Genomic DNA, 115343 nt, shown 5'->3' on the forward strand with positions numbered 1-115343 from the left:
CCGCCGCGCCGCCTACGCGCGCTGCGGCATCGCCTGCGACGACGCGACCCTTTCCCGCGAGACCGCCGCCGCTCAGGCCCGCATCGACGGCGGGGAGGAAACCTACAACGAGGCCTGGCACGGCGCCTACGCCCGCAACGCCGCCTGGCGCGCGGCGAGCGCTTGGCAGACCTGCAGCTGGGACGCGCTCGAAGCCGAGCAGCGCGCCAACGAGACCGCACCCCATCGCGTGGTGGGCTTCGTGATGGAAACCCGGCCCGACGCGACTTCCGAACCCGCCCTGCGCGACCTGCGCCACCTGGGCGCCACCAAGGTGCAGATCGGCATCCAGAGTCTGCGGCCCGACATCCTCGCCGCCAATCAGCGGGCCATGGAGCCAGGGTGCGTGCAACGGGCCATGGAGCTCATCAGGCTCTTCGGTTTCAAAGAGCACACCCATTTCATGGCCAACCTTATGGGTGCCACGCCCGAAGGGGACATCGCCGACTACCGCACCTTCGTCACCGACCCCCGCTTTCTGCCCGACGAGGTGAAGATCTACCCCTGCGCCCTGGTCGACGGCACGGGGCTGGCCCGCGCCTGGCGCGAGGGCCGCTGGGCGCCCTATGACGAAGACGACCTCGTGCGCGTGCTCGTAGCCGATACCCTGGCCACCCCGCCCTACACCCGCATCAGCCGCATGATCCGCGACATTTCGGCGCAGGACATCATGGCGGGCAACAAGAAGACCAACCTGCGCCAGATGGTCGACGCCGAAATCGAGCGCCAGGGGAAGGCGGGCGCGGTGCGCGAAATCCGCTTCCGCGAGGTGGGCACCCACGACATGGACGACGTAGACGTGCGCCTCGAGGCTGTTCCCTACGAAACCACGGTCACGCGTGAGGTCTTCCTGCAATGGGTCACGCCCCACGGGCGGATCGCCGGCTTCTTGCGGCTGTCGCTCCCCCACCCGGAAGCCTTCGACCGCTACGACCTGCCCACGTCGCCCGACGAGGCGATGATCCGCGAGGTGCACGTCTACGGGCGGGCGGCCAAGCTGGGCGGAGCGACCCACGGGGCCCAACACCGCGGCCTGGGGCGGGCGCTCGTGGAGAGGGCCTGCGAGATCGCCCGGGAGGCGGGATACGCCCGCATCAACGTGATCAGCGCCGTAGGCACGCGCGAATACTATCGCCATCTGGGTTTTTACGATGCGGGCCTCTACGAGCGCAAAGACCTATAGGAAGTAGCTGGCGTCGGCTGCGCCAAAAAGAGAGCGGGAGCCGCTGGCTCAAATCGTGAGATATGCAGTGGGCAATCGGTTTGTTTTCAGTAAAATCCGCCATTCGCCGGTTTATTAATGCCGTCTGCCCCCACGACTCTCAGATGCTCGACTACATTCCTCGACGTTTGAGCCAGCGTACCGAAAATCCGACTACATTCCGTGCATTCTCAGCCAGCCGCGCGCACAGGCGTCGCCGCACCCGCAGGCCGCGCGCTCACTTCAAATCTTTCTCGTAGGGAAGCCGCTTGGCCAGGTAGCCCTTGCGGGCCAGCTCCGCCTCGATCTCGTCGAGGACCGCTTCGCTTTCGGCCTCGATATGGTGGTAATGATAGCCGTCGGTCACGCGCAACAGGGGCGACGACACACCCGCCTGCAAGTCTTCGAGAAACCGCTCGACGTCGCGGCGGTTGCGCACGTTCAAGGGGGCCGAAAGCCTACCGTAGACCCGGTGGTTCACCACCGTGTCGAGCAGGGCGCCGCCGCAATCGACCACCGTGCGCATCTCGTCTTCAATCTGGTCTTCGGCATGGCGAACCTTCACGAGCCGCACGCAACCCACTGGACCCGCGATCACGTAGCCCGCATGCAGGGCCTCGATGCGGTGCCCCTGGGAACGCAAGAGAGCCACATCCTGGACGATGACCTGCCGGCTCACGCCGAAACGCCGGGCAAGCTCTGCCCCCGAAAGGGGGCCGAGCGCCGCGCGCAGGGCTTCGAGAACGCCTTCGCGACGCGCCTTCCCTGCCTGCGATTGCGCCATAGGCCCTACTCCTCGATCGAAAGGTGCTTCATGCTCAGGTCGAGGATACCAGCAGAATGCGTGAGGGCGCCACTGGAAAGGTAGTCGATGGGCAGGCGGACGTAGGTCCCCACGTTGTCGATGGTCACGTTGCCCGAAACCTCGACGGCCGCGCGCCCAGCGATAAGGTCGACGGCACGGCGCAGGTCGGTCTCGCCCATGTTGTCGAGCATGACGATGTCGGCACCGGCCGCGAGCGCCTGGCCCACCTCGTCGAGCGTTTCGCATTCCACTTCGATGCGACTCGTGAAGGGAGCCCGGGCGCGAGCGGCCCGCACGGCAGGCCCGATGCCGCCCGCTGCGGCGATGTGGTTGTCCTTGAGCATAACCGCATCCGACAGGTTGAACCGATGGTTGCGGGCCCCGCCGGCCCGTGTCGCTGCCTTTTCGAAGACGCGCAGGGTGGGCGTGGTCTTGCGCGTATCGACGAGAACGATGCCCGCTCCCGCAAGCGCACGGACCATCCGGCGCGTGTAGGAGGCGATCCCGCTCATACGCTGCAGGTAGTTGAGCGCCACCCGTTCGCAGGACAGAAGGACCCGCACGTCGCCTTCCACGACCCCGATCACCGCTCCCGCGCGCACCTCGTCGCCGTCGGCGACGGAAAAGCGCACCGCCGTTGCGGGGTCGACCAGGGTAAACACCCGGGCAAACACCGCGGTGCCGGCGATTACGCCGTCTTGCTTGCACACCACGTCGACCCGGGCCCGCTTGGGCACGGGCGCGACCGCGTCGGTGCTCACGTCGCCGGCGTTCATATCTTCGGCCAGGGCCGCACGGATATGGGGGTCGACAAGGGCGGTCATCGTTGCGGGGTCCATGCGTCCTCCTTGGGGTTCTCCTGAGCCGCACGGCGGGCTTCCCGCTGCGCGTAGGTGGGCTCGGGCGCCACGCGGGCGGGTTCGTTTCCCGCCCCGCAGATCGCCCGCGCCGCACGGCGGGCGAATACGAGGCTTTCGAGCAGGCTGTTGCTTGCCAGGCGGTTCTTCCCATGCACGCCATTGCAGCTCGTCTCGCCCACCGCGTAGAGGTGGGGGATGCTCGTACGGGAGTCGCTGTCGACGCGGACGCCGCCCATGAAGTAGTGCTGGGCGGGCACCACGGGAATGGGCTCGCGCGCAATGTCGAAGCCTTCCTGCAGACAACGGGCGCGGATATGGGCGAAATGCCCCAGAATCGTCGCGCGCGGCACGGGGGCGAAGGAGAGCCGCACGTAATCGGTGCCGTCCTTCTTCATCTGGTCGTAGATGGCCCGGGACACGACGTCGCGCGGGGCGAGCTCGTCGGTGAAGCGCCTCCCTTGCGCGTCGAGCAGAACCGCGCCCTCCCCGCGCGCGCTTTCGGAAATGAGGAAGGCGCGACCGGGTGTGCCCGTGTACAGGCTCGTGGGATGGATCTGCACGTAGTCCATGTGCTCGAGTTCGGCGCCGTGGGCCACCGCGATCCGGCACCCGTCACCGGTGAGCTCGGGATAGTTGGTGGAATGCGCATAGAGACCGCCGATGCCGCCGGTCGCAAGCACCACGTCGCGCGCGGCGATGCGCACGCGGCCACCTGCACGAGAAACGACGGCGCCCACACAGCGCCCCTCTTCCACGACGATATCCTCGAGCGGGGCGTTTTCCCAGATGCGCACGTGGGGCAGAGCCCGCACGCCTGCACGCAGGTGGGTCGTAATCTCCTGACCGGTGACGTCGTCGTGATAGCAGATGCGCGGGCGGCTGTGGGCCCCCTCGCGCGTGAAGGCGAGCGAGCCATCGGGGTTGCGGGCAAACCGCACGCCCCGGGCCACGAGGTCTTCGATCACCGGCCTGCTGCCGCGAATCATGATATCCACGCTGCTCGGCCGGTTCTCGAAGTGGCCCGCCCGCATCGTGTCTGCGAAAAAGGCATCGTAGTCGCGGGGCTCGGGCAGCATGCAGATGCCACCCTGGGCGAGCATCGAATCGCAGTGGTCGAGCGGTCCCTTAGAAAGCATGAGCACGCGGGTTGCCGCCGGCAGGTGCAGGGCCGTGTAGAGCCCCGCCGCCCCGCAGCCGGCGATGACGACGTCGAAGGTTTCAAGCGCGTCCATGGCTGCCCCCTAACGCGCCAGGTCGAGCATGCGCGTAAGGGCGGCGCGGGCGCCCGTGCACACGTCGGCGGGCGGCAGCGGCACCTCGCCCGTGCCATCGCGCAGGCAGTCACGCACCTTGCGCAGGGTCACCTTGCGCATGTTGGGACAGACGGGGCGGGTTCGGGGGAAATAGAAGCGCTTGCCCTGGCCGCCTGTGCGCTTTTCGATCTCATGCAAGACCCCGCAGACGGTAACGATAAGGTAGGCGGGCGCATCGCCTTCGACCGCCTGCTTGATGATTCCCGCCGTCGATCCCACGTAATCGGCTTCGCCGAGCACCCACTGGGGGCATTCGGGATGCATGAGCACGCGGGCTTCGGGATGGGCGCGCTTGACCTCTTCGATTTCGGAAAGCTGCACTGCCTCGTGGATGGGACAGAAGCCGGGATTCAGGATGAATTCCTTGTCGGGCAGCTTCTCGGACAAGTAATGGCCCAGATGGCGGTCGGGCGTGAAAAAGATCTGGCGCTGCGGGAGCGCGGCTACGATTCGCTCGGCGTTACTGCTCGTCACGCACACGTCCGAAGCCGCCTTCACCGCAGCGGTGGAATTCACGTAGCAGACGACCGCGATGCCCGGATGCGCAGCGCGGACGCGGTCGATCGTTTCCACGTCGGCCATGGCTGCCATAGGGCAACCGGCGTCGGGCGCCGGCATGAGCACCCGCTTGTCGGGGCTTAAAAGCTTGGCCGACTCCCCCATGAAGCGCACACCGGCGAAGACGATCTCATCGCAGTCGAGGGCGGCCGCTTGCTTGGCGAGCCCGTAGGAATCGCCCACGTAATCGGCGACGTCCTGCACGGCACCGTCGACGTAATAATGAGCGAGCACCACCGCCCGGCGCTCGCGCTTCAGACGGCGCACCTCTTCTGCCAGATCTTTGTCGTCTTCCATAGGCCCGTCCTTCCCGGGAATTCGCTCTCGTGTTGCGTGCGAGTATGCACCTTGTCTTTACATCTGACAAGACAGTTTTGGAAATCGCGATGCCTTTTCCCGTTCGGCGCCCTTAATGGGTTTCCCGTAGGCCTGGTTGCCCGCTTGCCCATTGGCGGTACAATGCACCTGCGCAAACGAGCAATCAGAGGGGAGATGCCGTGATCGGGTGCTACAAGACCACCTTGGAAAACGACCGCTACGTCACGCGGGAAATCGACGCGCCCGAAGCCGGTTGCTGGATCAACGTCGACACCCCCACGGTCGAAGAACGCGACTGGCTCCAGTCGGAGCTGGGCATCCTTCCCGAATTCGTGCGGTCCGCGCTCGACGATGAGGAAAGCTCCCACGTCGACTTCGACGACGACACGGGCCAGGTGCTCATCATCGTCGACTGCCCCTTCGTCGAAGACGCCAGCGAAGCCGAAGACCCCGACATCGTGCAGTACGACACCCACCCCCTGTCGCTGATCTTCCTTCCGGAAACCGACCTGCTCGTCACCGTGAGCCTGCGCGACAACGAAATCATCAACATGTTCGCCGAAGGCCGCATGCGCCGGATGAACACCAACCAGCGCACCCGCATGTTCCTGCTCATGCTCCTGCGCATCTCGCAGCGCTACATCGTCTACCTGCGCAACATCGACCGCCAGTTCAACCGCATCGAAAGCCAGCTGCGCTCGAGCATGGAAAACGAAGAGCTCATCAAGATGCTCGGTTTCGAAAAGTCGCTCGTCTACTTCACCACCTCGCTCAAGGCCGACGAATCGACCCTGGCCAAGGTCAACAGCGGCCGTTTCATCCGCCTCTACGAAGAGGACCGCGACCTGATCGACGACGTCTTCATCGAGCTGCGCCAAGCTATGGAGATGTGCGCGATCTACACCAACATTCTCGACAGCACGACCGACACCTTCTCAAGCGTCATCAACAACAACCTGAACCGCACGATGCGGACCTTGACGATCATCACCGTGGTGCTCGCCATGCCCACGATCATCTTCAGCTTCTACGGCATGAACACCGACGTGCTCCCCTTCAAAGACACCTGGCTGTGGCCCGGGGCCTTCGCCTTGCTCGTGAGCCTGCTCGTCGCCCTCTTCTTCTCGAAGAGCAAGTGGTTCAAATAGGAAGCGCGCCTCTGCGCGCATGACGAGTAAGGCCCGGCAGCAGGTGCGCCTGCGGCCGGGCCTTTTCCTGTGCGGTGAGACGCCCGCACGGCAGGCGCCCTGTGCGGCTTCGCGCTAGAGGGCGCCAACGATCGCGTCGAAGAGGTCGTCGTAGCTTTCGAGAGCAGGGATATCGGGGTTGGCCGCCGCAAGCTCGGGCGTGGTGCGGAAGAGGAAGCCTGCCTTGCTCGCACGGATCATGCCCACGTCGTTGAAGCCGTCGCCCGCGCAGATCGTCTCGCAGCCGATGTTCTGAAACTGACGTACGACCTGCTCTTTCTTGGCGGCGGCGCGCATCCTCCAGCCGGTGATCGCACCCGCCTCGTCGACGACGAGCTCGTTGCAGAAGATGGCCGGCCAGCCCAGCTTGTGCATAAGGGGCACCGCGAGCTGGGTGAAGGTGTCGGATACCACCACGAGCGAGGTCAGCGGGCGCAGGCGATCGAGGAAGGCGCGAGCGCCCTCGAAGGGCTCGAGCCCGGCCACCGTTTCCTGAATCTTCTCGACCGTACAGCCGTGGGCGGCAAGGGCCTCGATGCGCATGCGCATGAGCTTGTCGAAGTCGGGCTCGTCGCGGGTGGTCAGGCGCAGTTCGGGAATGCCGGCGGCATCGGCGAAGGAGGTCCAGATTTCGGGCGCCAGCGTGCCTTCAAGGTCGAAGCAAACGAGATTCATGGGAGTCCTCTCAAGCGGGTCTTCTATCGCGCACTATTGTACGCGAGCGCGCCTGCCCCGCGCCGCCGCCCGCGAAAGCTGCGCAAACGGCTGCGCGAACGGGAACAGGCGGCGCGCTTACGGCCGTCTGACAAAGCAAAGGGCCCGCTCGAAGGCAGGCCCCATGCGGGCAGCTTTCTTTCCTACACAAAGCCGCGGTTCATCTTGAGCAGCTTGGTGTAGATGTCCCAGTCGGAATCCTCGTAGGTGTCGAAGACCACGGTGAGGTCGGTATCGGGATGCTCGTCGAGCCATCGCGTGACCTCCCCTATGGCGATGCGGGCGGCCTCTTTGGCGGGGAAACCGAAAACGCCCGTGCTGATGCCACAGAAGACGATGCTCTTCATATCGTGGGCGAGCGCCGCGTCGAGGCAGCTGCGGTAGCAGGACTTCAACTTGGCGCGATCGTCGGCCGTGGGGCGGGCGCCTTCGGCGATCTGCGGCCCCACCGTATGGATCACGTAGCGGGCCGGCAGGTTGTAACCCGGCGTCACCTTGGCCAGGCCCACCGGCTCCCTGAAGCCCTGGGCCTGCATGATTTCGGCGCACTTGAGGCGCAGCTGCACGCCCGCGAAGGTGTGGATCGCGTTGTCGATGCAGTTGTGACCGGGAACCCAGCACCCCAGCAGTTCGGAATTGGCGGCGTTGACGATGCCGTCGGCTTCCATGTCGACGATGTCGCCCTGCCACACGCGCAGGCGCGGGTTGCCCGGCACGGGAACCGTGCGGTCGACGGGCACGATGCCGTCGGCGGCGATCATCGAGGTGAGGAGCTTGTCCTGTTCAGCCAAAAATTCCGGACTCGCGGGCGCGGGCTCGCGGGTGTTCACGAGCGCGCGAAAGACCGGCCAGAGCTTTTCGGGATCCTTGTCGGACGCCATCGTGGGAGCCGACACGGCCTGGCCGCGTTCGCGGAAAAGCTCCATGATCAGGTGGGTGAGCAGCTGGCCGTATTGTGCGGTGGTGAGCGGTTGAGCCATGGGAGATTCCTTTTACGAACGGGCGGGGGCGTGCGCGCCCGCATCCTGCGGGTGCGCAAGGTGGGCGACCAGATGAGAGACGATCGAGGCGCAGTGGCGGGCGGCTTTGGCCTCAAAGACCGGGTAGAGCTCGCTTTGCGACCCATCGGCCTTGTCGGATATGGCCCGCACCACGACGAAGGGCAGACCGTTGACCGTACAGGCCTGGGCGATCGCCGCCCCTTCCATCTCGCAGCAACGGGCGCCGAAGGTGCGGGCGATGCGATCCTTTTCGGCGGCGTCGCGCACGAACGAATCGCCCGAGGCCACGCGGCCCTCGAAGGCGGCGATGTCGGGGGCGGCGTGCGCCACCGCCGCAAGGGCGGCCGCGCGCAGGGCCGCATCTGCCGGATAGGTCCCAGGCATGCCCGGGACCTGGCCGGGGGCATAGCCGAAGTTGGTCGCGTCGACGTCGTGGTGCACGCAGTCGGTGGACACGACGACGTCGCCGATGTCGATGGTCGCGTCGAGCGAACCGGCCACACCCGTGTTGATCACGTGGGTGACGCCGAAGACGCTTGCGAGCACCTGGGTGCAAAGCGCCGCGTTGACCTTGCCCACGCCCGACTGCACGACCACGCAGGGCACGCCCCCCAGCAGGCCCGACGAAAAGGCCATGCCGGCGCGCTCTTCGGTGCGGGAATCGGTCAGCTGGTCCTTGAGCAGGGCCACCTCGACCTCCATCGCGCCGATGATGCCGATGTTCAGCGTTGCGTTCATGGCGGCGCCTAGCACTGGGGGTAGGTCAGATGGGCCTCGTCGATGCCCGTCAGCGTCTGGTCCAGGTAGCGGCGCGCCCACCACTGGGCCTGGGCCAGGTCAGAATCGTGGTAGTTGCCGCATTCCTGGGGACGGGCTCCGGGAATCTCGCCTACGAAGCCGGCGATGAACTGGAAGAGGCCGCGCACCAATTCCACGACCTGTGCCGCGTCGTAGTCGCCCCAGACGATCAGGTAGAAGCCGGTGCGGCAGCCCATGGGTCCGAAGTAGAGGATGCGGTCCTTCCACTCGTCGAAATTGCGCAGGTAGGTGGCGCCCAGATGCTCGATCGCGTGCACGGCGGCCGTATCCATCACCGGCTCGCGGTTGGGCGCGGTCATGCGCAGGTCGAAGGTGGTGGCAACGGCTCCGGTCGCGGGGTCGGCGTCTTTGCGCGACACGTAGATACCCGGCTCGAGGCGCAGGTGGTCGACGGTGAAGCTGGCGATTTTTTCCATAGCGTGCTCCTTCTTTGGCGGTTTCTTGGCAAGTATAGCCGAACGGGACCGCCCTTAGGCGTCGGCCGCCACGGCCAGCTGGGCTTCGGCCGTGGCAAGGCCGTTGAGCACGTTGCGGCGCGACAGGCAGCCCACGAGCTTGCCGTCGCGGGTCACGGGAACCTTCTTGATACGCTTTTCCGCCAGGGTCTTGAAGGCGTCTTCGGGGTCGTCGGACGCCTCGAAGGAGATGACGTTCTTGGTCGCGATGCGCATCACGTCCAAGTCGAGCAGGTCGTGCAGGCGGTCGAGGAAGCTTTCCGATTCCATGACGGTGAAGAAGTTGGTGCCGTCGGTATAGCGGCCCGACTGGGCCGACAGGTACTTGAGCACGTCGCCGTCGGACACGAAGCCCACGATCGTGCGGTCGGCATCGACGATCGGCACGCCGCTCGTTTCGGTGGTGCGCATGGCGTCGATCGCGTCGCGCACGGTGGCGCCCACGGTCACGTAGGGCGAGCGCTCGTTCATCAGGTCGGCCACAACCCAGGGACGGTCGATACCGGGCACACCCGTGCGGATGCGGTCCTCGCGTTCGGCCTTCTTGATCTGGGCTTCCGTACGCTCTTTGGGCGTGTCGCGCACGAAGAGGATGATGCTGGCCGCCACGATGAGCAAGAGCACGCACATGCCCGTGAACGCGAGGTGGACGCCCGCGAAGGTGACGGCGCGTGCGTCGGAGGCCGCCGGCGCCACCAGGGGGCCCAGGGCGGTGAGGCTCACGATGAAGGCGGTGCCGAAGGAGGCGCCCACCTGGTTGGTCGTCGCGGAAAGGGCGTTGCCGTGCTGCACGACGCTGTTGTCGAGCGAGTTGACGCCCCAGGTGTTGAGCGGCGTGATGAGGAACTGGATGCCGATCGACATCACACTGTAGACCACCGTGACCATGAGGATGGACATGTCCATGTTGAAGGTGGTCACGCCCACGGCGCCGATGGCCAAAAGGATCGCGCCGAACACGACCACGCCGCGCACGCCCTTGCGGTCGAACAGGCGGCCGGCGATAAGGCCGGAGATGGCGCCCAAGACCGCGCCGGGCAGCATGAGCAGACCCGACACCGTGGCCGTGTTGCCCATGACCTGCTGGACGTAGATGGGCAGGACCACTTCCGAGCCGATGAGGGCGGCCTGCATGAGGGCGATGAGGACCACTACCGTGCGGAAGCGGCGGTTCTTGAGCACCTGCACGCGCAGGACGGGCACTTCGAGCTTGGTCTGGCGGTAGGCGAACAGGCCGAGCAGGACGAGGCCCGCGGCGATAAGGCCGATCGGAAGGGCGAGGACTTCAGCCGTCGTGGCCGTGGAAATGCCGTAGAGCAAGCCGAGCATGCCGGCAAGGAGCATGACGACGGACAGGCCGTCGAAGGGCACGCGCTCGAAGCCCGGGAAGTTTTCGAGCGAAAGGCTCGCGAAGATCACGACGAGCGCGGCGATAACGGCGACGATGACGAAGAGCATGCGCCAGCCCACCCCGTCGACGAGGACGCCCGAAAGCGAGGGGCCGATTGCCGGGGCGAAGCTGATGATGAGGCCGACGATGCCCATGGCGCTTCCGCGCGACTCGCGCGGGAAGATGAGCAGGATCAGGGTGAAGACCATCGGCATGATGATGCCCGTGGCCATGGCCATCATCACGCGCGCGAGCAGAAGGACGCCGAAGTTGGGCGCGAGCGCCGCCACGACCGAGGCAAGCGCAAACCAGGCAATGCCGCCGATGAAGAGCTTGCGCGTGCTGAAGCGCCCGATAAAGAAAGCGTTGAGGGGAATGACGACGGCCTCGACCATCGAATAGGCGCTCGTGAGCCACTGCACCGTCGTCGCGTCGACGCCCGTGTCGCGCATGATATGTGGCAGCGCCGGCGACAGGAAGGTGGCGTTAAGCACCACGAGCAGAGTGCCGGACAAGAGCACCGCGATCATCATTTTCTGTTGCTTGGTAAGACCCATGCATCCATCCCCTTTGCGGCGAAGCGTGCGGGCTCCGCCTCTCGTTCGCGCGTCAAGCGGGCACAAGTCAGCTCCGCCCGGGGCCCCGGCCTTCGCACCGGCCCGTCCCCGTTCGCACGTTCGCATATATCCAGCAGAAAAAACGAGCCCTCGAACGAGGACTCGTACAGCGGTTCCTATTGTAAGGGGCAAGCGCGCGCCTTCGCCCAACGGTCATCCGTTCGTCACCATTCCCCCATCGTCTCCGGGAATAGCGTCCCTATTCCGTCCGACAAGGCCACCGTGCATCGAACGATGGCGCCGCTCCCGGTCGCTGCCCGCATGCCGCTCGCAACCGGCACGCCAGACGATGCCCTCCTCCAGATGTTCGCCGCATCGGGCTCGCTGATAGCGAGAGCCAGACGATACCGTCCTCCTTGAGACGTCGGCCGCACTCGATTGGCCCCGGCGCATCGATACCCGTCTCGGAAGACGGCAGAGCGCGCGGGCCCCGCACGAAATACCGCCGGCAGGGAGAAATGACGTAAAAACGCCTATTTCGCGCTTCCTTCAACCAAGGTAGAACTATCATCCTCAGTTTACTGTACAAAATTTAATGGTTTGTTGATTGTTTTACCCTGAAGCGGAAGAAAAGGAAGGCAAACCCCCTTGCCAACCGCGAAATAGGGATATTTACGTCAAAAGTCGCCCGACACCATGATAATGCGAGCATTTCCCGCATTGGTCGCTCCGATAGGCTTCAAGGAGTAGTGCCTGTTTCCGTGAAGGCGCGAAGACGCTCTCGCGGGCTACCTGCTCGCTCAGGCATGCGAGAGCGCGCGGACCACTTGACGCGGAAGACCGCTTGCGGGTACGCGAGCTCGAACGATGCGGGTAGGCGAGACCGCCCGCAGGAGGCCGCGCCCGCATCCCTTCTACGACCACAGGGACTGGAAGAAGCCCAAAATCGCCTCCCACACGCCGGAGCCCTTGCCGCTCGTGCGGCCGCTCTCGCTCGTCGCCTCGGTCGACGCCTCTTCCACGGCTTCGGTGCTGGTCGCGCTCGTATCCGCCCCTGCCTGGAAGGCGCTCTCGAACCCGCTGCGGTCGATCGTGGCCTCCTGCACCTCGTTTTCGGCAGACGTCGCAACGGTCGTGCCGTAGGCGCCCGACACCGTCACCGTCACGCTGCTCGTGCCGTCTGAGAGCACATTGCCCGCCGCATCGACGATGCGCACGGAATTGCCCTGGCCGTCGACTACGCGGCCACCTTGGGCCACATTGAGGTCGGCAACGGCACAGTCCCCCGTTACGACCCACGTCGACGTGCCGTCGACATCGACCGCGATCGACCCACCGCTCGCTTGGGTCGCGCTCGCGTTTTCGGTCACCTGGGTCGCACCCGTCCACGTAGACCCCTGCAGCAGGAAGACCTCGGCCGACGAGATGCTGTCGACCTGGACGTTGCCGGCGAGCGTCTGGCCGATGCCGGTGAGGCTCACCGTGGCCCCGTTGCTACCCGCGCTCCCCCAGTTGTTGGCATTGGTGCCTTCGGCCTGCAGGAGGTTGGCGACGCCGCTATCGAAATCGAGCGCGGTGTTCTGCAAGACGATCGAGGCCTTGGTGTTGGTGAGGTAGAACAGCGACCCCGACTGGATGGCGCTCGACAGGGTGGAATCGACCGCCTGGAAGCGGGCCGTCTGACCGCTCGACGCTTCGGCGTCGCCCGACGTGGATTGGTAGACGATCACGCCGTCGGCCACCGGGTCGCTGCCCGACGTCCCCGTTTGCGTGGACGCCAGCTGAGAGTTGGCGATGGAAATCGTGTTGGCGCCCTCGAGGCCGGCGATTTGGCTACCCGTCGCCGTCCCCATGACGCCGTCGACTTCGATGACGCCCGTGGAATAGATGAGCGGCGAACCCGCACCCGCCGTCTGGAACCTTCCGCCCGCAACCGACACGTTGCCGCCGCCCCGGTCGGTCGCCACCGCGGCGCTGTGGCCGCCCTGGGTGGTGATGTTGGCGTTCGCGGCGACGACGCTACCGCCGTAGGTGGCATCGAGCCCGCGGGAGTTGTCGGCGGTCGTCTCTATGCTCACGTTGCGCGCCCAGGCGCAGGCCCCATCGGTCGCGAAGATCCCGTTCGACCCCTTCGAAGAAGCGGAAAGGGCGGAATCAGACACGGCCGCCGTCGAAGCGTCGCCCACGGCGAGCAGAATCGCGTTGGCCCCGTAGAAGTTGCAGGCGTCGTCGCTCGACCCGTCGCCCGCTTTCTGCAGGGTGGCGCCCTGCAGGGTGAGGCTGCCGCCCTTGCGCACCAGGACCGCGTTCTGGTCGGCGTCGGTGGCCGCAATCGTCTCGTTGGTCGACGACTCGTTTGCGCCGTCGGCGGTCTTCGCGCCGGTATAGGCGCCGGCGTAATCGAACGTGGTGGCGCTCGCCCCGCCGCCCGACCCGCCAGGGGCGGTGCCCAAAGGCGCCTGCCCCTCGCCGGCAGGCGGCTGTCCACCTGCGGGGGCGGCCCCACCCGAAGCATCGGGAGGGGTCGCCGGCTGGTTCTGGGCCGCTCCATTCGACGCCTGCGACTGCCCGTCGTCGGCAAGCGCCGCGGCAGGCACCCCGCCCAGGGCGAGCGCCAAGGCCACCGCCGACGCCGCGACCGTGACCGCCGGCCGGCGCTCGGGCACGCACGCCTTCTTGTTCGTGGTCGCATCTGCCATCTGGGACCCCTCTCTCACGTATCTTGTTCCCTGCGTCAAGCATAGGCCCTCCCGCTGAACCCAGCCTGAAACGATAAGAGCGCCCATCCGGCAAGGGCCGCAGGACCCCCCGCACCGCATGAAAAAGCCGAGCCCCGCAGGACCCGGCTCTCTTGCACTCCCTGCGCAGGCGCAGGCGGGAATCGCCCCAGATCGCCTGGGTTAGAAGCGGGCGAACCGCTCGTGGCGAAGCTTCACCAACTCGTCGCCCGAACGCCCGGCGAGCTCGCCCAGGGACCGCACGATGAAATCGCGCACCGCCGCGCAGGCCTCTTCGGGATTTTCGTGCGCCGGCTTGTCGCCTTCGGGAATGACTTCGTCGACGATGCCCATCTCGTAGACGTCGTGGGCGTTCATCCGCATGACCGCGGCCGCCTCGTCGGCGCGCGACCGGTCCTTCCACAGGATCGACGCGAACCCTTCGGGCGACAGCACCGAATACACCGCGTGCTCTTGCATGCCCACCTTGTTGGACACCGCCAAGGCGAGGGCGCCGCCCGAACCGCCTTCGCCGCAGAGCACCGACACGACCGGCACCCGCAGGCCTGCCATGGCGAGCAGGTTGTCGGCGATCGCGTTGCCCTGCCCGCGCTCTTCGGAATCGGCGCCGCAATAGGCGCCCTGGGTGTCGACGAAGCAGACGATCGGCCGATTGAACTTTTCGGCCTGGCGCATGAGGCGCAGGCTCTTGCGGTAGCCCTCGGGCTGGGGGCAGCCGAAGTTGCGCTTGATGCGCTCCTGCAGGTCGGCCCCCTTTTCCTCGCCGATCACCGTGACCGGCTGGTTGCCCAGCCAGGCCACGCCACCCACGATCGCGCCGTCGTCGGCGAACATGCGGTCGCCGTGCAGCTCGATAAAGCCGTCGAAAATGCGGTCGATGTAGTACTTCGACGTGGGACGGTGGGTGTTGCGGGCCATCTGCACGCTCGTCCAGGCGCCGTTGACCTCTTCGGCCGCGTCTTCCTTGGCCATCTGGGCGGCTGCGATCTTCAGGCGGGCGCGGGCCTGGTCGTCGCCTTCCACCTGAGCCGAAAGCGAGGCCCCGTCTTCGGAATCGAGCTCGTTACGCAGCATGACGCGCTGGGCGCGCTTTTCGGCCGACCCATTGCTCGTCACCGCGTCGACGATCTTGCGGGCGATCGCGCCGATTGGGCCGCCGTCCCCCTCGCCGTCCTCGGCGTCGTCGGCCACGGGCAGGGGCGCGTAGACCACGTGGTCGTAGCCGCGCTTGCCTGCCTCGAGGGCGCGGTTCACGCCGGCATAGGACAGGATAGCCTCCGACTCGCCTGCCGCGAGCGTGGTGGGTCGGCTCGCCTCGTGCAGGGCGAGCAGGTGGGCGAGCGTCTGCCGCAGGTCCTCGCGCGCCACGATCGCGTCGATCAAACCGTGCTGGAGCGCGAATTCGGCGGTTTGGAAGCCGGCGGGCAGCTCCTGGCGGATCGTGTCGCGAATCACGCGCTGGCCGGCGAAGCCCAAGAGCGCGTGCGGCTCGATGAGCACCACGTCGCCCTGGGTCGCGAAGGAGGCTGTGACGCCACCGGTCGTGGGGTCGCAGATCACCGACGCGTAGAAGAGGCCCGCCGCCCCGTGACGGTCGACCGCACACGACACCTTGGCCATCTGCATGAGCGAGACCAGCCCCTCCTGCATGCGCGCCCCGCCCGACGCGGTGAAGAGCACCACGGGCAGGCCCGCTTCGGTCGCGCGGTCGAACATGCGGGCGATGCGCTCGCCCACGATGGCCCCCATCGACCCCATGAAGAAGGTCGATTCCATGACGCCGAAGGCGGTGCGGATGCCCGCGATCTCTCCCACGCCCGTGCGCACGGCTTCGTCCAGCCCGGTCTTGCGGCGCTGCATGTCGATCTTGTCCAGGTAGCCGGGGAAGGCGAGCGGGTCGGTTTCGGGCAGGCCCGCGTCCCATTCCTCGAAGGTGCCGGCGTCGAGCGTGAAGGCGATGCGGGCGTTGGAATCCATGCGGAAGTATCCCCCGCACGAGGGGCAGGTATGGTAGCGCTCGGCCACCGACCGCTCGTCGAAGACGAGGCCGCAGTGCTTGCAGGTCACCCACCGATCCTCTGCGGGCGCGGGCACGTCGGTTGCGCAGCGCATCCAGCCGAGGGCGGGCGATTCGGGGTCGACCGTGCAGAAGACCTCGATCTGGCGCTTCTGGGCGCGGGCAAGGAAGCTATCGACGCCGGCGAGCTCGCGGGAGACGCCGTCGAGCAGGATCACCGATGCGCCCACTTCAGCTGCGGCTGAAAGCACGGCGTGGGAGTTGGCAAAGAGGGCGTCGGAATAGGTCTCCCCCAGGCAGACGCGCCCATAGGCGCAGCGCAGGTGGGCGGCGTGGTCGTGGTCTTTGGTATAGGGCGCATAGGCGCGCATGCCCGCATCGGATACCGCCAACAGCAAGGCGCGGGCCGTGCGCCCCTGGGTCATCACGAGGGCGTGCGTCACCCCGTCGTCGTCGAAGTCGGTGCCTTCGGAAAGGGCGCCCACATGGGCTTCGTCGTGCGAGACGCCCGTGTATTCCGAAAGGTCGGCGGCAGCCACCCCGTTGGGGGCCTGGCGCGCGCCCGACGCTTCGTTGGCGATGCCCTCCAACCGGTAGGCCACTTCGGGCTCGGGTGCCGGCTCGCTCGCGGCCGGCTTCCCGTTCCCGTAGGTGTAGTAGGTCTTGTCAGTCATCTTCGCGCCCTTCCCTTACGCCTGCTGGGCGGCGGTCGCGAGCACGTACTTCTGGGTCGCCGTGGCGGCCACGTCCCCGTCGACCGTGGCCACGACGTCGGCGACGACCATGCGCGATCCGCTCTTCACAATCTGGGCCTCCAGCCGCACGGTTTCTCCCGGGCGCACCTGGCGGCGGAACTTGGCCTTGTCGATTCCGGTGAGGAAGCCGATGCGACCTTCGTCGCCCTTGTCAACGAGCACGCAGAAGGAGGCCGCCTGGGCGAGCGCTTCCATCAAGATGACGCCCGGCAACACCGGATGGCCCGGGAAATGCCCCTGGAAGAGGGGCAGGTTGGGATCGACGTCGAGCTCGGCGGCGATACGTGCGCCCGGCTCGCATTCCACGACGCGCGTGACCCATACGAAGGGATCGCGGTGCGGAAGCACCTGCTCGATAACGCTCGTATCGCACGGATAGGTAATCTCGCTCATTTCTTCTCCTTCTGCGCCGGGCGCACCCGGCTCCTTCGAGTCGCGCGGGCCCCGTCTCCCGCGCGCGGTGCCTGCATCGGCTGGCCCTAGCGCGTCTCGTCGTAGGGCGCGATCGCCAGTGCAGCGTTGTGGCCGCCGAAGCCCAGGTTGCAGGTGAGGGCGACCTTCTGGGGGTAGTCGGTCTTGGCTTCGGTGAGCACGTTGACCGGGCACTCGGGATCGGGCGTGGAAAAGCCCGTCGTGGGCGGCACGAAGCTGCCGGCGACCGACTGGGCGCACACCACGGCTTCCACTGCCCCGGTGGCGCCGAGCATGTGGCCGGTCACGCCCTTGATCGACACCACGGGCACCTCGCGGCCCCCCTCTTCGCCGCACAGGGCCAGAAGCGCCTTGGCCTCGGTGACGTCGTTGGCGTGGGTGCCCGTGCCGTGCGCGTTGAAATGCCCCAGGTCGGCCGGGGTGAACCCGCCTTCGGCCAGGGCGTCGGCCATCGCGCGGCGGACGCCTTCGGCGCTCGGGTCGGGGGCCGTCATGTGGTAGGCGTCGCCGGTCGACCCATAGCCCACGATTTCGGCCAAAGGCTCAGCCCCGCGCTTCAAGGCGTGCTCGAGCGATTCGACGATAAGCGCGCCTGCGCCCTCTCCGGCCACGAAGCCGGCGCGGTCGACGTCGAAGGGACGCGACGCCTTCAAGGGGTCCTCTTCCTTGGAAAGGGCGCCCAGGTTGGCGAAGCCGGCGATGCAGATGGGGTTGACGGCCTCTTCGGTGCCTCCCGCCAGCGCCGCGTCGAGGTAGCCGTGGCGGATGTCGCGCACAGCGGTCCCAATCGCGTGGGCGCCTGTGGCGCAGGCGGTCACCACGTCGAGGCACTCGCCCTTCATCCCGTAGCGGATGGCCAAATTGCCCGCGGCGATGTTGCCGATCATCGTGGGGATGAACAGGGGGTTCACGCGCTTGGGCCCCTTGTCGTGCAGGCGGAAGAAGTTGTCCTGCAGAGAATCGATGCCGCCGATGCCCGTTCCGAAGATCACGCCGAAACGGGTGGCGTCTTCCGCTTCCATATCGATGCCCGCCTGGGCCATGGCCTCGTCGGCGGCCACGAAGGCGTACTGCACGAAGCGGCCGAACCGGTGGGCCTCCTTCTTCGTGAGGCCGTGGGCGGTGGCGTCGAAGCCCTTGATCTCGCCGGCGTTGTGCACATCCTGGTCAGAGGTGTCGAAGCGCTCGATCGGCCCGATCGCGCAGGTCTTGGACAACAGCGCGTCCATGATCGCCGCAACCCCCGCACCCGCCGGCGTGAGGGCGCCCATGCCGGTGATGACCACGCGATTGGTGCCGTCGGGACGTTTCACCTCGACGCCGTGTACCTTCGTTCCGCTCATAGTTCGATACCTCCGTCTACGCAGATAACCTGGCCGGTGATGTAGGATGCGCGCTCGCTGGCCAAAAAGCCCACGGCCGCCGCGACGTCTTCGGGCGCGCCGAAACGGCCCATGCCGATACGCTCCAAGCTCGCTTCGCGCTGGGCGTCGGAAAGCGCCGCCGTCATGTCGGTGGCGATGAAGCCGGGCGCCACCGCGTTGGCCGTGACCCCGCGGCTTGCAAGCTCTTTGGCGAGCGACTTGGTAAGGCCCACGATGCCCGCCTTCGAAGCGGCGTAATTGGTCTGGCCGGCATTGCCATAGAGGCCCACGACGCTCGTCATCGACACGATGCGGCCGTAGCGCTGCTTCATCATGGGGCGGGCGGCGGCCTTGCAGCAGTTGAAGGCGCCCTTCAGGTTCACGCCGATCACGTCGTCGAAGTCGGCTTCCTTCATCTGCATGATCAGCTTGTCGCGCGTGATGCCCGCGTTGTTCACGAGCACGTCGATGCGGCCGAAACGGGCCACGCAGGCGTCGACGAGCGCCTTGGCCTCTTCGAAACGGGCCACGTTGGCCGCCACGGCCACGGCATCGACGCCGAAGTCGGCCTTGATCCTGTGGCGTATACACATCTAGAGGTGTATAAGAGACAGCCGCAGTGCTTGCAGGTCACCCACCGATCCTCTGCGGGCGCAGATCGGAAGAGCGTCGTGTAGGGAAAGAGTGTAGATCTCGGTGGTCGCCGTATCATTAAAAAAAAAAAAATTTACTTTACTTACTCGTTCTATCATCACTATTAACTGTCTACTACTTACTCTTCTTATTACTTTCATTCTATACTCTACTTCTTTACAAATGATTCTTTACTTTATTCGATTTTTATTTCTATTCTATCTCATCCTCATCACTTTCTTACTATTCATACCTCTTTTCGTACATTTACTTATGTTTACTGCTCTTTTTTTTCTTCTCATACTCATTATCATTACATTATGCCGATGCCGCGGCTCGAGCCGGTCACGACCGCCGCACGCACGATAGGTTCGGTGTCTTGCATGGGCTAGTCCCCTTCCTTCTGCAGATAGTCGGCGAAGCTCTTGGCGTCCTGCACGCAGGTGCGCGAAAGCCCCTTGTCGATGCGGCGCACGAGGCCCGAGAGCACCCCGCCGAAGCCGGTCTCCACGAACGCGCGCGATCCCTGCCCCACCAGGTAGCGCACGCTCTGCTCGAACTTGACGCCGTGGGTGAGATGGGCGGCAAGCGCCTCGCGCGCATCGGCGGCGCGCAGGGGCCGCGCCGTGTCGTTGGAGATGAGCGGCACCGCGGGCTCGCTGAATTCCACGCCCTGCAGGTAGTCGGCGAACCGTTCGGCCGCCGGCTCCATGAGCGGGCTGTGGAAGGCGCCCTGGGTGGCCAGGCGGGCGCAGCGTTTGCCGGCGGCGCGCCAGGCCTCCTCGGCGCGCTCGACCGCCCCGCGCGCCCCCGACACGACGATTTGGCCGGGGCAGTTGAAGTTGGCCATGACGAGCACCTCGCCCTGGGCCGCCGCGTCGACGACGGGCGCGAGAGAGGCCTCGTCCGCCTTGAGGAAGGCGCTCATGCAGCCGTCGGAGGCTTCGGCGGCCGCACCCATGTAGGCGGCGCGATGGGCGACGATGTCGAACATCTGCTCGTCGGAGACCATGCCTGCAAGGGCGAGGGCCGTGATCTGGCCCAGCGAGAACCCGAGCACCGCGCCAGGGCGCGCGCCGCGCGCTTCCAGAGCGCGGGCGATGCCGAGCGACAGGGTCACGATCGCCGCCTGGGCGTTGCGGGTCTCGTTCAGAGCGGCTGCGTCCTGCCCGCTCACGAGCGCGCGCATATCGCAGGAGAAAGCTGCGTCGGCCGCGTCGAAGGCGGCGGCCACTTCGGGCACATCGAGCAGGTCGCAGCCCATGCCGGGCTTCTGCGAGCCCTGGCCCGAGCACATGAACACAGGCAGCGCCGGCACCACGACGGCCCCTTCCGTTGGCAACATATCGGTCATGATCGCTCCTATTCCACCGTCATCCGCGTGCGCTGGGCGTTGGCCTGCGCGAGCCCGGCAAGCGAGAGCCCGCCGAGCGCTTCGGCTTCGGCCATCATCTCGCGCACCACACAGGCGGCCGTCTTGCGCTCGTTGACCAAGCCCGCCACCTGGCCGGCCATCATGTCGCCGTTGTCGACGTCGCCAGCCACCGCGCGGCGCAGGGCGCCGAGCCACATCTGCTCGATTTCCTCCCCATTGGCGGCGAGGTCGCCTTCGAGCTGCTTAGCCTTGCGCGAGAACTTGTTCTTCAGGCTGCGCACCGGATGGCCCGAATCACGGCCCGTCACGATCGTGTCAGACACCTTGGCCTTCAGGATGCGCTCCTTGTAGGCGTCGGCCACCGTGCATTCCTCGACGGTGAGGAAGCGGGTGCCGCACTGCACGCCTTCGGCGCCCAGGGCGAAGGCCGCGAGCATGCCGCGCCCGTCGGCGATGCCGCCGGCGGATATGACGGGGATCGACACGGCGTCGCACACGGCCGGCACCAGGGCCATCGTCGTGAGCTCGCCCACATGCCCGCCCGATTCGGTGCCCTCCGCCACCACGGCGTCGGCCCCCAGGCGCTCCATGCGCTTCGCGAGCACCGGGCTTGCGACGACGGGCACGACCTTGATGCCGGCCTCTTTCCACATCTCCATGTAGGGAGCGGGGCTGCCTGCCCCCGTGGTGACCACATCGACTCGGAGCTCGGCGAGCACGGCGGCGATCTCGGCGGCGTTGGGGTCCATGAGCATAACGTTGGCGCCGATCGGCCTGTCGGTGATCTGGCGCGCCTTCGCGACCTGGTCGCGCACCCACTCTTCGGTCGCCCCGCCGCAGGCGATGATCCCTAAGCCGCCCGCGGCGCTCACGGCGCCCGCCAGGCTGGCATCGGCGATGCGGGCCATCGAGCCCTGGATGATGGGCGCCTCGATGCCGAGCAGTTTCGTTACGCGCGTTTCCATGAGTCGTTCCTTCCTTCGGATGCGGATTTTGGTGCGAGGGCGGCCGGCGAGGCGGCGGCGGACGCATCGGGCGTCGACCGCGCGTCGAAGAAGGCCTTGACCTTAGACAGCGCGATAGCGAGCACCCGCTGCTCGTCGCCGGAAAGCGGCGCGAGCGCCTCCTTGAGCATGCGCTCGTGGAAGAGCCGGTGGGCGCGCCAGACTTTGCGCCCCTTCGTGGTGAGGGAGACGAGCTTGGTGCGGCGATCGGCCTCGCTGCGCTCGCGCTGCACGAAGCCGAGCCGCTCGAGCTTGTTGATAGCGCTCGTGAGCGTGGCCGTGGTGATGCCCAAACGGGCCGCCACCACGTTCATAGGGTTCTTCTCGTAGAGGCCCACCGCGACGCAGGTGTGCACGTCGGTGATCGTGAGGCCATGGGTGTAGCGGTTGTCGAGCGCGCCCTCTTCGATGCGCAACACGCTTTGGAAGGTGCCCGAAAAGAGGTCGTCGATAGAGAGCCCCTCGGCCACCATATAGGGGTAATCGCTCTCCATCGTCGATGACGGACGTGCGTCCGAGCTCTGTGACATGCGGCTCCTTCCCTGCACGCTTCCGCACACGCGAAAGGCACGGCCCCTGACGGCCAGCCTTGTGGGCTTCTTGCAACGAAGCCGTCGCGGATGTTCAAACAGGACGTTATTTTGTTAGATTATCTAAGCATTTGCAACACCCGTTTGCACCCCCACCGAGCGTACACATATGGGCGGGAGCGAACGGCGAACCACAGGAGGTTACGTGGGCGCAACCATCATCGGAACGGGCAAGGCGACGCCCGCCTTCACCGTCACGAACCATCGACTGTCCCGCATCGTCGACACATCCGACGAATGGATTGTGCCGCGCACGGGCATTCACACGCGACCCGTTTCCACCGGCGAAACGGCCACCGACTTGGCAGCCGCCGCCGGCCGTCGGGCCCTTGGCTGGGAAGGGGGCGCCGGGCTTGCGCCCGCCCGCCCCATCGAGGCCGCATGCATCGACCTCGTCATCTGCATGACCCTCACCGGCGATACCCTCATCCCCAGCCAGGCAGCGCTCGTCAAGGCCCGCCTTGGCCTGCCCAACGCCGTGGCCTTCGACCTCAACGCCGCCTGCGCCGGCTGCGTCTACGGGCTGGTCACCGCCCAGAGCATGATGGCCGCCGCCCACGCACCCGGGTGGGCGGGCAACCCCGTGCGCCGCGCCCTTGTGATCGGCGTCGAGCGCATGTCGCGCATCGTCGACTGGACCGACCGCGCCACCTGCGTCCTCTTCGGGGACGGCGCCGGCGCCGTCCTGCTCGAATGGGACGACGCGCGCACGGGCATCGTGAGTTCCTACGTAAAGAACACCGACGACACGGGGCTCTCGCTCGCATGCGGGAAGAACTTCGACCTTGCCACCTTCCCCTTTGGGGCCGAAGCGGCCGCCGCCGGCGAAGGCGCCGACGCCACGGCGGGGCCGGGCGCCGACCTCTCCCGCGATACGATCGTCCACGACGAGCATGCGCGTGCCGTGTTGGGTTCCACCTTCGTCTCGATGTCTGGGCAAAAGGTCTTCAAGTTCGCTACGAGCACGATCGTCGAAGCGATCGGCGCGGTGCTCGACCGCGCGGGCTGGGAGCTTTCCGACCTCGACGCGATCATCCCCCACCAAGCCAACGAGCGCATCATCCGCTATGCCGCCAAGAAGCTCAGGGTACCCGAAGACCTCTTCCAGCTGTCGATCGACACGGCGGGCAACACGAGCGCCGCAAGCGCCCTCATGGCCCTGGACGATGCCTGGCGGCAGAGCAAGCTCCATCCAGGTGACAAGGCGGTCATGGTCGGTTTCGGCGGCGGCCTCACGACCGGAGCGCTCACTTTCGAGGCCTAACCTGCCCGCGGTCGCCGCTGACGCCCCACGCATGCGACGCCCACCATGCCTACCGCCGATTCAAGAGTCATCTTGTCGACCTGTCGGCCCTTCCTCCCCTGCACGCGCTCCGCTTGTCCCTATGATGCTGGAAGGTCTTTGAACAGCCACGAAGGAAAGGCGGACCTATGCAGAAGTATCAATGCAACGTATGCGGTTACATCTACGACCCCGAGGCGGGCGACCCCGACGGCGGCATCGCGCCGGGCACCGCGTTCGAAGACATCCCCGACGACTGGGTATGCCCCGTCTGCGGTGTCTCGAAAGACGACTTCAGCCCCGTTGACTAACACACGCTACGCGCAAGGGAGCCCCGATCGCCGGGGCTCCCTTCATTATTGGCGACAGCGCCACACGCATTTTCACCGCCGCAGAAGAGACGAGTCACACGAGGACGGTGAATCGTCAACCGCTCCCACCATGCACGCGGATGCGACTGCCCAATGAACCCCGCCCGTGCAGCCCGCCGTCGTGACGCGCTTGGCGTGGTCGTTCCGGGCAGATGCCGCGAATGCCCCACGCGCGAACAGATCGCCGGCGCTACGGGCTCTGTCAGCGACAGCAACGCGTGCACCACGCACCCCTGCCTACAGCAAAGCCCCCGAACGGACGCATCCGTTCGGGGGCTCCTACCGCTCTAGATAAGTGCGAAGGCTACGCCTCGCGCTGCTGGGCGACCGCATCAAGCGGAGCCATGACGACGTCTTCGACCTCCATAACGAAGGGGACGCCTTCCGGTAGATCGTCCTGGAACACGACGCGTTCGTAGGCGCCGCATTCGTCGCAGGTTTGCAAGCGATGCGCACGATCGCCTTCTACGTTGGTGTAGTGCAGGTGACCCTGGTTGCGGGTTCCGCACCGGCCGCACCGCACGCGGTCGAAGTGCCACTGGGCGCCGCACTGCGCGCAGTACTGCCGGCGGCCGGACCCCGACGTATCGCCGGTGTTGCCCACCCACGAAGCGGAAGCGGGCGAACCACATACCGGGCAGTCGATGGAGGCCGGCGCGTGTTCGCCCCCTTCCGCAACAGACTGAGCGTACACGGCGCATACGGATTCGGAAGCGGGCTCGAGATGAGCACGCAGGGCGAACATCACCGTCATCGCGCACAGGTTGGCCGGCATATCAGCCGGCACATCGAAGGCGCCCAAGTTGGCGAGCACGTCGTTGACGAAGGCCGTGGGGTCGCTGCCCGCCTGCGCCAGATCGGCGCGCTGGGCAAAACGGACCCAGTCAAAGGCCCCCAGGGCGCTCGCCACATCGGCGTCGAGCCCCGCATGGGCGGCCATATACGACGCCACCGCAGCGCAGGTCGCGCCGAATTCATCCGCGTCGATGGCCACGGGGGCCTTGGAAAAAACAGGGGTGCCGGCGGCAAAAAGCTCGCCAGTCTCCCCCGCCGAAGGGGCGGCGTAGCCGTTTGCGGCGGCTACGCCCTGGGCGCGCTCGTCCAGCACGCCGTAGAGCCCTTCGAAGAACTCGAGCCGAGCGGCATCCGATGGGGCCGCGTCGCGCAGGTAGGCGGCAACGGCCGCATGAATTCGCTCGAGATCCACGTTACTTCTCCTCTTTCACGACTTCGACATTGCCCTCTTCGATTTCCTTGCGAGCCCAGAAGCCCCAGTGATAGAGAGCGTTGGATTCGGACACCTTGCCGTCCTTCCACATGAGGCGGGCGGTGCCGCGATAGGGCTGGAAGATGCCCGCGCCCAGGTAGATGTGGGCAAGGCCGAACACGATGAACAGGATGAAGCAGACATCGTGCACCAGGCGCATGACCAGTTCGGCCGTGGCGCCGGCGTGGAAGACGCTTGTGCCCAGCCAGAGCACCAGGCCCGAAATCGCGATGAGGATCGCGGCGAGCACCATGGCGCCGTCGGCGATGCGCTGACCCGACTTCACTTCGTCCTGATCGGGCATGTGGACCTTTTTGGGGCCCAGCATGTAGGGCACGAACTTCTTCATGAACTCCTTGTCTTCAGGGGTCCATTTCACGAAGTACTTGGCCAGGAAGGCCTTGAAGCCCTTGGGGGCCGTGATCGCGGACAGGATGGGCACGATGATGAAGATCGCGCCCACGATGCGATGGCTCATGCGCATGCCCTGGGCCACGTCGGGGAAGGCCGCTGCAAGCGCCGGGACGAACACGAACAGACCGGAAATGGCCAACCAAATGCAGGCGATGGCCACCGTGCCATGGGTGAGGCGCGTCTGCAGCGAATGACGCTGAATCTCGCGCTCGGGATAGTTCGTACGTGCCATTAGCGCTCACCCTTTTCCTTGTCGATGTGCTTCACGACTTCGCCGGTATCGACGTCGACTTCGTCGTGCGCCTTCTCGTCGTAGTAGAGGCGGTCGCGCTTGTAGCCCACGCCGGTGAGGAAGGAAAGACCCAGGCCGGCGACGACGCCCACGGCGCCCACCGCAGCGAGCGGCTTCATAACGCCCAGGGCCTCGGTCAGACCGCTCGGGTTAGCGTTTTCGGGCACGTTGGTGTACATCGAGCGGTCGTACTTGAGCACCATGATGGTGTGGCAGCCACCGCATTCGGTTTCGCCGTAGACGCTCGCGTCCTTGAAACCCTTCTTCTTGAGGACCTCGACGCGCTCGTGCGCCTTGGCGAGCATCTCGCTGCGCGGACCGAAATCGAGCGCGTTAGGCTGGCAGGTCGACACGCAGGCCGGCTTGCGGCCGTTGCGCACGCGGTCGATGCAACCGGTGCACTTGTTGATCTTGATGCCGGCACCCTGAACGCCCACGCCGTTGTGGCGCGGCACATCGAAGGGGCAGCCGCTGCGGCAGTACTGGCAGCCGATGCACTTGTCCTTGTCGTAGATGACCAGGCCCGTGCCGTCGGGGTCGTGATAGAGCGCGCCGCTCGGGCACACGTTCACGCAACCGGCGTTGGTGCAGTGCATGCAGGAACGGCGACCGAAGGCCCAGTCGACGCCGTAACCGTTTTCGCGCTCGCGTTCGGAAAACGTGATGATCAGGCGCGTGTTGGGCTCAAGGTCGGCCGGGTTCTGATAGGAGCCCGTGCAGATGCCCGCGTTGAAGTCGGTCGGAGAGGGAAGCTCGTTCCACACTTTGCACGCCGCCTGGCAGCCGCGGCAAGCGGTGCACTTGGAAGCGTCGTAGTAGATTGCCATTTCTTCAGACATGCAGATCTCCCCTCCTTACGCTTTCTCGAGGCCCACGAGGAAGGCCTTCGATTCCTGAATGAAACTGGTCGGGTCGCCGACGTTGGGCACCAGGTCGTTGACGATGTCGCCGGTGGTGAACATGTTCGAATAGCCCCAGTCGTGCACAATGCCGATATGGTACTGCGTCTTGCCGTTGACCTGCAGCGGCGGGATGCGCTTGGTCACGATGGCGGCCACCTTGACCGACCCGCGCTTGTTGAAGATGCGCACCGTGTCGCCGTTGTTGATGCCCTTTTCGGCAGCGAGTTCCGCGGGGATTTCCGCGAACTGCTCGGGCATCATCTCGTTGAGCACGGGAATCGTGTGCGTTTCGGCACCCGAAGACCAGTGCTCGGTGAGCGAGTAGGTCGTTGCGACGTAGGGGTAGTCGTCGACCGAACCCTTGGTGTCGCGAATCGACGGGTCGTTGGCGAAGAGGATCGCCGGGTTGTGGGCCGAGCCGTTGAGCTGGTTGTCGACGGGAGACTCGTAGGGCTCGTAGTGCTCGGGAATCGGCATGTCGTTCACGCCCGTGCTGAACAGGCAGGCGTTCTGCTCCCAGCGCATCATGAAGGCCTTGTTGTTGGGCGCCACCGGCGTGGTAGTGCCGTCGGAAGCCGCCTTGCTCGCCACGAAGTCGGGCACGTCGACGGTGTCCCACTTGGTACCGTTCCAAGAAACGGGCGCCTTGTCGGACTGCCAAGGCTTGCCCTGCATGTCGCAGGACGCGCGGTTGTAGAGGATGCGGCGATTGGCCGGCCAGCTGAAGGACCACTTGGGGAAGATGTGCAGGTCGCCGTAGTCGGTGTTGTCGCGACGGCCGGTGTTCTGCTGCGCCGGGTCCAGGGGGGCCTTGGCGTTGCCGTAGTAGCCCGTGTAGATCCAGCAGGCGCTCGCCGTGGAGCCGTCGGCCTTCAGCTTGCTGAAGGCGTCGAGCAGCTTGGGCGTGTTGTTCTTGAAGTCTTCCGTCGCGCCGTTCGTGCTGTAGCCGTTGAGCTCCCAGGCAATCTTGCGATGGTCGGGTTTGCCGTCCGCGCCCTCGTAATCCCACTTGGCGTTGAGAATCGGGTCGGGGAAGGCGCCGCCTTCCTTCTTGTAGAGCTCGACGAGCTTCTTATGGATGAGCATGAGCACTTCGGAGTCGGCCTTGGAATTGCCGCGCGTTTCAGTGCACTTGTAGCGCCACTGCATGACGCGGCCGGAGTTCAGCACCGTGCCGAACTTCTCGAACATGCTCGCGATGGGCAGGAAGTAGCACTCGGTCTTGATTTCCGATTCGCGGCCCTTGTTTTCGGGTGCCTTCCAGAACTCGGCCGTTTCGGTGTAGTACATGTCGTCGAACACGAGCCAGTCGAGGTTTTCGGCCACGCGGCGGTAGTAGCTGGCGTTGGCCTGGGACTGCATGGGGTTCTGCCCGAAGAACATGTAGCCCTTGACGATGCCCTGCTCCATGAGGTGCCAAGTGTTCTGCAGCGAACGCTTGCCGGCGTTGTCGACCTTGGGCAGCCAGTTGTAGCCGTAGTCGTTTTCAGCCGTCGCCGCGTCGCCGAAGAAGGACTTCAGATAGGAGACGAGGAACTTGGGCGTGTTGGACCAGTAGCCGTCAACCGCGGTTTCGTTCTCGCAGTACGCGGCGATCGAGGTGTCTTTGCCCTCGACGGGCCACTTCAAGTAGCCGGTCATATCGCCCGGAGAAACGCACATGTCGGTGCAGCCCTGCACGTTGGGCTCGCCGCGCAGCGCGGCAAGCTGGCCGCCGGGGACGCCGATGTTGCCCAGCAGGAGCTGGACGATCGACATGGAACGGGTGTTGCCCACGCCGGTGGAGTGCTGGGTCTGGCCCAGGGCGTAGAGGATCGTGCCCGCCTTGTCGGTCGCGCCGGTGGAGGTGTAGATGTCGTAGACCTGCTCGAGCGCTTCCTTGTTCATGCCGCACACGCTGCAGACCGTGTCGAGGTCGTAGCGCTCGTAGTGCTTCTTCATGATTTGGTAGACGCAGTTGGGATCCTGAAGCGTCGGGTCCTTCTTGGGGTTCTTCACCGTGAGCGGCTTGAAGGCCGGCACGCCAGCCTCGGTCATCCAAGCGTAGGCGCCGGTGGCGGAGTTGTCCCACGTCGTTTCCGACTCGGTCTGGTAGGACCAGGTCGTCTTGTCGTAGGAGCCCTTCTGCGCATCGTAGCCGCTGAAGAAGCCCGTCTCGGGATTGAAGGAGAATTCGGGGTTGATCAGGTACGACAGGTTGGTGTAGTTCAAGCAGTACTCGTGCTGCCAACGGTCATGCTCGAAGATGTAGTTGATCATGCCGCCGTAGAAGGCGATGTCCGTGCCGGGGCGAATGGGGCAGTAGATGTCTGCCACCGCGGCGGTACGGGTGAAACGCGGGTCGACGACGATGAACGTGGCGCCCTTGTCGCGCGCACGATCGACCCAGCGCATGGATGCGGGATGGTTTTCGGCGTTGTTGCAGCCGCAGGTGAGAAGCACGTCAGCGTTGGCGAGATCGCCCCACTGACCCGTCATCGCGCCTCTACCGAATGTGGGTCCAAGACCGGACACCGTGGAGGAGTGTCAAACGCGGGCTTGGTTGTCGAGGGAAACGGCGCCCAGCTCGCGGAAGAGCTTGACGATGAAGTACTCTTCTTCGATCGTCATGGACGAACCGCCCAGGCAGGCGATGGCCTCGGTACGGTTGATCGTTTCGCCCTTGTCGTTGGTTTCCTTGAACGTCGCATCGCGCGTGTCCTTCATGTGGCGCGCGATTTCCTCGATAGCGTCGTCCCAGGAGATGTCTTCCCATTCGGCCGAGCCGGGGCGACGCACCTTGGGGGTCGTCACGCGCGCGGGGTTCTCCTCGAGCGCGCCGGTTTCAGGGTTGACGATGTATTCCGCATGGAATTCGGCAGCTCCCTTGGGGCACAGGCCGCCTTCGCTCACGAAATGGTCGGGGTCACCCTCGACATGGACGAGTTCGCCGTCGCGCACCGACCCGATGAGGCCGCAACCGCATGCGCAGTAGCAGCAGATCGTGGTCACTTCTTCGGTGTTCTCGAGCTTCCAAGTTTTCTGGGTGTCGATTGCGAACGCTTTCGACTGCCCAGAGAGCTCGTAAGCCATCGAGCCCGCGAAGGCGAGAGCGCTGGCCTTGAAAAAGCCACGTCTCGTGATCTCCATGTAGATCACTCCTTCTGGTCCTTCTTCTCTGCACATGGCACCATCTGTGCCATACGGTTGATTAGTATATGGGAGAAAATTCACTACTGTGAATACTCAGACGACTAGAAATAGGGAGTTGCCTATAGTTTTGCCAACAATTTCCTATTTATGTCTAAATTCTATATCGCCAAGCGTGCCGATTCTTCCCGCGAACGGAACGGTATCCACACTTCGTTGGATAAAGCACGGGCTACGCCGTTGGAGGTATGCGCGACTCAGACCGCCCGAGCGACCCCTCGTCCTTCCCACTGGCACGGATGTATCGATGTGCAGCAAAAATTGGAAGTCGCTGGCACAGATACACCGATATGCAGCACCGCTTTCAGGCGGGAGCCTCTCCAAGCCGCCAATTGTTTGAAAAACATGCTGCACTTCGGTCATTCCGTGCCATTTCGTCAAAACGCCCTGCTGCACTTCGGTCATTCCGTGCCAGCAGTACGAAAATAATGCTGCACTTCGCGCTATCTGTGCCACCTCGCACGCCGCATACCGCTCGTGCCAAGCCCCGCGCGACTTTCAGCGCGTGCCCCGCGCCGTTCCCCAATTTGGCCATTCTGACCTGCCCTTTTGATTGCAAGCCCGCTGCGAGCGTGCGAAAATGGCAGAAACCCGAAACGTCGCCTCTACCGGGCGGCGATTCGCACCCGTCGATGGGAGAAGCGCTATGGAAGCCCGCGTCCAAAAGACACTCGACCGCATTTCCGTCCCCGTGCACAGCTGCGTCCGCATCGAATCGCGCCACCCCGGGGTCATCGCCTACGTCGACCCCTTCCGCATCGACGGGGCTCCGCACGATGCCGACCTCGTCCTGATCACGCACGACCACTACGACCACTTCTCCCCCGAAGACATCGCCAAGGTCCGCAAACCCGGCACCGCCTTCGTCCTGCCCCAGGCCATGGACCGGCGCGACCTGCCGATCGACCGCGCGCAGACCGAGGTGCACTTCCTCGCCCCCTACAGCGAGTGCACGGTCTTCGGGATTCCCGTGCACACCGTTCCCGCCTACAACGTGGGCAAGGAATTCCACCCCAAGGCCAACCGGTGGATCGGCTACGTGCTCACGGTCGACGGCGTGCGCGTCTACGTGTCGGGCGACACCGACGACAACCAGGACGTTCGCACGGTTCGCTGCGACATCGCCTGCATCGCCGCGGGCGGCACCTTCACCTGCACCCCGCGCGAGGCGGCCGAGCTCGCCTGCGCGCTCGCGCCCGCCGTGGCCATCCCCACCCATTACGGGTCGATCGTGGGCAAGCCCGCAGACGGCCGCGCCTTCGAAGCCTTCGTGAACGGCCGCGTGCCCGTCTGCCTGAAGATTCCCGACGAGCCGGCCGCCCACCGTCACTAAGGAGCAGCATGAAGAAATCGACCCCCCTCATCGTCGGCGCCGGCATCCTCGCCGGCTTCGCCGCCACTTCGCACCTCGCCTTCCATCGGTCGGCTCCCGCCACCCTGCTCGACGGCTACCAGCGCGGCAAGCGCCTGAAATCGCGCTTCGCCGAGCAAACCGGCTACGACCAATTCCTCCGCCTGCGCGCCGAGGAAAACGAGCGCCCCTACGAGCTGCCCCGCTGCTTCCGCCCCCAGAACGCGCTGACGCACGAAATCTCCCAGGGCATGGACGTCATCAGCCTGCGCCCCGCCGAGGCGCGAAAGCTGCGGATCGTCTACCTGCACGGCGGCGCCTACATCAACCGCATCGACTCCTACGTGTGGCCCTTCCTCGACCGCATCGCAGCCAAATCCCGCGCGACGATTTCGGTGCCCCTCTACCCGCTCGCCCCCGTGCACGGCTGCGCGGAAGCCTTCGAAAAGCTCGCCGCCTACTACCGCGACCTGCGCGCGCGCAACCCGCGCGAGACCATCGTCTTCATGGGCGATTCGGCCGGCGGCGCCCTCTGCCTTACGCTCGCCATGACGCTTGCCCAGGCGGGCGACGAAGGGCCGGCGGGCATCGTCGCCTTCTCGCCCTGGGTCGACGCAACCCTTGCCAACCCCGAGATCCTGGAATACGAAGCCTCCGACCCCGTGCTTTCGGCCTACGGGCTCTCCCGCGCCGCGCACAGCTGGGCAGGCGCGCTCGATCGCGCCGACTGGCGCATCTCGCCGACCAACGGGCCGCTCGAGGTGCTGCCGCCCACGCTCGTGTTCGCGGGCGTCAACGAAATCTTCTATCCCGACCTCGACATCTTCCGCGAGAAGCTCGCACGCGCCGGCGTTGCCTACACCTTCGTCGCGCGTGAGGGCCTGGGCCACTGCTGGCCCACCTACCCCATCCCCGAGGCGCTCGCGTCGGACAAGCAGATCTGCGCCTTCCTCGACGAGGTGGCCGCCGACTAGCGCGGAAACCATGCACCTGAAGATTTCGAAACGCGGGGACCGCCGCTACCTTTCGGTGGTGCAGAACTACCGCGAGGGGGGCAAGACGAAAACGCGCACGGTCGAATCGATCGGCTACGCCGACGCCTTCGCCGACCGCTACCCCGACCCGATCGCCCACTTCCGCGCCTACGTCGACGAGCTCAACGAAGCCCAGCGCGCTTCGAAGCAGCCGGTGACCCTGTCCTTCGCGCGCGACGAGCAGATCAAAGCGCACGGCGAGCCCACGGCCCGCGAGGGTGCCGGCATCGTGCTCGCCTACTTCGACGCGCTCGGGGTGGGCTCCTTCTTCCGCGCGCGCGAACGCGCGACCGAAGGAGCACCCCAGGCGGGCCGCGTGTTCGAAATGCTCGCCGTCGAGCGCGCCCAGCACGTGACGTCGAAGCTCGAAACCTGGCAGGCGCGGGCCTCCTTCCCGCGCACCTGCGATTTCAGCTTCAAAGAAGTCTACGAAGCCCTGCCAGCGATAGCCCAGGCATCGGCGGGGCTCGTCACCCACATGAACCGCGCCCTGGAAGGCATCCGCGGACCGCGCGATGCGAGCGTGGTCTACCTGGTCTTGCAGTCCTTTTCCTTCGCGACCGCCAACGACGTCGATTCGACCCGCCACCTGCACGGCAGCGGGAGCGGCCGTCCCCTGGTGGGGCTGGGCATGGCGCTCGACCGCGACGGCATCCCCATCACCTACTGGATCATGCCCGCAACCCCCACGCCCGCCGACGTGCGCCGCACGGTCGACCGGCTCAAGCGCGATCTGGGCGCCCACCGCGTGATCGTCGTGGCCGGCCGCACGCCCCACGCCGCCGACATCGCCCACGACCTGACGCGCACCGGCGACGGCTTCGTGATCAACCGTCCCCTGCGCCCCGACGACGAAGACCGCCGCGCCTGGATCGCCGACCCCGCAGGCTATCGGGAGAGCCGGTCGGGCAACTACCGCATCAAATCGCGTATCACCGCCGTGCAGGGAGGTTCCACGTGCGATTCGGTGAAAGACGTCGTGCTCTGGGGCCGCGATTACACGGCGCGCGCCCGCCGCGCCCGTTCCGAACGGGCGCGGTATTCTTCGGAATGGGCGGCCCTCGCCCAAGAAACGCAGGCGGCCGCCGCCCCAGGCCCCCACCCCGCCGCGCAGGCAACGCCGCCCGCCGACCTGGACGGCTACGTCTGCGTCGCCTCGAGCGAGGTCGACCTTTCGGAAGCGGCCATCTTCCACATCTATCGCGAGATTTGGCGCCTGGCGGAGCCCTTTCAGATCATGGAGGCCGACGTGTCGCCGTCGCCGTTCCCCGTGCCGCACGCCGACCACGTACGAGCCCATTTCCTCATCTGCTACACGTCGTTTTTCGCCCTGCGCCTGTTGCGCGCCGACATGGGCTGGAGCTACAACGCCGCCCAGGTAGCCCAGGCCCTGCTCGAAATGCGCGGAGCCCACCTGCGCGACAACTGGTACCTGTTCAGCTACCGCAGCCCGGTAAGCGATGCGATCGAAGAGGCGACGGGCGTGCCGATCGCGCGCAAGCTGCGCACCACCGGCGACATGCGCGCGCTCATCAGCACGGCGCGCGTCCACATCGAGCGCGCCGGCAGCCGCAAGGCCAACGCCTAGCGCGACCCCCAGGTGCGCATCCAGGCCCGCAGGTAGTCGATCGCCCCGCGGACGACCTTCCCGTTGGCCATGTTGGCAGCCGCTTCGAGCTCTGCCCGTGGCAGGCCGAAGGCGAGCAGGGCGCGCAGGGGCGTTTGGGTTTCGTCGATCGCGAACCGCTCGCCGTGCGCAAGCGTGCCCGCAACCCGATCGAGCAGGGAATCGCGCATATGCTTGCCCATCTGGGTGCGGCCCAAAGCCGCGATGGGAGATTCGAGCGTGACGGGCGCATCGGGTCGGGGCTCGGGCAAGGGGCCGCCGAACAGGGCGTGGAAGGCTTCGTCGGTGAAGCCCGCCCCCACCCGGTAGTAGGGCGAGAGGGCGCGCTTGCGCGCCGGCGCCACCGTAGAGCGCAAGCGCACGCGCGAGGCCAGCCGGTCGGGACATTCGGTGCGCACGAGCGTGAAGGTCTGGGCCAAGCGCACCGCCCGGCTCGACGTGCCCACCAAGATCTCGTAGGGGCCTTCTTCGATGACCCACCCGTGCGAGGAAGCGTCCCAGAAGGAGAAGGCCGCATCGTCAAGCTCGATGCGCACCGTTTCGGTTTCGCCCGCTGCCACCGCGACTTTCGCGAAGCCGGCCAACACCTGATAGGGCTTGAAATGCGACGGCGATTGGGCGTGCACGTAGACCTGCACCGTTTCGACGCCGTCGCGGTCGGAGGTGTTGCGCACCGCGCATTCCACGACGTAATGGGCTTCGGTGGCGATCAGGCGCATCGAAGGGAAGGCGAAGTGGGCATAGCCCACCCCATGGCCGAAGGGGAAGGCGACCGGCGCGTTGGCGGTATCGTAGTAGCGGTAGCCCGCAAAGAAGCTCTCGCGATGAACAACCCGCAAATCGGGCGTAACCGCGGGCGTAAAGGCCTCCGCCTCGTCGCAGGCGGCCGGCCAGGTGAAGGCGAGCCGGCCCGTGGGCTCGGCGTAGCCGGTGAGCAGGTCGGCGAGCGCCTGCCCCGACCCGCAACCGGCATAGCCCATATAGAGCACCGCCGCACAGCGCCCGCGCCAGGGCAGGTTCGCCGGCCCTTGGCCCACGAGCACGGCCACCGTGCGGTCGTTTGCCGCGCACACGCGTGCGACCAGGTCGTTAACCGAATCGGAAAGGACACCGCCTGCAGCGGGCAAGTCGACGAAGACCACGGGCACGTCGAGCGCGCGAGCCGCCCGCTCGGCTTCGGCGATCTGGTCTTCGGTAGCCTCGCCGGTCGTCTCGTCGTAGCCTTCCGCGAAGGCGAGCGAGATGCCCGCCGCCTGTAGAGCGTCCCAAGCGTTGTCGGCCAGGTAGGGATTGACCGCAGGGCCGTCCGCCGCCTGCATGAGGGGCTCTTTGGCCCGGTTGCCGATGAGGGCCACCGTCGCACAGGGGGCCAAGGGCAGCACGCCCCTATTGGCAAGCAAGACCGCGCTTTGCGCCGCGGCCGCGCGCGCAAGTTCGAAATGGGCGTCCATGTCGCAGGTGCAGGGCAAGGCCGATACCGCTTCGTGACGGGCGGCGATTTCAAGCACGCGGCTGGCCGCGGCGTCGAGGCCCGACGCGTCGAGCGCGCCCGTCGACACGGCGCGGGACACCGCTTCTGCATGGTCGGCTTGGGGACCGGGCACCACGAGGTCGCAGCCGGCGGCAAGGGCGGCCACGCTGTCGGCGGGACCGTCGTCGACGGCCACCACCGCCCCTGCAAACCCCCACCTCTCGCGCAGGAGGTCCTGCAGAAGATGGGCGTCTTCGGCGCACTTGACGCCGTTGAGGTAGCCGGGCGCAACCGCCACGGCCCACGGCCGCCCCTCGCGCACAGCCACTTCGAAGGCGCGCAGATGGTACTCGCGCAGGGCGCGCTCGTCGACCACGTCGTTACGCAGGTAGGGCGCCACCCCACCGGGCACGCAGCCCAAGGCGTTGCAGAGGGCGCCGGCGCCCACGCCCTGCACGCCCCAGATCCACGCGGCGGCCATTTTGCCGGCCAGCAAGGGGTCTTCGGCCACCGATTCGGACGCCGCCGGACGCCAGGGGCCCAGCTGGGGGCCGCCTACCACGGCCGTGTCGTAGGCGCGCGCTTCCTCGCCCACGGCGCGGCCCACCGCTTCTTCCAAGTCGACGTCGAAGGAGCAGGCGAGCGTGGCAGGCGAAGGAAAGCAGGTAGTCACGGCGCCGGGGTCGATCTCGCCGTTGAGCGCATCGAAGGCCAGGCCGTGCGAGCCGTGGTCGAAGCGGGCGGGCGCGACCCCGATGCGGTCGATGCCGGCCGTCGCGTAGCCCGCATGAGCGGCGAGCAGGCTCGCCTTCTCTTCAAGGGTAAGCTGCGCGAGCGCTGCGACGATATCTTGCTGTGCCTGCATCCTGCGGATCCTCTGGGTTCGACGGCGCGGCAGAGCCCCTCGCGCCCACCGCGCACCGTTTGGTTCAAGTCACACAATGGTACCGCATTCGGGCCCATCGGCCGTGCAGGCGCCGCGGGTTACACAAGCCGCCCGCCCCGATGAGTCAAAGAAATCTGGTCCCGTTGACTCATTCAAGCCGCCTGAGCCATGCCGGCCGTCGCGGCGCCTTCCTCAAGCGCAAAGCCCGGCTTCCACCCACGCAGGCGTAAGGCGTTGCTCACCACGAAGATGGAGCTGAAACCCATGGCGGCCGCCGAGATCATGGGGTTGATCGTGAGCCCCCAGGCCGAGAAGGCGCCCGCAGCCAGGGGAATGCAGATCACGTTGTAGAAGAGGGCCCAGAAGAGGTTCTGCTTGATGTTGCGCATCGTAGCCCGCGACAGGTCGAGGGCCACGGCCACGTCCTGCAGATCGCTGCGCATGAGCACGATGTCGGCCGCTTCCATCGCGATGTCGGTGCCGGCGCCGATCGCGACGCCCGTGTCGGCGCGGGCGAGCGCAGGCGCGTCGTTGACGCCGTCGCCCACCATGGCCGTCTTGCCCTGGGCGCGCAGGGCGCGCACCCGCTCCTCCTTGCCTTCGGGCAGAACCCCGGCGAAGACCTCGTCGACGCCCACCTGCTCCTGGACCACGCGGGCCGTGCGCTCGTTGTCGCCGGTGAGCATGACCGTGCGGATGCCCATCCCGTGCAGCTCTTCGATCGCCCGCTTGCTCGTGGGCTTAACCGTGTCGGCGCAGGCGATGATGCCCGCCGGCGCACCGCCTACCGCAAACAGAAGCGGGGTCTTGCCCTGGGCCGCCAGGCGGTCGGCCTCCTCCTCGAAGGCTTCGGTGGGCACCCCTTCCGCGCGCATGAAGTCAAGGTTGCCCGCCAGGCAGGGCATGCCCGCCACCGTACCGGCCACGCCGCGCCCGGGAACGGTGCGGAAATCGTCGACGTCGATCGACGTGGTGCCGTCCTCACGCACGCGGTCCATGACCGCCTGGGCCAGCGGATGCTCCGAGCGGCTCTCGAGCGCGTTGGCCACGTAGAGCACGTCGTCTTCCACGGCTTCACCCAAAGCGATCACGTCGGTCACGCGCGGGGTGCCCTGGGTGATGGTCCCCGTCTTGTCGAGTACGACGGTCTTGGTTTCGCCGGCCGTTTCGAGCGATTCGGCGCTCTTGATGAGCACGCCGAGCTTGGCACCGCGGCCGGCACCCACCATGACCGCCGTGGGCGTGGCCAAACCCAAAGCGCAGGGGCAGGAGATCACGAGGACCGACACGGCGTGGTTGACCGCCTCGCCGAAGGAGCCCACGAAGAGCCAGATCACGAATACCGCAAGAGCGATCGCAATCACCGCGGGCACGAAGATGCCGGCGATCTGGTCGGCCTTGCGTTCGATGGGCGCCTTGGTGCTCGTGGCATCGTCGACGAGCTTGACGATGCGGGCCAGGGCCGTGTCGGCACCCACGGCCGTGACCTTCATCGTGCACCAGCCCGACGTGTTCATCGTCGCGCCCGTCACCGCATCGCCCTTGGTCTTTTCGACCGGCATGCTCTCGCCGGTGATGACCGATTCGTCGACCGACACACTGCCTTCCACCACCTCGCCGTCGGCGGGAATGGCCTGCCCTGCCTTCACCACGAGGAGGTCGCCCACGGCCAGCTGGTCGACGGGAACCTCTTCCTCCACGCCGTCGACCAGGCGCACAGCGGTCTTGGGCGCCAGATCCATGAGGCTGTTGATTGCGTCGGTGGTTTTGCCCTTGGCGCGCGCTTCGAAGAACTTGCCCATCGTAATCAGAGTGAGGATCATCGCCGCACCCTCGAAAGACAGGTCCATGAAAGCGGCATGGGCGGCGTCGAGGTCGAACTGACCCATCCAATAGGCCATGCGGTAGAGGGCCGCGATGCCGTAGGCGGTCGAAGCCGCCGACCCCAGGGCGATGAGGGCGTCCATGTTGGGAGCGCCGTGGAAGAGGGTCTTGAATCCCGTGCGGAAGTAGTGCCAATTGACGAAAATCACGGGCACCAAGAGCAGAAGCTCGGTGAGGGCCGTGATGAGCATGTGGTCGTGGCCCAGGAAGATGGCAGGCAGGGGCCAACCCATCATGTGGCCCATCGACAGGTAGAACAGGGGGACGGTGAAGGCGAGCGAGACGATGAGCTGGCGCTTCTTCTCCTCGATCGCCGCCTGGGCCCGCTCGGCGGCCGTGGGTCCCGCAGCGGCGGCCGTCTGCGCGGCGCCCACCGCACGGGGAATGGCCCCGTAGCCGGCCTTTTCAACCGCAGCCGAAACGGCTCGCAGGGTGTCCGGGTTGCCGTCGTAGTCGACGACCATGCTGTTCTTCAGGAGGTTGACCACGGCCTTATCGACCCCGGCGACCCCTTCGGTCGCCTTGGTCACGCGCGCCGAGCAGGCCGCGCAGGTCATGCCCGTCACGTCGAATGCTTGTTCCATCTTGTGCCCTTTCGCAGCGACGACGCCCTGCAAAGCCGCAGGCTAGCGCGTGATGCGCTTGATAAGCCCCATGGCCTCGTCGATGACCTCGTCGTTGCCGTTGCGGATCTCTTCGGCCACGCAGGTTTTCAGATGGTTTTCCAAGACGATGCGTTCGATGCTTTGGATGGCGCTCGACGCCGCGGAAAGCTGCACGAGGACGTCGCCGCAGTAGCGGTTGTCGTCGATCATGGCCTTCACGCCGTTGAGCTGGCCGATCGCGCGGTTGAGCCTGCGCTGCAGGTCGCGCTGGAGGTCTTCCCCGCGCGGCGTGTGCTTGTAGCGGGCGCAGTGCGGGCAGGTTCCGGCTTCCTCCGGGTTGGGCGCATCTATCGTCTCGTCCATCCGAGCCCCTCTCATGACGGTTCGATCCGTGCGTGTTCTGTTCTCAGGAGGAGATTATATACCCCATGGGGGTATTAGCAAGGGGGAGAACAGATGGAAGATAAGCGCCGGCATCTGCCAGGGGCGCCTAACCCGCCCGGACGACCGTGCCGGGCGCGAGGAGCTCGACGAGCACGAAGGTGACGAAGGTCGCCACAAGCGCAAGGCCCCAGCAACGCGCAAGGCCCCGGACCCACGACACCTTCCCCACCAGGGGAAACGAAGAACGGCGGTCGCCTTTGTAGACGAAGGGCAGCCAGAAGAAGGCCTGGGCGACGCCCATGAAGCCCGCATACTGCACGGCGCGCGCGGCAAGAGACATCGAGAGGTCGGAAGCGGTGGTGGGCGCAAGGACGTTGCCCGCAGAAGCGACCAGGCTCAAGGAGAACCAGGCGAGCAGGATCGCGTTCCACGCGATTCCCGCCCAACGGGCACCTCGCGCAGCCCGCGGTGCGCGCGACGGGCGCGTGCGCGGATACGAAGTGGGCGGCAGGTCGGCGGGAGCAGGTCGCGCCGCGCCATCGGGTGCGCCCATCGCGCGACGGACCCCTTCAAGGGCGCGACGGAAATCGGCGACCGTCGCATACCGGTCGTTCGGATCGAAGGAACAGGCGCGCGCCACCAGGGGACGCACCGCCTCCGGCACGTCGGCCCCGGCAAAGCCGTCGGCCCGCTCCTGGGAATCGGGCACCCTGCCCGCCAGACAGAAGGCGAGCACCATCCCAATCGCGTACACGTCGCTTTCCACGCTCGTCTGGCCGTAGCCGTACTGTTCGGGTGGGGCGAAGCCGGGCGTGCCGAACCGGACCGTGTCGCGTTCGGCACCGGCGCGCCAGACGCGGGCGATGCCCAAATCGATGAGGGTGACGCGATCGCCCTGCACGATCACGTTCGACGGCTTGATGTCGCGATGGATGAGGGGGCCGGTGGGAAGAGCATGCAGCTCTTCGGCAGCCCGGCAGATTTCGATTGTCACGTCGAGCGTCCGCGGGGGCGCAAGCGGCCCGGCTTCCACGATCTTTTGCAGGGTGGTGCCTTCCACGTAATCGAGGAGGACGAAGCGCGTCGCACCCACCCGGGCCACGGCACGCACGCGCGGCAGGCGGTCGCAGGCGTAGCCTTCCTTCTGCGCCTTGGCGAGCGCGCGATAGGCAGCGCCCGTCCCTTCGTCCCCTTCGAAGGTCTTGCGGATACCGCGCGCGCCCGAGCCCTCCCCCGCCCCCGGCAGGCGCACGAGCTCGGTGGTTTCGGGCGGGCCCTGCTTGAGCACGCGCTCGACTTCGCAGGACCCGATAAGGTCGAGCGCATCCAACTCGCGGCCCAAATCTCCTGCGTCGACGTGTCCCCAGGCCCTATTCCCCATGTGGTCCCAGCGTCTTTTCGCCGAACGCGTAGAGAGCGTCGTTGGCCTGGGCAAGCGTGGCGCCCCGATCGAGACAGTAGAGCACGATCGCATCGCGGCGCACCTTGGGATAGAGCTCGTTGGTTCCCGCAATCTTCAACAGGCGGTTGGTCTCGCGCACCGAAAGCCCCATCGCGAAAGCCAGCGGGAGCAGGGTATCGCGCGAGGCCCCGCGGGCGCCGGTAAAGATCTGGTAGCCGAAAGTCGCGCCGATTCCCGCAGCCTTCACCACGTCCTTGCGCGCGAGTCCCCGGGCGGCCAGCAGCTCGCCCAAATACCCCGCGAGGGTCTTGCCCTCAAGGTTGTGCCGGTCGATGTAGCTTTCAAGCGAAGGAGCCGCTCGCAGTTCGTCGAGCAGCTCCTCCGTCAACGGTTCTTCCATGTGTGACCTCCGCGCTGCGGGCGCTCGCAGAGGCCCAGCGGGCCGGCTAGGAAACCGCCCACGCGATGTTCGAATCGGATTGCACGATGCTCGAGTAATAGTACACCTTGGTGATGTCGCCTTCGAAGGCGATAGTCCCGGTCACCGTGCCACCGGCAGAAAGGGTGCCCGAATTGAGGGCGTTTTCCTGCGAAGCGTAGTAGGTCTCATCGCGCTGGGCGCCGTTGGCGTCGCTGGCCTTCCAGTCGAAGGCATTGAACGAGGCGTTGCTCGACCCGTTGTTCTTGTAGGTCACCGTGACCTGCGTCACCTTCGAGCCGTCGTAGTTGGAAAGGCCCGCTTCAACCTTGTCAACCGACACGGAAAGACCGTTGTCGAGGTCGACCGACTGGCCCGGCGCCATGTTGCTGTAGTCGGCAGACGACGCCGAAGATGAGGCGGCGTCGGTGGAAGCGGCCGGGGCGGCCAAGCTCGACGAGGCGTCGGTGGGCTGGGCCCCGTTCGTAACGCTGTCGATCGCCGCGCTGTACATGCTCTGGGTGACAAGCACGATGACCAGGGAGAGAATCGCCACGATGAGGCCGGCGACGGCCGTCCCGCGGCCGCGGCGCTTGCCCTTACCCGTCTGCACGATGCCGACGATGGCGAACACGGCGCCCACGAGCCCCAGCACGAACGCGCCGTTGTTGACGATCGGGACGAACGAGACGAGCAGCGCGATAATCGCCAGCACGAGGCCGACGATGGCGATCACTGACTGAGATTGCCCCTTTTCCTTGTGATCCATGAATACCCCTTTGATGATGTGGGGGCGCATCGCTCGGCCGCCGCGCGGTCCCCATTCCTTCGATACGTGCGACCGGCCCGCCGCGGGCGTCCCCGCAGGGCGTGCCGGCTCGCTATCGATGGTATGGGTTCGTCGCGGCCGTCGCATTAGCTGCAAGCTAATGAATGGCGAACCTAGAGCGTGAGGTATGCGATACCGAACGGCCGTTACCACAAATGGAAGATGCCGTCGGCGGTGCGGCTCGTTTGCACGGGGACGCCGAAAAGGTCGCGCATCCGGTCCTGGGTGACGAGCTCTTCGGTGGGGCCGTCGGCAACCAAGCGGCCGTCCTTCACCAGAAGCGCGCGCGTGAAGGCCGGCTGGATGTCTTCCACCTGATGGGTGACGAGCAGGATGCTGCGGCCCGTCGCGGCCATCTGCGCAAGCGCCTGGCGCACGTGCCACATGCCTTCGGGGTCGAGCCCGGCGCAGGGCTCGTCGAAGACGACGATTTGCGGGCTGTTCACCAGGGCGCGCGCGAAGAGCACGCGGCGCGCCTGGCCGGTGGACAGGGTGTGGATCTCGCGCTGGGCCAGCTGGACGCACCCCAGCTCCTCCATGCGGTCGAGGGCAACCTGGCGCTGGCGTTCGGTGACCGTGAAGCGGGCCGGCACGCCCAGGCTGCCGAAGAAGCCGCCCAACACGATGTCGATCGCCGGCAGATGAACGGCGATCTGGTCTTGCATGCTCGTGGACACCACGCCGATTACGCAGCGCATCTCGGCGGTGACCGGGCGGGGGTTGCCGCAGAAGAGCACGGGCGGCTCGTCGCGGTAGAGGGGCACCATCTCGCGCGTGAGCAGTTTCACGAGCGTCGACTTGCCCGCCCCGTTTGGCCCCAGAATCGCAATCGCCTCGCCGTGGTCGATCGTCAAATCGTCGACGGTGAGAATGTCGCGGCCGTCGCGGCGCACCACCGCATCCTTCAGCCGCAACAGGGGCACGGAAGGGTCGGCGAGCGCAGCCGCGAAGGCCGGGCTGATTTCGTTGCTCACGGGAGTTCCTCTCGTAATCGGTTACCGATTACGCATCGTCCACCACGAGGTAGTGCACCGTCAAGGGGCCGTGCACGCCTTCCACGCGCACGAGCTCGATGTCGGCGGTGTTCGAAGGTCCCGTGATGAACACGAGCTGGCTGGGCATGGCGTCGAAACGCGCGCGCACGACCTGCATGACGGCCATCATGCTCGGCTCGAGGCGGGAAGCCGGCACAAGGGCCACATGGACGGCGGGCAGCAGGCTTGTCGAACGGCCGTGTCCGGCGCGCACGACCTGCAGGATCGTACCCGTTTCGGCGATGGCGGCGTCGGCCACCGTGACGCCCACCTGGGCAGAGGCGGCCGCGTCGATGCAGGCCGCGCGCCCGGCGCCGGCGTCCCAGCGCCATGCGCCCTGGGGAGCCGCGGCGTCGAGGGCGGTGGCTACCCCCCATTCGTCGAGCAGGGGCTCGTCGTCGAAGACCGCGCTGCCGCCCGCCGTGGCGGCGATGTCGGCCACCGCCTGGGCAGCGCCGGCGCGATCGGTATGCGACACGTTCACATGCGCGGCGCTCGCTTCGGCGCAGAAGCGCTCCATCCGCTCTTCGGCAGAAAGCGCATCGGAAAGATGGGCGGGGATGAGCTCGCAGGTGTCGATCGGCACCACCGTATCGGGCACCGCGGCATGGCCGAGCGCACGGGAAATCGGCGCGAGGAAGTCTTCCAGGGAAACGTCGTGCTGGCTCATCGGGCGTCCTCTCCCTTCTCGGGCGCATTGCCCTGTTCCTTTTCATGCTTCTTGAACCAATCGCGGAAGCGCTCGTCGGCCAGACGGTTGAAGTCGCGGTTGCGCGTCCAGGCGCCAAGCACCGGGATCCAGGCCGTCGACGGGCCCAAGCTCTGCCCGTTGTGGGCGAAGGGCTTCATGCCGCGCGCGGCCACCTTGGTGGCGACGTCGTAGAGGGGGCGGGAGCTCAGCACGTGGCCGGCAGTCTCGAAGGCGCGGCGCTCGATGGGGCCCGCGTATCCTTGGGCGACCATGTTCACGCGATGCTGGCGGATGAGGTCGTGCAGGGGAATGTCCATAGGGCAGTTGCTCGTGCAGGCCGAACAGAGGCTGCAGGCGTAGGGCAGTTTGTCGACCTTATCGTAGCCTTCCAGGCAGCACGTCATCACGATGCCCATAGGGCCCGGGTAGATCGACCCGTAGCCATGGCCGGTGATGTGGCGGTAGACCGGGCAGATGTTCAAGCAGGCGCCGCAACGGATGCAGCGCTCGATCGCGGCGAACTCGGTGCCCAGGATGTCGCTGCGCCCGTTGTCGATCATGATGATGTGGACGTCACGGGCGCCGTCGCCCTCGTCGTCTGCCGCCGGGCCGCAGTCGACGGTGAAGTAGGCCGTGAGCTTGCTGCCCACAGCGGAACGCACCAACAGCGACGTCATCAGGTCGAGCGATTCCAGATCGGGCACGATGCGGTCGATGCCCACCAGGACGATCTGGGTTGCGGGCAGGGTGTCGACCATGCGGCCGTTGCCCTCGTTGGTCACCAGCGTCGTCGACCCGGTCGAGGCCACGGCGAAGTTGCAGCCGCGCACGCCCACTTCGGCGGCGAGGAACTTCTCGCGCAGGTGCACGCGCAAGAAGCGGGTGATGTCTTCGGGCACCGAAGAGCCGGCGTAGCCCAGCTCGTCGTGGAACATGCGGGCGATGGCCTCGCGGTCGAGATGCAGAGCCGGCACAACGATGTGGGAGGGATGGTCTTTGGCCGTCTGCAGGATGGCTTCGGCGCAGTCGGTCTCGACGACCTCCATGCCGGCTTCCTCGAGGACCTCGTTCATCCCGATTTCCTCGCTCATCATGCTCTTCGACTTCACGCAGGTCGAGGCATGGGCTTCTTCGAACACGTCGAGAATCTCGCAGAGGGCGTCTTCGGCCGTGGGCGCGAAGTGCACGTGGGCGCCCGCCGCTTGGGCGTTGCGGGCGAATTCGGCCACGTAGTAATCGAGGTTCTTGTTCACGCGGTTGCGGATCGCCCGCGCCGCGTGGCGCATGTCTTCCCAGTTGGGAAGCTCGTCGACCACGGCGTTGCGCTTGTCGTAGAAGACGTCTTGGGCACGTTCGACCGCCTCGTGGGCGAACTCGTCGTCGAGACAGGCATCGACCCGCTCGGCGAGCGTGGTGCCTTCGTTGTAGAGAATGGCCATGGTGCGCCTCCTATCGATTGTCGAGCACTTCGGCCAGATGCATGCAGCGCACCGCTCGGTCGGTTTCGCCCTCGTCGCGCATGCGGGTCAGCTCGCCCTGCACGTTCAGAAGGCAGGGAGCGTCTTCGAACACGGCGATGTCGGCGCCTGTGGCCAGGATGGTCTGGGCCTTTTCGCGCACCATCTCACAGGAGATTTCGGGCTCCTTCACGCTGAAGGTGCCGCCGAAGCCGCAGCAGCGTTCCGCGAAGTTCATCTCGACGTAGTCGATGCCCGCAACTGACTTCAGCAGGTTGATCGGGGCCTCTTCGATGCCGAGCAAACGGGTGAGGTGGCAGCTCTTGTGGTAGGTTGCGCTCGCCTCGAGCTTGCTGCCGAGCACCGCCGAGGCATCGGTGACGCCCAGGACCCGGTAGATGAAGTCGGAAAACTCGTAGATGTTGCCGGCCAGACGCTGCTGCTTCTCGAGCAGGGCGGGCTTGTCCTGCAGGTAGGGCGTGTAGTCGTGCTGGATGGCGAACATGCACGACCCGGTGAGCGATACGACGCAGTCGTAGTCGGCATAGGCGTTGACCATCTGCTCGATGATGGGCATGGTTTCGGGGGCGTATCCCGAGTTGAGCAGGGGCTGGCCGCAGCAGATCTGCTTTTCGGGGACGGTGATCTCGCACCCCAGCCGCTCGAGCACGTGCACGGCTGCGATGCCGATGCCCGGATAGAACATATCCACCAGGCATCCAGGGAAAAATGCGATGTGCATGCTGAATCATCTCCTTCGTCAAACGCGATACCTTACCAGGCGACGAAAAAATACGGACACAGATACCGAACATGTGTGAAAACGCGCCGTGAACGGCAAAGGAGCGGCAGCGAACGGCCCGCCCCTTCACATATCCTTCACCGAGGATGATGGGCGGTTGCGCGACGAGCCCGCCGAAGCCGACGGCCCGCCGCGGCTGGGCACCCGCCACGATGGGACGGCCACCCGCCGCAAAAGGCAGCGTGCAGGCGCCCCTTACGCCCCGTGCACCGCTTCCGCCATGGCGCGGACGTAGTCGCCCACGGGGCCCGCCGCCTGCGCGCCTTGGGCGCCTACGATCCGCACGATGGCCGAGCCGACGATCGCGCCGTCGGCCAGGCGGGCCATCCGCGCCGCCTGCTCGGGCGTCGAGATGCCGAAGCCCACGGCGACGGGCACGTCGGTCGTCCGGCGGATGGCGGCCACGATGCCCTCGAGGTCGGTCGTGATCTGGCTGCGCACGCCGGTGACGCCCAGGCTCGACACCAGGTAGATGAAGCCGCTCGCCTCTTTAGCGATTAGGGCGATGCGGTCCTCGCTCGTGGGAGCGACCATCGCGATGAGGTCGATGCCGTGGGCGGCGAAGGCGGGCGCGAACTCGTCGCGTTCCTCGAAGGGCACGTCGGGCAGGATGATCCCGTCGATCCCCGCTTCCTCGGCCCGTTGGGCGAAGCGCTCGATCCCGTAGGAGAAGATCACGTTGGCGTAGGTCATGAAGACCAGCGGGATGTCGAGGTCCTGCCGCAAGCGGACCACCATCTCGAAGATCGCGTCGGTCGTGGCGCCGGCCGCCAGCGCCCGGGTCGAGGCCTCCTGGATGACCGGCCCCTCGGCCGTGGGGTCGGAAAACGGGATGCCGAGCTCGATGAGGTCGGCGCCGGCGTCCGCCATCGACCGCACGACGGCTTCGGTGGTTTCTATTGTCGGGTCCCCGCAGGTTACGAACGGGATGAATGCGTTCCCCTGTGCGAACGCGCGTGCAATCTTGCTCATTACAGATCGATGTCCTCTCCGCGGTAGCGGGCGATCGAGGCGCAGTCCTTGTCGCCTCGGCCCGAAATGGTGATCACGATAACCTGGTCCTTGCCCATCGTGGGCGCGAGCTTCATGGCATAGGCCACGGCATGGGCGCTTTCGATGGCGGGGATGATGCCCTCCATGCGGCTCATGTACTCGAAGGCGCACACCGCCTCTTCGTCGGTGACGGGCACGTACTGGGCGCGGCCGATGTCGTGCAGGTAGGCATGCTCGGGGCCGATGCCCGGGTAGTCGAGCCCGGCCGATATGCTGTAGACGGGGGCGATCTGACCGTACTCGTTCTGGCAGAAATAGCTCTTCATGCCGTGGAAGATCCCCACGCGGCCCGTGTTGATCGTCGCGGCCGTCTCGAGCGTGCCCACCCCGCGACCGGCGGCCTCGCAGCCGATGAGCTGGACATCGGGATCGTCGATGAAGTGGTAGAAGGTGCCCGCCGCGTTCGAGCCGCCGCCCACGCAGGCGATCACGGCGTCGGGCAGGCGGCCTTCCGCTTCGAGGATCTGCGCTTTGATCTCCTTGGAGATCACGCTTTGGAAGTCGCGCACGATCGTCGGGAAGGGATGCGGGCCCATCGTCGAGCCGATGCAGTAGTGGGTGTCGGCCATGCGGGTCGTCCATTCGCGCATGGCTTCCGACACGGCGTCCTTCAGCGTGCCCGTGCCCGTGTCGACGCTGCGGACCTCGGCGCCCAGCAGGCGCATCTTGTAGACGTTGAGCGCCTGGCGCTCGATGTCGACCTTGCCCATGAAGACGACGCATTCCATGCCCATGAGCGCAGCGGCGGTGGCGGTGGCCACCCCGTGCTGGCCGGCGCCCGTTTCGGCGATCAGGCGGGTCTTGCCCATCTTTTTGGCGAGCAGGGCCTGACCGAGCACGTTGTTGATCTTGTGGGCGCCCGTATGGTTCAAATCCTCGCGCTTCAGGTAGATCTTGGCACCGCCCAGGTCATCGGTCATCTTCCGGGCGAAGTAGAGCAGGCTCGGACGGTTGGCGTAGTTGTTCAGCAGGTCGGCGAGCTCGGCTTGGAAGGCGGGGTCGTCCTTGTAGCGGGCGTAGGCCTCTTCGAGCTCGATGACAGCATTCATCAGGGTTTCGGGCATGTACTGCCCGCCGTGAATGCCGAAACGTCCTTCGGGATTGGTCATGGGGTAACTCCTTCGGTTGTGGGGAGAGAAGAAACGAGATCGGAAGAGCACACGTCTGAACTCCAGTCACGCCAATATCTCGTATGCCGTCTTCTGCTTGAAAAAAAAAAAAAAAACACAACCTCCCAATGGTCCCACCATCCATCATCCCACTATTGAATCAAAACATCCCACCCATCTATGTCCACCTCTAACACACATCAGCCACATTAACACCCTTATAAACCTACGTTTCTATAACAAAGTATGCACGTACGTTATCTGACTCGACCCCTACACTCCCCATCTACACTCTCTCACAATCTTCTAACCTCTACGTCTGACCTACCCATACACACCGGTCGGTTAGAGAGTGCTAGGTGTGTATAGGAGGCAGGGCGCGGCGCGCCGCCACGCGGGCTCGGGCCGCATCGGCCAGTTCGTCGAGAACGGTTGCCATGTTCGTCCTTTCCCGCGAAACCGCTAGCGGTTCGATTCCGCGACGAAGGCCTCCAGGGTCCGTTCGGCCGCGCCGCTTTCGATCTGATGCGCGGCGAGCGCGACACCCTCGCCCATGGTTTCGGCCGCGCCAGCCGCATAGAGGGCCAGGCCCGCATTCAGCAGGACCACGTCGCGCTTGGCGCCTTCGAGCCTGCCGGCGAGAATATCGCGCGTGATCTGGGCGTTTTCGGCCGGCGTGCCGCCCACGATATCGTCTTTGGTTCCGCGGGCGAGCCCGAAGTCCTCCGGCGCAATCGTCTGGGTGCGGTAGAACCCGTCGCGAATCTCGCACACGGTCGTGGGGGCCGAAATCGATGCTTCGTCAAGGCCGTCCTGGCCGAAAACCACCGCGCCGCGGCGCACACCCAAGCTGGAGAGCACCTTGGCGAGCGGCTCGACCAGGTAGCCGTCGTAGACGCCCAAAAGGAAAAGCGAGGGCTTGGCCGGGTTGGTGAGCGGCCCCAGGATGTTGAAGACCGTGCGGATCCCGAGCTCTTTGCGGATGGGGCCCACGTACTTCATGGCCGGATGGTACTTCTGGGCGAACAGGAAGCACAGGTTGCAGGCTTCGAGTTCCCGGCGGGCCGCCTCCGGGTCCTGGTCGAGGTTGACGCCCAGGGCTTCGAGGCAGTCGGCCGTGCCCGACAGGCTCGAGGCGGCGCGGTTGCCGTGCTTGGCCACCTTCACGCCCGCGCTCGCCACGATGACCGCCGCCGTGGTGGAGATGTTGAAGCTGTGCGCGTGGTCCCCGCCGGTGCCCACGATGTCCATCACTTCCATGCCCGGATGCGCTACCGGGGTGGCGAGCTCGCGCATGGCCGCCGCGCTGCCCGATATCTCGTCGAGCGTTTCAGCCTTGGTACTCTTGGTGGAAAGCGCCGCCAGGTAGGCCGCGTTCTGGGTGGGCGTCGTGGCGCCCGTCATTATCTCGCGCATCACCGCGTAGGCCTCGTCGTAGTCAAGGTCTTGCTTGTCGACGATCTTCTTGATTGCCTCTTCGATCATGGGGTTCGTTCCTTTCCTATCGTTACGTATCGTTTTGCGTTAGTGCATGCCCGTGAGCCAAGGGGCTCCGATGAGCCCCTGCGTTCACCGCGCCCGGGCGAGGCCGATGAAGTTCGTAAGCATCCGCCCACCTTCGGGCGTCATGATGCTCTCGGGGTGGAACTGCACCCCGAAGGTGGGATGCTCCACATGGGACACCGCCATCACCTCCCCGTCGTCGGCGCGGGCCGTGACGGCCAGGCAGGCGGGAAGCGTCGACTCGTCCACGGCGAGCGAATGGTAGCGGGCCACGGGCGTTTGGCTCGGGCAGCCGGCGAAGAGCGCGTTGCGCGCGTCGAGCGTCACGACCGACTGCTTGCCGTGCATGAGCCCCTTCGCGTAGCCCACCGTGGCGCCGAAGGCCGCGCAGATTGCCTGATGGCCCAGGCACACGCCCAGTAGGGGCACCGTGCCCGAAAGCTCGCGGACCGCCTCGATGCAGACGCCGGCGTCTTCCGGGCGGTGGGAGCCCGGCGAAAGCACGATGCCCGCCGGATCCAGAGCCGCGATCGCGTCGACGGAAAGCTCGTCGTTGCGCACCACCCGGACATCGGGCTCGATGCTGCCGATGAGCTGGTAGAGGTTGTAGGAAAAGCTGTCGTAGTTGTCGATGAGCAGGATCATCAGCGCAACGCCTCCGCTTCGTCGAGGGCGGCCACCATAGCCGCGGCTTTGTTGATGCATTCGCGGTACTCGCGTTCGGGCACGGAATCGGCCACGATGCCCGCCCCGCTGCGCACGAACACGCGCCCGTTCTTCTTGTAGGCGAGCCGAATGCCGATGCAGACGTCCAAATCGCCCGTGAAGGACAGATAGCCCACCGCGCCGCCGTAGATGCCGCGCTTGTTGCCTTCCAGGTCGTTGATCAGCTGGCAAGCCGCGAGCTTGGGCGCGCCCGAAAGAGTGCCCGCCGGCAGGACCGCGTCGATGCAGTCGAGGGCGTCCAGGTCGTCGCGGATCTCGCCACGCACGGTCGACCCGATGTGCATGACGTGGGAGTAGCGCAGCACCTCATGAAGGCCTTCCACCTCCACGGTGCCGAACTTCGACAGGCGGCCCAGATCGTTGCGGCCCAAATCGACGAGCATGTTGTGCTCGGCGAGCTCCTTGGGGTCGGCCAGAAGGTCGGCTTCCACGGCGGCGTCTTCGGCGGGCGTGGCGCCGCGCGGGCGGGTGCCCGCCAACGGGAAGGTGTGCAAGACCCCGTTTTCCAGCTTGACGAGGGTTTCGGGGCTCGCCCCGGCGACTTCCACGTCGGTGCCGGTGAAGTAGAACAGGTAAGGGCTCGGGTTGATCGTGCGCAGGGTGCGGTAGGCGTTGAGCAGCGTGCCCTCGTACCCGGCTTCCAAGCGGTTGGAGAGCACCACCTGGAAGATGTCGCCTTCGCGGATGTGAGCCTGGGCCGTGCGCACCATGTCGCTGTAGGTCGCCTCGTCGAAGAGCTCGCGGGCCGGCGTGGTGAGGTGGCCGGGCTCGTCGGGGGCCATCTCGCCGTCGGCGAGCAAGCGCTCCATCTCGTCGAGGTCGCGCAGGGCCTTGCGGTAGCCGGCTTCGCCTTCGCCCAGGTCGGCGTCGACTATCAGCAGGATCTTCTGCTTGCAGTTGTCGAAGACGATGACCTTGTCGAAAAGCATGAGGTCGACGTCCTTGAAACCTTCGGTATCCTGCGCGTCGAGGCGCAGGGTGGGCTCGGCATACTTCAGGTAGTCGTAGCTGAAGTAGCCCACCAGCCCGCCGGTGAAAGGCGGCAGGCCGTCGACGCGCGGCAGACGGTAGGCATCGAGCAGCTGGCGGAGATAGTCGCTGGGGCGGGCGGCGTCGATCTTCAGGGCGCCGGCTTCCACATGGCCGTTCACGCAGGTGATGCCCAGTGTGGGCTGGTAGCCCAGGAAGGAGTAGCGGCCCCATTCGCGGCTCTCCCCCGCCACGCTTTCCAGAAGGAAGCAGTGGTCCGACACGTTGCGCAGCATGCGCAGCACGTTGACCGGCGTGTAGGCGTCGCTCATGATCTCGCGCGCCAGGGGCACGCGCGTGCAGCCTGCGTCCGCGGCGATTTGCACGGCCTCGTCGTAGGTGAAGTTCACCATGGCCCTCGTCCTTTCCGACCCGAACGGGTCTTCGAAGGTTCGTCGGGGCATAAAAAAACGCCCTCGACGGAACCTCTTGCAGTTCCCTCAAGGGCGAATCTTCGATCCGCGGTGCCACCTTGATTCACGGCTCGCGCCGTGCGCTTAGCGGAATGCCATCACATTCCCGGCTTCTTACGCGAGCCCTACGTCGCGGAATACTTGCACTGCGTGCGTTCCCCGCGCCCTCTACGGTCCATTTGACAAGTCGTGTTGTGCCCGATTTCCACCATCGCGGGCTCTCTGTGACAGCGTGCGTGCCGTTACTTCCGTATCAACGGTTTGTCGCTCTTCGGTTGTGAATGCATGCACTATAGCGCCGATGCTTTACCCGGCGCAAGCGGGAATTTGGAATTTTTTTTCGCCCCCGTTGTCATACGGGATGCAGCCGCGTGGCCAGAGGCAGAGCGCCCGGCAGCTCATCGCCGGCCTGCGGTGTGGCGGAAGCCGCATGCGCAGCGGAAGAACCGTGAGCGTCGGCGGCGTCGGTTCCCGAACCTGTTTGCCCCAAGCCCTTCGCCGTTATTACCCCCGACCAGCGATGCCAGCCGCGGGTCCTAGCAAGCCTGAGCGTCGATCCGCTCCACCGCGGGCGCAATGTCGGCCGCGCGCTCCACGAGCTCGGTCGCGCCGGCAAGCTCGTCGCGCGTCCCGTAGCCGTAGAGGCAGCCGACGCTCGGCAGAGCATGGGCCCGGGCCAGGTTCAGGTCCTTGTAGCGGTCCCCCACCACCGCGTAAGCGCCTGGGAACGCCTGGGCGATGTCCTTGAAAATCTCTTCTTTCGACTTTCCGGGATTCTCTTCGGCGTTGTAGTAGGCGCTGAAATACGCATCGAGCCCGAAGGCCTTGCGGCTCGCTTCCTGGTAGCTAACCCGGCAATTCGAAAGGAAGACGAGCGCGTACCCGTCGGCCTTCAAACGCGCGAGCATGTCGGGCACGCCCGGATAGAGGCGCGCCGTGCCGTCTGCGATGAGCTCGTCCATGGCCGTGCCCACGCGGGCGGCCGCGCGCTCCCAGGCGCCGTCGGGCAGATCGGGAAAGTGCTTCGTCCAGGCTTCTTCGGCCGTAAGCCCGATGAAATCGGCCAGGTCGTCGCCTGAAAACTCGCGCGGGGGAACGAGCCCCTCGTCGACGAGGACCCTATAGCCCTCGTTGAAGGCGCGCCCGTAGATGTACATGCTGTCGTGCAGCGTGCCGTCGAAGTCGAACACCACCGTGCGGATCTTTCCGTTGCGCATGGACCCTCCCAAAGGCTAATCTCCCGGACGTTTCGAGATATCGCTCGAATCGATGTCGAGCGCCACGTTGAAGGTGAACGCGGGGTACGCGCGCTCGATTTCGTCGCGCACCTCGTGAAAGACCGCGCGACGGTCGGGCGCATCGAAGCTTACCACGACGTCGAAGCTCGCCTCGTGCGTGTCGAAGTCCACATGGAAGCCGTGCACCTGCAGGACGTGCTCGTGCGCCAGGGCTCGGCGCACGATGTCCTCGCGCATGGCAACCGCGGCCGGGTCGGTGTTGCGCGCGTAAATGCCCACCGTTCCCATGAGCACGCCCGTTTTCTCATGCACGGCATGTTGGATGCGACGCGTGAGGTCGTCGATTCCTTCGGCGGTCATCGTGTCGGGGACCTCGATGTGAATCGATCCCACCGTCATGCTGGGGCCGTAGCTGTGCAGCAGCAGATCGAAGGCGCCGAGCACGCCGTCTTGCGCCTTCACGACGTCGACGATCTCGTGCGCGCGGTCGCGGTCGACGCGATTGCCCAAAATGTCGTCGACCGATTCGCGCAGCATATCGATGCCCGCCTTGAGGATGACGATCGAAATGATCACGCCCACATAGGCCTCCAAGCTCACCCCGGTGGCCAGGTACACGATTGCCGCCGCCAGCACCGATGCCGAAAGGACGGCGTCGAAGAGGGCATCTTTGCCCGAAGCCACGAGCGAGCCCGAATCGACCCGCTTGCCCCGAGCGCTCACATAGCGGCCCAGCACCAGCTTGACCACCACGGCCGCCGCAATCACGATCAGGGTGACCGCCGAATAGTCGGCGGTTTCGGGCCAGATAATCTTCTTCACCGATTCGCTGAAGGATTCGAAACCGGCGTAGAGCACGATTGCGGCGATGACCGTCGCCGAAAGGTACTCTATACGCCCGTAGCCCAGAGGATGCTTCTCATCGGGGGCGCGGCCCGCCAGCTTGGCGCCGACGATCGTGATGACCGACGACAAGGCGTCGGAGAGGTTGTTGACCGCATCGAGGATGACCGCGATCGAGTTCGACGCGAAGCCCACGAGGGCTTTGAAGGCCGCGAGCAGCACGTTGGCCACGATGCCCACGACGCTCGTGCGGACGATCACCGCCTCCCGCGCCCGGGCGGCGTCCATCGCCGACTGACCTGCCGCGGCGTCGCTCACCTCGGTCCGGGCTGCCGCTCCCGCCGCGGCGCCTCCTGTCCTCTTGTCGTTCGCGGCGTCTCTGTTCGCCTGCAGTTCCATTGGTCCCGCCTTTTTCGATTGCGTACAATTGTTTTTCCTATTCTATCCTTAGGGATACCGCGCGCAAAGCGTTATGGAGAAAGCGAGCAGCTCCCGCTGGGCGTACGCATGGAATCACGAGCGACACGGCAGAAACAAGCGAATCGAGCGCAAGGTTGCTGCGCGGCGGGGACGCGCGGGCATGAAGAGGGCGTGACTTCGGCAACTACTGGCACGGATATGCCGATGTGCAGTATCCAACACGCAAAAAGAGACGTCCGAGAAAACCGCGACCTGGGGCTTTGTCAGTGAAAGAGACCTCATCACGCCTCGCCGTCCAAAAGTCATGCTGCACTTCGGTACTTCTCTGCCAGCTCGCCCGAAAAATTACTGCACTTCGGCCTATCTGTGCCAGCACGCAGGGCGCGGGGCGGAATGGAGCGCAAAACGGGCGTAGCTCGGGCACGCAGGGCGCGGGGCGGAATGGAGCGCGGAAAACGGGCGTGGAGCGGGCGCGCCAGGCGCAGGCGAATGCGGCAGCGCGTGCGGAGAGCGGGCGCACGCCAAATGCGCGCCCGACCGCTCGTGACGCGCTCCACGCCCCGTCGCGCCCTCCCCTAGGCGCGGTGAAGCGACTTGGCAGTGGCGATCAACACGTCGCTGCGCCAGAAGGTCGCCAAAGCGCACGCCGGCGCATAGGCCGCTTCGAAGAAACCGGCATCGACCAGGCCGAGCGTGCAGCGCGCGATCAGGGCGCGCGTCTTCTTGGCGTCGGCGGGCACGCCGGCTGCGACAAGGGTGCGCAGAGCCTGGCCGAAAGACGGCGCCGCATCGGCCCCCAACGTCTCGAGCACGCGGGCGAGCTCGTCGGCGGGCGCCGGATTGCCTGTTGCAGCCGGGAACACCACGTAGCAAGCCAGAGCCTCGTCGATGCGGCCAAGGCTGCGGAAGGCGAACGCCAGATGCGCGTAGAACTGCGCAGCGGACTCGGGGCCGAACGCCGTGGGCAATCCCTCAGAAAGCGTGCGCAGCGCCTCCTCGACGCGCCCCGCATCGAGCTGCACCTGGGCAAGCAGAAGGTAGCCCGTAGGGCTCGACGGCGCAAGGGCCACGCACTTGCGCGCCATCGCGAGGGCCCGCTCGTTGTCGTGCATGCCGTGATAGAGCCGGGTCAAATCGGTGCAGGCCTGGAAGATCGCATCGGGAAGACGGCGGTAGCGCGCGGTCGTATCGGGCTCGTAGGCATCGATCAGGCATCGTGCCACCTGACTCGCGCAGTAGAGGGGCGCCCGCACATCATCAGGGTGGCTGTCTTCCCATTGGGACACCTGTTCTTCGAGCGAGGCGCAGGCGAGCAAGGGCGAATCCTGAGCCGTTGCCATGATACGCTGCTCGCATTCGAGCGCATCGGCATCGTCGGGCGTCATCACGTCGAGGTCGCCCACGACATCGGCATGCAGCAAGCGGGCCAGTGCGGGCGGCAGCGGGCGCGCATCGCCGGCAAGGGGCGTATGGGCGCGCATCAGCAGAGGCGCGGGAGCGGACCCGCCCGCCAACATCCCCTCCCCATCGAAGGCGGGAATCTCGCGCGCGAATGAAAGACGCGCCGCAAGCGTGGCCGGCTTGGCCCAGGCATCGTCGACCGGGACCATCCCCTGATGAACGATTTCGGACAGGCGTTCCTCCCAGGCACCGCGCTCTACCGTCACGCGGCCCAGGAAGGCCCCGTCGACCGCATGCGCGCGCAAATCGACGGTCACGCGGTCGACCGCCGTGAGTGAAAAGGCCGCCGCGCACATGAGGATCGCCAAGCGCAGGCCGTAGGTTTCCGCCGCCGCGCGACGCGCGCCGCCCATGTCCATCCATCCGTCGGACACGGCATTCCACCGCCACGAGGGCATCGCGCACTCGGGCGGCAGGGCCACCGAAAAAGCAGCCGCCCGGTCGTTGGCCGAGCAATCCATCCGATAAATCAGCCGAAACGGCAGATGGGCGTACTCGCAGGCAAATGCCAGGCGGGTGCGCATGTCCCACTCGCCGCCCGTGCGCGCATGCGCTCCGTCGAGATGAAGCAGGGGGTTGTCGGGGACCTTGTTCGCAGCCGCCAGCCCCGCCAGGAAGCCCAGATACGAGCTGCAGGCCCATTCGTCGGCAAGCGCCACCTGGGATTCATCGAAATGGGCGAGCAAGCCCCAGCCGCCGTCGAGCCGGCGCAGATGTAAATCGATCATGATGAGGCGGTTCACGATCGATTCGCAGGTAAGCAGGCAGTCGCGGTCCTCGCCGCTCATGAAGGTGTCGTCGAAGCCCAGCCACAGCTGGCCGGTGCTCGACAACCACCGCACGTCGACGTTGAAGGATTCGACCACTTCGCGCAGGTGGTCGGCCCCCATCGCGTCGAACAGGCGCGAGGCGTAGCGCACGTACCCCGACACGCACGAATCGTCTTCGGTGAGTTCGGCGACCTGCACGTCGAAGAGGAGCTTGTCGATCGCATCGGGCAGGGGCTCGTCGCGCAACTTGGCGAGCACGTCGCTCATGCAGCCGGCAACGTAGCCCGCCGCATGGGTGCTCGTGCGCGGCAGGTAGGAAAAGACCAGGAAGGCGACCGCCAAAAACGTCCGGCTGTCCCAACGGCCGTAATAGTAGTCGCCCATATCGGCAACCATGTAGGCGAACTCGTATTCCGAAGCCGAATGCCGCTTGGGATGCACAAGGCAGGCCCCCACGAGCAGCAGGTCGTCGTCGGTCTGCTTGGCAAGGACGCGCCCGCCCAACAGATCGGAATCGATGAGCACTTCCACGTCGGGAGCGGTGCCGGGCAGCGCCGCGAGGGGTTCCGCGCACCGCCACACCGCCCCGTCGATGCTCATGCAGCCCAGAATGCGCGCCCCCGACACGCCGAGGGACACCACGTAGCCCAGGCTGCCTTCGGGCAGGGGCACGCCGTCAAAGACCACCCCGAAACGGGCGCCGGCCTCCTGGCCGGGCACGGGAAAAGGCAGCGTGCGGCTGTTTGCTTCGGTGAGCGTGTCGATGCGATAGGTCACGAGAGCAGATCCTCCAAGGTGAGCACGCAGATGTCGGTGGCGGCGGCCAGCTCTTCGATGCTGCCCGCCGTTTCGTCGCAGTCGTAGGCGCCCACGGTGCGCAAGCCCGTGTCGCGCATGACCTTCACCGCGTACAGGGCGTCGTCGACGCCCCAGGTGTCCTCCAGGCGCGAGCCCATGCGATCGACCGCGTACCGGTAGATGCGCGGGTCCTGCTTGGAAAGCTTCATCGTGTCGGTGGACACGGCTTCGCGGAAGAGGCCGTCGAATCCGTTGTGGGAAAGGCCCGCATCGATATAGCGCGCCGGACTCGACGAGACCACGGTGCAGGGGACGCCCACGCGAGCGAGCTCCTGCACGAAGGCGAGCGCGCCCGGACGCGCCTGCACCTTGGTGCCGTAGAAGGACAGAAGCATGTCGTCGATCAGGGCCAGCACCTCGTCGGCGGTGGGGGCCACCCCGTGCGCGGCGAAAATGGCGGCCGCTTGGGTGATGGGCAGGGCGCGCACGTCTTCCACATCCTGCGCGGTCAGAGGCTCGCGGCACATATCCGCCAGCCGGGCCTCGGTTTCGTTCCATGCCGGCATGCTATCGAGCAGGGTTCCGTCGCAGTCGAAGATGAATCCCGTCGCTGTCGCAAATTCCGAACGCATCGGTTTCCTTTCGCTGTGGCTGCGGGCGCTAGCGCGCGCCGCCCTTGTCGTCGTTCTTCTTGTTGTCTTCGTCGCCCAAGGGCCCTAACAGCGCATCGAGATCGAAGTCATCGGCCTCGTCCATGCCCGCAAGCAGACCCATGTCGCCCATGCGCTTCATCATCTCGTCGAGCGAGGCGCCCCGGCCGTCTTCGTCGCCGCCCATATCCATGCCCAAGGCGCGTTCGGCCTCGTCGAGCGCGAACAGGTCGTTGGCCACGCCGAAGTCCTCGCCGTTGCGCAGTCCGTTCATGACGTCCTGGTAGTCGGCGTTGGCCTTGCGCGTGTCTTCCTGGTCAATCGCCGTTTCCACGTCGTTGGAAATCTTGTCGGCCAAAAGGTCGAGGTAGCGGCGCTTGAGCTCTTCGATGCTCGCGGGGAAGGCCGCGTCGCCCATAGAGGCGAGGGCCTGCCCGGCGAAGGCGACGTTGGCCGGCTTGGGGTCGAAGGCCATGGGGTCGAAATGGGCGTAGGGGTCGAGCCCCATTTCTGCGAGGATAGGCCCGCGCTGGGCGGCCGGCGTTTCATCGACGCGATCGAGGAAAGATTCGAATCCTTCCAAATCGCCGGCCTGTTCGGGAGGGTTGGCGCAGTGGCCGGCCGTGCACACCGGCAACAGCGGATAGGGAAAGCTGTCGTCGTTGGGAACCACGGCCTCGGTGCGCACCGCCACCTCCCAGGTGCCGTCGTAGGTGTAGGCCGCCTTTGCGTCTACGCGACCCATCACCGCACCCGCATCGACCGTGCGCGCGTCGACGTGGTCGCTCTCGCCGGCATGCGAAGCGAAGAGGCCCGGATCGTCGTAGGAGGTCCCTTCGACCTCGAGGCTCGCCTGGGCGCTACCGCTCCAGCCGAAGGCCACAGCGATAAAAGCGTTCACATCCCACACGCTCGATAACGCTGGCACGTACAGGGTGCGCCACACCACGGGCAGCGACCCGTCCAATTCCACGTGCAACCGCAGTGCCTGCGCTTCATATGCGGTCGAATCCATGTCTATCCCCTCTTCACGCCCCGAACAGCAACCGCGCCGTGCGGTCAATCGCAACCCGCGCCTCGGGGCCGCGCAAGCGGGCGAGCTGTTCGTAGGTATCGGTAAGCTCTTGTGCATAGCTATCATACTCGAGCCGCTCGCCCGCCGTAGATGGCAGGTCGGTTTCAACAAGGAGACGCTCGAGCGGCATCTGGCTTGCGTAGGCGCGCCCGCGGCGGGTGGCGAGCATGCGGGCGCCTACGGAAAAGTAGCAGCCGGCGCGGCGCGCGCGCACAAGCTCTTGGGACGTGCCGGAAAACCAATGGAAGATGCAGGCGCACGAGTCCAGGGCTCCCGTGCGCTCGAGCACGTCGAGCACGGGGGTCGCCGACCTCACCGCATGGATCGACACCACGTGGAACCCACGGGCAACCGCTTCCATCGCCGCGGAAAACGCAGCCAGCTGGGCGTCGGCGGAATCCACGTGAGCGCGGCCGAAATCGAGCCCCACCTCACCGATAAAGCGGGCGCCTGCCGCCTGGGCACGGAAGGCGTCGATCTGGCTGGCACCTGCGGAACCCGCCTCGACGAACCAGGGATGCAGTCCCAGGCCCACGCGAACGTTGGAGCACGCAGAGAAGGCGTCGCGGTCGACGGCGTAGGCCGTCGGCTCGACCGTGCAGGAAAAGACGCCCTGGCCCGCTTCGAGCGCGCGTCGCGCGACGGCGACGCCGTTGGGAGCAAATCCCCAATGACCGTGGGCATCGAACATGGCTAGCGCTTCGCGGGGTCGTCGGATTGGCGCACGTCGCCCGGCCGCACGCGCGTGTCGCCTTCGGTCGCGGGCACGATGCGCGTGCGCGAGGGAGCGCCCGCCGCCTGGGCCCGAGCCGCGCGCGCCCGGGCCGCCTCGGCGCGCGAGACGCGCGCCGCCGGCTTGGCGGCACCGAGGCCTCGGCCGCCTGGCGGGCGGCAAGGATGGCCTGCAGCTCGGCGTAGGCCGGGTCGTCTTCGGGGTGCGTGCGGTAGAGCAGACGCACCGACACGTACTCCATCAGCAGCATGGCGAAGAGGATCGTCATCACGATCAGGTAGCCGAGCACCGCACCGCGCAGGCCGCTCATGCGGATGAGCATGTAGGGGATGAGGATCGAGAGCACGAACACGACCAGGTAGATCCGCGTGACCGACTTCTGGCGCCGCATGATCGTGATTACCTGGTAGAGGAAGTCGATGCCCGCAATGATGCCGCCCGCCACGACCATGAGCAGGGCGAAGTTGCGGAAGGGTTCGAAATCGACGCCGTAGAGGAAGCTCATGACGGGCACGCCGATCCAGTTCATGAGAAAGGCCACGGCCGCGGTGATGAGGGCGATTCCCACCAAGAAGACCACGATGAACAGATCGAAGCGCTTGCGGCGGTCGGGGTCGACCCAGGCGTGCGCAAGGCGCACGAGCTGGGGCTTGTAGGCGAAGCCCGACATGAGCAGAATCGCTTCGGCCGGGAAGTACATCGCGTTGAAGTAGAGCTGGTTGTCATAGGGCAGCGCGCCGTCCATGAGGAACTTGGGCATGTTGTCGATGCAGGCGTAGAGGAAGAGGGCCACGAACAGGGGCGCGCACTGGCGGAAGAGGTCGGCCACGCCGGCGAGGGAAAGGCGGCCCGACCGCGGCGTTTCGAGCAGGGCAAGGGGAAGGGTGACCAGCACGAAGGACGCCACGGCGGCGACGGCCATCACGGTCGAGGCGATTCCCAAGCTGCGCGAAACGAATAGGGCCACCGTGAACAGGACGAGCACCGAAAGCGACCGGATCATTTGCGAAACGCCCGCCAGATAGAGCTTGTCCATCTGCTGCAGGCGGCCTTCGTAGACGTCGGCCAGACCGTCGATCATCTTGTAGACGAAGACGCACATGGCCATGAGGAACATATCGTCGGCATACCCGCGCGCCCGGCAGACCGCCCAGCCCACCACCAGCATGACCGCGCAGGTGATCCACCGGCTCACCTGGTAGTCGAGGAAGGAATGCTTTTCGTGGATGTCGGAGACCTGGAAGGTGCGCATGCCGAAGTTGGCCAGGATCATGAGCAGCATGCCCGCCACGAAGGCCAGCGAGAACATGCCGGCCTGCTCGACGCCCACCAGCTGGGTGATGATGATCGTGAGAAGGGGGAAGACCATGCCGAACGACGTGACGCCGGCCGTGTTCCACATGTAGTCGAGCGAGGTGCGCCCGGCCTGGTACTCGGCCGCCTGGCCGCTGAAGGTGCGGTCCTTGGCGGCGCCGAGCAGGCGGCCGCCCCAGTCGTAGACGAGCTGCTTGAGCCTGCCGGGCTTTTTCACCGCTTCGGGACCGCGCTCTTCTTCGATGACGGCGGACCGCTTGAAGAAGCCGTGCTGGACGTGCCCTTCGGATGCGGCGCCCCTGCGGGCAAGCACGCCCGAAAGGCCGCGCCGGGATGCGCTCCCCCGCGTGGTGCCGCCCGCCTTGCGTGTTCCCTTCATGTTTCCAGCCATAGGTCCCAAGGGGCATGCGCCCCATCTCACCAGCCCTTATGCGTCGCGTGTTCCTGAAGCCTTTATTGTACGCGCTGCCTCGCGCGCTTCCCGGCGATTGCACACGACGTACAAGCGGCTCTCACACGACGCGCGCACATACCCGATGGCTCGGCGGCGCAATGGGCGGCCGAGCCGGCCGCCGCGGACACGGGCGCACGGCGCTTACGCCGAAAGCGCCGCCCCGATCGCACCCGCGAAACGCGCTTCGCGTGCGCACCGGCGCCCCCAGGGCAGCCGCCAGGCGCTCGACCACGTAGGCGTTGTCGCAGAGGCCGCCCGTGAGGAAGTAGACGTCGGCGGGCAGCTTGCCGGCAAGCGCAGCCACGCGCGCCGCGATCGACTCGACGACGCCGCTCGCGATGTTTTCGGCCGGCTCGCCTTGCCCCACGAGCGAGATGACCTCGCTTTCGGCGAAGACCGTGCACATGTTGGAAATGGGCGCCGGCTCCCCCGTGCGGGCAAGGGCCGCCAAATCGTCCTGGGTCAGGCCCATCCGGTTGGCCATGACCTCGAGGAACTTGCCCGTGCCCGCCGCGCACTTGTCGTTCATGAGGAACTTGACCACGCGGCCGCCCACGAGCCTGATGACCTTCGTGTCCTGGCCGCCCACGTCGACCACCACGCCGTCGGGGCCGAACAGGAAGGCCGCGCCGCGGCCGTGGCAGGTGATTTCGGTCACCGTGCGATCGGCGTAGGGCACCGCCACGCGGCCGTAGCCGGTGGCGACCACGGCATGCTCTGCTGGAGCGAAGCCCCGCCGGACGAGCTCGTCTTTCACATGAGCGGCCGTTTCGGCGCTGTTGAAGCCCGTGGGCAACAGGAGCGTGTCCGCGAGTTCGTCGCCCTCGAGCACCGCCACCTTGGTTGCCGTCGACCCTATGTCGATTCCGATGCGTGCAGTCATCTCTCCCCCTATGCGTACAGGTCTACGGTGAAGACGCCCTCATGGGGCAGGTGCTCGGCCGCAAGGGCTGCGCGCAGGTCGGCCTCCGCCTCGGCGGGCACTGCCCAGGCCATGCCGCAGCCCGCCGAAATCTCGGAGGGCACGGGGATGATGCGGCCGGGAATCCCCTTGTCGCGGGCGACCATCTCGCATTCGGCCGCGTCGTCAAGCGAGGAAAAGGTCACCACGACGTGCGGCTTCTTCACGCGCGCCTTCCTCATAGCAGGTCCCCCGCGATCGCGCGCATCGCTTCTATGCCCGCGTCGATTTCCGCTTCGGTGGTGAACGACGAAAAGCTGAAGCGCACGGCACCCTGTTCTTCGGTACCCAGCGCCCGGTGCATGAGCGGCGCGCAATGGGCGCCCGCCCGCACGCAGATGTCCCAGTCGCGCGCCAGGGCGTCGGCCACGAGGGCCGCATCGACATCGCCCACGTTAAGCGCCACGATGCCGCAACGGTCCTGGGTGGCGTGCCCACCTAAAACGGTGACGCCTTCGATGTCGCGCACGCCCGCCTCGAAGCGGGCGGCCAGGGCACCCACCTTTTCGTGCAGGGCTTCCACGCCTATGCCTTCGATATAGGAAAGCCCCGCCGAAAGGCCGGCGAGCCCATGGGCGTTGGGCGTGCCCGCCTCCAGGTGCTCGGGGTAGAGTTCCGGCTGGCGGCGGTCGTAGCTGTGCACGCCCGTGCCGCCCTCGCGGTAGGCGGGCAGTTCGACGCCGGGCGCGATCACGGCGCCGCCCGTCCCCTGGGGGCCGTAGAGGCTCTTGTGGCCGGTGAAGCACACCACGTCGAGGCCTTCCGCCTGCATGTCGATGGGCACCAAGCCGGCCGTCTGCGCGGCGTCGACCACGAGCAGGGCCCCGTGGGCGTGCGCGATGCGCGCGAGCGCCGCCACGTCGTAGACGTCGCCGGTGAGGTTGCTCGCGTGCGTGACGACCGCCACCTTGGTAGCGGGCGTGAAGGCAGCCTCGAAAGCAGCCAAATCGAGGCGCGCATCGGGCGCGATCGGCACGACGGTCACCGCGACCCCCTCCCGGTCCTGCTTGCGGAAGAGGGGGCGCAGCACCGAGTTGTGCGAGGCGGCCGTCGTCACCGCCGCATCGCCCGGACCCAGAAGCCCGTCGATCACCGCATTCAGGGCGTCGGTCACGTTGAGCCCGAAAACCACGCGCTTGGCGTCGGGCGCGTTGAAGAGGCGGGCGATCTGCTTGCGCGTGCGGTGGATCGTCATCCCCGCATCGAGCGAGGCCTCATGGGCGCCCCGCCCCGCGCCCCCGAACGAGTCGATGGCAGTCGCCACGGCGCGCGCCACCTGGGGCGGCTTGTGCATCGTAGTAGCCGCGTTGTCGAAATAGATGGCCATGTCTCCCCTACGGACGAACGACGACGCCGGCTTCCAGCTGCTTCTGGGCGATCACGTACATGTTGGTGACCTCGCCCACAGCCAGCTTGTCGGTCCAATCATGGAAGGCCAGGCAGGTGCCGCAGCTCAAGATCTCGACGCCGGCTTCGGCGAGCTTCTTCAAATCGTCGAGCACCGGGGACCCTTCGGTCGTGAGCTTCACGCCGTCGTTGAAGAAGAGCAGGGTGTCGGGCAGGACGTCCTGTTGGGTGAGCGAGAAGACGAAGGCGTTCATGAGCTTGGCGCCGAGCTCGTCGTTGCCCTCGCCCATAACGGCCTTGCCGAAGGCGACCACGCGGGTGCCGGCAGATTCGACGGGCGCCGCGGCAGCGGATTCCTCGGTCTTTTTCAGTACCACGCGGAAGGTGCCGTCGCCCGCGTCCTCAGACGTGACCGCGCACTTCAGGTCGCGGCCCAGGTTCTCAAGGTTATGCACGGCGGTCTCGTTGTCCACGAGCACGGCGACCGTGCCCTCCTCGATCGTGCCGAGGGCCTTCTTCGCACGGACTACCGGGATCGGGCACTCCTGCCCCTTGGCGTCGATGGTCAATTCCATGGAACTACTTCCTTTCTCTTGAAGCAGGGCCGCCCGCGATGAGCGGCCCTGTCCGCAGTGTACTAGCAATAGCGGTCGCGCCGGGCGTCAAGCTGGCGCGGCAGGGGGATAACGCCCTCCACCGCGATGCCCGCGGCGTGGGCCACCTCGAGCACGGCCCCCACTTCGTCGCGCGCCACGAGCAGCGACACGCCGCAACAGGCCCGCGTCGCGCGGGGCGTGGGCGTGATGCGGGCGACAAGCCCCGCCGCCCGGGCCGCTTCGTGCAAATCGAAGGCCGCTTCGTGGTCGGCCATGAGCACGTAGCAGTCGATCGGCTCGCCCGGGTGGGCTCGGGCGACCTCTGCGATGCGCTCGTCGAGCCCCACTAGCCCAACATCTCCACGAAGGCCTCGACGCGCGTGCGCAGCTGGCCGGCGTCGTTGTCGCTGTAGTCGGTCTCGATGTCGAGCACGGGGATACCCGCCTCTTCCAAGGCCGCTTCAAGCGCCGGCGCTTCGGTCTTGAAGGTGGTGCAGAACTTGAGGTTGGTGTTGATCACGCCGTCGACCTTATAGTCGCGCGCCAGCTCGAGCACTTCGTCGATGCGGGCGCGGTTGGGCGTGAAGCAGGCGCAGTTGATCTTCATGTAGCGCTCGGCCAGGGCCCGGTACTGGCCCTCGAGCGTGGCCTGCGTGTCGTCGACCAGGTTGCGGAAGAACTTGGTGCCCGTGCAGTTCTCCTCGCAAACGATCGCAGCGCCGCTCGTCTCTATGATGTGGTGGAGCTTCCAGTTGGGAATGGCGAGCGGCGTGCCCGTGAGCAAGATGCGCTTGGTGCCCGCGGGGAAGACGCTCACGCCGTCGCGCAGGCGCTCTTCGAGCTCTTCCGCGAGCTTGTTGGCCATCTGGGTGCAGCGTTCGGGGTCATCGAAGAAGGCAATCTGCATCATGAGCAGGGCGTCGGTGCCCGAAATGGGGATGACGTCGGGATTCTTGCGCGTCTCGTAGACGCGGGCCAGGGCGCGTCGGCGGGCATTGATCACGTCGATGGCGTGGGCGAGCTTTTCGGCCGTGAGGGTCTCGCCCGTAACTTCCTGCACGTTCTGGGCGAAATCGGCAATCTCGCTCGCCCAGAAGTCGATGTCCTTGGGACGCTTCATTTGGGGCGTTTCCATGATGTGCATGGGAACGTCTGTCGCCATGATCTCGTACATCTTCTTCTTGCCGTCGCAGGTGGTCTCCCCCACGATTTCGTCAACGAGGCGGAAGAAGGGGCAGGTGCGGCCCATGCGAGCGCCCAGCGACGCCTTCACCAAGGGGCAGACGTCGTTTTGCAGGTACTTCTCGCCTTCGGGAACCCAGAATTCCGAACCGCCGCACAGGCCCGTGACGATGCCGTTGCAAGCGATGACCACCTCATCGGGCACGTAGGTGCAGAAGGTGCCGAAGACCTTGCGGCCCTTCTTCTTCTCTTCCACGAGCTCGGCGGGGCGGATGCCGTGCACGTCGGCGGCCACCATGTCCCAGAAGGCCATGCCTTCGGGGCGGTTCTTCTGCGTGAGGAAGACATCGCCGAATGCGGCGGGAAGCGCTTCGCACAGCTGGTCGTGCGCTTCGAGGTCCATACCCAGGTCTTTCCACATCGGATGACGATCGACCATAACGTTCTCCTTCTCGCGCGTGCCCGAGCGAACCGACGCAGGACAGACCCGAAGCGGCCCGCGCGCACGCGTGCTCTCGTTTGCTCACAAGGATGCAGAATGGTGATGCGCGGCGAAGCAGAACGCCGCTTGACGGCGCGGGCAGGGATATGCAGAAGGGCGCGGGGGCAGAATCGCGCGCCGGAACCTGCTGGCGCTTTGGACCACTATAGCATGCGCCTCGCCCTCTGCCGCACGTCCAAGGGGTTTCCGCCCGCATCGCCGGCGCGACGGCCGAAAACGTGCGTTTCGCGAAGGACGCGCGCAGGCTCGCCCGCTTCCGCTACCATGCAAATACTTAGATTATCGAAAGGTTTTCATGAACGTCGTTTCCCTCTTCGGTCGGCTTGTGGGCGAGCAAGCCGCAACCAGCCCAGAAGGCGCCCGCAAGATCCTGCTGGCCGGATACGCCGCCCAGCAGGCAAAGCTCAGCGTCGCCCCCGACCATCGCCTACCCAAAAGCCGCCAGCGCATCGCCGTCGACACGATGAAACTCGTGCGACGCGCCCTCGACCACCCCGAAACCGCCGCGGCCACAAGCCTGTTCGCCCCTACCGAGTTCCTGCACACGGCGGGCGTGACCCCCTATTCGGTCGAGGTCATTTCAGCGTTTCTGGCCGGCACCCAGTGCGAGCAGTACTGGCTGCGCGACGCCGAGCAGGCGGGCTTCCCCGAAACCTTGTGCAGCTACCACCGCACCTTTCTTGGCGCGCTCGAATCGGGCATCCTCCCCTCGCCCAAGGCAATCGTCTACACCAACATCGCCTGCGACGGCAACATGGTCACCTTTCCCCATGCCGAAGAGTCCTTCCACGTGCCCGCCTTCTTCATCGACGTGCCCTGGGAGCACAGCGAGGATGCGGTAGCCTTCGTCGCCGACCGCCTGCGCCATCTGCCTGAATTCGTGGGCGACGTCTACGGGACCGCCCCCACCGACGACGATTTGTCCGAATGCCTGGCCCGCGAAGCACGCTGTAAGGCCGACTACCTCCACTATCTCGACCGGCAACCCACGCACCGCTTGCCCAACGACATGACGAGCGAGATGTACGCGATGATCGCCCTGCGCGTCATGCTCGGCTCGAAGCTTTCGGAAGATTTCGCCGCCCAGCTGGCCCGCGACGTCGACCAAGCGCCCGCCTCGGACGGCCTGCGCCTGGTATGGATGCACGTCATCCCCAACATGCTGCCGCCCGTGGTGTCGGCCCTAAGCTTCACCGACCGCGCCTACATCGCCGCGACCGACATCATCGTCGACGGACTCGCCACCCCGATCGACCCCGCCAAGCCCTACGAGACGCTCGCGCGCCGCATGGTCTACAGCGCCTACAACGGCTCGACCGACCTGCGCATCGAGCGCGCCCTCGACCTGTGCCGCCGTACCCACGCCGACGGCGTCGTCTACTTCGCCCATTGGGGCTGCAAGATGACCCTGGGCGCCGCCCACCTGGCCAAAACCGCGATCGAGGACGCCGGCTACCCTTGCCTGGTGCTCGACGGCGACGGCTGCGACCGCGTGAACACGAGCGAGGGCCAGGTCGCCACCCGGCTTAACGCCTTCCTCGAACTGCTCGAAGCCCGCCGCGCGCAAGAGGAGGCCTAAATGACCGTCATCTACACCTGCAAGTACGCCCCCGTCGAGCTGTTCGCGGGATTCGGCGAGACCTGCGCCCCCTTCGACGACGCGCCCGAAGACTTCGCCGCCGCCGACGAGTTCGTCCACCCCAACCTGTGCGGCTTCGGCAAAGACGTCGTGCAGAAGGCCCTTTCGGGTTCGATCGACCAGCTCGTGTTGGTGAACTGCTGCGACACCAACCGCCGCGTCTACGACATCGTGAAGGCGTCGGGGAAGTGCCGCTTCGTCTACCTGCTCGACCTGCCCCACTGCACCGACGCCTGCGCCATCGACCGCTTCGCCTTCGACCTGCGCAAACTTGCGCGCGCCTATGAGGATTTCTCGGGGAAGGCCTTCGACGCCGCCGCCTTCCGCCAAGCCTTCGTCCCCCAGCCGCCCGTCGACTACGACTACGTGGGGCTCGTGGGCGTGCGCGCCAACCATTACACCGAACAGGTGGTGCAGGCCGCTCTGTCGCTGCCCGTGCGCAACCTCACCTGCACAGGCCTGCGCAGCGTGGCGCCGATCGACGAGGAAGGCGGCGAAGACGCCCTCTTCACCGCTTACGCCGCGGCCCTGCTTGGCCAGATTCCCTGCGCTCGCATGGAACGCACGGGCGGGCGCCGGCAGATCCTCGCCGACCCCCATCTGTCCGGCGTCGTCTACCACACGCTGCGCTTCTGCGACTACTACGCCCAGGAAGGCGCGCGCTGGCATCAAGCCGCGCAGGTTCCCCTCCTGCAGATCGAGAGCGACTACACCAAATCGGGCAGCGAGCAGCTGCGCACGCGCGTCGAAGCCTTCGCCGAAGAGCTCGAGGGCACGCAACAGAAAGGGCCCGCCATGACCATCACCGAAGACACCCTTGTTGCCGGCATCGATTCCGGCTCCACGTCCACCGACGTCGTCATCATGAACGGAAACCGCAAGATCGTAGCGAGCGCGATCATCCCCACGCGCGGCAGCGCGAGCGCGAGCGCCGAGCGCAGTCTGCAGGAGGCCCTCGACCAAGCCGGCATCCCGCGAAAATCGATCGCGGCCGTCGTGGCCACCGGCTACGGGCGCGACGCCATCGGCAGCACCGACAGCTCGGTGACCGAAATCACCTGCCACGCCAAGGGCGCCCACTACCTCAACCCCCAGGTGCGCACGATCGTCGACATCGGCGGCCAGGACAGCAAGGCCATCGCCATCGACGAGCACGGCAACGTGACCTCGTTCGCGATGAACGACAAGTGCGCGGCGGGCACGGGCCGCTTCCTGGAAATGATGGCCCGCACCCTGGGCGTCGAGCTGTCCGACATGAGCGTGCTGGCCGCCAAGAGTTCGCACGCGACTTCGATTTCGAGCACCTGCTCGGTCTTTGCCGAAAGCGAGGTCGTCTCGCTTGTGGCCAACGACACGCCCCTGCCCGACATCGTCGCCGGGCTCAACCGGTCGGTCGCCCGCCGTACCGCCGCGCTCGCCAAGCGCGTGGGCGTACACGACGTCTGTATGATGACGGGCGGCGTAGCCAAAAACGAAGGCGTCGTGCGCGCGATCGAGGAAGCCCTGGGGCACGCGCTCGTCGTAGACGACCGCGCCCAGCTGGCCGGCGCCATCGGGGCGGCCCTCTTCGCCCTGGCCTAACGGCCGGCCAGCCCCACCCCTCCGGGCAACGGGGCTTCCGACGTCACCCGTTTTTCAGGAGCGCCCGCGCAGGCATACGCCCGCCGGGCGCTCGTTTCGCAGAGCCGATGCGCGACGGGCGCTCGTTTCGCAGGGCTCTTGCAATCCTCTGCTCAATCCGCACGGTGATTGCAGCTTTTCTGCTCAACCTGCACGGTCGTTGCACCTGACTGCTCATTTCGCACACGCCTTGCAGCCGATTGAGCGTTCGGCCCTTGGAAACGGACCGCTCTGCTCGTTTCGCACGGAAATGTCACGTCGGGAGCCGGAATCCCGCTCGTTCTGCACGCTTGTTGCACGGTTCTGCTCAAGATGCACGGCTGCAACACGCATCGGCTGCATTCCCCTTGCAAAACGAGTTTTCAAAGCCCTGATTCTCGTTCGAGCTGCACGGCCCCTGCATTTTGCACAGGCAGCCCGAAATCCTCGACGGAAACGCAAGCGGCGGCTAAACGGACCTGTTGGAAATCGCCCGCGCCGCCCATCGCGCGCGTGCGCCCCTATCCCTTCCCTCTCGCGGCGGCAACCCCCACATGTAGGTGCGCACCCCTTCTGCGCGAGCAGGCGTGCACGATGCCCCTACCGCGTTTTCGACCGCCCCGCATGCGGTTATCCACACCCTCCATCCCCGGAGCGCGGGTCGCAAATCGCCCGCTCCAAGAGGTGCCGTACCGTTTTCGGTACAGCCCCATCCACCCTTTCCACCGTCGTATTGATATGGTTCTTGTTACATTTTCTACCACTATATGTTGTGGTCGCATGACTTATGGATTCTATATGTGTGGCGTTTCCCCACTTTCGGGAAAAGGTGGGGGCTTCGAATGTCAAGCCTTGCGCCCCAACTTTTTTCAAGGCATAACAGTAAGCGAAGAAACGCGGCGCGCGAGTTTCCCCTCGCTGCAAGCCGCACGAACCACCCTTATTTCCCCGCCTTAGGACGCACGCCGCCCCAAGGTACACGACGCTAAGGAGAGCCGATGAAAGTCATCAAGCGCAACGGGTCCGAAGTCGTCTTCGACGTCACGAAGATCGTCAACGCCATCGCTGCCGCCAACGAAGAAGTCGTGCCCGAAAACCGCTTGTCCCAGGCCAACATCCTCTCTGCGGCCAACAAGGTCACCAGCCGCTGCGAGGGCCTGGGCCACGCACCCGCGGTCGAAGAGATCCAGGACATGGTGGAAGACGAGATCATGGCCCTGGGCTGCTACGAAGTCGCCCGCAAGTACATCATCTACCGCTACGTGCAGAACCAGCTGCGCGCCTCCAACACCACCGACGACAAGATCCTCTCCCTCATCGAATGCAACAACGAAGAGGTCAAGCAGGAAAACTCCAACAAGAACCCCACCGTCGTGTCGGTGCAGCGCGACTACATGGCCGGCGAAGTGTCCAAGGACCTGGCCGAGCGCATGCTCCTGCCCGAAGACGTGGTCGAAGCCCACGAAGAGGGCATCATCCACTTCCATGACGCCGACTACTACGCCCAGCGCATGCACAACTGCGACCTCGTCAACCTGGAAGACATGCTGCAGAACGGCACGGTGATTTCGGGCACCCTCATCGAAAAGCCCCACAGCTTCTCGACCGCCTGCAACATCGCCACGCAGATCATCGCCCAGGTGGCCAGCTGCCAGTACGGCGGCCAGTCCATCAGCCTCGCCCACCTGGCCCCCTTCGTCGACGTGAGCCGTCAGAAGATTCGCCGCCAGGTCATCGCCGAGATGAACTCCTTCGGCCTCGAGCCTTCGAAGGAAAAGATGGACAGGATCGTCGAAGAGCGCGTACGCGACGAGATCCGCCGCGGCGTCCAGACCATCCAATACCAGGTGGTCACCCTCATGACGACCAACGGCCAGGCCCCCTTCATCACCGTGTTCATGTACCTCAACGAGGCCAAAAACGAACAGGAGAAGCGCGACCTCGCCATCTGCATCGAAGAGATGCTGCGCCAGCGCTACCAGGGCGTGAAGAACGAAAAGGGCGTGTGGATCACTCCGGCCTTCCCCAAGCTGATCTACGTGCTCGAAAGCGACAACATCCACGAAGGCGACCCCTACTTCTACCTCACCAAGCTGGCGGCCAAGTGCACGGCCAAGCGCATGGTGCCCGACTACATCTCCGAAAAGAAGATGCGCGAGTACAAGCTCTCCAAAGGCGAAGTCGAAGGCGAAGGCGACGTCTACACCTGCATGGGCTGCCGGTCCTTCCTCACCCCCGACCGCTCGGGCAACGGCTACGACAACGTGGCCCGCGCCAAGAACTGGGAGCCCAACAAGCCCAAGTACTACGGTCGCTTCAACCAGGGCGTCGTCACGATCAATCTGGTCGACGTGGCCCTGTCGAGCGAAGGCGACGTCGATCGCTTCTGGGAAATCTTCGATGAACGCCTCGAGCTCTGCCATAAGGCCCTCATGTGCCGCCACAACCGTCTGAAGGGCACCCTGTCCGATGCGGCCCCGATCCTGTGGCAGTACGGCGCCTTGGCGCGCCTGGAAAAGGGCGAGACGATCGACAAGCTGCTCTACGGCGGCTACTCCACGATCAGCCTGGGCTACGCCGGCCTCTACGAGTGCGTGAAGTTCATGACGGGCGAATCGCACACCGACCCCGACGCCACCCCCTTCGCGCTTTCGGTCATGCAGCACATGAACGACAAATGCGCCGAATGGAAGGCCGAGCACGACATCGACTTCAGCCTCTACGGCACCCCGCTCGAATCGACCACCTACAAGTTCGCCAAGGCCCTGCAGCGCCGCTTCGGCATCGCCCCCGGCATCACCGACCACGGCTACATCACCAACAGCTATCACGTGAACGTGCGCGAGGACATCGACGCCTTCACCAAGCTCAAGTTCGAAAGCCAGTTCCAGCGCCTGTCCCCCGGCGGGGCCATCTCCTACGTGGAAGTGCCCAACATGCAGGACAACCTGGAAGCGGTTATCGCCGTCATGCAGTACATCTACGACAACATCATGTACGCCGAGCTCAACACCAAGAGCGACTACTGCCAGAAGTGCGGTTACGACGGCGAAATCAAGATTGTCGAAGACGACGGCAAGCTCGTGTGGGAATGCCCCAGCTGCGGCAACCGCGACCAGAGCACGCTCAACGTCGCCCGTCGCACCTGCGGCTACATCGGCACCCAGTTCTGGAACCAGGGCCGTACCGAAGAGATCAAAGACCGCGTGCTGCACCTCTAAGCAGCCCCCGGTAGCCCCAAGGCCCGCATCCGCCGCAGCGCGTGCTGCAACGATGCGGGCCTTCTGCTGCAAGGAGACACCTCATGTACTACGGAAACGTCAAATACTCCGATATCGCTAACGGCGAAGGCGTGCGCACCTCCCTGTTCGTGTCGGGCTGCACCCACCACTGCAAAGAATGCTTCCAACCCGAGACGTGGAACTTCTCCTATGGGCAGGAATTCACCCAAGACGTGGCCGATGCCATCGTCGAAAGCCTGAAGGCGCCCTGGGTCGAAGGTCTCACCGTGCTCGGCGGCGAACCGATGGAACCGGTCAATCAACAGGGCTTGCTGCCCCTGCTGCGTCGCGTGCGCGCCGAAGTGCCGGGCAAGAACGTCTGGTGCTACACGGGCGACCATTTCGAAGCCCTCTGCGACCCGAAGAGCCCTCGCCACACCGACGCCACCGACGAGCTGCTCTCGCTTATCGACGTGCTTGTCGACGGCCCCTTCGAACGCGAGCTCTACGACATCACCCTGCGCTTTAGCGGGTCGTCGAACCAGCGGCTTATCGACGTGCCCGCCACCCTTTCTACAGGCGAAGTCGTCTTGTGGAAGGGCGACGAAGAGCTCGCGCGCCACAGCATGTAGCCTGCGAAATGCGGGCGCGGCAGCAACGAGCACCGCTGCCGCGCCCGCCTGGGCCACCTGCACACGAACCCACCGCCCCGCGCGCACTGACCAGAACGCGCGGGATACAACAGGCAATCGCTCTCGTCTCGTGATATAACTATTTACATAGATTTATCACGACGCCAAGAAAGCGATCCATGCGCGAGCCGCTCTTCACACCCGACCCCTTCTACGATATTCCCGTAGCGTACGCGGTCTTCCGCGCGATCATGGACGAAGGGCGCACGCGCTGCGTCGACACGCGCTATGTCTACGTGAACGAGGCCTACTGCGCCATGGTGGACATGACCCACGACCAACTCGTGGGTCGATCCTTCCTGGAATCGTACGCCGAAGCAGACCCGCGCTGGCTCAACTATTGCTTTCGCGCCGTCACGAGCCGCGAAACCGTGCACGACGTCATCCTCGCGCCCGAAATCGACCACTGGCTCGATTTCACGGTGAGCCCCCCTGTCTCAGCCCGACCTGGTGGCCTACATCTTCACCAACGTCGACCACCAGCAGGAACTCAAAATCTCGATCAACCGCATCCGCGTCACCAACGACATCATCCTGCAGATTTCGCGTCTCCTGAGCAACGACGAGGACTACGAAACCTGTATGAACCACGCCCTCGCCCAACTGAGCACCTACATCGAGCCCGACCGGCTCTACGTCCTCGAAACTGACGGCATCACCGTGTCCAACACCTTCGAATGGTGCGCCGAGGGCATAGAACCGGAGCTCGACACCCTGCAGAACCTCAGCTATGACGACTATATCGGCAGCTGGGAGGAATTCCTGAAGTACGACAGCAGCGTGCTCATCCCCGATATCGAGATGCTGAAAGCACACGACCCCATCGACTACGCCAACCTCAAGCGTCAGGGCATCAAGCGACTGCTCTGCGCTCCTTTCTACAGCAAAGGCAAGCTCGTCGGGTACCTGGGCGCCGACAACTATGAGATATCCGACCTGATCAACACGAAGGCCATCCTGGAAGCGGTGTCGTATTTCATCGGTTCGAAAATCGCCAACCACAAGCTGGTGAGCCAACTCGCATACCTCAGCAAGCATGACAGCCTCACCGAGGTGGGCAACCGTGCCGCCTTGGCCGAGCGCATCGATGCGCTCTCCCGCAGCTCGGGAAGCGTGGGCGTGGTCTTTGCCGACGTGAACGGGTTGAAAGAGACGAACGACGCGCATGGCCATCGGGCCGGCGATAAAACGCTTCAGCAGGCAGCGCGCGTGCTTTCCGGCATTTGGGGCGCGGCAAACGTGTACCGAGACGGCGGCGACGAGTTCGTCGCCCTCCTCCCGCTCATCTCGCGCAGCGATTTCGAACGCAGCTGTAAAAAGCTCACCAAGATAATAGGCGAAGAAAAACGGCACCGCCTCGCTATCGGCGCCGTGTGGATCGACGACGCGTCCCGCCTCGACCAAGCCATCACCCAAGCAGATCAGCTCATGTACCGGGACAAAGCCGAATACTACAACCGCGCCAACATCGGCCGCACCGTGCGCTAGCGTGCGTGCGAGGGGCGATGCTCGTCCCTCGCACGCACATCCTTGTCATACAGCTCCATTGACCGGTGGCAAGCAGGGGTTATCTGCTCATTTTACAGACCAGATTCCCACCGCCTCCCGCGCATCACGTCCGCATCTTCAGGAAAGCCGTAAGCGCCCCGTACAGGATACCCGCGACCGGCCAGATGACCCAGGTAATCGCCCAGCCCATGGAAAGGAAGCTCACGAGCAGATACGCTGCCGTCATGACCGCCCAGTAGATGGTGCCGATACGGTTGTTCACCGCTTTCGCCGCACGGTCGTAATCGCCTTCCTCGAGAAGGACCTTATATCCGCTCTCGATGCAGCAGGCACGCACTATCAGATAGACGCCAACCGCGACGAAGCAAAGGAGAGCACACACCCCCACGCATTCGTAGAAGTCCCTAAGCGATGCATCGGACGCATCGCCTGCGAGCGTTGCGTTCGTTATGCGCGAGAAAGGCGCCCGCCTCTTCCATGGAAACAGGCGTAAGCGATGCTCCGTCAAGCATCGCCCGATCCGGTGCGTCACCGCCGACGGCCGCCCCTTCGGCATCGTCCATGCCATCCTTCAGCAGGTAGTCGGTGGACACGCCGAAGAGTTCGGACAGAGCCACGATCTTCTTCATGTCGGGCGTCGACTGAGCGCTCTCCCATTTCGAAATGGACTGACGGCTCACCCCGAGCTTGCCGGCGAGCTGTTCTTGGGATCATCCGTTTTTCTTCCTAAGGTCGATGATCTTTTCCGCCAGAATCATGGGATGCTCCTTCCCCCTAAGGACATCCTCAGCATGACCGATACGCCCGGTTGCGTCTACCAAGCGCGCTTTACATTCCGCCAACCGCCGGTTGCCAACGGACACATCAAAGTCAATCGCGCCGTCGTTAGAGCAGACGCCGTCTGCAATGCGGGGCACATCGGGGCCGCCCCCTTGCCGCGCCCCATCGTGGCGCAATCCCTCCCCGCATACAAAAAAGGACCGCGCGGGCAACCCCGTGCGGTCCTTTGCGCATGCGCAAAACGCGATGATGCAACCGAAGCGATTTACTTCAGGGTTACCGCAGCACCGGCTTCCTCGAGCTTGGCCTTGATTTCCTCGGCCTCTTCCTTCTTCACGCCTTCCTTGAGCGTGTTCGGAGCAGCCTCGACGGCAGCCTTGGCTTCCTTCAGGCCCAGGCCGGTGATCTCGCGAACGACCTTGATGACGGCGATCTTGTTGTCGCCGAAGCCCTCGAGCACGACGTCGAAGTCGGTCTTCTCAGCGGCAGCTTCGCCACCGGCAGCCGGAGCGGCAGCCACGGCAACGGGAGCAGCGGCGGACACGCCGAAGGTCTCCTCGATGTCCTTGACGAGTTCGGAAGCCTCGAGCAGAGACATCTCCTTCAGAGCCTCAATGATTTCTTCTTTGGTCACAGCCATGTTAGTTTCCTTTCAAGGGAGCCGCGCTTCTTCGCACGACTCGAAATGTCAAATGTGCGCGACGCACTGCGCCGCAATGCTGCGCTAGGCAGCGGGCTTCTGCTCGGCAACCTGGCTGATTGCCTGCGCCAGACCCTGCGGCACGCCGTTGATCGTAACGGCCAGACCGCGCGCAACACCTGCGATAGCAGATGCGATGGAAGCGTAGAGTTCTTCGCGGGAAGGCAGAGAAGCGATAGCCTCGACCTGCGCTGCGTCGTACTCGACACCGTCCATGATGCCGCCGCGGATCTCGAGGTTCTCGTTATCCTTGGCGAAGGTCTTCAGGGCCTTCGCAGCGGCAGCAGGATCGCCATCGGCGAACACGAAGGCGTTCGGGCCGTCGAGGATGTCTTCCATCGTCGGCTGGCCGGCTTCGCCGAGAGCCAGCTTCACCAGGGTGTTCTTGTACACCACCATGTGAGCGCCGGCCTCGCGCACGTCGCGACGGAGCTGCTGGACTTCCTTCACGGTCAGGCCGCGGTAGTCGACAACCCACACCGCGGAGACACCGTCGAGCTCCCCTTTGATCTTTTCCAGGGTTTCCTTGTTCTGAGCGTTGGGCATGTAGTACACCTCCTTCTTTTCCAAAACGGGTTCCGCCCCAAGGGAGGATCGCGTCTTGAAAAAGAAACGACCTCCTGCCGGACAGCAGGAGGTCGTTCAAAGCTCAAAGCGTTATCTGAACCACCTCGGCAGGCCGCTTGCGCGATTAAACCCGAACGGGTGCCGGCTGTCTTTGGCAGCGGAACTATTCCACTAACAGGCTGCATTTCTGCAGCCCTGATAGTATGCCAAAGGACACGGCCGCTTGCAAGGCGCATGCAACCTGCGCACCGATTCGTCACAGCTTCATCACGGCGCCGGAAAAGAAGCTCCCTAGGCGGCTCCACCCGCATTCGTCGCAGCGGACGCATCGCCCGAAGACGCGGCCGACGACGAGGCCTGGACATCGGACGCCTGAGAGCCGCCGCCCGTCGACGTCGCACCCGCGCCCCCCGCGGTCGCGGTACCGCCCGCCTGCGACGCGGCCGACTCGATCGATTGCGCCGTGCAGGTTGGGTCGCCGTCGATATAGGTGAAGGCGATACGGTCGCCCACCCCGTAGCGCGCCACCTCGATCAAGCCCGGCAGGGGGAAGTCGTAGATCCTGCTGTCGCCGTCGAGCGTGAGGTACACGTGCGTGTTGCCGTCGACAACCGCCTGCAGGACCGTACGGATCTGCCCGTCAGCCGTACCCTGAGCCGACGAATCGACCGCGCTCACCGCCCCGTTGGTCGCCAGCAGGGCCTTGTAGGATTTTTGGCAATCGGCCACCGTGTCGCCGATAGCGACGTTCTGGTAGCGCTGGATGTCGATCATGGCGAATTTCTTGGCAAGGCCCGCATCATCCTTAAGCGCCATGAAATAGGTGGGCTGGCCGTTGATGTTGAGCAGAAGCGGGAAGCTCGCGTGGTAGCCCAAGTTCTGCACCTGGCCCTCGGCGCTCTTCATAGCCGATTCCTCGGTGGCCCCGGCTACGCTGTAGTAGTGGGTTTCGGCCGTGCGCTGGTTCACCAGCACGAAGCCCACGATCGCGTTGTCGGCCGTGGCGCTCGTCACGCCTGAATACAGCCAGACATCGTCGTCCTTGGCGATGTAGTTGTAGCCGGCGTTGCCGTCGGTGCCGGGCGTCGTCTGCACCACGCCGCTCTGACCGAGCCAGCTGTTGAGCCAGCCGCCCTTCAGGCTGCCGTACCAGTTGTACTGCTGCACCACCAAGTCGCTCGGATAGGCCCTATCGACCCACTGGGGCACGTCGCCGATCGCGTAGTCCTGCGTCTCGCCGGTGCTCGCGTTTACCAGCACGACCCTCGAAATGGTCTCGCCGCCGAAAAGGCCGATCGTACGGTCCTGCACGGGGCAGATCCACCAGGGCGTGCCGTCTTCATCGATTTCGAAGCTCTTCTCCTCGAACATGTAGAAGGGGTACTTCAACTGCACGTAGCGGTCGATGTTACGCTCGAGCGGCTCGGAATCGACGTAGTAGATCGGCTGGTCGAGGCGGACGACCTGGGTATCCTGACTGGCCATGTCGACGAGCACGTAGGCGGGCACGCCCGAATCCTTGTTGTAGAACCACTTGAAGAGGTCGGCGTACTCGAGTGGGCTCACGCGCACCGGCCGGCCCTGGTAGTTGATCTGCGAATAGATGTTGGAGATCTCGAACTGGCTCACGTATTCGGGGATTTCACCAAGCGTGCGGTTGCCCAGCAGCACCGACGATTCCTTGTCGATGACGGGAATCGAGTTGTAATCGACTTCCTGGATATCGGTCGCGAAATCGCTGTCCTGCACGTTGAGCAGTGACGAGTATTTTTCCGCGTTGCCCGGCCAGATGGAATACGAGGCCACGGCGCCCACGACGCCCACGATCGCGACGGCCACAGGAACCCAGGACAGGTACTTGAAGCGGACGGCCTTCTTCTCGCTGCGCTCGCGCTTGCCGTCGCCGGTGGCGTAGGAGCGGCTGATCGTGCGGAAGGTGATGAAGGCGGGGAGAATCACGAAGATCGCAAGAAAGACCCACAGGTCAGCCGAATGGATGTTGATGGGCGGATGGAACCACCAGTAGGCAATTGCGATGATCGCCACGAGCACCGCAATGAGGACGACGAGCGTCTTGCGCGGCAGAGGGGGCACTTCGAAATCGAAGGAGCCGTCGTCGTGGGAGCCGCCCTCGGACCCGTGGCCCCCGAAGCCCCCGAATCCCCCGAATCCCGCAAAGGGGTTGCCGCCCCCAAAGGGGTTGCCGCCACCGGCACCCTTTCCCGCATCGAAGGGGACGCGCTGCCCGTGGGAGCGCTTCTTGCTCCCTTCCGAGCTCGTATGATCCGCAGAACCCGCATCCGCTGACGAGGGGTCGAACCCCACCATCTTGAAGTAATCTTCCATCTGTTTCTTGTCCACAGCGTATCCCCCTTCAGGCTGCGCTCTTCGTGGTCGATTTTCGGCACAGTATACAGGAAACGGGCACCGCCCCTTCGGCAGCGCCCGTTCGTTACGTTCCCATTGACCTCGCCCGAGACGGCGTTGTTCTCCGCCCTAGCCCGCAAGGTTACGCAGCACGTACTGCAGGATGCCCCCGTTGGCGTAGTAGGCGCCTTCGGTGGGCGTGTCGATGCGCACCAGGCAGGTGAAGCCCACGGTCGATCCGTCGCCGCGCACCGCATGCGCGCGGACGTGCGCCGGCTGCGGTAGGCCGCCAGAAAAGTCGATCGGCTCGATCGAGTAGGTCTCGGTGCCATCGAGTCCCAAGGTCGCCGCGCTGTCGCCCTCTTCGAATTGCAGGGGCAGGATGCCCATGCCGATGAGGTTGCTGCGATGGATGCGCTCGAAGCTTTCGGCGAAGACGGCCCGCACGCCCAGCAACATGGGGCCTTTGGCCGCCCAGTCGCGTGAAGAACCGCTCCCGTACATCTTGCCCGCAAGCACCACGAGCGGCACGCCGGCGGCACGGTAGTCTTCGGACGCGTCGAAGATGAGCTTGATGTTCCCGTCGAGCAAGTCGCGCGTCCAGCCGCCCTTCTTGCCATCCGCCAGGGCATTCGAAAGCTTGACGTTGGCGAACGTGCCGCGCGCCATGACCTCGTGGTTGCCGCGACGGCTGCCGTAAGTGTTGAACTCGGCATCGGCCACGCCGCCCTCGCGCAGGTAGCGCGCCGCCGCCGAATCGGGAGCGATCGCGCCGGCCGGCGAAATGTGGTCGGTCGTGATGAAGTCGCCGAGCGCAACCAAAGCGCGCGCACCCTCGATCGGCGCCGGGGCTGCCACTTCCTTGGTCATCCCGTCGAAGTAGGTGGCACGGCGCACGTAGGTAGACGAGGCATCCCAATCGAAGACATCGCTTGCCGGGCGATCGAGGGCATCCCACGCCGCATCGCCCTCGAAGAGGCCCTTTCCGCCCTCTTCGAAGAGGGCGCGGTCGACCACCTGTGCCTGCAGGGCAGCCACGTCGGCGTTGGTCGGCCAAATGTCGCGCAGGTAGACCGGCTGTCCCTGGGCGTCGGCCCCCAGCGGCTCGGTTTCGAAATCGAAGTCCATCGTTCCGGCAAGGGCGTAGGCGATTACGCCGGCGGGAGCGCTCAGATAGTTCTGGGCGACGTCGGGCGAGATGCGGCCTTCGAAGTTACGGTTGCCCGAAAGGACGCTGGCGAGCTCGATCTCGTCGGCGACCTCGTGCAGCTGGGGCAGCACCGGACCCGAGTTGCCGATGCAGCTCATGCATCCGAACCCGCAGGTATAGAAACCGAGTTTCTGCAGGCCATCGATGAGGCCCGCACGCTCGAGCAAGAGCTCGGTCGCCTTGCTGCCCGGTGCCAGAATGGTCTTCACCCAAGGCTTGGGAGCAAGCCCGCGTTCGGCCGCGTTGCGGGCGAGCAGGCCGCAGGCGAGCATCATGGCCGGGTCGGTCGCTGTCGTGCAGCTCGTCACCGCGGCAATCGCGATCGCGCCCGACGCAAGCTCGTAGGACGCCCCGTCGATGGTAACCGTGGCGCGTTCACCACCGACGCCGCGATCGGCGCAAATCCCCTCGAAAGCCCGCTTGGCTCCCGCGCAGGAAATGCGGTCGTGGGGGCGGCTCGGGCCGGCGATGCTGCGCTCCACCGTGCCCAAATCGAGATGAAGCACCTTGGCGTAGGTGCGCGGCGACCCGTCGTTCCACAGGCCCTGGGCCTTCGCGTAGGCTTCCACCAGCGCGATGCGCTCCTCGCTGCGGCCCGTGAGGCGCAGATAGTCGATCGTCTGCTCGTCAACGGGAAACAAGGTGCAGGTGCTGCCGTATTCGGGCGTCATGTTGGAAATACAGGCGCGCTGGGTAGCCGTGAGGTTGCCCACGCCTTCCCCGAAGCATTCGACGAAGCAGCCGACAACTCCCTCTTCGCGCAGCATCTGGGCGAAGCGCAGCGACACATCCATAGCCGCAACGCCTTCGGGCAGCTTGCCGGTGAGCTCGACGCCGATCACGCGCGGCACGAGCTGGGTGATCGGCTGGCCCAGAGCCGCCGCTTCGGCTTCGATGCCGCCCACACCCCAGCCGAGCACGCCGATGCCGTTGGCGGTAGGGGTATGACTGTCGGTGCCCACCAGGGTGTCGAAATAGGCCGTGGTACCCTCGTCGGTTTCGGCCGTCATGACCACCTGGGCGAAGCGCTCGATGTTGAGCTGGTGGCAAATGCCCTGTCCGGGCGGCACGATGCTCACGTTCTGGAAGGAATGCTGGGCCCACTTCAGGAAATCATAGCGCTCGCGATTGCGGTGGAATTCGGTCGCCATGTTGTCGGCGAGGGCCGCCGCGCACCCGTATTCATCGGCAATGACCGAATGGTCGATCACAAGGTTGCAGGGCACCTGGGGATTGATCGTGCGCGGGTCGCCGCCAAGCGCCTTGCAGGCTTCGCGCATAACGGCGAAATCAACGAAGACGGGCACGCCGGTGAAATCCTGGAAGAGCACGCGCGCTGGAGAAAAGGCCACTTCCCCGCCGGCCTCGCCGGCAAGCCCCGCTTCGAGAAGGCGATCGGCCAGCGTGCGCGCCTGCGCCGGGTCGGGCACGTTGCGCAGGATGTTTTCGAGCAGGACCGTAAGGGAATACGGCAGTTTTTCAGCCCCGGGCAAGGCGCGCACCGGATAGTAGCGATAGGTCGATCCGCCCACTTCGAGCGTTGCTAGATTCTTAGTACCAGCCATTCGGCTGCCCCTCTCGACGGTACACAGGGGCCGCGGAAACCGACCGCTCGAGCCGGCGCCGCGGCCACGCTGCGCACATGATGTACCTACTGATTAGTTGGAAAGGTTTTCGATAATCTGACTGGCACGCGCCTTTAAGGCGCCCTTGCCGTTCTTGGCATCGAAGGCCATGCGCTCTTTGAGCTCCTGCTTCACCTGATCGGAAAGCTTGCCCTCAGAAAAACCGATGACCGCATTGAGCATCTCTTGGAAGCCCAAGTCGCCGTGATAGCACTGGATGCCCTCGTCGATGAGAGGCCAGGTCTTTTCGGACCGGTTTTCCGTCGTGGCACCCAGCCGGCAAAGGAAGCGCATAGCCGAAAGGCGCACCATACTGTTCGACTCGTCGAACAGGGAGGCTTCAGCCCCCGGAATGGCCTTGTCGCATGCCCGTGAATCGACGGCCACGATTTCGGTAAGGGCGTCGAGGCATTCCCAGCGCGTTTGCGCCTCAGGGCGATTGAGGGCGTCGACCAAATCGTCGGCATAGGGCACGAGCACTTCGGGCTTCTGCTTGGCAACGCCGCCGATCACGTGCGCTGCCGTCTGACGGGCGCGGCGGGACGAACCCTGCAGTTCGCCGATGATCTTCTGCCGCAGGCCGTCTTTGATAATCACCGATTTGACGAGCTTTTCCATCGTCTCGTTATCTGTCACGAGCACCAATCCTTCACTCAAACTCTCTGCGAAGCGCATCCAATGGTCCAATGAAAGTATACTTCATCCAACTAAAGCAAGCCCCTGAACAGCCCCAAGAGCGCGAATTGCGCACATGAGCGGAAAGCCCGCCCGCCCCCAAAGGGTCGCGGGCGGGCTTCTTTGTTAGGCGAGACGACGGGCGATCGCTGCAATGAAGTCCTCGGTGTTGAGCTGACGCGGATGTTCAAACGTCGTGATCCGGGCAAGGTCTCCAGTCATCTCACCCGCTTCGATCGTATCGATCGTCGCCTTTTCGAGCCGGTCGGCAAAGGACACCAGGTCGGGCAGGTCGTCGAGCTGGCCGCGCTTGCGGAAGGCTCCTGACCAGGCGAAGATCGTCGCCACCGGGTTGGTGGAGGTCTCCTCGCCCTTCAGATATTTGTAGTAGTGGCGCTGCACGGTGCCGTGAGCGGCCTCGTATTCCCAGTACCCATGGGGAGAAACGAGGACCGAAGTCATCATGGCGAGCGACCCGAACGCCGTGGACACCATGTCGCTCATCACGTCGCCGTCGTAGTTCTTGCAGGCCCAAATGAAACCGCCCTCGCTGCGCACCACGCGGGCCACGGCATCATCAATAAGCGTATAAAAGTACTCGATACCCGCCTCTTCGAAACGCGTCCGATACTCGGCTTCATAGAGGTCGGCAAAAATGTCTTTGAACCGATGGTCATAGGTTTTGGAAATGGTGTCCTTGGTGGCAAACCAAAGGTCCTGTTTGGTTTCGAGCGCATAGTTAAAGCAAGCTCGCGCAAAGCCCTCGATCGAGGCATCGATGTTGTGCATACCCTCGACGATACCCGCACCGTCGAACTCATGCACGGTAACGCGCTGTTCGTCGCCCCCGTCGGCAGGCGTGTACACGAGCTCAACCTTGCCGGGACCCGGAACCTTCATCTCGACATCGCGATAAAGATCGCCATAGGCATGACGTGCGATGGTAATCGGGGCCTTCCAGGTAGGGATATAGGGCTCAATTCCCTTGACGATAATGGGGGCGCGAAAGACCGTGCCATCGAGAAGAGCGCGAATGGTGCCGTTGGGGCTCTTCCAAATCTCGTCGAGATGGTATTCCTCTTTGCGAGCGGCATTGGGCGTGATAGTGGCGCACTTCACCGCAACCCCGTACTTCTTGGTGGCCATCGATGCGTCGATCGTCACCTGGTCGCGGGTTTCATTGCGATGTTCCAGCCCCAGATCGAAGTAGGCGGTCTTCAAGTCGACAAAAGGCTCGATAAGCTCATCTTTAATCAGTTTCCAGAGCACGCGCGTCATTTCGTCGCCGTCCATCTCGACCAACGGCGTCTTCATTGCGATTTTTCCCATAGTCTCTCCTGTTCGCAGGCTCACGTCCGCACTGATTGATCTCAGTTCTTCAGTAGTGTACCCCAGCTCGAAGGCGAGACGAGGTCAACGGTGTTTCGGGAAATTTAAAACCAAGTGGAAAGATGCACGAGATACGCGGATTGGGAAAACCCCTCCATATACGGAAAGGGGGCCGCCCCCTCGGGCGGCCCCCGCGCAAAGAAAAAGCGCCCTCCGCGAGCGCGACGCCCTATCCTCCCACGGGCTTCCCCCGCAGTACTTTCGGCGATGCGGGGCTTAACTGCCGGGTTCGGAATGGGTCCGGGTGATCCCCCGCTCCATGGTCGCGCTCGCGGGGGGCGCTCCCCCGCGAGGTCCTGGTTAGGATCTCTCTAGGTTTTCCAAGGCGGCTTCGGGCCGACCCTGGGGGTTGCATGGCGCTCACGGAAACCTCACGGACCGTCAGATACGGGTGCGAATTGAGATGAAGAGCTCGACCGATTAGTACCGCTCGCCTGAGCGCCTCGCGGCGCTTGCAGCTGCGGCCTATCAACCTCGTGGTCTACGAGGGGTCTTACCGGAAAGAGAACTCATCTTGGAGACGGCTTCGCGCTTAGATGCCTTCAGCGCTTATCCGTTCCGGACGTAGCTACGCGGCAGTGCCGTTGGCCGACAACCGCTGCACCAGAGGTCCGTCCACCCCGGTCCTCTCGTACTAGGGGCAGATCTCCTCAGTTCTCTTGCGCCCGCGGAGGATAGGGACCGAACTGTCTCACGACGTTCTGAACCCAGCTCGCGTACCGCTTTGAATGGCGAACAGCCATACCCTTGGGACCGACTTCAGCCCCAGGATGCGATGAGCCGACATCGAGGTGCCAAACCTTGCCGTCGATGTGGACTCTTGGGCAAGATCAGCCTGTTATCCCCGGAGTACCTTTTATCCGTTGAGCGACGGCCGTTCCACGTCGGGCCGCCGGATCACTAGAACCTGGTTTCCCACCTGCTCGGCTCGTCGGCCTCGCAGTCAAGCCCGCTTGTACTCTTGTGCTCTGCGGACGGTTGCCGACCGTCCTGAGCGGACCTTGCGCACGCCTCCGTTACTCTTTGGGAGGCGACCGCCCCAGTCAAACTACCCGCCTGGCACGGTCCGCGCGCCGGATCGCGGCCGCGCGTTAGATCGCCGGAACGGTGAGGGTGGTATTCCAAGGGCGGCTCCGCCCGGGCTGGCGCCCGGGGTTCATAGCCTCCCACCTATCCTCTACGCACCGAGCCAACGATCAATGCCAAGCTGTAGTAAAGGTTCACGGGGTCTTTCCGTCCTTCCGCGGGAAGTTCGCATCTTCACGAACAATGCAATTTCACCGGGTCCATGGTTGAGACAGCGCCCAAGTCGTTACGCCATTCGTGCAGGTCGGAACTTACCCGACAAGGAATTTCGCTACCTTAGGACCGTTATAGTTACGGCCGCCGTTTACCGGGGCTTGGCTTCGGCGCCTCGCTTTCGCTAACGCTTCCGCGTAACCTTCCGGCACCGGGCAGGCGTCAGACCCTATACGTCGCCTTGCGGCTTTGCAGAGTCCTGTGTTTTTGATAAACAGTCGCTTGGGCCGTTTCGCTGCGGCCCGCCCGGGCTCCGGAGGCTAGCTCCCTCACCTGGGCGGGCACCCCTTCTCCCGAAGTTACGGGGTCGGTATGCCGAGTTCCTTAACCATGGTTCTCCCGATCGCCTCGGTATGCTCTACCCGCCTACCTGTGTCGGTTTTGGTACGGGCGCCGCGGGCCTCCCTAGAGGTTTTTCCAGGGGGCATGGGCTCGCCGGCTTCGGATCAGATCCTTCGTCTCGCGTCTCGGGCTCATCGGTCGGCTGGTTTCCATGCCGACCGCCCTACGCGCTTTCACGGGGACGTCCAGAACCCCGCCCGGCTACCCTTCCCCGTCACCCCGTCGGTGGTGACGGCCCGCGGCGGTACAGGAATGTCCGCCTGTTGTGCATCGCCTACGCGTGTCCGCCTCGGCTTAGCTCCCGACTGACCCTGGGGCGATTAGCGTTGCCCAGGAACCCTTAGGCTTACGGCGGAGGGGTTTCCCGCCCCTCTCTCGTTACTCATGCCAGCATTCTCACTTCCCGGATGTCCACGCGGGGTCGCCCCTCGCGCTTCGCCCCTCCGGGAAAGCTCCCCTACCACAGGATCTCTCGATCCGTCCGCCGCTTCGGCGCCGTGCTTAGCCCCGTGAATTGTCGGCGCATGTCCACTCGACCAGTGAGCTGTTACGCACTCTTTAAATGCATGGCTGCTTCTAAGCCAACATCCTGGTTGTCTAGGCAAACGCACATCCTTTGCCACTCGGCACGGACTTGGGGGCCTTAGCGGGCGGTCTGGGCTGTTTCCCTCTCGAGCACACAGCTTAGCCCACATGCTCTGACTCGCGGCCAATGGGATGCCGGCATTCGGAGTTTGGTTTTCCTCGGCAGGCGGTGAGGCCCCCTCGGAAGTCCAGTGCTCTACCTCCGGCATCGTACGGCCGCGGCTAGCCCTAAAGCTATTTCGGGGAGAACGAGATATCTCCGGGTTTGATTGGCCTTTCACCCCTATCCACGGGTCGTCCCCTCCGTTTTCAACCGAAGTGGGTTCGGGCCTCCACGGGGTCTTACCCCCGCTTCACCCTGCCCATGGATAGCTCACCCGGCTTCGCGTCTACGGCGCGCTACTCACCGCCATCTTAAAGGCTCGCTTTCACTGCGGCTCGCTTCGAAGCTTAACCTCGCAGCGCACCGTAACTCGCTGGCTCATTCTACAAAAGGCACGCCGTCACAGAGGAATCCTCTGCTCCGACTGCTTGCGGGCGCACGGTTTCAGGTACTGTTTCACTCCCCTCTCGGGGTGCTTTTCACCTTTCCCTCACGGTACTGGTCCTCTATCGGTCATAGGAGAGTATTCAGCCTTGGAGGGCGGTCCCCCCTGCTTCCAACCGGGTTTCACGTGCCCGGCTGTACTCGGGATGCGCGTCCGCCGGGGGACTGGGGTCCGCGTACGGGGCTCTCGCCCGCTCCGGCCGGCCTTTCCATGCCGTTCCGCTTCCCAGTCCCTTTGTAACCGGCGCCGGCCCCTGCAGGGACCGGATGCGCGCTCCCACGACCCCCATGCAGCAACGCCTGCAGGCTGTGCGCATGCATGGGTTTAGGCTAAACGCGCTTTCGCTCGCCGCTACTCGCGCGATCTCGGTTGATTTCCTTTCCTCGGGGTACTTAGATGTTTCAGTTCCCCCGGTTCGCCCCTTCCCGCCTATGCGTTCGGCGGGAGGTGCCAGAGCTCCGCTCTGGCGGGTTGCCCCGTTCGGAGACCTGCGGGTCGAGGGATGTTTGCTCCTCACCGCAGATTATCGCAGCTTGCCGCGTCCTTCGAAGCCTTCCTATGCCAAGGCATCCACCGTGCGCCCTACGTATCTTCATTTCCCTTCGCGTCCCCTCCCGCGCTTCTGCGCGGGAGGCGTCAGTTCGAAATAAAAGTATTTCGGGTATCCATATCTTAGTTATTGCGATCGTGTAATGCGAACCACCTGCGGGATTCCCGGAAGATCGAATTAGTTTGAAAAACGAATCTGAGGGATTCTCGCTGATGATTCTTTCAGTTTCTATGAAACGCTATGCAACTCTCAAGGTGCCCGGAGGGGGAGGTTTCCCCGACCGTCCGAGGGAGGGCCCTCGGGACCGGATGCCGCGAGACGAGAGATAGGGGCTTCAAGCTTTCGTACACTTTTTCCCCTGTGAGGCGAACCCATTCGCCTTCCGGGGCGCGGGAGCTCTCGCTCGACCGCGCTTCGGGCTGGCGCCCGATTTCTCCCTAGAAAGGAGGTGATCCAGCCGCACCTTCCGGTACGGCTACCTTGTTACGACTTCACCCCCCTTACCCTCCACACCTTCGGCGCCTCCGCCCCTTGCGGGTTCGGCCGGCGACTTCGGGTGCAGACGACTCGGGTGGTGTGACGGGCGGTGTGTACAAGGCCCGGGAACGTATTCACCGCGGCGTGCTGATCCGCGATTACTAGCAACTCCGACTTCACGGGGGCGGGTTGCAGCCCCCGATCCGAACTGGGACCGGCTTTGGGGGATCCGCTCCGGATCGCTCCTTCGCATCCCGCTGTGCCGGCCATTGTAGCACGTGTGCAGCCCAGGGCATAAGGGGCATGATGACTTGACGTCGTCCCCACCTTCCTCCGGCTTGACGCCGGCAGTCCCCCATGAGTCCCCAACTCAATGCTGGCAACATGGGGCAGGGGTTGCGCTCGTTGCGGGACTTAACCCAACATCTCACGACACGAGCTGACGACAGCCATGCACCACCTGTCCGGGCTCCTCTCGGCCACGGCGTCTCCGCCGCTTCACCCGGATGTCGAGCCCTGGTAAGGTTCTTCGCGTTGCTTCGAATTAAGCCACATGCTCCGCTGCTTGTGCGGGCCCCCGTCAATTCCTTTGAGTTTTAGCCTTGCGGCCGTACTCCCCAGGCGGGGCACTTAATGCGTTAGCTGCGGCACGGGGGAAGGGCTCCCCCACACCTAGTGCCCATCGTTTACGGCTAGGACTACCAGGGTATCTAATCCTGTTCGCTCCCCTAGCTTTCGCACCTCAGCGTCAGTGTCGGCCCAGAAGACTGCCTTCGCCATCGGTGTTCTTCCCGATATCTGCGCATTTCACCGCTACACCGGGAATTCCGTCTTCCTCTACCGAACTCGAGCCCGCCGGTTCGGGGTCGGGCCGGAGGTTGAGCCCCCGGGTTTGAGACCCCGCTTGGCGAGCCGCCTACGCGCGCTTTACGCCCAATGAATCCGGATAACGCTCGCTCCCTACGTATTACCGCGGCTGCTGGCACGTAGTTAGCCGGAGCTTCTTCTGCAGGTACCGTCATGGTTCTTCCCTGCTGAAAGCGGTTTACGACCCGAAGGCCTCCGTCCCGCACGCGGCGTTGCTGCGTCAGGGTTGCCCCCATTGCGCAAAATTCCCCACTGCTGCCTCCCGTAGGAGTCTGGGCCGTATCTCAGTCCCAATGTGGCCGATCGGTCTCTCAACCCGGCTACCCATCGCGGGCTAGGTGGGCCGTTGCCCCGCCTACTACCTAATGGGACGCGACCCCATCCCCTGCCGCTGAATCGTTTTCCCCGCGGGGCCATGCGGTCCCGCGGGAGTACCCGGTGTTAATCCCGCTTTCGCGGGGCTATCCCGGAGCAGGGGGCAGGTTGGTCACGTGTTACTCACCCGTTCGCCACTCTATGACCGCCCGAAGGCGGGTTAATCGTTCGACTTGCATGTGTTAGGCACGCCGCCAGCGTTCATCCTGAGCCAGGATCAAACTCTCCGTTTAAAGCGCGGCCCCCGAGGGGGCCGACAGTCTCTCTTCCAACGGATCTGTGAGATCTCTGTTTCGTTTTCCGTCTTCCCGCGGCCTCGTTGGAGGCTGCCGCGGAACGACGGGGTTCGTCTAGCTTGAATTCTCTCGTTCGCAGTATCCGGTTCTCAAGGTCCTCCCGCGCCCCCGCTGGGGGGGCGGGCGCCGCTTCAAGCGGCAAGAAGATATAATACGCGGCCGCCCCCCTCGGGGCAAGCGCGGGGGCCCTTCTCCACGGTTCGCACACAACNCGGGGGCGCGGGAGGACCTTGAGAACCGGATACTGCGAACGAGAGAATTCAAGCTAGACGAACCCCGTCGTTCCGCGGCAGCCTCCAACGAGGCCGCGGGAAGACGGAAAACGAAACAGAGATCTCACAGATCCGTTGGAAGAGAGACTGTCGGCCCCCTCGGGGGCCGCGCTTTAAACGGAGAGTTTGATCCTGGCTCAGGATGAACGCTGGCGGCGTGCCTAACACATGCAAGTCGAACGATTAACCCGCCTTCGGGCGGTCATAGAGTGGCGAACGGGTGAGTAACACGTGACCAACCTGCCCCCTGCTCCGGGATAGCCCCGCGAAAGCGGGATTAACACCGGGTACTCCCGCGGGACCGCATGGCCCCGCGGGGAAAACGATTCAGCGGCAGGGGATGGGGTCGCGTCCCATTAGGTAGTAGGCGGGGCAACGGCCCACCTAGCCCGCGATGGGTAGCCGGGTTGAGAGACCGATCGGCCACATTGGGACTGAGATACGGCCCAGACTCCTACGGGAGGCAGCAGTGGGGAATTTTGCGCAATGGGGGCAACCCTGACGCAGCAACGCCGCGTGCGGGACGGAGGCCTTCGGGTCGTAAACCGCTTTCAGCAGGGAAGAACCATGACGGTACCTGCAGAAGAAGCTCCGGCTAACTACGTGCCAGCAGCCGCGGTAATACGTAGGGAGCGAGCGTTATCCGGATTCATTGGGCGTAAAGCGCGCGTAGGCGGCTCGCCAAGCGGGGTCTCAAACCCGGGGGCTCAACCTCCGGCCCGACCCCGAACCGGCGGGCTCGAGTTCGGTAGAGGAAGACGGAATTCCCGGTGTAGCGGTGAAATGCGCAGATATCGGGAAGAACACCGATGGCGAAGGCAGTCTTCTGGGCCGACACTGACGCTGAGGTGCGAAAGCTAGGGGAGCGAACAGGATTAGATACCCTGGTAGTCCTAGCCGTAAACGATGGGCACTAGGTGTGGGGGAGCCCTTCCCCCGTGCCGCAGCTAACGCATTAAGTGCCCCGCCTGGGGAGTACGGCCGCAAGGCTAAAACTCAAAGGAATTGACGGGGGCCCGCACAAGCAGCGGAGCATGTGGCTTAATTCGAAGCAACGCGAAGAACCTTACCAGGGCTCGACATCCGGGTGAAGCGGCGGAGACGCCGTGGCCGAGAGGAGCCCGGACAGGTGGTGCATGGCTGTCGTCAGCTCGTGTCGTGAGATGTTGGGTTAAGTCCCGCAACGAGCGCAACCCCTGCCCCATGTTGCCAGCATTGAGTTGGGGACTCATGGGGGACTGCCGGCGTCAAGCCGGAGGAAGGTGGGGACGACGTCAAGTCATCATGCCCCTTATGCCCTGGGCTGCACACGTGCTACAATGGCCGGCACAGCGGGATGCGAAGGAGCGATCCGGAGCGGATCCCCCAAAGCCGGTCCCAGTTCGGATCGGGGGCTGCAACCCGCCCCCGTGAAGTCGGAGTTGCTAGTAATCGCGGATCAGCACGCCGCGGTGAATACGTTCCCGGGCCTTGTACACACCGCCCGTCACACCACCCGAGTCGTCTGCACCCGAAGTCGCCGGCCGAACCCGCAAGGGGCGGAGGCGCCGAAGGTGTGGAGGGTAAGGGGGGTGAAGTCGTAACAAGGTAGCCGTACCGGAAGGTGCGGCTGGATCACCTCCTTTCTAGGGAGAAATCGGGCGCCAGCCCGAAGCGCGGTCGAGCGAGAGCTCCCGCGCCCCGGAAGGCGAATGGGTTCGCCTCACAGGGGAAAAAGTGTACGAAAGCTTGAAGCCCCTATCTCTCGTCTCGCGGCATCCGGTCCCGAGGGCCCTCCCTCGGACGGTCGGGGAAACCTCCCCCTCCGGGCACCTTGAGAGTTGCATAGCGTTTCATAGAAACTGAAAGAATCATCAGCGAGAATCCCTCAGATTCGTTTTTCAAACTAATTCGATCTTCCGGGAATCCCGCAGGTGGTTCGCATTACACGATCGCAATAACTAAGATATGGATACCCGAAATACTTTTATTTCGAACTGACGCCTCCCGCGCAGAAGCGCGGGAGGGGACGCGAAGGGAAATGAAGATACGTAGGGCGCACGGTGGATGCCTTGGCATAGGAAGGCTTCGAAGGACGCGGCAAGCTGCGATAATCTGCGGTGAGGAGCAAACATCCCTCGACCCGCAGGTCTCCGAACGGGGCAACCCGCCAGAGCGGAGCTCTGGCACCTCCCGCCGAACGCATAGGCGGGAAGGGGCGAACCGGGGGAACTGAAACATCTAAGTACCCCGAGGAAAGGAAATCAACCGAGATCGCGCGAGTAGCGGCGAGCGAAAGCGCGTTTAGCCTAAACCCATGCATGCGCACAGCCTGCAGGCGTTGCTGCATGGGGGTCGTGGGAGCGCGCATCCGGTCCCTGCAGGGGCCGGCGCCGGTTACAAAGGGACTGGGAAGCGGAACGGCATGGAAAGGCCGGCCGGAGCGGGCGAGAGCCCCGTACGCGGACCCCAGTCCCCCGGCGGACGCGCATCCCGAGTACAGCCGGGCACGTGAAACCCGGTTGGAAGCAGGGGGGACCGCCCTCCAAGGCTGAATACTCTCCTATGACCGATAGAGGACCAGTACCGTGAGGGAAAGGTGAAAAGCACCCCGAGAGGGGAGTGAAACAGTACCTGAAACCGTGCGCCCGCAAGCAGTCGGAGCAGAGGATTCCTCTGTGACGGCGTGCCTTTTGTAGAATGAGCCAGCGAGTTACGGTGCGCTGCGAGGTTAAGCTTCGAAGCGAGCCGCAGTGAAAGCGAGCCTTTAAGATGGCGGTGAGTAGCGCGCCGTAGACGCGAAGCCGGGTGAGCTATCCATGGGCAGGGTGAAGCGGGGGTAAGACCCCGTGGAGGCCCGAACCCACTTCGGTTGAAAACGGAGGGGACGACCCGTGGATAGGGGTGAAAGGCCAATCAAACCCGGAGATATCTCGTTCTCCCCGAAATAGCTTTAGGGCTAGCCGCGGCCGTACGATGCCGGAGGTAGAGCACTGGACTTCCGAGGGGGCCTCACCGCCTGCCGAGGAAAACCAAACTCCGAATGCCGGCATCCCATTGGCCGCGAGTCAGAGCATGTGGGCTAAGCTGTGTGCTCGAGAGGGAAACAGCCCAGACCGCCCGCTAAGGCCCCCAAGTCCGTGCCGAGTGGCAAAGGATGTGCGTTTGCCTAGACAACCAGGATGTTGGCTTAGAAGCAGCCATGCATTTAAAGAGTGCGTAACAGCTCACTGGTCGAGTGGACATGCGCCGACAATTCACGGGGCTAAGCACGGCGCCGAAGCGGCGGACGGATCGAGAGATCCTGTGGTAGGGGAGCTTTCCCGGAGGGGCGAAGCGCGAGGGGCGACCCCGCGTGGACATCCGGGAAGTGAGAATGCTGGCATGAGTAACGAGAGAGGGGCGGGAAACCCCTCCGCCGTAAGCCTAAGGGTTCCTGGGCAACGCTAATCGCCCCAGGGTCAGTCGGGAGCTAAGCCGAGGCGGACACGCGTAGGCGATGCACAACAGGCGGACATTCCTGTACCGCCGCGGGCCGTCACCACCGACGGGGTGACGGGGAAGGGTAGCCGGGCGGGGTTCTGGACGTCCCCGTGAAAGCGCGTAGGGCGGTCGGCATGGAAACCAGCCGACCGATGAGCCCGAGACGCGAGACGAAGGATCTGATCCGAAGCCGGCGAGCCCATGCCCCCTGGAAAAACCTCTAGGGAGGCCCGCGGCGCCCGTACCAAAACCGACACAGGTAGGCGGGTAGAGCATACCGAGGCGATCGGGAGAACCATGGTTAAGGAACTCGGCATACCGACCCCGTAACTTCGGGAGAAGGGGTGCCCGCCCAGGTGAGGGAGCTAGCCTCCGGAGCCCGGGCGGGCCGCAGCGAAACGGCCCAAGCGACTGTTTATCAAAAACACAGGACTCTGCAAAGCCGCAAGGCGACGTATAGGGTCTGACGCCTGCCCGGTGCCGGAAGGTTACGCGGAAGCGTTAGCGAAAGCGAGGCGCCGAAGCCAAGCCCCGGTAAACGGCGGCCGTAACTATAACGGTCCTAAGGTAGCGAAATTCCTTGTCGGGTAAGTTCCGACCTGCACGAATGGCGTAACGACTTGGGCGCTGTCTCAACCATGGACCCGGTGAAATTGCATTGTTCGTGAAGATGCGAACTTCCCGCGGAAGGACGGAAAGACCCCGTGAACCTTTACTACAGCTTGGCATTGATCGTTGGCTCGGTGCGTAGAGGATAGGTGGGAGGCTATGAACCCCGGGCGCCAGCCCGGGCGGAGCCGCCCTTGGAATACCACCCTCACCGTTCCGGCGATCTAACGCGCGGCCGCGATCCGGCGCGCGGACCGTGCCAGGCGGGTAGTTTGACTGGGGCGGTCGCCTCCCAAAGAGTAACGGAGGCGTGCGCAAGGTCCGCTCAGGACGGTCGGCAACCGTCCGCAGAGCACAAGAGTACAAGCGGGCTTGACTGCGAGGCCGACGAGCCGAGCAGGTGGGAAACCAGGTTCTAGTGATCCGGCGGCCCGACGTGGAACGGCCGTCGCTCAACGGATAAAAGGTACTCCGGGGATAACAGGCTGATCTTGCCCAAGAGTCCACATCGACGGCAAGGTTTGGCACCTCGATGTCGGCTCATCGCATCCTGGGGCTGAAGTCGGTCCCAAGGGTATGGCTGTTCGCCATTCAAAGCGGTACGCGAGCTGGGTTCAGAACGTCGTGAGACAGTTCGGTCCCTATCCTCCGCGGGCGCAAGAGAACTGAGGAGATCTGCCCCTAGTACGAGAGGACCGGGGTGGACGGACCTCTGGTGCAGCGGTTGTCGGCCAACGGCACTGCCGCGTAGCTACGTCCGGAACGGATAAGCGCTGAAGGCATCTAAGCGCGAAGCCGTCTCCAAGATGAGTTCTCTTTCCGGTAAGACCCCTCGTAGACCACGAGGTTGATAGGCCGCAGCTGCAAGCGCCGCGAGGCGCTCAGGCGAGCGGTACTAATCGGTCGAGCTCTTCATCTCAATTCGCACCCGTATCTGACGGTCTGTCAAGTTTCCGTGAGCGCCATGCAACCCCCAGGGTCGGCCCGAAGCCGCCTTGACAAACCTAGAGAGATCCTAACCAGGACCTCGCGGGGGAGCGCCCCCCGCGAGCGCGACCATGGAGCGGGGGATCACCCGGACCCATTCCGAACCCGGCAGTTAAGCCCCGCATCGCCGAAAGTACTGCGGGGGAAGCCCGTGGGAGGATAGGGCGTCGCGCTCGCGGAGGGCGCTTTTTCTTTGCGCGGGGGCCGCCCGAGGGGGCGGTCCCCTTTTTCTGTGTTTGTTCTTGTCGCACAGTCTGTGTTCGAACGTGTACTTTCTGGTGTAAAATTATCTCAGTTTTAGCGCAATTGATGCGCTTTGAGGGGCAATAGGGCCTTTAGATGTAGTATTACTTAATGTAGTACTATGCATGTGTGTTTCCACGTAAGGAGAGGTTGATCCAATGGAGACTGCGAAGAAACTGCTGAAGAAGAAGAACGGCTTCACGCTCGTCGAGCTCATCGTTGTGCTCGTCATTTTGGCTATCCTGGCCGCCATCCTTGTGCCGACCCTGCTCGGCTACATCAACAAGGCGCAGGATGAGAAGAACTACTCCACGGCCCAGACGGTGCGCGTGGCGGCTCAAGCTGTCTATGATGACGAAGTGGGCCACAAGACCAATGCCGATACGACCATTGATGACAAAGACCAGACGGCAAGCGGTCAGAAGGTAACCGACCTTGCCGGCGTCGATACGAAAAAGGTGACCTCTTACAACTTCACCGTCGATGCCAACGGTCAGATCACGGGTGGTACGGTGGTCATCGACGGCGCAACCTACACGCTTGGGAACGACGGTACTTGGACTGCTTCTAAGTAGTTCAACTGCTCGTTGAACCTTGAAAGGCCCCCGGTGACGGGGGCCTTTCTTCTTTCGACCGCTTCTTCTTCCATTGCCTATGCAGAGCTTCAAACGCATTCCCGTTCGTTCCCTGCCCTCGGGTCTCTTCTATCGCCATATTGCGGTGGTCTGCAGTCTGGGGCTTGTCCTCATTGTGCTCTGTGGGGGCTATGCCTTCTGGCTAGCCACCGCATCGGGCATGCGGGATGCCCAGCAGGAGGGCGTGCATGTGCAGATGGCCCTTTCTCGCATCGGCCAGGAATATGCGGGCTTAGGCAAGCCCATGGTGGCTGACGCCGGGACGGGAACCCTTTCCGACGAGGCGGCGCAGGAGACGCTTGCGGCAGCTTCCGAAAAGGGCATTATCCACCTCTACGCCTTCGATGCGGCCACCATGCAGGCGACCAAGTTCGATTACGATGACGGCGGCTATTTCGTGTCCTACGATGCCGAATGTGCCCATCCGTGGACGGTGACTTCGCACGCCTTCGGGTTTGTGCAGACGTATTGACTTTTGTGCTCGGCCTTGCGCGCTCTGTGCGTAAAGCCGGTCGCTTGCTTGAAAGGAGACACATGGTGCTTGCCGCTCGCATCGCGCTCTACGCTTTTGCGGCCGTGATAGGCGCGTGCGTCTTTTCCTTCGGCAACGTGCTCGTCTACCGCGTGCCGCGCGGGATAGACTTCGTGCTGGGGCGCAGTGCCTGCCCTTCGTGCGGCCATGAGCTGGCGGCGCGCGACTTGGTGCCCGTCTTCAGCTGGCTGGCCCTGCGGGGGAAATGCCGCTACTGCGGATCGCCCATTCCGGCTCGCTACACGGCAGTCGAGCTGGCGGGCGCGGCGTGCGGGGTCGTGTCGGTTGTCGTGTGGGGCTTTGCTCCTTCGGCACTTGTGGGCTTCGCCTTCCTCTTCATGCTTGCGGTGATCGCGCTGATCGACGCGGATACGAAGACTATCCCCAACGGCCTGGTAATCGCTGTGGCGGTTATCGGCCTTGCGGGCCTTGTCTGGCCGGTGGCAGATGCGACGCTCGTCGATCGTGCGATCGGCGTCGTTGCCGTAAGTGTGCCTCTTTTTATTTTGGCTGTGGTGACCGGCGGATTCGGCGGCGGGGACGTTAAGCTTATGGCTGCAGTGGGACTCGTCCTTGGTTGGCGGCTTACCGTGCTCGCCTTCTTTGTGGGCGTGGTGGCAGGCGGCGTCTTTGCCGTATGGCTGCTCGTGCGCAAACGGGTGAAGGGCAGCGATACCATCGCCTTCGGGCCCTTCCTGTGCGGGGGCGCCGCGGTCGCCGTTTTGTGCGGGGAGCCATTGATTGCCGGGTATCTGAGCCTGTTCGGGCTCATGTAGAGAATGCCGAAGGAGGCGCTATGGCGCTCTTCTCATATCGAGCGCAAGATGCGCAGGGCAAGCTGGTGAAAGGTGAAGCGGAAGCCAACGACGACGTCGACCTCCAGGCTAACCTCAAACGTGAGGGCCTGGCCCTGCTTTTCGCCGAAGAAAAGACCGCGCGCGATCGCGTGGCCCGGGAAATCAAGGATCGGGTGCTCGCCCAGTTCTGCTTCAAGCTTTCCGAGCTGCTGGGCGCCGGTGTGCCCCTTATTCGCGCGCTCGGCATCATCGCCGAAGAGGAGACGACCTCATCCGACGAAGCCGCCATCTACAAGGGCCTCATCGATTCGGTCAAGAAGGGCAACCAGCTTTCCGAAGCCATGACCGAAACCAAGGGGGCTTTTCCGCCGCTGTTGGTGAACATGGTGCGGTCGTCGGAAGAATCGGGCAACATGGCCGAAGTCTTCGCCAACATGGCCGCGCAGTACGACAAGCAGGCCAAGTTCGCGTCGCGCATCAAGGCGGCCACCCTCTATCCGAAAATCCTCGCGGTCCTTATCGTGGTCGTGGTGGCCATCATCGTGGGGTTCGTACTCCCGCAGTTCAAGAGCCTCTTCGACCAGATGCCCAGCCTGCCGACGGCGACCGTCATCCTGCTCGCCATCACCGATTTCGTGGCGAACTACTGGCTTCAGATCATCGTGGCCGCCATCGCCTGCGTGCTGGTGTGGAATTTCGCCGTGCGCGTGCCAGAGGTGCGCCGGGCAGTCGACAAGGCCAAGGTCAAGATGCCCCTTTTCGGCAAGAACGAGCGGATGGTCTGCACGGCCCGCTTCGCGCGCAGCTTCGCGTCGCTCTACAACGCGGGCATCGGGGCGGTCACGGCCCTGCAGATCGGGGGCGCCACCGTGGGAAACGCCTATATCGAGTCGCAGTTTCCCGCGGTGATCGATAGCGTGTTGTCGGGGCATCCGCTTTCGGAGGCCTTTGCCGGTGTCGACGGCCTCTCGAGCAAGTTCGTCGCAAGCGTGCGCATCGGCGAGGAATCGGGTTCGCTCGAGAAGATGCTTTCATCGACGGCCGATACCATGGACTTCGAAGCGGAAGAGGCGATGAAGCGGATGGTCGGCTATCTGGAACCCGCGATGATCGTGCTGATGGCCTTTATCGTGGGGTTTATCATCATCGCGGTGATTGTGCCGATTTACTCGTCGTACCAGAGCATCGGCGCCGGTACGACGGGCTATTAGGAGGAGCCGATGAGTAAAACGGTTGCATATTTGACCGACGAGGCGCTGGTCGTCGCAGTGGGGAGTGCCGGGCGTCCCGCGCAGATCGACACGGTGTGCGAACTCGACGGGCTCGCCGGAAGCGTGCGCGACGGGGTGGTGGTCGACCCGGCCACCTTTGCGTCGACCGTGCGCGAATTTTGGGGTCAGCACGGCTTGCCTTCAGGCGGCGTGGCGCTCGTCATGCACAGCCGCCGGTTCACCGTGCGCTCGTTGAACGCGCCGATCTTCAAAAAGAGCCGCGACCTTGAGGCCTACATCATGCGCGAACTGGCAGGCATGGGGCGCATCACCGACCCCCTCTTCTCCTATCGCGTGGCGCAGACCAACGAAGAGAACCACACCTGTCGCGTGACGGTGGTGGCCATCGATCGGACGATAGTCGAGCGCATGCAGCGGGCCTTCGCCGAGGCGGGGGTGTCCCTGGCGTCCGTGAACGGCACGTACGATACGGCCATCCGCGCCTGCGAAGCCCTGGCCGCGCACAAGCCGGGTCTCAACCTCTACCTGCAGGTGGAGCGCTCGCGCGCCTTGACCCTGCTCTACGAAGACGGCGGCTATCGCTACTCGACCTCCCAGCAGCTCTTCAACGTTTCGGGGACGCCGGAATTCGGCGCCGAACTGGCCCATTCGGTGAGCGGTACGCGCCAGTTCATTGCCTCTTCGGAGATTGGGTCCGGCACTTTGGACCACGTGTACGTGCTGGGGCTTGCTGCGGCCGATGTGCACGCCACGACGGAGGGCATTGCGGAAATCGACCCGCAGTTGCCCGTCGATGTAGTTCCGCTCGACGCGCTCGTCTCCCCGTCCTGCCCCGTGGCGCCCGACTTCTATGAACGTTGCCTGCCGGTGGTGTCGGCCTTGCTCTGCGAAGGCGGCGACGACCAGCTGATAGGCAATCTTGCCGCAGGCAAGAAGGCTACGGGGCGCGCGATGGGGCCGCTGGCCAAATCGTTCATAGCTCCAGCGGCGGCACTCGTCGTCTGCCTTGCGATAGCCGGCGTGCTCGCCTTCCAAAATGCGGGGCTCCAAGCCGATATTGACGCTTCCAAGGCGGCGCTCGCCGATCCCAGCGCCCAGCAGCAGCTTGCGGCTTACAAGGACGCGGCGGCGGCAAGCGATACGGCCGCGCAAGAGCTCGCTTCGGCGAGCAGGCTTTCGTCGGCGCTTGCCACCTTCCCCGTACCCGGCGCCGCCATCGAGGCGACGATCGCCGATTGCGCGCAGGGCCTCGTGACCTACGAGGCCGATACCTACGACGCCTCGACCGGCCAGTACGTGATTACGGCCAAGGCCGACAACCCCGACAACATCAGCTCGTTTGTGAACAGCCTGACGAAGGAGGCCGCCTTCGACGTGAGCTATACGGGCTACGCCTACCAGACCACCTCGACGTCGGGCGGATCGGGACAGGAAAGCAAATGGGTGCTCGACATCACCCTCACCTTGCATGGGGCGACCGGTAGCCAGGAGGCGAAGTAGATGGCAATCGATACGACCGTGACCGCGCGCGACCGCAAGCTCATTGCGATTGCGGGCACCTTTGTCGTCATCGTGCTGGCGGCATGGGGCCTTATCCTGCCCGCTTGGGAGGCGCGGGGCAGCTTGTCCGACCAGGCGGCTTCCCTGTCTGCCCAGGTGGCGCAGGCGAGTGACCCCGCCCTTGCCGATGGGCTCAAGGCGCAGGCGGACGACTACCATGCCCAGACGGCTTCCCAGTTGGCGGGCTTCTACCCGGTGATGACGACGGCCCAGGTGGGCGACCTCATAACGGGCATCATGACCGGCTACCCTGCGACGATCATGGATGTGAAGATCGTGCCCGGCACGGGCACGGCGGCAGCCTCGACCTTTTCGGCCACCGCCCCCAATGCGTCGCAGGATGCGTCGTCGACCTCGACGGGCAGTGCCCAGAAGGTCGATCTTGCCACGTTGGCGACGCCCGAGGCGGGCGACTTGACGGGCATCTACGAAACCGACGTGCAGGTGTCGCTCGCCGGCGATCGGACGGTGCTGCAGGGATTCGTGAACGACATGGCATCTACCGCCTATCCGGGCATCCGCGTCAAGGGCTTTGAATGGACCGAGCGCACCCGCACGAACGCGGCCGACGCGAGCGGTGACTGGCAGGTCACCTGCGTGCTGGCCCTCTATTCTTTCGATCGATAAGGACGGCGACCTATGGCTGCACGCGAACGCCTGCGGAATCTGCGCATCGGCGACATTCTGAAGGGCCTTGGCTACATCGACGACGATGCGCTTGAAACCGCTCTGGCCTACCAGCGGTCCCATCGCGGGGTGCGCTTGGGCGAGACCCTCATCCATCTGGGGTTCATTACCGAAGACCAGATGCTCCAGGCCCTTTCACAGCGCCTCGACGTGCCGATCGTCGATGTGTCCCAGCTCAACGTCGACATGAACGCCGTGCGCCTCGTGCCCGAAGAAACGGCTCGCCAAACGGGTATCTTGCCGGTGGCGCTCGAAGGCGGCGAGCTCGTGGTGGTCACCAACGACCCGATCAACTACTTCTCCCTCGAAGAAATCCGCCAGGTGTCGGGCTACCCGGTGAGCGTGCGCATAGCCAAGAAGGCCCCGCTCGAGCGCGCGCTCGCTTATTACTACCGCGAAGCGAGCGCCTACATGGAGGCCGAGGATGCGAGCGCCGCATTCGACGACATCGACCAGCTGGCCGAAGTCGACCTCGATACGTCGACGGATGCCGACGCCCCTATCGTCCACCTGCTCAACACGCTCATCCACCACGCCTACGTGGCGGGTGCTTCCGACGTCCATATCGAGCCCTTCGAAGGCTTCACCGCGATTCGCGTCCGCGTCGACGGGGTGATCAACGACTACCTCACCATCAAGCGGTCGGTGCATGCTCCCCTCATCGCGCGCATCAAGATCGTGAGCAACTTGGATATCGCCGAGCGCTACCTGCCCCAGGACGGGCATTTCCGCACGATGGTGGCCGGCAACGATGTGAACGTGCGCGTATCGGTCATCCCTACCGTACACGGCGAGAAGGCGGTGCTGCGCCTGCTTTCCAACAACACGCCGATCGACTTCCGCACCACCTACGGCATGGGGCCCGAAGACTACGAGCGGTTCTGCCATATCCTCGATACGCCCAACGGCATCATCTTCCTTACGGGGCCCACGGGCTCGGGCAAGACGACCACCCTCTATATGGTGCTGCAGGCGCTCGCCAACGAGAAGGTGAACATCTCGACGATCGAGGATCCGGTCGAGCGCAACCTGGCTCGCGTGAACCAGATGCAGGTCAACGAAACGGCGGGGCTCACCTTTGGAGCGGGTTTGCGCGCCCTTATGCGCCAAGACCCCGATATCATCATGGTGGGCGAGACGCGCGACGCGGAAACGGCGTCGATTGCGGTGCGCGCGGCAATCACCGGGCATTTGGTCCTGTCGACCCTGCACACCAACGACGCGGCGAGTTCGGTCGATCGCCTGGTCGACATGGGCGTGGCTCCCTATATGGTGGCGACGTCGTTGGCCGGCATCGTGGCCCAGCGCCTCATGCGCAAGGTGTGCCCTCACTGTGCGACCCAACGTCCCGCGACCGACCACGAACTCGAGCTCTTGGGGGCGGCGCCCGGAACGAAGGTCATGCTGCGCGAGGGGGCGGGCTGCCATAACTGCGGTCAGACCGGGTATAAAAACCGTTTGTCGATCCACGAGGTGCTCGTGGCCGATGCCGAGATCAAGCGCATGGTGGCCGATCATGCATCGAGTGCCGACATCCGCGCGTACGCACGCGATAAACAGGGGATGAAGACCCTGCAGGAGGAAGCGGCGGCTGCGGTGCTGGCGGGGCAGACCACCATGGAGGAGTTTCTGAAGATCGCCTATCAAGCGTAGAAGGTGCGACTATGAACCTTATCGACATCATCATGCGGGCGCGTGAAATGGGCGCTTCCGACGTGCATTTCGGAGCGGGGTCGCCCGTGTTCTTCCGCAAGGACGGATCGCTGGTGGTCGCTCCCTACGAAATCGACGATGACCAGAAGGAGCGGATGGTCTTGGGCCTGCTCGACGGCGGCCAGCGAGCTTGGTTCGATGAGGGCAACGACGTCGACATGGCCCTCGCCACGCCCGACGGCAACCGTCAGCGCGTTAACGTCTTTCGCACGAGCGGGGGCGTGTGCGCGGCGATTCGCCTGCTCGACAACACGATACCCTCGATTGCCGAGCTGGGGCTGCCACAGGTGGTGACGCAGCTGGCCGAGCTGCCGCGCGGGCTCGTGTTGGTCACGGGGCCTACGGGGTCGGGCAAGTCGACGACGCTCGCCTCAATGGTCGACTACGTGAACGACAACTTCGCCAAGCACGTGATCACGGTAGAGGACCCGATCGAGTACGTCTACGAGCAGAAGCGGGCCCTTATCCAGCAGCGTGAGGTGGGCCGCGACGTGAAGGGCTTCGCCGGGAGCCTGCGCAGCGCTCTGCGCGAGGATCCCGACATCATTCTGGTGGGCGAGATGCGCGACCACGAAACGATCGCCGCAGCCCTCACGGCGGCCGAAACGGGCCACCTGGTTCTGTCGACCCTGCATACCACGGGAGCCGCCCTCACCGTCGACCGCGTGGTCGACGCCTGCCCGGCCGAAGCCCAGGACCAGGTGCGCGTGCAGCTGGCCAACGTGCTCGCCGGCGTGATCACTCAGTGCCTTGTGCCCATGATCGGCGGTGGGCGCTGCGCGGCGACCGAAGTGCTCGTGGGGACCGATGCCGTGCGCAACATCGTGCGCGACGACAAATCCTTCCAGCTTTCCAACGTGATGCAGTCGGGGGCGGCGGTCGGCATGCACACGCTCAACGCCGATTTGGTCGACAAGGTGCACCGCGGCCTCATTTCCGAAGAGCGGGCCAAGGAATTCAGCAACGACAGGCGCGAGCTCGTCGAGAGGCTGGGCCTGCGATGAGGGGGCGCATCGGAGAGGACCCTGCGGCTCGCGTGCGTGCCGTCTGCGCAAGCCGGCACGGCGAAACCCTGGTGGAATCCCTCGTCGCGTTTTTGGTGATTGCCCTCATCCTGGTGGGTTTCTTCGCCTTGTTCACCACGGGCAGCAACCTGAACCGGGCGGCAACGCGTTCGGACGCGGCAGTCAACGAGCCGATGGAGAAGACTTCTTCGGTGACCGTGACGATCGATGGAACCGCCTACGACGACGTGGACCTCTACAGCAACGGCACGCTCTACGCCTATCGCGATGGTTCTGCGGGCGACTAGCGCTCGCCTTGCAGCGGCTGCGTGCCGCCGGGGCTTGCGGGCGTCGCTGCGCATATCGGCCGTCTTCTGCGCTCTCTGAAAGCGCCTCCTTTCTCTATCGATGAGAAGGGAGGCGCTTTGGTGTGAGGGCTTGGCCTGCGCGCTTAGGAGGTGGTCCAGACGCCGTCGAGATTGCCCGCGCCGTCGTCTTCGTAGCCGGTGAGCTGGTAGGTGGTGGTGCCCAGCTGGGCCCATACGCCGCCGTAGCGCGCGGATTCCCCACGGGGGCCGAATTCGACCTGATAGCCGGTGAGCGTATCGATGATTCTGAGCGCATCGGGATCGCTCGCGTTGGTGCCTGCGGCGCGCAGCTGACTCTTCATCCAGCTAAGCGAGCCGACGGCGGTGCTTTGGGGCGGGAAGTCGCTGCTACGGAGCACGCTGCGGCCCCTCCAGTCCATTTCTCGCGCGGCATCCTGATGGGCGTTCGCAATAGTGAGCATCTGGTCGAGAATCTGCTCCTGCAGTTCGCTCGCGCGTTCGTCGTCCTACCAGGAGCTGATGTAGTCGGCCGGGCTCACATTGGCGCCTTTAGAGGTGGTGGTGGCCACGGGGAAGGGTCCGCGGGACGAGCTGGTCGTGGTGGCGTGGAAGGCGGAACCCAACTGCGCGGCGAGCGTGCCGTTTGTGGCCGAACGATAGGTGAACGTCGAAAGGCGGCCGGTCGTTCGAGCCCAGGTGCTTCCCAAGTCGGTGTTCTTGGTCCCCGCGGTGGCGCAGTTGGATAGGTTTTCGGGCGGTGTGGAGGTGCCCCACCAGTCGGTGTCCATCTCGCAGAAGTCGGCGAGCTGAGCGTCTGTGGCGTCGGAGTCCACTTTCACGGCGGCGTAGGAGTTCGAAATCTTGTTGGGAGCGTAGGCGAGGATTCCGCCGCGGCTTTGATTCTTGGTTTGGTCGATAGTGAACCCGTAGGCGTTGCTGCCCGATACGATGCCGATGGCGGCGCAGTTGGCGATCGTCGTCGCTTGATCGCTTTGGTCGGATCCGAAGAAGAACCCGATACCGCTCGCCGTTAGCGAAGCGATGTTGGCTTCTGCGAAGCTGTTGCTGATCGACGCCCGTTCGCCCACGGCGACCATGCCGGAGGCCGGTGAGTAGGTGCGCTGGTCCAAGGTGACTTTCGAAGCCCCCGTGGTGACGTTGTCGGAAGAGAGGGCGCAGTTCGCCATCTCTGTGTTGCTCAGCCATCCGACGAAGCCCGCGGCATGCAGGGTATCGCCAGATCCCACCTTTAGGTTGGCGCTGTGGGAGCCCGAGGCGAGGGCGAGGGTGTCGAAAGCAAGCCCTATGCCCTTGTTTGCGCCCGTCACGTCGCCGGCGAACCCACCGGCGCGCGAGCTGTTGCCCGTGGCGTCGATGGAGAGGGCGGCGTCGCCGGACGTGCCGTCGACGGTTTGGGTCAAGGAGGCTACGGAGGAACTCGTCGCTTGACCGATAGTGCCGCCCGCATAGCTGTTGCCCCAGCCCGCGTCGCCCTGAGCGCTCACGGTGAAGGAGCCTCTGCCGAAGACGGGGTTGGACGAGGAGAGTGAAGAGCTGTCGGCCTGCCCCGCCAGGCCGCCCGCGTAGGCGTTGGCGATGGCGTTGGCGGTGACCGAGGCGGTCTGAGCCTTGAACGTGGCGTTGCTGCCATCGAGCGTGCTTGCGTTGGACAGGCTCCCGATAAGGCCGCCCGTCAAGGCTTTTCCGTCGCCGTCGGCGCTTTGCGCGCTCACTGCGAAGGAGTCGCTGCTGACGGTGGGGCTCAGCGAGGAGACAGAAGAGCTGTCTGCCGTGCCGATAGCTCCGCCCGCGTAGGCGTTTTGGGCGGTGGCGGCGGTGGAGGCGGTGTGCGCTTTGAGGGTTGCGTCAGCCCCTTTGAGCGCACTCTTGTTGGCCAGGCTGCCCACCAAACCGCCGGCCCACGCGTTTCCGCCGCCGTCGGCGCCCTGCGCATGTACGGCAATGGAGTTGCCGTCGAGGGTGGGATTCAGATCGGTGATGGTGGAACTCTCGGCTTGGCCGACTATGCCGCCCGCGTAGACGGTCTGATCGCTCGCGGTGACGGACATTTGAGTAGAGAAGGCAGGGGCGGCGCCCTTGATTGCGCTGCCGTTCAGATAGCCGATTAAGCCGCCCGCCCAGGAGGTGCCCCAGCTGGGGCCCTTGGCAGTCACGGTGAGGGAGGAACCGTCTCCCGCGGCAACGGGGCCGTTCGTCTGGAAGGCGTTGGCGACGGTGGAGGACGCGGTCACCCTGCCTGCGAATCCTCCTGCGTAGGTGGTTCGGGCGTTGGTTGCCGTCACGTTCACGGTGGCATCGGTGCTCGTCAGGGCGGACGTTCGTGCGTCGCCCGTGTTCGAGGGCGTGGAATCGTCTATGGAGGAGGCTTCGAGGGAGCCGCAGAAACCGCCCGCTGTAGCTGAATTTCCGCCGTTGGCGGTGACGGAAAGGGCGGCGGACGATTCGCTGCCGGGCATCCCCGTAACGCTCACGCCGTTGCCCGCACGGTCGAAAGTTGCGTTTTGGGCGCTGCCGACCAGCGCTCCGGCGTTTGTGTCGGGCCCCTGGGCGGAAAGCGTGAGCGATGAGGCGAGCGAGCTATTGCTTGCCGCTAGCACAATGTGGTTGTTGACGAAAGTGACAGCGTCTGCCGTGCCTACCAAACCGCCAACAGCGAGGGCGCTGTTGCTCCAAGAACGGCTTTCCTCTAAGGCGATCGATCGGGTGGCATATGCGGTGTTCCAGCTTGCGGTTTGCCGATTGCTCAGGTCGACCGCGCAGTCGTCGATAGTGGCGTTACGCGCTGTTCCGACGAGGAGGCCCGAGACGGTCGAGGCGGTAAGGGTCTCGAGGTCGACCGGGCCCTGGGCCGAAAGGGTGGCGTGAGAGATGGTGCCGCCCTCCACAGACCCGAAGACGCCCGCTCCTGTTGCCGGAGCCCAGTCCGGTATCTGGGCCGCGCCAAGGCCGGCTTGGAAGTTGGCGCCGCTCGCCAGGTAGACGCGCGGCTGGAAGGTGGCGTTGGACGCGCCCGCCTCGAGCGCGACAAGCCTTTCGGTGGCCGGCGTGCTGCAGCCGTAGCTCGTTCCGTCTGCGTTGGAAAGGTCGCTTTGCGTGCGGTCGCCCGCGTCGGCGAACGCGCCTTCGTAGGTGCCCTTGAAGGGGGCGTTGACCGACCCGTTGGCGTTTACGAGCCCGATGGGCTGCCAATCGCTTGCAATCACGATGTCGTGGGTCTGGAAGAAGGTCTGGTCGGCGCCGAGGTAGGCGGCGGCATCGGCAGTGCTCGTGGGTTTGGAGATGTGCTGCAGCTGGTCGGCCGTGCGCACCTGGTGGGTGGTGCCGAAGCTCGCGGAACCGCCGTCTGCATTAAGGGCGATCTCGGCGGCGAAGTCTTGCTTGACGTTGAACGAGGCCGTCTTGCCGCTTGCGTCGGTCCACGCGTTGTCGGGGGTCCAGGTGTCGCTGTTGCCGCTGTAGACATAGAGCTTCATGGAGCCGGGCAGGCCCTCTTCCCCGTCGAGCGGCACGACGTCGATCGGGTTGCCAAGGTCGAGGTCGGCCTCGTTGAGCTTGGCTTCCAGGCCGGTATCGCTTGTAAGGATGCCGTAGCAGGCGGTGGAAATGTCGTTGTTGTCCCAAAGGAAGGACGAGACGGTGCCGTTCACGGCGCCCGTTTCATCAACCGCGTAGCCGTAGAGGCCGGTGACGTTGTGGGCGGCGTCGAGCTCGAAGTAGCCCACGTAGGTGCGCATGGCCTGTTCGTCGGCTTTAATGGGCAGCTGGGTGACGCCGCCGTAGAAAGCGACCTGGTGGGCGCCGAGCCAGTCGGCGTCGTCTTGGTGGGCGTAGACGTCGTCGTAGCTAAGGCTGGCGTCTTCGGAGTAGAAGACCCCGTAGACGTAGCCGGTGCGGGGGTTGAGGATGACGAAGTAACGGCCTGGGCCGGCGAAGGGGCCCGCAAACGTGCTGTGGGCGATGAGGGTGTCGGGATGGGGCACAAGTTCGGAAAGGGCTGCCTGCGCGCTGCCGTCGGCCTGGGCGCTGTCGAGCACCACGAGGTCGGCGTCCCAGCGTTCGGAGCCGCCTTCGCCTGCGGGGTCTTTGGCGGGCGCGACGGCCGCTCCTGCACGGGCGATGCAGGACGCCAAAGTTGCGCGGCCGAGGTCTTTGTTGTCGGTCGAGGCTTTGCTGGCGGTGAGGTAGCCGCCCTCGTAATCGTCCAGAGCGCCTTGGGATCTTAGCGACACGATGTTGTGCTGTGCGGTGGTGTAGATGGTTTGGGCGTTGGCCGCGCGCTCGAGGGCCTTCTGGCTTTGGTACCAGGGGATGGCGGTCGGGATGGTGAGGCCCGCAAGCAGGGCGCCGATCGCGAGGACGACGATGAGCTCGACCAGGGTGAAGCCCCTGCGGTTGGTACGGAAGCATCCCATGTTCTTACGCCCCCTCGCCAGGCACGGCCAACAGGGACACCGTCGCCTCGCGCACGTCGTTGCCTTGCCCGTCGCGCACGCTGATGGTGAGCGTGGGGTCGGCGTCGGTGCCGCCAAGCGAGCAGGTGGTGACCGTTCCTTGGACGGTGTAGGTGGGGGCCGGTACGAGCGAGGTGGTCAGGCTGGCGTCGACCGTGGCGGGGTCGACGGATTCGGCCTGCGCCGTGCCGGCGTTGCCGACCCGCGCGATCCAAAGGCCTCCCTGACCGGCGCCGCCATCGGCGTCTTTCGCGAAGAGCTTGTAGGAGCCGGCCGGATGGCTGTTGTCGGTGGCCTTCGTGACGAAGAAGAGGGAGGTAGCCCCGTTCGTCTCCGTGACGAGGTGCACGGTCGAGGGTTCGACGCCGACCAGAACCGATTGGGCGGCGTCGCCCACGGTGGCGACGATCGTATCGCTGGCGGATGCAAGCTGCTGCTGGTGGAGGACGCGCGAGGTGGACATGAGGATCCCGCCCACGAGCACGAGGACGATGGCCAGAATCGCCATCGTCACGATGCCCTCCACGAGCGTGAAGCCGGCGGTGCGCTGCGTGCTGGTGCGCGTCATGAGCCATCGCCTGCCCGCAGGGGGGTGGTGGCTGAAAGGGTGCCGGAGGCGGCGGACGCCTGATAGCCCACGGTCACATCGAATTTCATGACGGAGTCGCTTGCCTTGCCGTCTTCGCCGGCCACGTAGACAAAGATCCGGTAGGTGGTCGGGCCGTTCTGCTTCGATGCGACGGTGACGTCGCGCAGCGCGTTGGCAGGCAGGCCGTCGCCCCGCACGCTCAGGGTGACGCTTCCGCCGTCTTTTTTGAGCAGGTGTTCGATCCACGGGACGTCGGCCGATGCGAAGCCTTGGGAAAGGTCGTCGGCGGATACGGCGGCGACCGTGGCGCCGTTCATCTTGCCCTGCACGAAGGCGGCGGAGCTTGCGACCGTCTTCTCGTTCTGCGCTGCGGGGCGGTCGGTCGTCGCACGCGAGAAGTTGGCGTAGCCGGTCGTGACGAGGATGCCGCCGATCACGAGCAAGACGACGACGAGGATGACGGCGAAGACGATGCTCACGCCGCGTTCGTCGGTCAGTATGTCGTGCGCCGTATTTCCCATAGGCATCATTCTAACCGTCGCCGCCGACGTCGTTCGGGTAGCGGGCGAATTCGCCCGCTTTGTCGTGAAATATGCATCTGCCCGGGCCCTGCGGGGGCGCCCTTTCGGACGGCGGATGCGGGAGCGGTCGCAGCCCTCCTGCGTAGGGCCTTGCGCATGCAAAAAGCGCCCGGGGAACCGAGCGCTTTTCGTGGCAATTAGCTTGTAGGCGTGCGTCCTAGAATTCCAGGAAGACAGAAGCCTTGGCGCCGCAGATGGGGCAGGGGTCTTCGGTCTTGCCCTTGTGGATGTAGCCGCAGACGGGGCAGACGTAGTAGTGTTCGTCGGTCGGCTTGTCGAGGGTGTTGTAGGCGTCGATGTAACGCTGGGCATGGAAGCCTTCGGCCAGCTTGGCGCGGGTGAAGATGCGCACGGCCTCGTCGTTGCCTTCGGCTTCGGCGGCCTTGATGAACTGCGGATACATGTCGCTCGTCTCCCAGATCTCGCCCTTGGCGGCGTCGATCAGGTTGAGGTCGGTGGACAGCGGTTCGGGTGCTTCGGCCGTGGGGTTCTGGAAATCGGGCTCGAAGGCCTTGCGAATCAGGCCGGCTTCGAGGTTGATGTGAATCTGCTCGGCCTTGGAGGTGGCGGCGAACAGGCGGGCGACCGCGGGGAAGCCCTGCTCTTCAGCGGCTTTCGCGTAGGCGGCGTACTTGGTGGTGGCGCCGGTTTCGCCGTTGACGGCGGACTTCAGGTTCTCCAGGGTGGTGCCGGCCTTCGCGGTGGGGTTGGGGACGACGTTGAAATTGCTCTTTGCCATGTTTCCTCCTTGCGTTGCGCGTTCGCGTCGAACGCGTCCTGCTCATTGGCAGTCTGCTATCTCGGCTCCGCGGGGTTGGTGGTTTTGTCTCTCCTCGGCGCCTATTCGCATTAAAGCACGACGGCGGCGAAGCGCCAGCTCTATCTGAGAGATTCATATAACAGTAACAATTCCCAATAACTAAATCAGGCGGCCTTCTTCGGCGCGCACGGAGCCAAAGAAGGCCGCCTCCCCGCTGCGCTGGCGAGCGCTGCCTCGTCTCCCAGTGGGTAACGAACGGGTGGAAAGTTCGGCGCGCCTGCCCCGGCGGGGCGATAATAGGCGCAAACACATTCCAAGCGAAAGGAGCACGGATGGAACGCACGAACGCGTGGAAGGCCTACGGTGCCGCCGACGAAGAGGCGGTCGAGTCCCTTGCCGCCGACTACATCGATTTCATCAGCACCTGCAAGACCGAGCGCGAAGCTGCGGCCCGCGCTATAGAACTCGCCCGCGCCGCCGGCTACGTGAGCCTCGAAGAGGCCCGCGCCCAGGGCAAGCCCCTCGCACCGGGCGACAAGGTCTACGCGAGCAACTTCGGCAAATCGGTCATGCTCGTTCAGCTGGGCCGCGCCCCGCTCGAAGAGGGATTCAACATTCTGGGCGCCCACATCGACTCGCCCCGCATGGACGTCAAGCAGAACCCCCTCTACGAATCGAAGGACTTCGCCCTGCTCGACACCCACTATTACGGCGGCATCAAGAAGTACCAGTGGGTGACCCTGCCGCTCGCGATTCACGGCGTCGTCGTGAAAAAGGACGGGACCACGGTTGCGATCAACGTGGGCGAAGACCCCGCCGACCCGGTCTTCTGCGTTACCGACCTCCTCATTCACCTGGGCGCTCAGCAGCTTGAAAAGAAGGGCGCCAAGGTCGTGGAAGGCGAGGACCTCGACGTGCTCGTGGGCAGCCGCCCGCTCGTCGTGTCGAAGGATGACGCCAAGAACGCCGCAGAGGGCTCGATCGAGGAGTTGGCCGCCAAAGAGCCGGTGAAGGCCGCCCTGCTCAAGCTCTTCCAGGACAAATACGGGTTCGAGGAGGAAGACTTCCTGTCGGCCGAACTCGAAGTGGTGCCCGCCGGCCGCGCCCGCGAGCTGGGCTTCGACCGCAGCATGATCTTGGGCTACGGCCAGGACGACCGCTCGTGCGCCTATCCCAGCCTGGTCGCCCAGCTCGAAGCGGGCGACCTCGACCGCACGGCCGTCTGCCTGCTCGTCGACAAGGAGGAGATCGGCAGCGTGGGCGCCACGGGCATGACGAGCCGCTTCTTCGAGAACACGGTCGCCGAAGTGATGGATTTGGCCGGGGAACCGGGCGAGCTCGCTCTGCGCCGCGCGCTGGCCTCGTCGAACATGCTGTCGAGCGACGTGAGCGCCGGCATCGACCCGCTCTACCTTTCCGCCTTCGAGGAGAAGAACGCCGCCTTCCTCGGCCGCGGCGTGGTCTTCAACAAGTTCACCGGGTCGCGCGGCAAGAGCGGCAGCAACGACGCCAACGCCGAATACATGGCCAAGGTGCGCGCGGTCATGGACAAGGGCGGCGTGTACTTCCAGACCGCCGAGCTCGGCAAGGTCGATATCGGCGGCGGCGGAACCATCGCCTACATCCTGGCCAAATACGGCATGAACGTCATCGACTGCGGCGTGCCGGTGCTTTCGATGCACGCCCCGTGGGAGGTTACGAGCAAGGCCGACATCTACGAAGCCAAAAAGTGCTACACCGCCTTCTTGGCCTACGCGTAAACAGAGCCGTGCTACGGGCGCCTTTCGGGGCGCCCGTTTTCGTGCGAGTGCCCCGCTCGGCGCGCCTTTTGTGCATGTTGTCGAGGGTGCACGCGGTGGGCTTTCGCGCTTATAATGAATGACCAAAGCCATACGTCGTAACGAATCGCTTTGAAAGGGATGCATCAATGGCCTTTATTTTCGACGAACCTTCGCGCACCTTCAACGAGTACCTGCTCGTCCCGGGGTACACCGGTCACGAGAACACGCCTGAAAACGTGAGCTTGAAAACGCCGCTCGTGAAGTTCAAGAAGGGCGAAGAACCCGCGATCAGCCTGAACATCCCCATGGTGTCGGCCATCATGCAGGCTGTGTCCGACGACGGCATGGCCGTGGCCCTCGCCACCGAAGGCGGCATGAGCTTCATCTACGGCAGCCAGTCGATCGAAGACGAAGCCGCCATGGTCGCCCGCGTCAAGGCCTACAAGGCCGGCTTCGTGGTGAGCGATTCGAACCTCTCGCCCGAAATGACCCTGGGCGACGTGCTCAAGCTGAAGGAGGAAACGGGCCATTCCACCATGCCCGTGACCGAAGGCGCCGATCCCCACGGCAAGCTGCTCGGCGTGGTGACCGAACGCGACTACCGTCTGTCCCGCATGGGCACCGAAGAAAAGGTCGCCACCTTCATGACCCCGCGCGAGAAGCTCATCGTGGCCCCGGGCGACACCACCCTCAAGCAGGCCAACGACATCATCTGGGACAACAAACTGAACTCCCTGCCGGTGGTCGACGAAGACGACAAGCTCATGTACATGGTCTTCCGCAAGGACTACGACTCGCACAAGAGCAACCCCAACGAAATGCTCGACGAGCACAAGCGCTACATGGTGGGCGCCGGCATCAACTCGCGCGACTACGCCGAACGCGTGCCCGCCCTGGTCGAGGCAGGCGTCGACTGCCTGTGCATCGACTCGTCCGAAGGCTATTCGGCCTGGCAGGCCGACACGATCGCCTGGATTCGCGAGCACTACGGCGACACCGTCAAGGTGGGCGCCGGCAACGTGGTCGACGCCGACGGCTTCCGTTTCCTGGCCGAAGCGGGCGCCGACTTCGTGAAGATCGGCATCGGCGGCGGCTCCATCTGCATCACCCGCGAACAGAAGGGCATCGGCCGCGGCCAGGCCACGGCGACGATCGAAGTGGCCAAGGCGCGCGACGAGTACTTCGAGGAGACGGGCGTCTACGTGCCCATCTGCTCCGACGGCGGCATCGTCTACGACCACCACATTACGCTGGCCCTCGCCATGGGCGCCGACTTCGTTATGCTGGGCCGCTACTTCGCCCGCTTCGATGAATCGCCGTCGAATTTGGTCACGGTCAACGGCAACTACATGAAGGAATACTGGGGCGAGGGTTCGGCCCGCGCCCGCAACTGGCAGCGCTACGACATGGGCGGCGAAAAGAAGAAGATGTCCTTCGTCGAAGGCGTCGACTCCTACGTTCCCTATGCGGGCAGCCTGAAGGACAACGTGACGGTCACGCTTTCGAAGGTGAAGTCGACCATGTGCAACTGCGGGTGCCTGACGATCCCCGACCTGCAGCAGAACGCCAAGCTCACGCTCGTGTCGGCGACGTCGATCGTCGAGGGCGGCGCGCACGACGTCCTGCAGAAAGACCAGACGCCGGGCTTCGTGGGCTCCACGATCGGCTAAGCAGCGCATACGCCCTAGCGGTAAGCGGGCCCTCTTCGGAGGGCCCGCTTTTTTGCGCTTCGGGGCGCTATGGATTGCGCCAGGGCGACGGCCAGGGTGGCGGTGCACGCGCCGGGCTCCGTCGACTCGGTGAGGTTCAACGCTCGTTGCGCCATCTTGCGGCGATGATGGCACAGATTGCGCGATGTGCAGTAAAAATGCGCGTCGTCTGGCACAGATATGCCGATGTGCAGTAAGGACTCTCTCAAGGTGGGCACGGATTCATCGAAGTGCAGCATCGTCTATGCTGCACTTCGGCTCTTTTGCGCCACGGGGCAAAAGAGCCATGCTGCATTTCGATGCATCTGTGCCAGCGGGGTTTGAAATCCGCTGCACTTCGGCACATCCGTGCCGCATGCGCAATCGAAGCAGGTGCTCGTGCGAAGGCGGCCTTCCCGCGTGGGCGGCTTTGCCGCCTTCGTCACAGGCGATCGACGGCACGGGCGAGGCGGGCAAGCGCCTCGTTGACGGTGGCGCGCTGGGTGGCGATGTTCATGCGCTCGAAGTTGCCGCCCTGCGCGCCGCCGAATTTGGTGCCGGCATTCATCCACAGGCGGGCTTCGTTGACCATGAAGTCGTCGAGGGGCCGGTCTCCCAGGCGGTGGACAAGCCCCGCGCAGTCGAGCCACATGAGGTAGGTGCCTTGGGGCTCCACCAGGCTGACGCCGGGCACGCGCTCAAGGCCCGACCGTACGGCTGTCGCTTATACACATCTAGATGTGTAGAAGAGACACCACGTAGCCCGTCCCGGCGCCGCGCACGCGCCAGCCGCTCACCTGGGGCGCGTCGACGTCGATGAGGGCGTCGCTCGAAAGGATACAGCGCATATCGGCGATGTCGCGGCCGGTTTCCGCATCGATCCCGCGCACCACATAGGCGTATGCCGGGTCCTTGGCGTAGACGAAGGTGATCACGTTGCCCTCCGCATTCCGCGAAAGGTCGAGCGTCGAGCCCGTCGACGACACGTAGCGATAGCCCGCTCGCACCGGGTCGCTGGCGGCAAGCGGGGTGGCCGTGACCGTTTCGCCCACGAGGCCCTGGTGCGTCTCGCGCGCGAGCACCCGGCCGTCGCCGGTCACGTGCACCACCGTGTAGGACACGGGCTCCGCCGTCGACTTCCATGCCGCGTAGAGGGTCATGTTACTCTCGAGCGCCTGGTCGAACGAGAAGCGTGCGGGCACGGGCGACCCTTCGCCGAAGTAGTACCAGCCGCCGAAGGCGTAGCCCTCCCGCGTGGGCGCGGCGGGCGCGGAGGCCTTGGCTCCCCAGGCGACCGTCTGCGCGGCGGTGGGCGTGCCGCCTTCCGCGTCGAAGGTCACCGTGACGTCGGGGCGCTTCCACAGGGCGTAGAGCGAGGCGTTCTGCGAGGGCATCGTGAGCGTGTCCTTCACCGTGGCGGTCGCGGTGGGTCGGACCGCCCAGCCGGCGAAGACGAGCCCGTCGTGGGGCGTAAGGACCGAAGCATCGACCCCCTCCCCCGTTGCGAACTGCTCGCCGAAGCGGCGCGTGACGCTGCCCACCTTTTCGCCGTTGGAATAGTAGGTGACGGTGTAGGAGCGGCGGGCGAAGCGGAATTCGACGACGTTCTGGTTGACGCGGTCGAAGTTCTTTCCCCCTCCGGGCACTGTATAGTGGCCGGTCGCATCGAGCGAGGATTCGTCGAAGGTCTGCCACGGCCCCCAATCGATCGCGCTCTCGTCTTTCCCGTCCCAATGGCTCTTCGAGCAACGCCACTGAACGGGTTTCCAGGGGGTAGTCTCGCCCTCCCCCACGAACCGGTGATAATCCCCCTTTGTTGAATCCTCCGCAAAGGCAGGGTCGTCGGAGTAATCGCCCGGGGTCAATCCTTCATTGACGTTGCGGGAATACGTCATGACCAGCCCATCGGCGAACAGGGCGATGACCGTCGATTCAAGAGACCCGGACCCCGTGAAGGCCACATCGATAGGCGTGACCATCACCCTACCGGCAGCAAGCCAATACCCGCTTTCGTTGTTCAGATACCCCTCAAAGCCCGAAGCCTTCCCGCCGTGCGCCTTGTAGAAGGAAAGCGCCGCGTCCGTATCGGGAAGATAGAAATCCTGGTACATCAGAAGCGTCTTCTTCTCGATGAGGTCTGCGTCATGCACGTGCACCCCGTCAATCGACGCATAGTAGCTCACCGTCACCGGCTTGAGGTCGTA

Annotated in this window: 85 protein-coding genes, 6 rRNA genes, 1 pseudogene and 1 other annotated feature (1 of these 93 cut by a window edge); of the genes and pseudogenes, 26 read left to right on the plus strand and 66 right to left on the minus strand. The window is 64.8% G+C overall.

The genetic code is table 11. The features are described 5' to 3' along the window. On the plus strand, positions 1-1222 hold a 1222-nt coding region (locus BN3270_RS03285; protein ID WP_058985764.1), incomplete at its 5' end, for an elongator complex protein 3. A gap of 256 nt (positions 1223-1478) precedes the next feature. On the opposite strand, the gene BN3270_RS03290 is transcribed toward BN3270_RS03285, so the two are convergent. Genes BN3270_RS03290 through nadA form a run of 4 tightly spaced genes read right to left on the minus strand, consistent with a single transcriptional unit; the run spans position 1479 to position 5073 of the window. Next, the gene (locus BN3270_RS03290; RefSeq protein ID WP_058985765.1) at positions 1479-2024 is read right to left on the minus strand and encodes a transcription repressor NadR; all 546 of its coding nucleotides are present in this window, start codon (positions 2022-2024) and stop codon (positions 1479-1481) included. Between the two features lie 5 nt (positions 2025-2029). Further along, positions 2030-2884: a carboxylating nicotinate-nucleotide diphosphorylase gene (gene nadC, locus BN3270_RS03295; protein WP_058985766.1), complete on the minus strand. Its 855-nt coding sequence runs from the start codon at positions 2882-2884 to the stop codon at positions 2030-2032. Continuing rightward, the gene (locus BN3270_RS03300) at positions 2866-4137 is read right to left on the minus strand and encodes an L-aspartate oxidase (RefSeq protein WP_082673315.1); all 1272 of its coding nucleotides are present in this window, start codon (positions 4135-4137) and stop codon (positions 2866-2868) included. Before BN3270_RS03300 ends, nadC begins: the two co-directional genes overlap by 19 nt. 9 nt (positions 4138-4146) lie before the next feature. Further along, positions 4147-5073, minus strand: coding sequence for a quinolinate synthase NadA (nadA, locus tag BN3270_RS03305; protein WP_058985767.1), 927 nt, complete (start codon positions 5071-5073; stop codon positions 4147-4149). Positions 5074-5273: 200 nt separating this feature from the next. On the opposite strand from nadA, the gene BN3270_RS03310 reads away from it, so the two are divergent. Further along, complete coding sequence (locus BN3270_RS03310; protein ID WP_058985768.1) at positions 5274-6242, plus strand: magnesium transporter CorA family protein; 969 nt, start codon at positions 5274-5276, stop codon at positions 6240-6242. Between the two features lie 114 nt (positions 6243-6356). Here the strand turns inward: BN3270_RS03310 and thrH are convergent, their stop codons facing one another. From thrH to BN3270_RS03375, 13 genes are all read right to left on the minus strand, one after another. Beyond that, entirely contained in the window at positions 6357-6956 is a 600-nt protein-coding gene (gene thrH / locus BN3270_RS03315) for a bifunctional phosphoserine phosphatase/homoserine phosphotransferase ThrH (RefSeq protein ID WP_058985769.1), read from the minus strand. Between the two features lie 182 nt (positions 6957-7138). Beyond that, positions 7139-7975, minus strand: coding sequence for a protein-ADP-ribose hydrolase (locus tag BN3270_RS03320; protein ID WP_058985770.1), 837 nt, complete (start codon positions 7973-7975; stop codon positions 7139-7141). A 12-nt stretch (positions 7976-7987) separates the two neighbouring features. Beyond that, positions 7988-8734, minus strand: a complete 747-nt coding sequence (locus BN3270_RS03325) for a 5'-methylthioadenosine/adenosylhomocysteine nucleosidase (protein ID WP_058985771.1) — start codon at positions 8732-8734, stop codon at positions 7988-7990. Between the two features lie 8 nt (positions 8735-8742). Beyond that, positions 8743-9231 (minus strand): S-ribosylhomocysteine lyase, encoded by a 489-nt coding sequence (locus BN3270_RS03330; protein WP_058985772.1) that lies wholly within the window; start codon positions 9229-9231, stop codon positions 8743-8745. 54 nt (positions 9232-9285) lie between these two features. Next, positions 9286-11217, minus strand: coding sequence for an MDR family MFS transporter (locus BN3270_RS03335; RefSeq protein WP_058985773.1), 1932 nt, complete (start codon positions 11215-11217; stop codon positions 9286-9288). Between the two features lie 914 nt (positions 11218-12131). After that, the gene (locus tag BN3270_RS03340) at positions 12132-13916 is read right to left on the minus strand and encodes a hypothetical protein (protein WP_058985774.1); all 1785 of its coding nucleotides are present in this window, start codon (positions 13914-13916) and stop codon (positions 12132-12134) included. Between the two features lie 201 nt (positions 13917-14117). Continuing rightward, positions 14118-16646: an acetyl-CoA carboxylase carboxyltransferase subunit alpha gene (locus BN3270_RS09240; RefSeq protein ID WP_082673316.1), complete on the minus strand. Its 2529-nt coding sequence runs from the start codon at positions 16644-16646 to the stop codon at positions 14118-14120. 15 nt (positions 16647-16661) lie between these two features. Beyond that, the gene (gene fabZ, locus BN3270_RS03350) at positions 16662-17120 is read right to left on the minus strand and encodes a 3-hydroxyacyl-ACP dehydratase FabZ (protein WP_058985775.1); all 459 of its coding nucleotides are present in this window, start codon (positions 17118-17120) and stop codon (positions 16662-16664) included. An 86-nt stretch (positions 17121-17206) separates the two neighbouring features. Beyond that, on the minus strand, positions 17207-18502 hold the full coding sequence (locus tag BN3270_RS03355) for a beta-ketoacyl-[acyl-carrier-protein] synthase family protein (protein WP_058985776.1): 1296 nt from the start codon (positions 18500-18502) through the stop codon (positions 17207-17209). Further along, on the minus strand, positions 18499-19116 hold the full coding sequence (fabG, locus tag BN3270_RS03360; protein WP_082673317.1) for a 3-oxoacyl-ACP reductase FabG: 618 nt from the start codon (positions 19114-19116) through the stop codon (positions 18499-18501). The genes BN3270_RS03355 and fabG overlap by 4 nt, the downstream gene beginning before the upstream one ends. 428 nt (positions 19117-19544) lie before the next feature. Further along, positions 19545-20510 (minus strand): ACP S-malonyltransferase, encoded by a 966-nt coding sequence (locus tag BN3270_RS03365; protein ID WP_058985777.1) that lies wholly within the window; start codon positions 20508-20510, stop codon positions 19545-19547. An 8-nt stretch (positions 20511-20518) separates the two neighbouring features. Continuing rightward, on the minus strand, positions 20519-21496 hold the full coding sequence (locus BN3270_RS03370; RefSeq protein ID WP_058985778.1) for a nitronate monooxygenase: 978 nt from the start codon (positions 21494-21496) through the stop codon (positions 20519-20521). Continuing rightward, on the minus strand, positions 21481-22065 hold the full coding sequence (locus BN3270_RS03375; RefSeq protein ID WP_082673319.1) for a MarR family winged helix-turn-helix transcriptional regulator: 585 nt from the start codon (positions 22063-22065) through the stop codon (positions 21481-21483). Before BN3270_RS03375 ends, BN3270_RS03370 begins: the two co-directional genes overlap by 16 nt. A 205-nt stretch (positions 22066-22270) precedes the next feature. On the opposite strand from BN3270_RS03375, the gene BN3270_RS03380 reads away from it, so the two are divergent. Together BN3270_RS03380 and rd are read left to right on the plus strand one after the other, a co-directional pair. Further along, positions 22271-23389, plus strand: coding sequence for a 3-oxoacyl-ACP synthase III family protein (locus BN3270_RS03380; protein WP_058985779.1), 1119 nt, complete (start codon positions 22271-22273; stop codon positions 23387-23389). A 167-nt stretch (positions 23390-23556) separates the two neighbouring features. Then, positions 23557-23718, plus strand: coding sequence for a rubredoxin (gene rd, locus BN3270_RS09245; protein WP_082673320.1), 162 nt, complete (start codon positions 23557-23559; stop codon positions 23716-23718). Positions 23719-24082: 364 nt separating this feature from the next. On the opposite strand, the gene BN3270_RS03385 is transcribed toward rd, so the two are convergent. From BN3270_RS03385 to BN3270_RS03400, 4 genes are read right to left on the minus strand one after another with little or no spacing between them, the layout of a single operon-like run. Further along, positions 24083-24985, minus strand: coding sequence for a formate dehydrogenase accessory protein FdhE (locus BN3270_RS03385; RefSeq protein WP_058985780.1), 903 nt, complete (start codon positions 24983-24985; stop codon positions 24083-24085). A gap of 1 nt (position 24986) precedes the next feature. After that, the gene (locus BN3270_RS03390; protein WP_058985781.1) at positions 24987-25691 is read right to left on the minus strand and encodes a cytochrome b/b6 domain-containing protein; all 705 of its coding nucleotides are present in this window, start codon (positions 25689-25691) and stop codon (positions 24987-24989) included. Beyond that, positions 25691-26590, minus strand: coding sequence for a 4Fe-4S dicluster domain-containing protein (locus BN3270_RS03395; RefSeq protein WP_058985782.1), 900 nt, complete (start codon positions 26588-26590; stop codon positions 25691-25693). The genes BN3270_RS03390 and BN3270_RS03395 overlap by 1 nt, the downstream gene beginning before the upstream one ends. Positions 26591-26605: 15 nt before the next feature. Beyond that, entirely contained in the window at positions 26606-29782 is a 3177-nt protein-coding gene (locus BN3270_RS03400; RefSeq protein WP_148335474.1) for a molybdopterin-dependent oxidoreductase, read from the minus strand. Positions 29783-30488: 706 nt separating this feature from the next. Between BN3270_RS03400 and BN3270_RS03410 the strand changes: the two genes are divergently transcribed. From BN3270_RS03410 to BN3270_RS03420, 3 genes are read left to right on the plus strand one after another with little or no spacing between them, the layout of a single operon-like run. Next, positions 30489-31175: an MBL fold metallo-hydrolase gene (locus tag BN3270_RS03410; RefSeq protein ID WP_058985784.1), complete on the plus strand. Its 687-nt coding sequence runs from the start codon at positions 30489-30491 to the stop codon at positions 31173-31175. Positions 31176-31183: 8 nt separating this feature from the next. Next, positions 31184-32167, plus strand: a complete 984-nt coding sequence (locus BN3270_RS03415) for an alpha/beta hydrolase fold domain-containing protein (RefSeq protein ID WP_058985785.1) — start codon at positions 31184-31186, stop codon at positions 32165-32167. Between the two features lie 10 nt (positions 32168-32177). Then, the gene (locus BN3270_RS03420) at positions 32178-33815 is read left to right on the plus strand and encodes a hypothetical protein (protein WP_058985786.1); all 1638 of its coding nucleotides are present in this window, start codon (positions 32178-32180) and stop codon (positions 33813-33815) included. Here BN3270_RS03420 and BN3270_RS03425 read toward each other — a convergent pair. From BN3270_RS03425 to BN3270_RS03560, 27 genes are all read right to left on the minus strand, one after another. Then, a complete protein-coding gene (locus BN3270_RS03425) occupies positions 33812-36190 on the minus strand; it encodes a glycoside hydrolase family 3 C-terminal domain-containing protein (RefSeq protein WP_058985787.1) in 2379 nt (792 codons plus the stop codon). The two genes, BN3270_RS03420 and BN3270_RS03425, sit on opposite strands and share 4 nt — an antisense overlap. A 173-nt stretch (positions 36191-36363) precedes the next feature. After that, a complete protein-coding gene (locus tag BN3270_RS03430; protein ID WP_058985788.1) occupies positions 36364-38679 on the minus strand; it encodes a heavy metal translocating P-type ATPase in 2316 nt (771 codons plus the stop codon). A 42-nt stretch (positions 38680-38721) separates the two neighbouring features. Beyond that, on the minus strand, positions 38722-39063 hold the full coding sequence (locus tag BN3270_RS03435) for a metal-sensing transcriptional repressor (protein WP_058985789.1): 342 nt from the start codon (positions 39061-39063) through the stop codon (positions 38722-38724). 127 nt (positions 39064-39190) lie between these two features. Then, complete coding sequence (locus BN3270_RS03440; protein WP_167551316.1) at positions 39191-40465, minus strand: serine/threonine-protein kinase; 1275 nt, start codon at positions 40463-40465, stop codon at positions 39191-39193. After that, the gene (locus BN3270_RS03445) at positions 40455-40886 is read right to left on the minus strand and encodes a helix-turn-helix domain-containing protein (protein WP_058985791.1); all 432 of its coding nucleotides are present in this window, start codon (positions 40884-40886) and stop codon (positions 40455-40457) included. The genes BN3270_RS03440 and BN3270_RS03445 overlap by 11 nt, the downstream gene beginning before the upstream one ends. A gap of 46 nt (positions 40887-40932) precedes the next feature. Next, entirely contained in the window at positions 40933-41673 is a 741-nt protein-coding gene (locus BN3270_RS03450) for a DUF4190 domain-containing protein (RefSeq protein ID WP_167551317.1), read from the minus strand. A gap of 206 nt (positions 41674-41879) precedes the next feature. Next, positions 41880-42707, minus strand: a complete 828-nt coding sequence (locus BN3270_RS03455; protein ID WP_271711909.1) for an ABC transporter ATP-binding protein — start codon at positions 42705-42707, stop codon at positions 41880-41882. 28 nt (positions 42708-42735) lie between these two features. After that, positions 42736-43437: a LutC/YkgG family protein gene (locus tag BN3270_RS03460; RefSeq protein WP_058985793.1), complete on the minus strand. Its 702-nt coding sequence runs from the start codon at positions 43435-43437 to the stop codon at positions 42736-42738. Next, on the minus strand, positions 43434-44897 hold the full coding sequence (locus BN3270_RS03465) for a LutB/LldF family L-lactate oxidation iron-sulfur protein (protein ID WP_058985794.1): 1464 nt from the start codon (positions 44895-44897) through the stop codon (positions 43434-43436). Before BN3270_RS03465 ends, BN3270_RS03460 begins: the two co-directional genes overlap by 4 nt. Before the next feature lie 10 nt (positions 44898-44907). After that, positions 44908-45657 (minus strand): (Fe-S)-binding protein, encoded by a 750-nt coding sequence (locus BN3270_RS03470; protein ID WP_058985795.1) that lies wholly within the window; start codon positions 45655-45657, stop codon positions 44908-44910. A 255-nt stretch (positions 45658-45912) separates the two neighbouring features. Beyond that, entirely contained in the window at positions 45913-46689 is a 777-nt protein-coding gene (gene trpA, locus BN3270_RS03475) for a tryptophan synthase subunit alpha (protein ID WP_058985796.1), read from the minus strand. Then, the gene (gene trpB, locus BN3270_RS03480) at positions 46689-47879 is read right to left on the minus strand and encodes a tryptophan synthase subunit beta (RefSeq protein WP_058985797.1); all 1191 of its coding nucleotides are present in this window, start codon (positions 47877-47879) and stop codon (positions 46689-46691) included. The genes trpA and trpB overlap by 1 nt, the downstream gene beginning before the upstream one ends. 462 nt (positions 47880-48341) lie before the next feature. After that, positions 48342-49364, minus strand: coding sequence for an anthranilate phosphoribosyltransferase (gene trpD / locus BN3270_RS03485; protein WP_058985798.1), 1023 nt, complete (start codon positions 49362-49364; stop codon positions 48342-48344). A gap of 84 nt (positions 49365-49448) precedes the next feature. Then, positions 49449-50027, minus strand: coding sequence for an anthranilate synthase component II (locus tag BN3270_RS03490; protein WP_058985799.1), 579 nt, complete (start codon positions 50025-50027; stop codon positions 49449-49451). Continuing rightward, entirely contained in the window at positions 50027-51490 is a 1464-nt protein-coding gene (locus BN3270_RS03495) for an anthranilate synthase component I family protein (RefSeq protein ID WP_058985800.1), read from the minus strand. The genes BN3270_RS03490 and BN3270_RS03495 overlap by 1 nt, the downstream gene beginning before the upstream one ends. 596 nt (positions 51491-52086) lie before the next feature. Further along, positions 52087-52767 (minus strand): HAD family hydrolase, encoded by a 681-nt coding sequence (locus BN3270_RS03500; RefSeq protein ID WP_058985801.1) that lies wholly within the window; start codon positions 52765-52767, stop codon positions 52087-52089. 15 nt (positions 52768-52782) lie between these two features. Then, entirely contained in the window at positions 52783-54030 is a 1248-nt protein-coding gene (locus BN3270_RS03505) for a cation diffusion facilitator family transporter (protein ID WP_271711910.1), read from the minus strand. A 596-nt stretch (positions 54031-54626) separates the two neighbouring features. Beyond that, positions 54627-57059 carry a tetratricopeptide repeat protein gene (locus BN3270_RS03510; protein ID WP_058985802.1) on the minus strand — a complete coding sequence of 811 codons (2433 nt, stop codon included), beginning with the start codon at positions 57057-57059 and terminating at the stop codon, positions 54627-54629. Then, the gene (locus BN3270_RS03515; protein WP_058985803.1) at positions 57056-57712 is read right to left on the minus strand and encodes an HAD family hydrolase; all 657 of its coding nucleotides are present in this window, start codon (positions 57710-57712) and stop codon (positions 57056-57058) included. Before BN3270_RS03515 ends, BN3270_RS03510 begins: the two co-directional genes overlap by 4 nt. Positions 57713-57740: 28 nt before the next feature. Further along, positions 57741-58745 carry a plasmid pRiA4b ORF-3 family protein gene (locus BN3270_RS03520; protein ID WP_058985804.1) on the minus strand — a complete coding sequence of 335 codons (1005 nt, stop codon included), beginning with the start codon at positions 58743-58745 and terminating at the stop codon, positions 57741-57743. A gap of 13 nt (positions 58746-58758) precedes the next feature. Further along, positions 58759-59496: a TatD family hydrolase gene (locus BN3270_RS03525; RefSeq protein WP_082673326.1), complete on the minus strand. Its 738-nt coding sequence runs from the start codon at positions 59494-59496 to the stop codon at positions 58759-58761. A gap of 1868 nt (positions 59497-61364) precedes the next feature. Beyond that, positions 61365-62189 carry an acyl-CoA dehydratase activase gene (locus BN3270_RS03535; RefSeq protein WP_271711911.1) on the minus strand — a complete coding sequence of 275 codons (825 nt, stop codon included), beginning with the start codon at positions 62187-62189 and terminating at the stop codon, positions 61365-61367. An 8-nt stretch (positions 62190-62197) separates the two neighbouring features. Continuing rightward, positions 62198-62449, minus strand: a complete 252-nt coding sequence (locus BN3270_RS03540; protein WP_058985806.1) for a putative Se/S carrier protein — start codon at positions 62447-62449, stop codon at positions 62198-62200. Then, complete coding sequence (locus BN3270_RS03545; RefSeq protein WP_058985807.1) at positions 62446-63594, minus strand: aminotransferase class V-fold PLP-dependent enzyme; 1149 nt, start codon at positions 63592-63594, stop codon at positions 62446-62448. Before BN3270_RS03545 ends, BN3270_RS03540 begins: the two co-directional genes overlap by 4 nt. A 7-nt stretch (positions 63595-63601) precedes the next feature. Then, positions 63602-64189, minus strand: a complete 588-nt coding sequence (gene yedF, locus BN3270_RS03550) for a sulfurtransferase-like selenium metabolism protein YedF (RefSeq protein WP_058985808.1) — start codon at positions 64187-64189, stop codon at positions 63602-63604. A 62-nt stretch (positions 64190-64251) separates the two neighbouring features. After that, positions 64252-64557, minus strand: a complete 306-nt coding sequence (locus tag BN3270_RS03555) for a putative Se/S carrier protein (RefSeq protein WP_271711912.1) — start codon at positions 64555-64557, stop codon at positions 64252-64254. Then, positions 64557-65831: a double-cubane-cluster-containing anaerobic reductase gene (locus BN3270_RS03560; protein ID WP_058985809.1), complete on the minus strand. Its 1275-nt coding sequence runs from the start codon at positions 65829-65831 to the stop codon at positions 64557-64559. The genes BN3270_RS03555 and BN3270_RS03560 overlap by 1 nt, the downstream gene beginning before the upstream one ends. A gap of 358 nt (positions 65832-66189) precedes the next feature. On the opposite strand from BN3270_RS03560, the gene BN3270_RS03565 reads away from it, so the two are divergent. The 5 genes from BN3270_RS03565 to BN3270_RS03585 all read left to right on the plus strand — a co-directional run bounded on the left by BN3270_RS03565 (position 66190) and on the right by BN3270_RS03585 (position 74533). Continuing rightward, the gene (locus BN3270_RS03565) at positions 66190-67473 is read left to right on the plus strand and encodes a 2-hydroxyacyl-CoA dehydratase subunit D (protein ID WP_058985810.1); all 1284 of its coding nucleotides are present in this window, start codon (positions 66190-66192) and stop codon (positions 67471-67473) included. Beyond that, positions 67474-69114, plus strand: a complete 1641-nt coding sequence (locus BN3270_RS03570; protein ID WP_058985811.1) for an acyl-CoA dehydratase activase — start codon at positions 67474-67476, stop codon at positions 69112-69114. A 1016-nt stretch (positions 69115-70130) separates the two neighbouring features. Beyond that, entirely contained in the window at positions 70131-72353 is a 2223-nt protein-coding gene (gene nrdD / locus BN3270_RS03575) for an anaerobic ribonucleoside-triphosphate reductase (protein WP_058985812.1), read from the plus strand. A gap of 83 nt (positions 72354-72436) precedes the next feature. Further along, positions 72437-72985 (plus strand): anaerobic ribonucleoside-triphosphate reductase activating protein, encoded by a 549-nt coding sequence (nrdG, locus tag BN3270_RS03580; protein ID WP_058985813.1) that lies wholly within the window; start codon positions 72437-72439, stop codon positions 72983-72985. A gap of 510 nt (positions 72986-73495) precedes the next feature. Further along, positions 73496-74533, plus strand: coding sequence for a sensor domain-containing diguanylate cyclase (locus BN3270_RS03585; protein WP_058985814.1), 1038 nt, complete (start codon positions 73496-73498; stop codon positions 74531-74533). Positions 74534-74657: 124 nt separating this feature from the next. Here BN3270_RS03585 and BN3270_RS09640 read toward each other — a convergent pair whose 3' ends face one another. The 11 genes and pseudogenes from BN3270_RS09640 to BN3270_RS03645 form a co-directional block, all read right to left on the minus strand. After that, on the minus strand, positions 74658-74936 hold the full coding sequence (locus BN3270_RS09640) for a hypothetical protein (protein ID WP_058985815.1): 279 nt from the start codon (positions 74934-74936) through the stop codon (positions 74658-74660). Between the two features lie 22 nt (positions 74937-74958). Continuing rightward, a pseudogene (locus BN3270_RS09645) lies at positions 74959-75252 on the minus strand (helix-turn-helix domain-containing protein); the annotation flags it as partial. 347 nt (positions 75253-75599) lie between these two features. Continuing rightward, positions 75600-75974: a 50S ribosomal protein L7/L12 gene (gene rplL / locus BN3270_RS03605; protein WP_058985818.1), complete on the minus strand. Its 375-nt coding sequence runs from the start codon at positions 75972-75974 to the stop codon at positions 75600-75602. 84 nt (positions 75975-76058) lie between these two features. Beyond that, the gene (rplJ, locus tag BN3270_RS03610) at positions 76059-76580 is read right to left on the minus strand and encodes a 50S ribosomal protein L10 (protein WP_058985819.1); all 522 of its coding nucleotides are present in this window, start codon (positions 76578-76580) and stop codon (positions 76059-76061) included. A gap of 53 nt (positions 76581-76633) precedes the next feature. Beyond that, positions 76634-76774, minus strand: a sequence feature (ribosomal protein L10 leader region). A gap of 118 nt (positions 76775-76892) precedes the next feature. Beyond that, the gene (locus BN3270_RS03615; RefSeq protein ID WP_271711913.1) at positions 76893-78962 is read right to left on the minus strand and encodes a Tat pathway signal sequence; all 2070 of its coding nucleotides are present in this window, start codon (positions 78960-78962) and stop codon (positions 76893-76895) included. 135 nt (positions 78963-79097) lie between these two features. Next, positions 79098-81743: an aconitate hydratase AcnA gene (acnA, locus tag BN3270_RS03620; RefSeq protein WP_058985820.1), complete on the minus strand. Its 2646-nt coding sequence runs from the start codon at positions 81741-81743 to the stop codon at positions 79098-79100. Between the two features lie 93 nt (positions 81744-81836). Next, a complete protein-coding gene (locus tag BN3270_RS03625; protein ID WP_058985821.1) occupies positions 81837-82421 on the minus strand; it encodes a hypothetical protein in 585 nt (194 codons plus the stop codon). A gap of 183 nt (positions 82422-82604) precedes the next feature. Next, positions 82605-83807: an NADP-dependent isocitrate dehydrogenase gene (locus BN3270_RS03630; RefSeq protein WP_058985822.1), complete on the minus strand. Its 1203-nt coding sequence runs from the start codon at positions 83805-83807 to the stop codon at positions 82605-82607. Positions 83808-84023: 216 nt separating this feature from the next. Continuing rightward, a 5S ribosomal RNA gene (gene rrf / locus BN3270_RS03635) occupies positions 84024-84138 on the minus strand. A 129-nt stretch (positions 84139-84267) separates the two neighbouring features. Continuing rightward, a 23S ribosomal RNA gene (locus tag BN3270_RS03640) occupies positions 84268-87238 on the minus strand. 394 nt (positions 87239-87632) lie between these two features. Beyond that, positions 87633-89143 (minus strand): 16S ribosomal RNA (locus tag BN3270_RS03645). 449 nt (positions 89144-89592) lie between these two features. On the opposite strand from BN3270_RS03645, the gene BN3270_RS03650 reads away from it, so the two are divergent. The 12 genes from BN3270_RS03650 (at position 89593) to BN3270_RS03705 (ending at position 103247) form a co-directional block, all read left to right on the plus strand. Beyond that, positions 89593-91103, plus strand: a 16S ribosomal RNA gene (locus tag BN3270_RS03650). Between the two features lie 394 nt (positions 91104-91497). Beyond that, positions 91498-94468: ribosomal RNA gene (locus tag BN3270_RS03655) — 23S ribosomal RNA — on the plus strand. 129 nt (positions 94469-94597) lie between these two features. After that, a 5S ribosomal RNA gene (gene rrf / locus BN3270_RS03660) occupies positions 94598-94712 on the plus strand. Between the two features lie 225 nt (positions 94713-94937). After that, entirely contained in the window at positions 94938-95354 is a 417-nt protein-coding gene (locus BN3270_RS03665) for a type II secretion system protein (RefSeq protein WP_058985823.1), read from the plus strand. A 79-nt stretch (positions 95355-95433) separates the two neighbouring features. After that, on the plus strand, positions 95434-95886 hold the full coding sequence (locus tag BN3270_RS03670) for a hypothetical protein (protein WP_148335475.1): 453 nt from the start codon (positions 95434-95436) through the stop codon (positions 95884-95886). Between the two features lie 62 nt (positions 95887-95948). After that, the gene (locus BN3270_RS09450; RefSeq protein WP_058985825.1) at positions 95949-96722 is read left to right on the plus strand and encodes a prepilin peptidase; all 774 of its coding nucleotides are present in this window, start codon (positions 95949-95951) and stop codon (positions 96720-96722) included. Positions 96723-96742: 20 nt separating this feature from the next. Further along, complete coding sequence (locus BN3270_RS03680) at positions 96743-97954, plus strand: type II secretion system F family protein (protein ID WP_058985826.1); 1212 nt, start codon at positions 96743-96745, stop codon at positions 97952-97954. 9 nt (positions 97955-97963) lie between these two features. Then, the gene (locus BN3270_RS03685; RefSeq protein WP_058985827.1) at positions 97964-99475 is read left to right on the plus strand and encodes a type IV pilus biogenesis protein PilM; all 1512 of its coding nucleotides are present in this window, start codon (positions 97964-97966) and stop codon (positions 99473-99475) included. After that, entirely contained in the window at positions 99476-100162 is a 687-nt protein-coding gene (gene gspM / locus BN3270_RS03690) for a type II secretion system protein GspM (RefSeq protein WP_058985828.1), read from the plus strand. A gap of 12 nt (positions 100163-100174) precedes the next feature. Further along, positions 100175-101875, plus strand: a complete 1701-nt coding sequence (locus BN3270_RS03695) for a GspE/PulE family protein (protein ID WP_271711914.1) — start codon at positions 100175-100177, stop codon at positions 101873-101875. An 11-nt stretch (positions 101876-101886) separates the two neighbouring features. Next, positions 101887-102939: a type IV pilus twitching motility protein PilT gene (locus tag BN3270_RS03700; RefSeq protein ID WP_058985829.1), complete on the plus strand. Its 1053-nt coding sequence runs from the start codon at positions 101887-101889 to the stop codon at positions 102937-102939. Then, positions 102936-103247 (plus strand): type IV pilus modification PilV family protein, encoded by a 312-nt coding sequence (locus BN3270_RS03705; protein WP_148335477.1) that lies wholly within the window; start codon positions 102936-102938, stop codon positions 103245-103247. The genes BN3270_RS03700 and BN3270_RS03705 overlap by 4 nt, the downstream gene beginning before the upstream one ends. 143 nt (positions 103248-103390) lie before the next feature. On the opposite strand, the gene BN3270_RS03710 is transcribed toward BN3270_RS03705, so the two are convergent. The 5 genes from BN3270_RS03710 to BN3270_RS03730 form a co-directional block, all read right to left on the minus strand. Further along, the gene (locus BN3270_RS03710; protein ID WP_271711915.1) at positions 103391-103666 is read right to left on the minus strand and encodes a hypothetical protein; all 276 of its coding nucleotides are present in this window, start codon (positions 103664-103666) and stop codon (positions 103391-103393) included. Between the two features lie 108 nt (positions 103667-103774). After that, entirely contained in the window at positions 103775-107701 is a 3927-nt protein-coding gene (locus tag BN3270_RS03715; protein ID WP_058985832.1) for a type II secretion system protein, read from the minus strand. A 4-nt stretch (positions 107702-107705) separates the two neighbouring features. After that, on the minus strand, positions 107706-108308 hold the full coding sequence (locus BN3270_RS03720; RefSeq protein WP_058985833.1) for a pilus assembly FimT family protein: 603 nt from the start codon (positions 108306-108308) through the stop codon (positions 107706-107708). Further along, positions 108305-108850 carry a hypothetical protein gene (locus tag BN3270_RS03725; RefSeq protein WP_148335478.1) on the minus strand — a complete coding sequence of 182 codons (546 nt, stop codon included), beginning with the start codon at positions 108848-108850 and terminating at the stop codon, positions 108305-108307. Before BN3270_RS03725 ends, BN3270_RS03720 begins: the two co-directional genes overlap by 4 nt. A 217-nt stretch (positions 108851-109067) precedes the next feature. Beyond that, on the minus strand, positions 109068-109649 hold the full coding sequence (locus BN3270_RS03730) for a rubrerythrin family protein (RefSeq protein WP_058985835.1): 582 nt from the start codon (positions 109647-109649) through the stop codon (positions 109068-109070). A 353-nt stretch (positions 109650-110002) separates the two neighbouring features. Here BN3270_RS03730 and BN3270_RS03735 point away from each other — a divergent pair, with 353 nt between their 5' ends. Together BN3270_RS03735 and BN3270_RS03740 are read left to right on the plus strand one after the other, a co-directional pair. After that, on the plus strand, positions 110003-111430 hold the full coding sequence (locus BN3270_RS03735) for an aminopeptidase (protein WP_058985836.1): 1428 nt from the start codon (positions 110003-110005) through the stop codon (positions 111428-111430). Between the two features lie 167 nt (positions 111431-111597). Continuing rightward, positions 111598-113121 (plus strand): IMP dehydrogenase, encoded by a 1524-nt coding sequence (locus BN3270_RS03740; protein ID WP_058985837.1) that lies wholly within the window; start codon positions 111598-111600, stop codon positions 113119-113121. 460 nt (positions 113122-113581) lie between these two features. On the opposite strand, the gene BN3270_RS03745 is transcribed toward BN3270_RS03740, so the two are convergent. Both BN3270_RS03745 and BN3270_RS03750 read right to left on the minus strand, forming a co-directional pair. Then, positions 113582-113833: a hypothetical protein gene (locus BN3270_RS03745; protein ID WP_148335479.1), complete on the minus strand. Its 252-nt coding sequence runs from the start codon at positions 113831-113833 to the stop codon at positions 113582-113584. A gap of 40 nt (positions 113834-113873) precedes the next feature. Then, a protein-coding gene (locus tag BN3270_RS03750; RefSeq protein WP_058985839.1) for an InlB B-repeat-containing protein crosses the window boundary here: on the minus strand, positions 113874-115343 show its 3' portion. It continues 855 nt past the right edge of the window; the window shows 1470 of its 2325 coding nt (coding positions 856-2325); its start codon lies beyond the right edge, outside the window; the stop codon is at positions 113874-113876.

It is taken from the genome of Hugonella massiliensis, assembly GCA_001486445.1.
GTDB lineage: Bacteria > Actinomycetota > Coriobacteriia > Coriobacteriales > Eggerthellaceae > Hugonella > Hugonella massiliensis.

Excerpts from the sequence above, each read along its gene's own strand:
- BN3270_RS09450 (WP_058985825.1), top strand. The coding sequence starts at position 95,949 with ATGGTGCTTGCCGCTCGCATCGCGCTCTACGCTTTTGCGGCCGTGATA.
- BN3270_RS03415 (WP_058985785.1), top strand. The coding sequence starts at position 31,184 with ATGAAGAAATCGACCCCCCTCATCGTCGGCGCCGGCATCCTCGCCGGC.
- BN3270_RS03395 (WP_058985782.1), bottom strand. The coding sequence starts at position 26,590 with ATGTCTGAAGAAATGGCAATCTACTACGACGCTTCCAAGTGCACCGCT.
- BN3270_RS03705 (WP_148335477.1), top strand. The coding sequence starts at position 102,936 with ATGAGGGGGCGCATCGGAGAGGACCCTGCGGCTCGCGTGCGTGCCGTC.
- nadC (WP_058985766.1), bottom strand. The coding sequence starts at position 2,884 with ATGGACCCCGCAACGATGACCGCCCTTGTCGACCCCCATATCCGTGCG.
- BN3270_RS03520 (WP_058985804.1), bottom strand. The coding sequence starts at position 58,745 with ATGGATTCGACCGCATATGAAGCGCAGGCACTGCGGTTGCACGTGGAA.
- BN3270_RS03625 (WP_058985821.1), bottom strand. The coding sequence starts at position 82,421 with ATGGAAAAGCTCGTCAAATCGGTGATTATCAAAGACGGCCTGCGGCAG.
- BN3270_RS03300 (WP_082673315.1), bottom strand. The coding sequence starts at position 4,137 with ATGGACGCGCTTGAAACCTTCGACGTCGTCATCGCCGGCTGCGGGGCG.
- BN3270_RS03365 (WP_058985777.1), bottom strand. The coding sequence starts at position 20,510 with ATGACCGATATGTTGCCAACGGAAGGGGCCGTCGTGGTGCCGGCGCTG.
- BN3270_RS03505 (WP_271711910.1), bottom strand. The coding sequence starts at position 54,030 with ATGGAACTGCAGGCGAACAGAGACGCCGCGAACGACAAGAGGACAGGA.
- BN3270_RS03370 (WP_058985778.1), bottom strand. The coding sequence starts at position 21,496 with ATGGAAACGCGCGTAACGAAACTGCTCGGCATCGAGGCGCCCATCATC.
- BN3270_RS03525 (WP_082673326.1), bottom strand. The coding sequence starts at position 59,496 with ATGTTCGATGCCCACGGTCATTGGGGATTTGCTCCCAACGGCGTCGCC.
- BN3270_RS03470 (WP_058985795.1), bottom strand. The coding sequence starts at position 45,657 with ATGCACATCGCATTTTTCCCTGGATGCCTGGTGGATATGTTCTATCCG.
- BN3270_RS03445 (WP_058985791.1), bottom strand. The coding sequence starts at position 40,886 with ATGGAAGAACCGTTGACGGAGGAGCTGCTCGACGAACTGCGAGCGGCT.
- BN3270_RS03435 (WP_058985789.1), bottom strand. The coding sequence starts at position 39,063 with ATGGACGAGACGATAGATGCGCCCAACCCGGAGGAAGCCGGAACCTGC.
- BN3270_RS03545 (WP_058985807.1), bottom strand. The coding sequence starts at position 63,594 with ATGGCCATCTATTTCGACAACGCGGCTACTACGATGCACAAGCCGCCC.
- BN3270_RS03375 (WP_082673319.1), bottom strand. The coding sequence starts at position 22,065 with ATGTCACAGAGCTCGGACGCACGTCCGTCATCGACGATGGAGAGCGAT.
- BN3270_RS03340 (WP_058985774.1), bottom strand. The coding sequence starts at position 13,916 with ATGGCAGATGCGACCACGAACAAGAAGGCGTGCGTGCCCGAGCGCCGG.
- BN3270_RS03390 (WP_058985781.1), bottom strand. The coding sequence starts at position 25,691 with ATGGCACGTACGAACTATCCCGAGCGCGAGATTCAGCGTCATTCGCTG.
- BN3270_RS03730 (WP_058985835.1), bottom strand. The coding sequence starts at position 109,649 with ATGGCAAAGAGCAATTTCAACGTCGTCCCCAACCCCACCGCGAAGGCC.
- BN3270_RS03725 (WP_148335478.1), bottom strand. The coding sequence starts at position 108,850 with ATGGGAAATACGGCGCACGACATACTGACCGACGAACGCGGCGTGAGC.
- acnA (WP_058985820.1), bottom strand. The coding sequence starts at position 81,743 with ATGGCTGGTACTAAGAATCTAGCAACGCTCGAAGTGGGCGGATCGACC.
- BN3270_RS03420 (WP_058985786.1), top strand. The coding sequence starts at position 32,178 with ATGCACCTGAAGATTTCGAAACGCGGGGACCGCCGCTACCTTTCGGTG.
- rplL (WP_058985818.1), bottom strand. The coding sequence starts at position 75,974 with ATGGCTGTGACCAAAGAAGAAATCATTGAGGCTCTGAAGGAGATGTCT.
- yedF (WP_058985808.1), bottom strand. The coding sequence starts at position 64,189 with ATGGAATTGACCATCGACGCCAAGGGGCAGGAGTGCCCGATCCCGGTA.
- BN3270_RS03490 (WP_058985799.1), bottom strand. The coding sequence starts at position 50,027 with ATGATCCTGCTCATCGACAACTACGACAGCTTTTCCTACAACCTCTAC.
- BN3270_RS03440 (WP_167551316.1), bottom strand. The coding sequence starts at position 40,465 with ATGGGGAATAGGGCCTGGGGACACGTCGACGCAGGAGATTTGGGCCGC.
- nadA (WP_058985767.1), bottom strand. The coding sequence starts at position 5,073 with ATGGAAGACGACAAAGATCTGGCAGAAGAGGTGCGCCGTCTGAAGCGC.
- BN3270_RS03700 (WP_058985829.1), top strand. The coding sequence starts at position 101,887 with ATGAACCTTATCGACATCATCATGCGGGCGCGTGAAATGGGCGCTTCC.
- BN3270_RS03735 (WP_058985836.1), top strand. The coding sequence starts at position 110,003 with ATGGAACGCACGAACGCGTGGAAGGCCTACGGTGCCGCCGACGAAGAG.
- trpD (WP_058985798.1), bottom strand. The coding sequence starts at position 49,364 with ATGATCGAAGAGGCAATCAAGAAGATCGTCGACAAGCAAGACCTTGAC.
- BN3270_RS03495 (WP_058985800.1), bottom strand. The coding sequence starts at position 51,490 with ATGGTGAACTTCACCTACGACGAGGCCGTGCAAATCGCCGCGGACGCA.
- BN3270_RS03565 (WP_058985810.1), top strand. The coding sequence starts at position 66,190 with ATGAACGTCGTTTCCCTCTTCGGTCGGCTTGTGGGCGAGCAAGCCGCA.
- BN3270_RS03450 (WP_167551317.1), bottom strand. The coding sequence starts at position 41,673 with ATGGATCACAAGGAAAAGGGGCAATCTCAGTCAGTGATCGCCATCGTC.
- BN3270_RS03515 (WP_058985803.1), bottom strand. The coding sequence starts at position 57,712 with ATGCGTTCGGAATTTGCGACAGCGACGGGATTCATCTTCGACTGCGAC.
- BN3270_RS03720 (WP_058985833.1), bottom strand. The coding sequence starts at position 108,308 with ATGACGCGCACCAGCACGCAGCGCACCGCCGGCTTCACGCTCGTGGAG.
- BN3270_RS03540 (WP_058985806.1), bottom strand. The coding sequence starts at position 62,449 with ATGAGGAAGGCGCGCGTGAAGAAGCCGCACGTCGTGGTGACCTTTTCC.
- BN3270_RS03425 (WP_058985787.1), bottom strand. The coding sequence starts at position 36,190 with ATGCAGGCACAGCAAGATATCGTCGCAGCGCTCGCGCAGCTTACCCTT.
- BN3270_RS03335 (WP_058985773.1), bottom strand. The coding sequence starts at position 11,217 with ATGGGTCTTACCAAGCAACAGAAAATGATGATCGCGGTGCTCTTGTCC.
- BN3270_RS03695 (WP_271711914.1), top strand. The coding sequence starts at position 100,175 with ATGGCTGCACGCGAACGCCTGCGGAATCTGCGCATCGGCGACATTCTG.
- BN3270_RS03465 (WP_058985794.1), bottom strand. The coding sequence starts at position 44,897 with ATGGCCATTCTCTACAACGAAGGCACCACGCTCGCCGAGCGGGTCGAT.
- fabZ (WP_058985775.1), bottom strand. The coding sequence starts at position 17,120 with ATGAGCGAGATTACCTATCCGTGCGATACGAGCGTTATCGAGCAGGTG.
- BN3270_RS09240 (WP_082673316.1), bottom strand. The coding sequence starts at position 16,646 with ATGACTGACAAGACCTACTACACCTACGGGAACGGGAAGCCGGCCGCG.
- trpA (WP_058985796.1), bottom strand. The coding sequence starts at position 46,689 with ATGAGCAAGATTGCACGCGCGTTCGCACAGGGGAACGCATTCATCCCG.
- BN3270_RS03560 (WP_058985809.1), bottom strand. The coding sequence starts at position 65,831 with ATGGTCGATCGTCATCCGATGTGGAAAGACCTGGGTATGGACCTCGAA.
- BN3270_RS03460 (WP_058985793.1), bottom strand. The coding sequence starts at position 43,437 with ATGAGCCAGCACGACGTTTCCCTGGAAGACTTCCTCGCGCCGATTTCC.
- BN3270_RS03680 (WP_058985826.1), top strand. The coding sequence starts at position 96,743 with ATGGCGCTCTTCTCATATCGAGCGCAAGATGCGCAGGGCAAGCTGGTG.
- nrdD (WP_058985812.1), top strand. The coding sequence starts at position 70,131 with ATGAAAGTCATCAAGCGCAACGGGTCCGAAGTCGTCTTCGACGTCACG.
- gspM (WP_058985828.1), top strand. The coding sequence starts at position 99,476 with ATGGCAATCGATACGACCGTGACCGCGCGCGACCGCAAGCTCATTGCG.
- BN3270_RS03325 (WP_058985771.1), bottom strand. The coding sequence starts at position 8,734 with ATGAACGCAACGCTGAACATCGGCATCATCGGCGCGATGGAGGTCGAG.
- BN3270_RS03685 (WP_058985827.1), top strand. The coding sequence starts at position 97,964 with ATGAGTAAAACGGTTGCATATTTGACCGACGAGGCGCTGGTCGTCGCA.
- BN3270_RS03570 (WP_058985811.1), top strand. The coding sequence starts at position 67,474 with ATGACCGTCATCTACACCTGCAAGTACGCCCCCGTCGAGCTGTTCGCG.
- BN3270_RS03630 (WP_058985822.1), bottom strand. The coding sequence starts at position 83,807 with ATGGGAAAAATCGCAATGAAGACGCCGTTGGTCGAGATGGACGGCGAC.
- rplJ (WP_058985819.1), bottom strand. The coding sequence starts at position 76,580 with ATGCCCAACGCTCAGAACAAGGAAACCCTGGAAAAGATCAAAGGGGAG.
- BN3270_RS03320 (WP_058985770.1), bottom strand. The coding sequence starts at position 7,975 with ATGGCTCAACCGCTCACCACCGCACAATACGGCCAGCTGCTCACCCAC.
- BN3270_RS03535 (WP_271711911.1), bottom strand. The coding sequence starts at position 62,189 with ATGACTGCACGCATCGGAATCGACATAGGGTCGACGGCAACCAAGGTG.
- trpB (WP_058985797.1), bottom strand. The coding sequence starts at position 47,879 with ATGACCAATCCCGAAGGACGTTTCGGCATTCACGGCGGGCAGTACATG.
- BN3270_RS03355 (WP_058985776.1), bottom strand. The coding sequence starts at position 18,502 with ATGAGCGGAACGAAGGTACACGGCGTCGAGGTGAAACGTCCCGACGGC.
- BN3270_RS03670 (WP_148335475.1), top strand. The coding sequence starts at position 95,434 with ATGCAGAGCTTCAAACGCATTCCCGTTCGTTCCCTGCCCTCGGGTCTC.
- BN3270_RS03500 (WP_058985801.1), bottom strand. The coding sequence starts at position 52,767 with ATGCGCAACGGAAAGATCCGCACGGTGGTGTTCGACTTCGACGGCACG.
- BN3270_RS03330 (WP_058985772.1), bottom strand. The coding sequence starts at position 9,231 with ATGGAAAAAATCGCCAGCTTCACCGTCGACCACCTGCGCCTCGAGCCG.
- thrH (WP_058985769.1), bottom strand. The coding sequence starts at position 6,956 with ATGAATCTCGTTTGCTTCGACCTTGAAGGCACGCTGGCGCCCGAAATC.
- BN3270_RS03290 (WP_058985765.1), bottom strand. The coding sequence starts at position 2,024 with ATGGCGCAATCGCAGGCAGGGAAGGCGCGTCGCGAAGGCGTTCTCGAA.
- fabG (WP_082673317.1), bottom strand. The coding sequence starts at position 19,116 with ATGTGTATACGCCACAGGATCAAGGCCGACTTCGGCGTCGATGCCGTG.
- BN3270_RS03665 (WP_058985823.1), top strand. The coding sequence starts at position 94,938 with ATGGAGACTGCGAAGAAACTGCTGAAGAAGAAGAACGGCTTCACGCTC.
- BN3270_RS03740 (WP_058985837.1), top strand. The coding sequence starts at position 111,598 with ATGGCCTTTATTTTCGACGAACCTTCGCGCACCTTCAACGAGTACCTG.
- BN3270_RS03430 (WP_058985788.1), bottom strand. The coding sequence starts at position 38,679 with ATGGAACAAGCATTCGACGTGACGGGCATGACCTGCGCGGCCTGCTCG.
- nrdG (WP_058985813.1), top strand. The coding sequence starts at position 72,437 with ATGTACTACGGAAACGTCAAATACTCCGATATCGCTAACGGCGAAGGC.
- BN3270_RS03715 (WP_058985832.1), bottom strand. The coding sequence starts at position 107,701 with ATGGGATGCTTCCGTACCAACCGCAGGGGCTTCACCCTGGTCGAGCTC.
- BN3270_RS03410 (WP_058985784.1), top strand. The coding sequence starts at position 30,489 with ATGGAAGCCCGCGTCCAAAAGACACTCGACCGCATTTCCGTCCCCGTG.
- rd (WP_082673320.1), top strand. The coding sequence starts at position 23,557 with ATGCAGAAGTATCAATGCAACGTATGCGGTTACATCTACGACCCCGAG.